This is a genomic window from Gordonia sp. GONU, assembly GCF_024733855.1.
Classification (GTDB): domain Bacteria; phylum Actinomycetota; class Actinomycetes; order Mycobacteriales; family Mycobacteriaceae; genus Gordonia; species Gordonia amicalis.
This window is the reverse complement of record NZ_JANRHB010000009.1, coordinates 1-113,394: the sequence shown is the minus strand read 5'-3', so window position 1 is coordinate 113,394 and position 113,394 is coordinate 1. Positions and strand designations below refer to the sequence as shown.

General features: G+C 65.3%; 108 protein-coding genes and 4 pseudogenes (1 of these 112 only partly in view). 53 read left to right on the top strand and 59 right to left on the bottom strand.

What is annotated here, in order from left to right:
• Positions 1-629 carry the 3' portion of a hypothetical protein gene (locus tag NWF34_RS11385; RefSeq protein ID WP_258325094.1) on the top strand. 355 nt of this gene lie to the left of the window's left edge, so only the last 629 of its 984 coding nucleotides appear in the window; the start codon falls outside the window, past its left edge; it ends in the stop codon at positions 627-629.
• A 14-nt stretch (positions 630-643) separates the two neighbouring features.
• Here NWF34_RS11385 and NWF34_RS11380 read toward each other — a convergent pair whose 3' ends face one another.
• Positions 644-1,120 (bottom strand): nitroreductase family deazaflavin-dependent oxidoreductase, encoded by a 477-nt coding sequence (locus NWF34_RS11380; protein WP_258325093.1) that lies wholly within the window; start codon positions 1,118-1,120, stop codon positions 644-646.
• Positions 1,121-1,218: 98 nt separating this feature from the next.
• Here NWF34_RS11380 and NWF34_RS11375 point away from each other — a divergent pair, with 98 nt between their 5' ends.
• On the top strand, positions 1,219-2,148 hold the full coding sequence (locus tag NWF34_RS11375) for an N-acetylglucosamine kinase (protein ID WP_258325092.1): 930 nt from the start codon (positions 1,219-1,221) through the stop codon (positions 2,146-2,148).
• A 31-nt stretch (positions 2,149-2,179) separates the two neighbouring features.
• Here NWF34_RS11375 and NWF34_RS11370 read toward each other — a convergent pair whose 3' ends face one another.
• Positions 2,180-3,022, bottom strand: coding sequence for a crotonase/enoyl-CoA hydratase family protein (locus NWF34_RS11370; RefSeq protein ID WP_258325091.1), 843 nt, complete (start codon positions 3,020-3,022; stop codon positions 2,180-2,182).
• Positions 3,023-3,093: 71 nt separating this feature from the next.
• On the opposite strand from NWF34_RS11370, the gene NWF34_RS11365 reads away from it, so the two are divergent.
• A complete protein-coding gene (locus NWF34_RS11365) occupies positions 3,094-3,753 on the top strand; it encodes a PaaI family thioesterase (RefSeq protein ID WP_258325090.1) in 660 nt (219 codons plus the stop codon).
• Between the two features lie 23 nt (positions 3,754-3,776).
• Here the strand turns inward: NWF34_RS11365 and NWF34_RS11360 are convergent, their stop codons facing one another.
• From NWF34_RS11360 to NWF34_RS11345, 4 genes are all read right to left on the bottom strand, one after another.
• Complete coding sequence (locus tag NWF34_RS11360; RefSeq protein ID WP_024497504.1) at positions 3,777-4,331, bottom strand: dihydrofolate reductase family protein; 555 nt, start codon at positions 4,329-4,331, stop codon at positions 3,777-3,779.
• A complete protein-coding gene (locus NWF34_RS11355) occupies positions 4,331-5,329 on the bottom strand; it encodes a helix-turn-helix domain-containing protein (protein ID WP_024497505.1) in 999 nt (332 codons plus the stop codon). The genes NWF34_RS11360 and NWF34_RS11355 overlap by 1 nt, the downstream gene beginning before the upstream one ends.
• 75 nt (positions 5,330-5,404) lie before the next feature.
• Complete coding sequence (locus NWF34_RS11350; RefSeq protein ID WP_024497506.1) at positions 5,405-7,159, bottom strand: alpha/beta-hydrolase family protein; 1,755 nt, start codon at positions 7,157-7,159, stop codon at positions 5,405-5,407.
• 163 nt (positions 7,160-7,322) lie between these two features.
• The gene (locus NWF34_RS11345; protein WP_024497507.1) at positions 7,323-8,423 is read right to left on the bottom strand and encodes a diacylglycerol kinase; all 1,101 of its coding nucleotides are present in this window, start codon (positions 8,421-8,423) and stop codon (positions 7,323-7,325) included.
• 134 nt (positions 8,424-8,557) lie between these two features.
• On the opposite strand from NWF34_RS11345, the gene NWF34_RS11340 reads away from it, so the two are divergent.
• Positions 8,558-9,292, top strand: coding sequence for a glucose 1-dehydrogenase (locus tag NWF34_RS11340; RefSeq protein ID WP_024497508.1), 735 nt, complete (start codon positions 8,558-8,560; stop codon positions 9,290-9,292).
• Here NWF34_RS11340 and NWF34_RS11335 read toward each other — a convergent pair.
• The gene (locus NWF34_RS11335) at positions 9,267-10,235 is read right to left on the bottom strand and encodes an arsenic resistance protein (RefSeq protein ID WP_258325089.1); all 969 of its coding nucleotides are present in this window, start codon (positions 10,233-10,235) and stop codon (positions 9,267-9,269) included. The genes NWF34_RS11340 and NWF34_RS11335 overlap by 26 nt on opposite strands.
• 67 nt (positions 10,236-10,302) lie before the next feature.
• Between NWF34_RS11335 and NWF34_RS11330 the strand changes: the two genes are divergently transcribed.
• Positions 10,303-11,013 carry a CPBP family intramembrane glutamic endopeptidase gene (locus NWF34_RS11330; protein ID WP_258325088.1) on the top strand — a complete coding sequence of 237 codons (711 nt, stop codon included), beginning with the start codon at positions 10,303-10,305 and terminating at the stop codon, positions 11,011-11,013.
• Positions 11,014-11,023: 10 nt separating this feature from the next.
• Here the strand turns inward: NWF34_RS11330 and upp are convergent, their stop codons facing one another.
• The 5 genes from upp to NWF34_RS11305 all read right to left on the bottom strand — a co-directional run bounded on the left by upp (position 11,024) and on the right by NWF34_RS11305 (position 17,143).
• Entirely contained in the window at positions 11,024-11,653 is a 630-nt protein-coding gene (upp, locus tag NWF34_RS11325) for a uracil phosphoribosyltransferase (RefSeq protein WP_024497511.1), read from the bottom strand.
• Positions 11,654-11,673: 20 nt separating this feature from the next.
• Complete coding sequence (locus NWF34_RS11320) at positions 11,674-12,930, bottom strand: URC4/urg3 family protein (protein WP_024497512.1); 1,257 nt, start codon at positions 12,928-12,930, stop codon at positions 11,674-11,676.
• Positions 12,927-14,177: a GTP cyclohydrolase II gene (locus NWF34_RS11315; RefSeq protein WP_258325087.1), complete on the bottom strand. Its 1,251-nt coding sequence runs from the start codon at positions 14,175-14,177 to the stop codon at positions 12,927-12,929. The genes NWF34_RS11320 and NWF34_RS11315 overlap by 4 nt, the downstream gene beginning before the upstream one ends.
• Before the next feature lie 189 nt (positions 14,178-14,366).
• Complete coding sequence (katG, locus tag NWF34_RS11310; RefSeq protein ID WP_024497514.1) at positions 14,367-16,580, bottom strand: catalase/peroxidase HPI; 2,214 nt, start codon at positions 16,578-16,580, stop codon at positions 14,367-14,369.
• Between the two features lie 143 nt (positions 16,581-16,723).
• Positions 16,724-17,143, bottom strand: coding sequence for a Fur family transcriptional regulator (locus NWF34_RS11305; protein ID WP_006357517.1), 420 nt, complete (start codon positions 17,141-17,143; stop codon positions 16,724-16,726).
• A 128-nt stretch (positions 17,144-17,271) separates the two neighbouring features.
• On the opposite strand from NWF34_RS11305, the gene NWF34_RS11300 reads away from it, so the two are divergent.
• Entirely contained in the window at positions 17,272-18,183 is a 912-nt protein-coding gene (locus tag NWF34_RS11300) for a hypothetical protein (protein ID WP_258325086.1), read from the top strand.
• A 45-nt stretch (positions 18,184-18,228) separates the two neighbouring features.
• On the opposite strand, the gene NWF34_RS11295 is transcribed toward NWF34_RS11300, so the two are convergent.
• Both NWF34_RS11295 and NWF34_RS11290 read right to left on the bottom strand, forming a co-directional pair.
• A complete protein-coding gene (locus NWF34_RS11295) occupies positions 18,229-18,783 on the bottom strand; it encodes a DUF4334 domain-containing protein (RefSeq protein WP_258325085.1) in 555 nt (184 codons plus the stop codon).
• A 49-nt stretch (positions 18,784-18,832) separates the two neighbouring features.
• Entirely contained in the window at positions 18,833-19,738 is a 906-nt protein-coding gene (locus NWF34_RS11290; RefSeq protein ID WP_258325084.1) for a hypothetical protein, read from the bottom strand.
• 105 nt (positions 19,739-19,843) lie between these two features.
• On the opposite strand from NWF34_RS11290, the gene NWF34_RS11285 reads away from it, so the two are divergent.
• Positions 19,844-20,275, top strand: a complete 432-nt coding sequence (locus NWF34_RS11285; RefSeq protein ID WP_006357521.1) for a PPOX class F420-dependent oxidoreductase — start codon at positions 19,844-19,846, stop codon at positions 20,273-20,275.
• Positions 20,276-20,339: 64 nt separating this feature from the next.
• On the top strand, positions 20,340-20,777 hold the full coding sequence (locus tag NWF34_RS11280; protein WP_258325083.1) for a VOC family protein: 438 nt from the start codon (positions 20,340-20,342) through the stop codon (positions 20,775-20,777).
• A gap of 25 nt (positions 20,778-20,802) precedes the next feature.
• Here NWF34_RS11280 and NWF34_RS11275 read toward each other — a convergent pair whose 3' ends face one another.
• On the bottom strand, positions 20,803-22,461 hold the full coding sequence (locus tag NWF34_RS11275; RefSeq protein WP_258325082.1) for an alkaline phosphatase D family protein: 1,659 nt from the start codon (positions 22,459-22,461) through the stop codon (positions 20,803-20,805).
• Between the two features lie 70 nt (positions 22,462-22,531).
• Between NWF34_RS11275 and NWF34_RS11270 the strand changes: the two genes are divergently transcribed.
• Genes NWF34_RS11270 through NWF34_RS11260 form a run of 3 tightly spaced genes read left to right on the top strand, consistent with a single transcriptional unit; the run spans position 22,532 to position 24,277 of the window.
• On the top strand, positions 22,532-23,215 hold the full coding sequence (locus tag NWF34_RS11270) for a DNA alkylation repair protein (RefSeq protein ID WP_258325132.1): 684 nt from the start codon (positions 22,532-22,534) through the stop codon (positions 23,213-23,215).
• Positions 23,216-23,248: 33 nt separating this feature from the next.
• Positions 23,249-23,512, top strand: a complete 264-nt coding sequence (locus NWF34_RS11265) for a helix-turn-helix domain-containing protein (RefSeq protein WP_375295647.1) — start codon at positions 23,249-23,251, stop codon at positions 23,510-23,512.
• Between the two features lie 21 nt (positions 23,513-23,533).
• The gene (locus NWF34_RS11260; RefSeq protein ID WP_258325081.1) at positions 23,534-24,277 is read left to right on the top strand and encodes a DUF2332 domain-containing protein; all 744 of its coding nucleotides are present in this window, start codon (positions 23,534-23,536) and stop codon (positions 24,275-24,277) included.
• On the opposite strand, the gene NWF34_RS11255 is transcribed toward NWF34_RS11260, so the two are convergent.
• Entirely contained in the window at positions 24,191-25,459 is a 1,269-nt protein-coding gene (locus tag NWF34_RS11255) for an MFS transporter (RefSeq protein WP_024497521.1), read from the bottom strand. The two genes, NWF34_RS11260 and NWF34_RS11255, sit on opposite strands and share 87 nt — an antisense overlap.
• A gap of 24 nt (positions 25,460-25,483) precedes the next feature.
• Between NWF34_RS11255 and NWF34_RS11250 the strand changes: the two genes are divergently transcribed.
• A complete protein-coding gene (locus NWF34_RS11250; RefSeq protein WP_024497522.1) occupies positions 25,484-26,083 on the top strand; it encodes a TetR/AcrR family transcriptional regulator in 600 nt (199 codons plus the stop codon).
• Between the two features lie 78 nt (positions 26,084-26,161).
• Here the strand turns inward: NWF34_RS11250 and NWF34_RS11245 are convergent.
• The 5 genes and pseudogenes from NWF34_RS11245 to NWF34_RS11225 form a co-directional block, all read right to left on the bottom strand.
• Positions 26,162-26,519: pseudogene (locus NWF34_RS11245) on the bottom strand (hypothetical protein); the annotation flags it as partial.
• Positions 26,520-26,647: 128 nt separating this feature from the next.
• Positions 26,648-28,006: an NADP-specific glutamate dehydrogenase gene (gdhA, locus tag NWF34_RS11240; protein ID WP_258325080.1), complete on the bottom strand. Its 1,359-nt coding sequence runs from the start codon at positions 28,004-28,006 to the stop codon at positions 26,648-26,650.
• A gap of 84 nt (positions 28,007-28,090) precedes the next feature.
• On the bottom strand, positions 28,091-28,696 hold the full coding sequence (locus NWF34_RS11235; RefSeq protein WP_258325079.1) for a hypothetical protein: 606 nt from the start codon (positions 28,694-28,696) through the stop codon (positions 28,091-28,093).
• A gap of 48 nt (positions 28,697-28,744) precedes the next feature.
• Positions 28,745-29,230 carry a GreA/GreB family elongation factor gene (locus NWF34_RS11230; RefSeq protein ID WP_258325078.1) on the bottom strand — a complete coding sequence of 162 codons (486 nt, stop codon included), beginning with the start codon at positions 29,228-29,230 and terminating at the stop codon, positions 28,745-28,747.
• Between the two features lie 45 nt (positions 29,231-29,275).
• Positions 29,276-29,623 (bottom strand): hypothetical protein, encoded by a 348-nt coding sequence (locus NWF34_RS11225; RefSeq protein ID WP_258325077.1) that lies wholly within the window; start codon positions 29,621-29,623, stop codon positions 29,276-29,278.
• 507 nt (positions 29,624-30,130) lie between these two features.
• Between NWF34_RS11225 and NWF34_RS11220 the strand changes: the two genes are divergently transcribed.
• Positions 30,131-30,577, top strand: coding sequence for a hypothetical protein (locus tag NWF34_RS11220; RefSeq protein ID WP_258325076.1), 447 nt, complete (start codon positions 30,131-30,133; stop codon positions 30,575-30,577).
• Positions 30,578-30,632: 55 nt separating this feature from the next.
• On the opposite strand, the gene NWF34_RS11215 is transcribed toward NWF34_RS11220, so the two are convergent.
• Positions 30,633-31,634 (bottom strand): alpha/beta hydrolase family protein, encoded by a 1,002-nt coding sequence (locus tag NWF34_RS11215; protein ID WP_258325075.1) that lies wholly within the window; start codon positions 31,632-31,634, stop codon positions 30,633-30,635.
• Between the two features lie 299 nt (positions 31,635-31,933).
• On the opposite strand from NWF34_RS11215, the gene NWF34_RS11210 reads away from it, so the two are divergent.
• Entirely contained in the window at positions 31,934-33,310 is a 1,377-nt protein-coding gene (locus tag NWF34_RS11210) for an NAD-dependent succinate-semialdehyde dehydrogenase (RefSeq protein WP_258325074.1), read from the top strand.
• A gap of 21 nt (positions 33,311-33,331) precedes the next feature.
• On the opposite strand, the gene NWF34_RS11205 is transcribed toward NWF34_RS11210, so the two are convergent.
• The gene (locus NWF34_RS11205) at positions 33,332-33,805 is read right to left on the bottom strand and encodes a helix-turn-helix domain-containing protein (protein ID WP_258325073.1); all 474 of its coding nucleotides are present in this window, start codon (positions 33,803-33,805) and stop codon (positions 33,332-33,334) included.
• Between the two features lie 124 nt (positions 33,806-33,929).
• On the opposite strand from NWF34_RS11205, the gene NWF34_RS11200 reads away from it, so the two are divergent.
• The gene (locus NWF34_RS11200; protein WP_258325072.1) at positions 33,930-35,102 is read left to right on the top strand and encodes an acetyl-CoA C-acyltransferase; all 1,173 of its coding nucleotides are present in this window, start codon (positions 33,930-33,932) and stop codon (positions 35,100-35,102) included.
• Between the two features lie 22 nt (positions 35,103-35,124).
• Here NWF34_RS11200 and NWF34_RS11195 read toward each other — a convergent pair whose 3' ends face one another.
• A complete protein-coding gene (locus NWF34_RS11195) occupies positions 35,125-35,871 on the bottom strand; it encodes an MBL fold metallo-hydrolase (protein ID WP_258325071.1) in 747 nt (248 codons plus the stop codon).
• 40 nt (positions 35,872-35,911) lie between these two features.
• Positions 35,912-36,604: an SDR family NAD(P)-dependent oxidoreductase gene (locus NWF34_RS11190; RefSeq protein WP_258325070.1), complete on the bottom strand. Its 693-nt coding sequence runs from the start codon at positions 36,602-36,604 to the stop codon at positions 35,912-35,914.
• Positions 36,605-36,745: 141 nt separating this feature from the next.
• On the opposite strand from NWF34_RS11190, the gene NWF34_RS11185 reads away from it, so the two are divergent.
• A complete protein-coding gene (locus tag NWF34_RS11185; RefSeq protein WP_258325069.1) occupies positions 36,746-37,729 on the top strand; it encodes a helix-turn-helix domain-containing protein in 984 nt (327 codons plus the stop codon).
• Here NWF34_RS11185 and NWF34_RS11180 read toward each other — a convergent pair.
• Positions 37,628-38,878, bottom strand: coding sequence for an amidohydrolase (locus NWF34_RS11180; protein ID WP_258325131.1), 1,251 nt, complete (start codon positions 38,876-38,878; stop codon positions 37,628-37,630). The genes NWF34_RS11185 and NWF34_RS11180 overlap by 102 nt on opposite strands.
• Positions 38,879-39,303: 425 nt before the next feature.
• On the opposite strand from NWF34_RS11180, the gene NWF34_RS11175 reads away from it, so the two are divergent.
• The 3 genes from NWF34_RS11175 (at position 39,304) to NWF34_RS11165 (ending at position 44,351) form a co-directional block, all read left to right on the top strand.
• Positions 39,304-40,167: a sulfurtransferase gene (locus NWF34_RS11175; protein WP_258325068.1), complete on the top strand. Its 864-nt coding sequence runs from the start codon at positions 39,304-39,306 to the stop codon at positions 40,165-40,167.
• A gap of 221 nt (positions 40,168-40,388) precedes the next feature.
• Positions 40,389-40,880: a GyrI-like domain-containing protein gene (locus NWF34_RS11170; RefSeq protein WP_258325067.1), complete on the top strand. Its 492-nt coding sequence runs from the start codon at positions 40,389-40,391 to the stop codon at positions 40,878-40,880.
• Between the two features lie 315 nt (positions 40,881-41,195).
• A complete protein-coding gene (locus NWF34_RS11165) occupies positions 41,196-44,351 on the top strand; it encodes an adenylate/guanylate cyclase domain-containing protein (RefSeq protein WP_258325066.1) in 3,156 nt (1,051 codons plus the stop codon).
• Positions 44,352-44,403: 52 nt separating this feature from the next.
• On the opposite strand, the gene NWF34_RS11160 is transcribed toward NWF34_RS11165, so the two are convergent.
• A complete protein-coding gene (locus NWF34_RS11160; protein WP_258325065.1) occupies positions 44,404-45,282 on the bottom strand; it encodes an alpha/beta hydrolase in 879 nt (292 codons plus the stop codon).
• A gap of 281 nt (positions 45,283-45,563) precedes the next feature.
• Here NWF34_RS11160 and arr point away from each other — a divergent pair, with 281 nt between their 5' ends.
• Positions 45,564-45,992: an NAD(+)--rifampin ADP-ribosyltransferase gene (gene arr, locus NWF34_RS11155; RefSeq protein ID WP_243828816.1), complete on the top strand. Its 429-nt coding sequence runs from the start codon at positions 45,564-45,566 to the stop codon at positions 45,990-45,992.
• 10 nt (positions 45,993-46,002) lie between these two features.
• Here the strand turns inward: arr and NWF34_RS11150 are convergent, their stop codons facing one another.
• The 3 genes from NWF34_RS11150 to NWF34_RS11140 all read right to left on the bottom strand — a co-directional run bounded on the left by NWF34_RS11150 (position 46,003) and on the right by NWF34_RS11140 (position 48,966).
• Entirely contained in the window at positions 46,003-47,505 is a 1,503-nt protein-coding gene (locus NWF34_RS11150; protein ID WP_258325064.1) for an APC family permease, read from the bottom strand.
• A 130-nt stretch (positions 47,506-47,635) separates the two neighbouring features.
• On the bottom strand, positions 47,636-48,298 hold the full coding sequence (locus tag NWF34_RS11145) for an enoyl-CoA hydratase/isomerase family protein (protein WP_258325063.1): 663 nt from the start codon (positions 48,296-48,298) through the stop codon (positions 47,636-47,638).
• A gap of 11 nt (positions 48,299-48,309) precedes the next feature.
• Positions 48,310-48,966, bottom strand: a complete 657-nt coding sequence (locus tag NWF34_RS11140) for a helix-turn-helix domain-containing protein (RefSeq protein ID WP_258325130.1) — start codon at positions 48,964-48,966, stop codon at positions 48,310-48,312.
• A gap of 122 nt (positions 48,967-49,088) precedes the next feature.
• Between NWF34_RS11140 and NWF34_RS11135 the strand changes: the two genes are divergently transcribed.
• The 4 genes from NWF34_RS11135 (at position 49,089) to NWF34_RS11120 (ending at position 51,204) form a co-directional block, all read left to right on the top strand.
• Positions 49,089-49,721, top strand: coding sequence for an LGFP repeat-containing protein (locus NWF34_RS11135; protein WP_258325062.1), 633 nt, complete (start codon positions 49,089-49,091; stop codon positions 49,719-49,721).
• A gap of 22 nt (positions 49,722-49,743) precedes the next feature.
• Entirely contained in the window at positions 49,744-50,346 is a 603-nt protein-coding gene (locus NWF34_RS11130) for a hypothetical protein (protein WP_258325061.1), read from the top strand.
• 112 nt (positions 50,347-50,458) lie between these two features.
• Positions 50,459-50,911, top strand: a complete 453-nt coding sequence (locus NWF34_RS11125; RefSeq protein ID WP_258325060.1) for a nitroreductase/quinone reductase family protein — start codon at positions 50,459-50,461, stop codon at positions 50,909-50,911.
• A 101-nt stretch (positions 50,912-51,012) separates the two neighbouring features.
• Positions 51,013-51,204, top strand: coding sequence for a hypothetical protein (locus NWF34_RS11120; RefSeq protein ID WP_182155385.1), 192 nt, complete (start codon positions 51,013-51,015; stop codon positions 51,202-51,204).
• A 54-nt stretch (positions 51,205-51,258) separates the two neighbouring features.
• Here the strand turns inward: NWF34_RS11120 and NWF34_RS11115 are convergent, their stop codons facing one another.
• The gene (locus NWF34_RS11115; RefSeq protein WP_258325059.1) at positions 51,259-52,590 is read right to left on the bottom strand and encodes an oxygenase MpaB family protein; all 1,332 of its coding nucleotides are present in this window, start codon (positions 52,588-52,590) and stop codon (positions 51,259-51,261) included.
• 148 nt (positions 52,591-52,738) lie between these two features.
• Here NWF34_RS11115 and NWF34_RS11110 point away from each other — a divergent pair, with 148 nt between their 5' ends.
• Together NWF34_RS11110 and NWF34_RS11105 are read left to right on the top strand one after the other, a co-directional pair.
• Complete coding sequence (locus NWF34_RS11110; protein WP_258325058.1) at positions 52,739-53,308, top strand: DUF488 family protein; 570 nt, start codon at positions 52,739-52,741, stop codon at positions 53,306-53,308.
• 151 nt (positions 53,309-53,459) lie between these two features.
• The gene (locus NWF34_RS11105) at positions 53,460-53,930 is read left to right on the top strand and encodes a MaoC/PaaZ C-terminal domain-containing protein (protein ID WP_258325057.1); all 471 of its coding nucleotides are present in this window, start codon (positions 53,460-53,462) and stop codon (positions 53,928-53,930) included.
• Positions 53,931-54,074: 144 nt separating this feature from the next.
• Here the strand turns inward: NWF34_RS11105 and NWF34_RS11100 are convergent, their stop codons facing one another.
• Complete coding sequence (locus NWF34_RS11100; protein WP_258325056.1) at positions 54,075-54,716, bottom strand: TetR/AcrR family transcriptional regulator; 642 nt, start codon at positions 54,714-54,716, stop codon at positions 54,075-54,077.
• Between the two features lie 202 nt (positions 54,717-54,918).
• Between NWF34_RS11100 and NWF34_RS11095 the strand changes: the two genes are divergently transcribed.
• On the top strand, positions 54,919-56,145 hold the full coding sequence (locus NWF34_RS11095) for a cytochrome P450 (protein ID WP_258325055.1): 1,227 nt from the start codon (positions 54,919-54,921) through the stop codon (positions 56,143-56,145).
• Here NWF34_RS11095 and NWF34_RS11090 read toward each other — a convergent pair.
• Entirely contained in the window at positions 56,129-56,821 is a 693-nt protein-coding gene (locus tag NWF34_RS11090; RefSeq protein ID WP_258325054.1) for a DUF4396 domain-containing protein, read from the bottom strand. The two genes, NWF34_RS11095 and NWF34_RS11090, sit on opposite strands and share 17 nt — an antisense overlap.
• Positions 56,822-57,329: 508 nt before the next feature.
• Here NWF34_RS11090 and NWF34_RS11085 point away from each other — a divergent pair.
• Positions 57,330-57,638 (top strand): hypothetical protein, encoded by a 309-nt coding sequence (locus NWF34_RS11085; RefSeq protein WP_258325129.1) that lies wholly within the window; start codon positions 57,330-57,332, stop codon positions 57,636-57,638.
• Between the two features lie 33 nt (positions 57,639-57,671).
• Positions 57,672-57,770, top strand: a pseudogene (locus NWF34_RS11080) (SRPBCC family protein); the annotation flags it as partial.
• A gap of 16 nt (positions 57,771-57,786) precedes the next feature.
• Here NWF34_RS11080 and NWF34_RS11075 read toward each other — a convergent pair.
• Positions 57,787-59,037 (bottom strand): ABC transporter permease, encoded by a 1,251-nt coding sequence (locus tag NWF34_RS11075; RefSeq protein WP_258325053.1) that lies wholly within the window; start codon positions 59,035-59,037, stop codon positions 57,787-57,789.
• A 401-nt stretch (positions 59,038-59,438) separates the two neighbouring features.
• Between NWF34_RS11075 and NWF34_RS11070 the strand changes: the two genes are divergently transcribed.
• On the top strand, positions 59,439-59,717 hold the full coding sequence (locus NWF34_RS11070) for a hypothetical protein (protein ID WP_258325052.1): 279 nt from the start codon (positions 59,439-59,441) through the stop codon (positions 59,715-59,717).
• Between the two features lie 432 nt (positions 59,718-60,149).
• On the opposite strand, the gene NWF34_RS11065 is transcribed toward NWF34_RS11070, so the two are convergent.
• Entirely contained in the window at positions 60,150-60,425 is a 276-nt protein-coding gene (locus tag NWF34_RS11065) for a hypothetical protein (protein ID WP_258325051.1), read from the bottom strand.
• A gap of 577 nt (positions 60,426-61,002) precedes the next feature.
• Here NWF34_RS11065 and NWF34_RS11060 point away from each other — a divergent pair.
• Positions 61,003-61,944 (top strand): hypothetical protein, encoded by a 942-nt coding sequence (locus tag NWF34_RS11060; RefSeq protein WP_258325050.1) that lies wholly within the window; start codon positions 61,003-61,005, stop codon positions 61,942-61,944.
• A gap of 347 nt (positions 61,945-62,291) precedes the next feature.
• Here NWF34_RS11060 and NWF34_RS11055 read toward each other — a convergent pair whose 3' ends face one another.
• Entirely contained in the window at positions 62,292-62,570 is a 279-nt protein-coding gene (locus tag NWF34_RS11055; RefSeq protein ID WP_258325049.1) for a hypothetical protein, read from the bottom strand.
• 142 nt (positions 62,571-62,712) lie between these two features.
• Here NWF34_RS11055 and NWF34_RS11050 point away from each other — a divergent pair.
• Positions 62,713-63,857 (top strand): IS3 family transposase gene (locus tag NWF34_RS11050; RefSeq protein ID WP_375295646.1). Its coding sequence is split into 2 segments (ribosomal slippage): positions 62,713-62,977 and positions 62,977-63,857, totalling 1,146 coding nucleotides; the frame shifts between segments, so codons are not numbered across the junction.
• Between the two features lie 42 nt (positions 63,858-63,899).
• On the opposite strand, the gene NWF34_RS11045 is transcribed toward NWF34_RS11050, so the two are convergent.
• Both NWF34_RS11045 and NWF34_RS11040 read right to left on the bottom strand, forming a co-directional pair.
• Positions 63,900-64,157 carry a PIN domain-containing protein gene (locus tag NWF34_RS11045; RefSeq protein ID WP_258325047.1) on the bottom strand — a complete coding sequence of 86 codons (258 nt, stop codon included), beginning with the start codon at positions 64,155-64,157 and terminating at the stop codon, positions 63,900-63,902.
• A gap of 13 nt (positions 64,158-64,170) precedes the next feature.
• Positions 64,171-64,713, bottom strand: a complete 543-nt coding sequence (locus NWF34_RS11040) for a helix-turn-helix domain-containing protein (protein ID WP_054828440.1) — start codon at positions 64,711-64,713, stop codon at positions 64,171-64,173.
• 359 nt (positions 64,714-65,072) lie between these two features.
• On the opposite strand from NWF34_RS11040, the gene NWF34_RS11035 reads away from it, so the two are divergent.
• The gene (locus tag NWF34_RS11035) at positions 65,073-65,378 is read left to right on the top strand and encodes a hypothetical protein (RefSeq protein ID WP_258325128.1); all 306 of its coding nucleotides are present in this window, start codon (positions 65,073-65,075) and stop codon (positions 65,376-65,378) included.
• 43 nt (positions 65,379-65,421) lie between these two features.
• Here the strand turns inward: NWF34_RS11035 and NWF34_RS11030 are convergent, their stop codons facing one another.
• From NWF34_RS11030 to NWF34_RS11015, 4 genes are all read right to left on the bottom strand, one after another.
• The gene (locus NWF34_RS11030; protein ID WP_258325046.1) at positions 65,422-65,547 is read right to left on the bottom strand and encodes a hypothetical protein; all 126 of its coding nucleotides are present in this window, start codon (positions 65,545-65,547) and stop codon (positions 65,422-65,424) included.
• 1,007 nt (positions 65,548-66,554) lie between these two features.
• A complete protein-coding gene (locus tag NWF34_RS11025; RefSeq protein ID WP_258325045.1) occupies positions 66,555-67,181 on the bottom strand; it encodes a hypothetical protein in 627 nt (208 codons plus the stop codon).
• 531 nt (positions 67,182-67,712) lie between these two features.
• Positions 67,713-68,969: a hypothetical protein gene (locus NWF34_RS11020; protein WP_258325044.1), complete on the bottom strand. Its 1,257-nt coding sequence runs from the start codon at positions 68,967-68,969 to the stop codon at positions 67,713-67,715.
• A 1,188-nt stretch (positions 68,970-70,157) separates the two neighbouring features.
• Positions 70,158-70,892 carry a hypothetical protein gene (locus tag NWF34_RS11015; RefSeq protein ID WP_258325043.1) on the bottom strand — a complete coding sequence of 245 codons (735 nt, stop codon included), beginning with the start codon at positions 70,890-70,892 and terminating at the stop codon, positions 70,158-70,160.
• 490 nt (positions 70,893-71,382) lie between these two features.
• Between NWF34_RS11015 and NWF34_RS11010 the strand changes: the two genes are divergently transcribed.
• Positions 71,383-72,276 carry an SGNH/GDSL hydrolase family protein gene (locus NWF34_RS11010; RefSeq protein ID WP_258325042.1) on the top strand — a complete coding sequence of 298 codons (894 nt, stop codon included), beginning with the start codon at positions 71,383-71,385 and terminating at the stop codon, positions 72,274-72,276.
• Between the two features lie 159 nt (positions 72,277-72,435).
• Here the strand turns inward: NWF34_RS11010 and NWF34_RS11005 are convergent, their stop codons facing one another.
• Complete coding sequence (locus tag NWF34_RS11005) at positions 72,436-73,254, bottom strand: mycofactocin-coupled SDR family oxidoreductase (RefSeq protein ID WP_258325041.1); 819 nt, start codon at positions 73,252-73,254, stop codon at positions 72,436-72,438.
• Positions 73,251-73,874, bottom strand: a complete 624-nt coding sequence (locus NWF34_RS11000) for a TetR/AcrR family transcriptional regulator (RefSeq protein WP_258325040.1) — start codon at positions 73,872-73,874, stop codon at positions 73,251-73,253. Before NWF34_RS11000 ends, NWF34_RS11005 begins: the two co-directional genes overlap by 4 nt.
• Positions 73,875-74,135: 261 nt before the next feature.
• On the opposite strand from NWF34_RS11000, the gene NWF34_RS10995 reads away from it, so the two are divergent.
• From NWF34_RS10995 to NWF34_RS10960, 8 genes are all read left to right on the top strand, one after another.
• Positions 74,136-75,308: a GNAT family N-acetyltransferase gene (locus NWF34_RS10995; RefSeq protein WP_258325039.1), complete on the top strand. Its 1,173-nt coding sequence runs from the start codon at positions 74,136-74,138 to the stop codon at positions 75,306-75,308.
• A gap of 413 nt (positions 75,309-75,721) precedes the next feature.
• Complete coding sequence (locus tag NWF34_RS10990; protein WP_258325038.1) at positions 75,722-76,516, top strand: SDR family NAD(P)-dependent oxidoreductase; 795 nt, start codon at positions 75,722-75,724, stop codon at positions 76,514-76,516.
• Positions 76,513-78,342 (top strand): acetate--CoA ligase, encoded by a 1,830-nt coding sequence (acsA, locus tag NWF34_RS10985; protein WP_258325037.1) that lies wholly within the window; start codon positions 76,513-76,515, stop codon positions 78,340-78,342. The genes NWF34_RS10990 and acsA overlap by 4 nt, the downstream gene beginning before the upstream one ends.
• Positions 78,339-79,340: a pyruvate dehydrogenase (acetyl-transferring) E1 component subunit alpha gene (gene pdhA, locus NWF34_RS10980; RefSeq protein ID WP_024499298.1), complete on the top strand. Its 1,002-nt coding sequence runs from the start codon at positions 78,339-78,341 to the stop codon at positions 79,338-79,340. Before acsA ends, pdhA begins: the two co-directional genes overlap by 4 nt.
• The gene (locus NWF34_RS10975) at positions 79,337-80,311 is read left to right on the top strand and encodes an alpha-ketoacid dehydrogenase subunit beta (protein WP_258325036.1); all 975 of its coding nucleotides are present in this window, start codon (positions 79,337-79,339) and stop codon (positions 80,309-80,311) included. The genes pdhA and NWF34_RS10975 overlap by 4 nt, the downstream gene beginning before the upstream one ends.
• Positions 80,312-80,321: 10 nt before the next feature.
• Positions 80,322-81,554: a dihydrolipoamide acetyltransferase family protein gene (locus NWF34_RS10970; RefSeq protein WP_258325035.1), complete on the top strand. Its 1,233-nt coding sequence runs from the start codon at positions 80,322-80,324 to the stop codon at positions 81,552-81,554.
• A 9-nt stretch (positions 81,555-81,563) separates the two neighbouring features.
• Positions 81,564-81,809, top strand: a complete 246-nt coding sequence (locus NWF34_RS10965; RefSeq protein WP_258325034.1) for an acyl carrier protein — start codon at positions 81,564-81,566, stop codon at positions 81,807-81,809.
• The gene (locus NWF34_RS10960) at positions 81,806-83,830 is read left to right on the top strand and encodes an erythromycin esterase family protein (protein ID WP_258325033.1); all 2,025 of its coding nucleotides are present in this window, start codon (positions 81,806-81,808) and stop codon (positions 83,828-83,830) included. The genes NWF34_RS10965 and NWF34_RS10960 overlap by 4 nt, the downstream gene beginning before the upstream one ends.
• 72 nt (positions 83,831-83,902) lie before the next feature.
• Here NWF34_RS10960 and NWF34_RS10955 read toward each other — a convergent pair whose 3' ends face one another.
• Positions 83,903-84,718, bottom strand: a complete 816-nt coding sequence (locus NWF34_RS10955) for a slipin family protein (RefSeq protein ID WP_024499294.1) — start codon at positions 84,716-84,718, stop codon at positions 83,903-83,905.
• A gap of 60 nt (positions 84,719-84,778) precedes the next feature.
• A complete protein-coding gene (locus NWF34_RS10950; protein WP_191834947.1) occupies positions 84,779-85,666 on the bottom strand; it encodes a universal stress protein in 888 nt (295 codons plus the stop codon).
• A gap of 243 nt (positions 85,667-85,909) precedes the next feature.
• Here NWF34_RS10950 and NWF34_RS10945 point away from each other — a divergent pair, with 243 nt between their 5' ends.
• Entirely contained in the window at positions 85,910-86,503 is a 594-nt protein-coding gene (locus NWF34_RS10945) for a hypothetical protein (RefSeq protein ID WP_024499292.1), read from the top strand.
• Positions 86,504-86,561: 58 nt separating this feature from the next.
• Here NWF34_RS10945 and NWF34_RS10940 read toward each other — a convergent pair whose 3' ends face one another.
• From NWF34_RS10940 to NWF34_RS10930, 3 genes are read right to left on the bottom strand one after another with little or no spacing between them, the layout of a single operon-like run.
• Positions 86,562-87,290, bottom strand: coding sequence for an ABC transporter ATP-binding protein (locus tag NWF34_RS10940; RefSeq protein WP_258325032.1), 729 nt, complete (start codon positions 87,288-87,290; stop codon positions 86,562-86,564).
• Positions 87,287-90,052: a branched-chain amino acid ABC transporter permease/ATP-binding protein gene (locus NWF34_RS10935; RefSeq protein WP_258325031.1), complete on the bottom strand. Its 2,766-nt coding sequence runs from the start codon at positions 90,050-90,052 to the stop codon at positions 87,287-87,289. Before NWF34_RS10935 ends, NWF34_RS10940 begins: the two co-directional genes overlap by 4 nt.
• A gap of 47 nt (positions 90,053-90,099) precedes the next feature.
• Positions 90,100-91,341, bottom strand: a complete 1,242-nt coding sequence (locus NWF34_RS10930; protein ID WP_258325030.1) for an ABC transporter substrate-binding protein — start codon at positions 91,339-91,341, stop codon at positions 90,100-90,102.
• A 199-nt stretch (positions 91,342-91,540) separates the two neighbouring features.
• Here NWF34_RS10930 and NWF34_RS10925 point away from each other — a divergent pair.
• A pseudogene (locus NWF34_RS10925) lies at positions 91,541-91,705 on the top strand (HNH endonuclease); the annotation flags it as partial.
• Positions 91,706-91,835: 130 nt separating this feature from the next.
• On the opposite strand, the gene NWF34_RS10920 reads toward NWF34_RS10925, so the two are convergent.
• The 3 genes from NWF34_RS10920 to NWF34_RS10910 all read right to left on the bottom strand — a co-directional run bounded on the left by NWF34_RS10920 (position 91,836) and on the right by NWF34_RS10910 (position 94,257).
• A complete protein-coding gene (locus NWF34_RS10920) occupies positions 91,836-92,633 on the bottom strand; it encodes a DUF1542 domain-containing protein (RefSeq protein ID WP_258325029.1) in 798 nt (265 codons plus the stop codon).
• An 81-nt stretch (positions 92,634-92,714) separates the two neighbouring features.
• Complete coding sequence (locus NWF34_RS10915) at positions 92,715-93,551, bottom strand: hypothetical protein (protein ID WP_258325028.1); 837 nt, start codon at positions 93,549-93,551, stop codon at positions 92,715-92,717.
• The gene (locus tag NWF34_RS10910; protein WP_258325027.1) at positions 93,541-94,257 is read right to left on the bottom strand and encodes a phosphatase PAP2 family protein; all 717 of its coding nucleotides are present in this window, start codon (positions 94,255-94,257) and stop codon (positions 93,541-93,543) included. Before NWF34_RS10910 ends, NWF34_RS10915 begins: the two co-directional genes overlap by 11 nt.
• Before the next feature lie 82 nt (positions 94,258-94,339).
• Here NWF34_RS10910 and NWF34_RS10905 point away from each other — a divergent pair, with 82 nt between their 5' ends.
• Positions 94,340-95,779 (top strand): cell wall metabolism sensor histidine kinase WalK, encoded by a 1,440-nt coding sequence (locus tag NWF34_RS10905; protein ID WP_258325026.1) that lies wholly within the window; start codon positions 94,340-94,342, stop codon positions 95,777-95,779.
• A 10-nt stretch (positions 95,780-95,789) separates the two neighbouring features.
• On the opposite strand, the gene NWF34_RS10900 is transcribed toward NWF34_RS10905, so the two are convergent.
• Both NWF34_RS10900 and NWF34_RS10895 read right to left on the bottom strand, forming a co-directional pair.
• Positions 95,790-96,470: a response regulator transcription factor gene (locus NWF34_RS10900; RefSeq protein ID WP_258325025.1), complete on the bottom strand. Its 681-nt coding sequence runs from the start codon at positions 96,468-96,470 to the stop codon at positions 95,790-95,792.
• Positions 96,471-96,566: 96 nt separating this feature from the next.
• Positions 96,567-97,112 (bottom strand): YceI family protein, encoded by a 546-nt coding sequence (locus NWF34_RS10895; RefSeq protein WP_258325024.1) that lies wholly within the window; start codon positions 97,110-97,112, stop codon positions 96,567-96,569.
• Positions 97,113-97,178: 66 nt separating this feature from the next.
• Here NWF34_RS10895 and NWF34_RS10890 point away from each other — a divergent pair, with 66 nt between their 5' ends.
• Positions 97,179-97,979: a crotonase/enoyl-CoA hydratase family protein gene (locus tag NWF34_RS10890; protein WP_258325127.1), complete on the top strand. Its 801-nt coding sequence runs from the start codon at positions 97,179-97,181 to the stop codon at positions 97,977-97,979.
• Between the two features lie 43 nt (positions 97,980-98,022).
• On the opposite strand, the gene NWF34_RS10885 is transcribed toward NWF34_RS10890, so the two are convergent.
• A complete protein-coding gene (locus NWF34_RS10885; RefSeq protein ID WP_258325023.1) occupies positions 98,023-99,600 on the bottom strand; it encodes an FMN-binding glutamate synthase family protein in 1,578 nt (525 codons plus the stop codon).
• 216 nt (positions 99,601-99,816) lie between these two features.
• Here NWF34_RS10885 and NWF34_RS10880 point away from each other — a divergent pair, with 216 nt between their 5' ends.
• The gene (locus NWF34_RS10880) at positions 99,817-100,221 is read left to right on the top strand and encodes a VOC family protein (RefSeq protein WP_258325022.1); all 405 of its coding nucleotides are present in this window, start codon (positions 99,817-99,819) and stop codon (positions 100,219-100,221) included.
• Between the two features lie 7 nt (positions 100,222-100,228).
• On the opposite strand, the gene NWF34_RS10875 is transcribed toward NWF34_RS10880, so the two are convergent.
• Entirely contained in the window at positions 100,229-100,984 is a 756-nt protein-coding gene (locus tag NWF34_RS10875) for a DUF6319 family protein (protein ID WP_258325021.1), read from the bottom strand.
• A gap of 114 nt (positions 100,985-101,098) precedes the next feature.
• Positions 101,099-101,941, bottom strand: a complete 843-nt coding sequence (locus NWF34_RS10870; protein WP_258325020.1) for an SDR family oxidoreductase — start codon at positions 101,939-101,941, stop codon at positions 101,099-101,101.
• A gap of 177 nt (positions 101,942-102,118) precedes the next feature.
• Here NWF34_RS10870 and NWF34_RS10865 point away from each other — a divergent pair, with 177 nt between their 5' ends.
• Both NWF34_RS10865 and NWF34_RS10860 read left to right on the top strand, forming a co-directional pair.
• Complete coding sequence (locus NWF34_RS10865) at positions 102,119-102,322, top strand: zinc-ribbon domain-containing protein (protein WP_024499280.1); 204 nt, start codon at positions 102,119-102,121, stop codon at positions 102,320-102,322.
• Positions 102,323-102,351: 29 nt separating this feature from the next.
• Positions 102,352-102,912, top strand: coding sequence for a MarR family transcriptional regulator (locus NWF34_RS10860; protein WP_309148634.1), 561 nt, complete (start codon positions 102,352-102,354; stop codon positions 102,910-102,912).
• A 26-nt stretch (positions 102,913-102,938) separates the two neighbouring features.
• Here NWF34_RS10860 and NWF34_RS10855 read toward each other — a convergent pair whose 3' ends face one another.
• The gene (locus tag NWF34_RS10855; protein ID WP_258325018.1) at positions 102,939-103,964 is read right to left on the bottom strand and encodes an SDR family oxidoreductase; all 1,026 of its coding nucleotides are present in this window, start codon (positions 103,962-103,964) and stop codon (positions 102,939-102,941) included.
• Between the two features lie 28 nt (positions 103,965-103,992).
• Positions 103,993-105,750, bottom strand: coding sequence for a glycoside hydrolase family 15 protein (locus tag NWF34_RS10850; protein ID WP_258325017.1), 1,758 nt, complete (start codon positions 105,748-105,750; stop codon positions 103,993-103,995).
• A 203-nt stretch (positions 105,751-105,953) separates the two neighbouring features.
• Between NWF34_RS10850 and NWF34_RS10845 the strand changes: the two are divergent.
• The 4 genes and pseudogenes from NWF34_RS10845 to NWF34_RS10830 all read left to right on the top strand — a co-directional run bounded on the left by NWF34_RS10845 (position 105,954) and on the right by NWF34_RS10830 (position 113,346).
• Positions 105,954-107,746 (top strand): annotated as a pseudogene (locus NWF34_RS10845) (thiamine pyrophosphate-requiring protein).
• Positions 107,743-108,861 carry an enolase C-terminal domain-like protein gene (locus NWF34_RS10840; protein ID WP_258325016.1) on the top strand — a complete coding sequence of 373 codons (1,119 nt, stop codon included), beginning with the start codon at positions 107,743-107,745 and terminating at the stop codon, positions 108,859-108,861. The pseudogene NWF34_RS10845 and the gene NWF34_RS10840 overlap by 4 nt, the downstream one beginning before the upstream one ends.
• Positions 108,862-108,873: 12 nt before the next feature.
• Positions 108,874-111,861, top strand: a complete 2,988-nt coding sequence (locus NWF34_RS10835) for an FAD-binding and (Fe-S)-binding domain-containing protein (protein ID WP_375295645.1) — start codon at positions 108,874-108,876, stop codon at positions 111,859-111,861.
• Between the two features lie 6 nt (positions 111,862-111,867).
• Positions 111,868-113,346, top strand: a complete 1,479-nt coding sequence (locus NWF34_RS10830) for an NAD(P)/FAD-dependent oxidoreductase (protein ID WP_258325014.1) — start codon at positions 111,868-111,870, stop codon at positions 113,344-113,346.
• Positions 113,347-113,394: the final 48 nt, after the last annotated feature.

The following is a 113,394-nucleotide window of genomic DNA, read 5'->3' as shown; positions in this document are numbered from 1 at the left end:
GGGCCGGGGACGGCTGGGCGGTCGTCGACGGTGCGGTGGAGGTGCGCATCGAGTCGCTGTTCATGCCGAGCCCGAGGCTGTTCGGGGCTCAGGTCAAGGCCGGCGACACCGTCTTCCTCTTCCCCGGGCCCCAGCGTTGGGGTTCACGCGACGTCGACTTCGTCGGACACACCGTCGAGGCCGCGCCGTTCGGTCCGCATGAACCGATGTCGGTCCGGGTGGTGGCCGAGCTCAGTCCCACCGGCGTCTCGGCGGTGAGCGATGCGGTCTCGGCACAGCTCAGCCGGTGCGCCGCGTCGACCCGGTCGGATGCCGGTGCCGACGTGCCCGGATGCACGCAGCGACTCTTCCGGTCTGCGGTGGACGGCAGCGTGCGGTGGACCGCTCCGCGCGACCTGTCGGGCCTGCGGTATCTGCTCCGGCGGCCGGCTCCGGAGGCCGACTCGGCACCGGACGAGAAAGATCTGGGCACAGTCGACGTTGCCGGTGCCGTGGAGTGGCGCGTGGCCTACACCCCGGCTTTCGACCGGACCGGACCCCGCGTCGAGACGACCGACACCCAATATCTGGTGGGGAGCGTCGACCTCACCGCCGGCACACCGACGTTCACCGCCGAACCGGCCACCTGACCTCGCCGGCTTGCCTATCCGGCCGGCGCCGGCCGCAACCGGAAGACCGGGATCCGACGTTCGGTGCGCTTCTCGTAGAGGTCGAAGTTCGGCCACACCGTACGCAGCTTCTGCCACGCCGCGTCGCGGTCGGCCCCGTCCAGTTCGGTCGGAACGGCGACGGAAACCTTTCCGCCGACGACGATCTCGATCGTGTCGGCGGCGCGGAGGTTGTACACCCATGCGGGCATCTTCGGCCCACCGAAGTATGAGCCGGCGATCAGCCAGTCCTCGCCGTCGGGCACGGCGAGAAGTTGTGTGGTCCGCAGCTCGCCGGTCTTGCGACCAGCCACGCGGATGGTGATGTTCGGGAGATCGGCGATGTCGAGCAGGGTCATCCGATTGCCGGTGACGGTCTGAATGCCGTTGTCGCCCACCACGATCTGCGGGAGAAAACGAGGCATCCAGGGGATCGATCCGATCTTGATCGCAAGCCTGCGCCGCACCTTCATCCGCCTAGTGTGACATGACACCGTCCCCGGTCCGGCACGTTGCCCGGGCACCGTGGTGAACCGACACGTCCGTGTCGTCCTCCGATAGCGTGCTCATCATGGGCGGTCACACGGCGGGACGCATTCTGGTCGACGGCGGACAGACGGGAATGCGTCTGCGGATCGAGACGCCCGGCGGAAGCGACGACCGCGAACTCGGGCCGATTCGTACGGACCGGTCGGTCGTCGAACAGGTCGGGGAGGCCGTCGGCGACGCCGGCATACCGCAGGGCACCTGGTCGCTGGCCGCAGGGGTCTCCGGACTCACACCGCAAGCGGCGAGGCCGTCGGCATTGCTCGCCGCGGTCGCCGATCTCGGGGTAACGGCGGTTGCGCTGGCACACGATTCGGTCACCGCTTACCTGGCCGCGAATCGGGACGAGTTCGGTGTGGTCACCGCGGTCGGTACCGGTGTCGTGACGCTCGGCGTCGGACCCGCCGGAGTGCACCGTGTGGACGGTTGGGGGTATCTGTTCGGCGACGCCGGCAGCGCTTATTGGATCGGCCGCGCCGGGATCAGTGCTGCGTTGCGTGCCTTCGACGGTCGGGGGAGCGAGACGCTACTGCAACAGCGTGCCGCAGAGGTCTTCGGGCCGCTCGACGAGCTGTACATGGTGATCCAAGGAGATCCGGACCGCGTGGCGCGGGTGGCCGGATTCGCCCGGGTCGTCGACGCGGCGGCACAGGCCGGCGACGATGTCGCGCAGCGGGTCATCGACGGCGCCGCGGACGAACTCGCCGAGTCGGCGGTCGCCGCGCTGGAACGCAGTGGCCACCGACCCGGCGACGACGCTCGGATCAGCTGGATGGGAACGGTGATGACGTCCAACGACCGCCTGAGACGACGGTTCGTCGACGTCGTGGGCGAACGCGCGCCCGGCGTCGACATCGGGGCGCCGTACGGGCAACCGCTCGACGGAGTGCGGTTGCTCACGGATCTCGGCGACGCGCACCCATTGGCCGCCGAGGTTCACCGCAGCAACCTGTGAACACCCCCGCGAGCGTCAGGCGCCCGTGGGCTCAGCGACCCTTGAACTCCGGCTTGCGCTTCTCGAAGACGGCGGTGATGGCCTCGGACAGGTCCTCGCTGGGCAGGAATGCCGAGTTCCAGGCCGCGACGTAGCGCAGGCTGTCGTGGACGGCGGCGCTTCGCGAGTGGCCGAGGACATCCTTGATGCCGTGGACCACGAGAGGCGGGTTGTCGGCGATCTCCCGGGCGGTCTCGCGGGCGAGCGTGAGAGCGGCTTCCTGGTCGTCGGCGACGTCGTTGACCAGGCCGATTTTTTCGGCGCGGGCGGCGTCGAAGTCCTTGCCGGTCAGCGCCAGTTCACGCATGTGCCCGTCGCCGATGATGAACGGCAGGCGCGCGAGCGTGCCGACGTCGGCGACCATGCCGACCTTCACCTCACGAATGCTGAACGTGGCGTCGGCGCTCGCGTAGCGGATGTCGGCCGCACAGATCAGGTCGACGCCGCCGCCGATGCACCAGCCCGAGATCGCGGCGACGACCGGCTTGCGGCAGTCCGCGACGGCGGTGATGCCGGCCTGCAGCTTGCGCAGCGACTCCAGGAACTCGGTGCGGGCCGCCGCCTTGGCGTTGTCGGCCAGGACGTTGGCCAGGGTGCCGCCCATCGCGACGAGGTCGAGTCCGTAGGAGAAGTGCTTGCCGGCGCCGGTCAGCACCACCGCACGCACGGCGGGATCGGCGTCGATGTAGCCGAACAGCTCCGGGAGCTCGCGCCAGAAGTCGGGGCCCATCGCATTGCCCTTGCCGGGGCCGGTGAGCGCGACCTCGGCGATGTGGTCGGCGACGGTGACGTCGAACGCGGTCCAGTCGCGGTCATTCCAGGCTTGGTCTGTCATGCGACGGAGCTTACTCGGCAGTCAGGACGTCCGGCGGGCGGACCGCCGGTGGCGCCCTGTTAGATGAACCCATGAGCGGATACATCCAGGAGGACATCGACCCCGAGGAGCTCGCACATCGTTCGGAGCTCGCGTCGTCGATCGCCGGGAGCGTGCGCGAACTGATCGACGCGACGGTGCGCACCGAGGTCGGCGAGGCCGACATCGCCGAGGCGCGGCGCCTCATCGAGGCCGCGACCGAGATCCTGCGCAAGGACCAGTTGCCCGGTGCCTACGGCATCCGGTTCAACACCGACGGCACCAAGCGGTCCTGGGGCAATGCCGTTCTGGGGCGGCGCAATCCGATCGCACCGCCCGTCGAGCTGCATCACGAAGCCGAATTCAGTTGGACCGAAGTCGATCTCGGAGCGGCCTACGAAGGACCGGCCGGACTCGTCCACGGTGGTGTCCTCGCACTCATCCTCGACCAGCTCCTCGGCTCGACCGCGGAGTTCCAGGGCGTTCCCGGCATGACCGGCACGCTCAACGTCCGATATCGCAGTGCGACGCCGCTCGGCCGGATCCGCGGCGAGGCGCGGGTCGACCGTGTCGAGGGTGTGAAAACCTTTGTCACCGGCACGATCACGCGTGACGGCAAGGTCAGCGCCGAGGCCGAGGGGATCTTCATCCTGCCCAAGTGGGCTCGCGGCGAGGTGTCCGACGTGCTGCGCAAATCGGTCGGCGAGGGCTGAGCGCTCGCGCCGGTCGTGCGGCGTCAGACCTCGGCGAGCGGCTTGCGTGCTCCGACGAGTGAGTAACGCGCGCAGAGGAAGGCGCCGTTGCGGCCGAACTCCTGTAGTGCGAGGTCGTAGCGGCGGGGGAAGAGCGGCCGTCCGGACCCGAGGGTGACCGGCGCGATCGAGACGATCATGTCGTCGAGCATCCCGGCCTCGGCGAACTGAGCGGCGAGATCGCCTCCACCCACCACCCAGACGTCCTTACCCGCAGCTGCTTCGGTCAGCAGGTCGCGATGGGCGGTGGGGTCGCCGTCCAGGACGGTGATCGAGTCGGCGACCGGAGTGATCGTCCGGTGGGTGAACACGAAGGACGGGATCTCATAGGGCCACGGCTTGCCGTCGGCCATCTCGTTGTCGAGAAGCCACTGGTAGGTGGTGTATCCCATCACGGCGGTGCCGATCCCGGCGAAGAAGTCGTCGTAGTTCATCGCGCCGCCGTCTTCGAGCGGCTGGGTCAGCAGCCAGTCGAGGCTGTCGTGATCGTCGGCGAGGTAGCCGTCGAGAGTGGTCGCGGTGTAGTAGCGGAATGCCATCAGAAACCTCCGGAGTGCTTGCGGTGCCACATGATCGGGTCTGGGTCGAGCGTCGTGACGTCGACGTCTGCGTCGCGCAGCATCCACCGCGCGAGTTGACGACGATGTGCGGAGAAGGTCAGGACGTGCGCGACGATCTGCGAGAGCAGGAACGATTCGGGTGGATCGCACAGTGCGTCGATGACGCGGTCCTGCCAGGCGTTACGGCGGTCGATGTCGCGGACCAGCGCGAGCCACCTCGGTGTCAGTTCGCGCTGGAGTTCGACGAGGGCGGACAGGTCCGACGGCGGACCGGGCGGCATGTCGGCACCCTCGATGGTCGCCAGCCAGGGTTGCTTGTCCGCGACGAGATGTGACATCACCTGTGCGAGTGACTCTTCCGGGCCGTTCCAGTGCAGCGGTTCATGGCCGGGAAGTCGTCGCCGCGTCCACTGCCGTTCGTCGACCCCCTTGGCGGCGTCCAGCAGAGTCTCGATGTCGTCGAGATCGTGCCTGACCATGATCATCAGGACATCGCCGGCGCTCTCGGTGGTGGGTGTACCGCTGTCGACGTAGAGCACTGTGGGCGAATGGAAGTGGATGCCGTTGGGTGCGGGCAGCCAGTGGCTGTGCTCGGTCGGTGCGGTACGCCCGGTCGAGGCCGCGCGACCCGGGCTGCGGCCGAAGGCCCGCGTGAACGCTCGTGCGAAACCGTCGACGGACTCATACCCGGAGTCGAAGGCCACCTCGGTGACGGTCTTGCCGTGTTGCAGCAGCCAGGCCGCGCGCTCGAGGAGTACTCGCCGACGGAGCGCGACCGGTGACTCGCCCGCACCCCGGCTCACCTGGCGGGAGAAGTGGAACGGTGACGAGAACGCGCCGGTGGCCATCTCGTCCAGAGTCGAATGCTCGTCGGCCAGCACGGCGTCGAGCAGTTCGCGCAACCGGTCACGGTCGCCGCCGGTACGGTCGTCGGCTGTCGGGTCGTCGGCTGTCGGGTCAGTGGGGCACGGGGTCACCCTACGAGTATGGGATGCCGGCGCCTGTTTCGACCCGACCGATCTTGCTCGCTTCCCGACGGCTCCCGCGTCGAATCAGTCGCGGGTCAGCAGCGGGATGAGTTTCTCGGTCTTCTCCGGGGTCCAACCGGGCGGCTGCAGGATCTCTGCCCAGGCCGCGGGGATGGCGGCGAGGTAGAAGTGTCCGTGACCGTCGGGCACTCCGGTCGATACTGCCATGTCCGCGCTGACCTGCAGGAATGTCACAAACGGAATCCACCGCATGGCCGGTAGGACATCTCGTCCCTTCTTCTCCTCCAGCCAGTCCGGCTCGCGCAAGATGAGTCGTGGCGACCACCACGAGATCGGATCGGAGGCGTGCTGCAGGTAGACCGCACGGCCCGGAACCCATTCTGCCGTCGGCGCATACAGGTCGGGGGCGTCGGCGATGAAGCGAACCTGTCGGCCGTCCTCGTAGGTCGGCTGCCATTCGGGGGTGCCCGCGTCGCGGTTGCCGGTCGTGTCGACCCACAGCTTGTTGTTGAAGGTCGGGCCGACGAACAGCGCTCCGTCGGTCCGGGCGTTGAGGGACGGAATCGTGCCGAAGGCCGACTCGGCGGCGAACGAGCCGAGGCTCTCGCCGAAGACCACGAGCTTGGGTCGCTGGGCTTCCGGGATCGCGCGCACCCGTTCGGAGACGGCCTCGAACAACGCCTGCCCGGCCTGGCGCGCCCGCTCCTTGTCGACCAGGAACGACAGCCAGCTGGGCAGATACGAGTACTGCATGCTGACCGTGGCCGTGTCGCCGTTGTACATGTATTCGATGGAGTCCACCGTCGCCTGGTTGATCCAGCCGGTGCCGGTGGTCGAGGCGACCGCGACGACCTTCCGTTGCAGTCCGCCGGTACGGACGAGTTCGTCGGCCGCCAGTTGTGCGTTGGCGCGCAGGTCGTCGCCCGACCCGAGTCCCACATAGGCGCGGATGGGTTCCAACGCGGGGGCGCCGTTGAATGCCGACAGTTCCTCGACGGTCGGGCCGACCGAGACGAAGATCCGTCCCTGGCGTCCCAGTGAATCCCACGTCACCAGCGACCCTGGACCGCCGGAGCGAAGCGGTGACGTCGGGGGCGTGGAATCGGCGGTGGTCTCGTCGTTGACCGCGGCGAACGACGAGTTCAGCGCTTTCATGCCGTAGTTCGCGACCACGCCGTTGAGGACGAAGACGGTGATCAGAATCGCGACGACCAGCGCCGCGATCGCGGAGATCCGCGGCGGCGCAATGCGGTTGAGCTTCCGGACCAGCCAGACGACGCCGTCGCCCCACGCCTGACCGATCAGGGTGAGCAGGAGGAACACCACCACGCAGATGATCACGATCTGCGGATAGGCGGTCCAGGACAGGAAGTCGACGCCCATCATGGTGCGGATCTGATCCTGCCACCGCTGGAACATCACCAGCATGACCACGGTTCCGGCGACCGCGGCGAGGCCGAGCGCCACCCAGACCCGGTACATCGGCGCCGGCCAGGGTTTGTCGCGCGAGATCATGAAGCGGATCAGCCACGAGAAGAAGACTCCGAGCGAGTATCCGACTGCCGCGGACGCGCCGCTGACCACGCCCTGGAACAGTGCGCCACGGGGCAGCAACGACGGTGTCATCGACAGCCAGAGGAAGACGAGCGCGACACTCAGGCCCACACAGGAGAAGCGGTCCAGGCGGCGTCGCCACCATGCCGGACGCGCGTCATCAGCACCGCTCCCGGCGGGAGTGCGGGGCTCCTCGGCGGTTCCGGGCGAGGTATCGGCAGGAGGTTCGACGACGGGGTCGCTGGCATGGGTCGACGACGACACGTGGGTTCCTCTTTTCTCCAGAACCCGAAGAACGCTAGCAGCGAACCCTTCTCGGCGACATGGGCTGTGTCCACTTCGGCCCAATACTGTGCCTGGACGGCTACCGCCGGCGACCATACGTCGCCGACGCCGGGTCGGCGGCGTCCGGTTCGGTCGAGAAGTACTACTTCACTCGGACCGCATCACTCCGCAGGGGTGGTGTGAGCGCGGGTCCGGTGACCAGCGGCAGATCGAGGGTTGTGCGGAGTCCCGCGGGCCCTTCGACCACCGCCGGTATCGCATTGACGATGCGGCCCGCCGCCGCGACGATCGCCGCGTGGTTGTGATCGCCCTTGAGGCTGGTCGGGCAGATGTCGACGGTGTATGAGGGTTCGCCGGTGATCTCGACCCGGTAGCACCCGCCGGGTTGCGCGGGCTGGGCCCAGTCCGGACGCAGGTCGCCGCGTAGCCGGGTGACGTGTTCGATCACGATCGCCGGACGTCCCTCGACCTTGCCGATGATCTGGAAACGCACCGCCGCGCGGGTGCCTTTGGCGATCGGGCCCGCGACGATGTCGAAATCCTCTGGTGCGGGATCGCTTTCGTGCAGTTCCTCGATCTCGTCGACCGTCACCCCGAGCCCCGCGGCGAGTTGCCGGATTGTCGTGCCCCAAGCCAGGCCCAGGACCCCGGGCAGGAACAGCATCGGCGTCTCCTCGAGGGGTTTGCCGAAGCCCATCACGTCGAACATGACCGTCGCGCCGTCGTAGGTGGCGTAGTCGGCGATCTCCATGCAGCGGACCTGCTCCATGCGCTGGCAGGTCCCGGCGAACACGAAGGGGATGAGATCGTTGGCGAACCCGGGATCCACGCCGGTCACGAACAGGCTCGCGCCGCTCGCCGCAGTGGTCTCCTCGATCTTGGTGATGGCCTTCTGTGGCATCACTCCCCACGGGTACTGCAGGGTGTTCGGCGAGGAGCCCACGACGTCGATCCCGGCTGCGAGGAAGCGCACCACATCGTTGAACGCCTCGACCGGCCGCGTGTCGCCCATGGCGCAGTAGACGACGCAGTCCGGTTTCGCGGCGATCACCACGCCGAGGTCGTCGACCGCCCGGACGCCGGTCGGGGTCTCGAGGCCGGCGAGGGTCGCGGCGTCGACGCCGAGTTTCTCCGGCGTGGACACGCACACCGCAACGAGTTCGAATCGCGAGTCCTGGATCAACTGCGTGAGAGACAACCGGCCGACGTTGCCGGTTCCGACGAGGGCAACCCGAATGGGCATGGCGAGAGTCTCCTTGCGCTGGCATCCGCCGGACGGGTCATGTGAACACCTGTCCGGACTCATGTCTGTTCAGTAGACCATTTCTTGGTGGAACCTGTTCTATTTTCGCTACGACCGAGGTAGCGTGGCTCGCCATGGGACGCGTAGACGACAAGGTTGCAGTGATCACCGGCGGTTCGCGGGGGATGGGCGCCGAGCACGCCCGGGCTCTGGTCGCGGAGGGCGCCAAGGTCGTGATCGGCGACATCCTCGACGACGAGGGCAAAGCCCTGGCCGCCGAACTCGGTGCCGCGGCGCGGTACGTCCACCTCGACGTCACCTCACCGGAGGACTGGCAGACCGCCGTCACGACCGCGGTCGACGAGTTCGGGAGGGTCAATGTCCTCGTGAACAACGCGGGCATCGTCAACGGCTCGACGATCCAGCAGTTCCGCCTCGACAAGTGGAAGCAGATCCTCGACGTCAACCTCACCGGCACCTTCCTCGGCATCCAGGCGGTTGCGGATCTGATGATCGAGGCCGGCGGCGGATCGATCATCAACGTGTCCTCGGTGGAAGGCCTTCGTGGAAGCCCGTGGGCGCACGGCTATGTCGCCACCAAGTGGGGTGTCCGCGGACTCGCGAAGTCCGTCGCACTCGAACTCGCCCCGCACAACGTCCGGGTCAACTCGATCCACCCCGGTCTCGTCCGCACGCCGATGACCGAGGGCATCCCGGAGGACATGGTCAAGGTTCCGATGGGCCGGGCGGCGCAATCAAGCGAGGTGTCGACCTTCGTGGTGTTCCTCGCCAGCGACGAATCGTCCTACGCCACCGGTGCGGAGTTCGTGATGGACGGCGGACTCAGCGCCGACGTGCCGCATAAGTGAACACCCACACCAGGATCACCATCCCGATCAGCTCGACGAGCGTCTGAGTGATCACCGTTGCCGCGGCGAGTTCGGCACCGACCGGGAGTGCCAGCGCCAGCGGTAGCACGACAAGCGAATTGCGCGTCGCGCCGGAGAACACCACGGCCGTTCCGGAGGTCGGTGTGAGGCGACATCCGCGCACCACCACGAGACCGATGATCGTCATGAGCGCGAGGAATGCGACGTAGACCGGGATGACCCCGGCGATGTCGTCGAATCGTGAATCGATACGCGGGATCTGAGAACCCACCGCGGTGAACAGCACCGCCATCATCAGCGGCACCATCGTGGTCGAGGCCGCGTCGCCGGCACGACGTCCGACGTCGCTTCGCGCAGCCCATGCCTGCGTGACCCAGGCCAGCGCCAGCGGAACGACGATGAGGATTGCGAAGGCCCACAGGAACGGTTCCGGATCGATCGCTGCCCGGCCATCTCCGAGCAGGAGCGTCAGATACACCGGGACGATGAGCATCTGGGCGAGCAACAGCAGCGGCGTCGCCGCGAGCAGGCGCTGGTTGTCACCGCCTGCGAGCCCGGCGAAGACGACGACGTAATCGACACACGGGCACAGCAGGACGAGCAGAGCGCCCACCCGGATGGCGTCGTCCGCCGGTAGCAGCGGAGACAGCGCCGCGACCACCGCGGGCACGATGACGAAGTTCACCGACAACACCACTGCGAGGAACTTGCGGTCGCGGAGGGAGGCAGCGAGATCGGTCGCCTTCACCTGTAGGAAGGTGACGTAGAGAAGTGCGGCGAGCAGCAGGGTGACCGCCACGTCCATCGATTGGGCCGCCGAGGTCAGTGTCAGGCCGAGGCCGAGACCGGCGCCGATCGCGAGGAGATACAACGCGACCTGGTGCTGTTCGAGACGTTCGGGGACCGTGGCGGTGGCTTGCACTGCACCATTCTGGGCCACTGCCCGTCGTTCGGCGGCACCGGGCACGGTGCCGCGCGACACTCGACGGGTGACCGGATCTTCGAGACGCCACGACGCCGCACTCCTCGTGGTGGTGGTCGCGGTCCTGATCGCGGCCAACATCGCCGCGCACCGGTCGGCCGGTGTGCTCGCGGTGGTGGTCATCCCGGTGGCGGCGATCGTGCTGTTGCTCGTCGCGCGGCTCGGCGGACTCGACTGGCGTGAACTGGGTCTGAGCCGAGCGGAACTACGGGCAGGTATCGCGTTCGCCGTGGCGTCGGTGATCGTGGTCGCAGCCATCGTGTCGACGGCCGTGGCAGTCCCTGCGACCCGGGACTTCTTCCTGTCCGATCGCTACGACGACACATCCGAGGCGCTGCTCGCCGCCTTCGTCGTCATCCCCCTGCAGACGGTGATCCCGGAGGAGCTGATGTTCCGCGGCGTCCTGCAGGGGACTCTCGGACGGCTGTGCGGGCCGAGGGCGACCCTGGTGTTCGGCGCCATCGCCTTCGGGCTGTGGCACATCCTGTCCTCGACGGGACTCACCGGAGGCAACGAGGGCCTGAGCGATGTCCTCGGATCGGGCACGGCCGCCCAGGTCGTCGAGATCGCGGGCGCGGTCGTCGCCACCGGCGTCGCAGGTCTCGTGCTCGGCTGGTTACGGCAGCGCACCACGAGTCTCCTCGCTCCGATCGCCTTGCACTGGGCTCTCAACGCCACCGGCGCCATCGGCGCGGCGGTGGCGTGGAATGTGTCGTGAGCCTGTCCTGTCAAGCCGTCCCGAACACCCGGTCGCCGACGTCGCCCAGCCCCGGGCGGATGAAACCGTTGTCGTCGAGCTCCCGGTCGATCCCGGCGGTGTAGATGGGGACCTCGGGGTGCGCCTCGTGCAACACGTCGATGCCCTCCGGGCAGGCGACGAGGCACACGAACTTGATCGATCGCGGCGAGTACTCCTTGATTCGATCGATTGCCGCGACCGCCGAAAAGCCGGTGGCCAGAAGCGGATCGACGATGACCACGTCGCGTTCATCCAGGTCCGAGGGCATCTTGAAGTAGTACTCGACCACCACCATGGTCTTGGGGTCGCGGTAGAGGCCGATGTGGCCCACGCGGGCACCCGGTACGACGGTCAGCATTCCGTCGGCGATTCCGGTGCCGGCCCGCAGGACGGCTGCGAAGACCAGTTTCTTACCGTCGATCACGCTCGCGGTGGTGGTCTCCAGCGGTGTGTCGATGGTGATCTCGTGCATCGGGGTGTCGCGCAGCACGTCGTAGGCCATGAGCGTGGAGATCTCGTTGAGTAGACGACGGAAGTCGTTGGTGGAAGTGTCCTTCCGGCGCATCAGCGTCAGCTTGTGCTGTACCAGCGGATGATCGATGACGGCGACGGTGCCCATGGTTCCCCTAATCGTGGTGCTCAGAAGACTGTTCCGGTGCTGCGGATCGACAAGGGCGGCAACCCGTTCCGCAACCGTGCCGCCAGTGCACGACCGGCCGCCCAGGTGCCGCCCTCGAGCACGCAGGCCAGCGGCATCGCCGTCGAGTCGGTCCCGAGACGATCGCGGACGAGGTCGGCGATCTCGTCGAGCAGTGCGACGGTGAGGGCGCGCCATTCGACGACGAGTTGATCGCCGACCTCCCATTCGACGTCCACCCACTCCTCGTCCCGAAGCGCGAGAACGCCGGTGTCGAGGAAGAGTCCGCCATTGCGGTACTCGGGCAGGCCGGTCAACTCATCGATGCCGGTCACCTCAACGCCGGCCCACATGAACGGTTCGAGCAGCGAGTAGGTCAGCCACTGGGACAGCTTGTGGAACGGAATCCAGCCGGCGGTGGCGCCCGGACCGGTCACCGCCTCGTGCTGCCAGCAGTCGCCCAGCGGTACCGAGCCGATCCTGTTGTCCGACGGCCAGATCGGGCCGAGGAAGGTCAGGAGGGCGTCCAGGATCGCGGTGGCGCTCACGGTGCCGCGACCGTCTGCGATCAGGTGGTCGAAGAGGCCCCCGGGTCGGCCGGCGGGACCGAAGATCGCCGGCTGATCGGCGAGGGTGGTGCCGAGGCGGCGAAGCAGCTCCACGCGGCCCTCCAGTCCGGTGATCGGGTTACCCGCTGAGACCTGGAACGCGGCGCTCAGACTCTCGACCGTCACCGCACGTAGGCCCGCGGCGTCGACCCGTGACGGTTGCGCAGCATCACCGGAGAACAGTCCGCCGACGAACGCCTCCCAGCTGGCGACTCCGAGTCCTTCCGAGCGGGTCAGGACCAGACCGGTCGACTCCTCCCGATAGGACCATTCGGGACCGGCTCCGGCGTCGAGGAGGACGCTGACCAGGACGACGTCGATGAGTGCGCGGATGTGGTCAGGGGAGTTCGCGGGCGGAAGCATGTCCCGGAGCGACCCGAGTCGGTCGATGCCGCCGGCTTCGAAATGGCGCCAGCGACTGTGGAAGGGGATCGCACCGTCGGGATGGCGTTCACGGGTGATCTCGACGACGATGTCGGCGGCGGAGGCGAGCGCGTCGTCGTGGACCGTGAACCAGGACGACCGGCCACCGCGCGTACGGTCGAGGAGCTGGCGGGAGCGTTCGCGAACCGCGGTGCTCGTTCGCAGCAGCGCGGCCGCGGTGGTTTCGGCGGTCGGGTCGTCGCTGTCCTTCTGCGCAGTGCCCCTCATTCGAGCCCCCGGCCCTTGACCTTTCGCAACGCCTCGGCGTCGGGAACCGGTCCGGGGGTGAAGTATCCGGCGGCCATCTTCGCGTCGATCTCCACACGGGCGTCGGCCGGGACGAGTTCGTCGGGGATGTTGACCCGCTCGCCGACCTCGATTCCCGAACCGGTGATCGCGTCGTATTTCATGTTGCTCATCGACACGAGGCGGTGGATCTTGGTGATCCCGAACCAGTGCAGGACGTCGGGCATGAGTTCCTGGAACCGCATGTCCTGAACTCCCGCAACACATTCGGTGCGGGCGAAGTACTGGTCTGCGGTATCGCCACCCGCTTGGCGTTTGCGTGCGTTGTAGACGAGGAACTTGGTGACCTCGCCCAACGCCCGGCCCTCCTTGCGGGAGTAGGCGACCAAACCGACGCCACCGCCCTGGGCGCCACGAATACATTCCTCGATCGCGTGGGTGAGGTACGGCCGGCACGTGCAGATGTCGGAGCCGAAGACGTCGGAGCCGTTGCATTCGTCGTGGACGCGAGCGGTCAGTTCGACCGTGGGATCGGCGAGATCGCGGGCGTTCCCGAAGACATACACGGTCTGCCCGCCGATCGGTGGCAGGAACACCTCGAGGTCGGAGCGCGTCACGAGTTCGGGATACATGCCCCCGGTCTCCTCGAACAGGACCCGCCGTAACTCGGCCTCGGAACAGCCGAATCGTTCGGCGACGCCGGGTAGATGCCAGACCGGCTCGACCGCGGCCTTGGTCACCAGGGCGGCGCCGCTGGGCAGGAGCAATCTGCCGTCGGGGACGAGTCGGCCCTTGTCGATGGCCTCGGCGATCTCGGGGAGGATGACATGTGCCTTCGTGACCGCGATGGTCGGCCGGATGTCGTAGCCGGCGGCGATCTTTTCGGGAAAGCTCTCCGCGACCGTGGCGCCCCAGGGATCGAGGGAGACGATCGCCGTCGGATCTCCCCATTGTGGGTACGGACCGATGTGGTCGGTGGGCGAGGTGTTGGTCAGATCTGCGCGATGGTCTCGGGCCAGTGCGCCGGCGGCCACCGCGAGCGCGCGGTAGACACTGTATGAACCGCTGTGGGTGCCGATCACGTTGCGGTGGGCGCGAACTCCGGTCGTGCCGATGACCGGTCCCCGCTCGGCGGCGGTAGGCGCGCCCCAGTGGATGGGCGGGGCGTCGACGCCGCCGCTGTGCGAGGTCAGTCGGATGTGCCCCAGGGATGTGTGCTCGCCGGACATCGCGATCTCCTTCTGCCACGACGGTCACCCGCCACCTCGAGGAAAGCGCCAGCATAGTTCCGAATCCGCGATCCTGCCGGGCAGAACGGCACCCGCCGCCACAGACGACGATGCGGCGGCACCCGTACCGGGCACCACCGCATCGTCGTGTGAGAGGTGATCAGCGATTCAACTGATCGATGGATCGACTCAGATGTCGAACCGGTCCAGGTTCATGACCTTGTCCCAGGCCGCGACGAAGTCCTTGACGAACTTCTCCTTGGCATCGTCCGAGGCGTACACCTCGGCCAGGGCACGCAGCTGCGAGTTCGAGCTGAACGCCAGGTCGACGCGGCTGCCGGTCCAGGCCTGCTCGCCGGTGGCGCGGTCGGTGCCGACGAAGACGTTCACGTCGTCGGTCTTCGACCAAGCGGTCGCCATGTCGAGCAGGTTGACGAAGTAGTCGTTCGTCAGCACGCCCGGCTTGTCGGTGAGCACGCCCAGCGTCGAGTTCTGGTAGTTCGCTCCCAGCACGCGCAGGCCGCCGATGAGTGCGGTCATCTCGGGTGCGCTCACGGTGAGGAGGTTGGCCTTGTCGAGCAGCTTGAACTCGGCCGGCTGCGTGAGACCCTTCCCCACGTAGTTGCGGAAGCCGTCCGCCGTGGACTCGAGGTAGGCGAACGACTCGACGTCGACGTCTTCCTGCGAGACGTCGGTGCGGCCCGGGGTGAACGGGACGGTGACCTCGATACCCGCATCACGAGCGGCCTTCTCGATCGCCGCGACGCCGCCGAGCACGACGAGGTCGGCGAAGGAGATCCTCGCGCCGGCCTCACCGGTGAACGACTCGGCGACACCCTCGAGCGTCTCGATGATGCCGGCGAGTTCCTCGGGCTCGTTGACCTCCCAGTCGGCCTGCGGCTGCAGGCGGAGACGACCGCCGTTGGCGCCACCGCGGAAGTCGCTGCCGCGGAACGAGGATGCGGCCGCCCACGCGGTCTTCACCAGCTGCGAGACCGACAGTCCCGACTCGAGCAGGATGGTCTTCAGTGCGGCGATGTCGGCATCGGAGACGAGCGGTCCCTCGTGCGCCGGGATGTTGTCCTGCCAGCCGTAGGTGACCTCGGGAACCAGCGGGCCGCGGTAGCGGATCGCGGGACCCATGTCGCGGTGGAGCAGCTTGAACCAGGCCTTGGCGAATTCCTCGGCCAACTCCTCGGGGTGATCCAGCCAGCGGCGGGTGATCTTGCCGTACTCGGGGTCGTAGCGCAGTGCGAGATCGCTGGTCAGCATCGACGGGTGGGTCGTGCCGTCGCCGAAGGCCTTCGGCACGGTGCCGTCGCCGGCGCCGTCCTTCGGACGCCACTGGTTGGCGCCCGCCGGGCTCTTGTACAGCTCCCAGTCGTAGCCGTAGAGGGTTTCCAGGAAGGCGTTGTCCCACTGGGTCGGCGTCGGGTTCCAGATGACCTCGAGGCCACTGGTGATCGCGTCGGCGCCGGTGCCGTCACCGTGTGAACTGCGCCAGCCGAGGCCGTTGTCCTCGAGTGCTGCGGCCTCGGGCTCCGGGCCGACCTGGCTCGCGTCGCCGGCGCCGTGAGTCTTGCCGAAGGTGTGGCCACCGACGATCAGTGCTGCGGTCTCGACATCGTTCATCGCCATCCGGGCGAAGGTGTCGCGAATGTCGGCGGCCGAGCCCAGGACATCCGGATTACCGTTGGGGCCTTCCGGATTCACGTAGATCAGGCCCATCTGGACGGCGGCCAGCGGCTTCTCGAGTTCGCGGTCGCCCTGGTAGCGCTGATCGGCGAGCCACTCGAGTTCGGGACCCCAGTAGACGTCGTCGGGCTCCCACTCGTCGACGCGGCCGAAGGCGAAGCCGGCGGTCTCGAAGCCCATCGACTCGAGAGCGACGTTGCCCGCGAAGACCAGCAGGTCGGCCCAGGAGACGGCCTGGCCGTACTTCTTCTTGATCGGCCACAGCAGGCGACGTGCCTTGTCGAGGTTGGCGTTGTCGGGCCAGCTGTTCAGGGGTGCGAAGCGCTGCATTCCGGCTCCCGCGCCTCCGCGGCCGTCCTGGACGCGGTAGGTGCCCGCGGCATGCCAAGACATGCGAACCATGAGGCCGCCGTAGTGACCGAAGTCCGCGGGCCACCAGTCCTGCGAATCGGTCATGAGGGCGGTCAGATCCGCCTTGAGGGCGTCGACGTCGAGGGACTTGAGGGCCTCGTGGTAGTCGAAATCCGCGTCGAGCGGATTCACGACATCCGGATTGTGCTGCAGGATCTTCAGATTCATCTGGTTCGGCCACCAGTCACGGTTGCCGCCACCCTCGGTGGGCTGCTTGGCACGATCGTGCATGACCGGGCAGCCGCCGGCCTTCGGTTCGGTGTTCGCCTCGGCGATCGGCGGGTGTTCCTGTGCCATGTCGTTCCTTTCGGGAAATGGTGATGGATGGTGACTGATGCAGACGTGACCGCGCCCGGTCCCCTTGATGTGGACCGGTCGGTCGGATGTGTTGATTTTCGGCGAACGGTGAACGGTGAATCGGTGGTGGATCAGTGCTGCGGTCAGGACCGGCAGTCGGGGCACAGGCCCCAGTAGACGACCTCGGCCTCGTCGATGACGAAGCCCTGGTCGTTGGACGCGGTGAGGCACGGGGCCGCGCCGACCGCGCAGTCGACGTCGCCGATCGCCCCACAGGAACGGCAGACCACGTGATGGTGGTTGTCGCCGATCCGCGATTCGTAGCGGGACACGTGACCCGATGGCTGGATACGACGGATGAGACCGGCAGATGTCAACGCCGCCAACACGTCATAAACGGTTTGCTGCGACACGTCGGGCACTTCGGTTCGCGTCTCGCGAAGCACCGTGTCGGTGTCGGCATGGGGATGCGCATGCACCGCACGCATGACGGCGACCCGCGGTCGGGTGACGCGGAGTCGTGCTGCGCGCAGCTTGGTGGCGCAGTCGTCGTCGGTGAGCATGACTCGAGTATGCACACTTTTCTGGAATGGTTCAAGTTTGGGTGCTGTCGATGTGTCGGATCGTGACGCGGGTACGACGTACGATCGGCTCATGTGGAAGCGACGTCCTGCCGGCCGTGGGTGACCTGATGTCTCGCTACGACGAGATCGTCGACGAACTGTACGGTCTGACGCCGGATCTGTTCGTGAAACGCCGAAACGAGCTCGCCAAGGAGGTCAAGGCCGAGGGGGAATCCGCTCTGGCCAAAAACATCTCGCAACTCCGTAGGCCCACGCAGGCTGCCTGGGCGATCAATCAGTGGGTCCGAGCGAATCCCGATGACTGCGGTCAGATCACCGCACTCGCCGCGGACCTGTCTGCAGCGCAACGGCGTTCGGCAGTGGACGCGATGCGCGAGCTGTCCCGCCGACGCCAGGAGTTGATCAATTCCGCCGCCGACGGGGTGGCCGGTACCGCAGACTCCCTCGGAGTACGGTTGTCCGACAGTGCGGTTCGCGAGGTTGCGGCAACGCTGCGCGCGGCGATCGCAGACGCCGAGACCCTGGAACGCTTTCGACGCGGCAGCCTCGTCACCTCCGCGGAGTACAGCGGCTTCGGTCCGGCCGGGGTGTTCGTCGTGCCCGATCTGCCGGCCGAGCCGGAACACGCGGCCGAGGACGGCGTGGATGCCTCGAGTGATGTCGACGCGGTGGCCGCCGGCGAGACCGACGAGACCGACGAGACCGGCGAGACCGACGAGGACGCCGCGGTCAGGCGCGAACTCGAGGCACGCCTGTCCCGAGCCGAAGAGGACGAGCGGACGGCGCGCGACGGTCTCGGCGATGCGTCGACCGCGGTCGACGAGGCGTCCTCAGAGGTCGACGAACTCGTCGCACGGGCGCGGGAACTGCGCGAGCAGCTGTCGCGGGTCGAGGACTCACTGCGCTTCGCGCGTCAGCGACTGTCGACCGCCGAGCGGGGCCGGTCGGACGCCAAGGTGGCGCTGCGCGACGCGGTTGCCGAGTCGAACAAGCTGAGGGCCGCGCTCACGGATCTCTGAGGTCGCGTGCGCCGACGGTGCTCCACTTCCGGCGAGGTGGCAGCCTCAGATCAGACGCAACGAATCGTCGCGTCGAAGGACGAAGAAGTACGGGGCGGGCGAGCCCTTGAGGTCCATGGCGCCGATGACCACATCGTCGGAGATGCGACGGAAGACGTCGTTGATGGGGAGTTGGTCGTACATCATCGTGGCGGTGTCGGTGCCGCGGTAGCGGGTGGTGCGCAGCCGCGCGCGTGCCTTGCGGGTCTGGCTCAGCAGGCGGGTCGCTGCGATCGGTGTGGCGAAAGACATCGCTTTGACCTGTGGTGCCTTCTCGGCGATCGTGAGTCCGCTGAAGGCGATCCCCGGGTTCATCGCCCAGAGAGCGGTGTGGTCGCGGGTGGGGAAGAGCAACGGGTGCACGGTCTCGGCGTCGACGAATTGCTTTCCCCACCAGCCGCTGGCGGCGAGGAACCCGTCGAGGGGGTGTCCGGTCGGCAGTTCCGCACCGCGCCAGGTGCCGATCATGAACTCCGGTTCGACCGCGTCGCAGGAGTCGAACAACTCGAGCGCCTCGGCGGTGTCGGTCGGTGTGGTGGTCAGCATCTCGCGCACGTCCATGGCACCGATCGTACGGGCAAAGACACAGATAGAGAAGAATGTCGCAACGTCATGGGGGCGAACCCGCGGTGAGTCCGCGGGCCGCGGCCCCGGACTCGGGTTCCGACGTGAGCCACGCGACCGCGAACGCGCCGGCGATCGCTCCCGCGAAACCGACGTACGCGAGCCAGCCGAGTCCGTCGACGGCGCGGTCGCCGAGGAACAGGACGCCGATCACCGATGGGATGCCCACCTCGCCCACGACCAGCACAGCGGTGACGGCGTTGACCGGCCCGAGCTGCAGCGCGACCGTCTGTACGTAGAACGCGACGGCGCCGGCGATGGCGATCGTCCAGGCCGCCGGGTCGGTGACCAGCGCCGCGGCGTCGAACGGATGAACGCCGTCCAGAACGCGAACCGCCACCGCCAAGGCGCCGTACATCGCGCCGGCCAGCGCTCCCGCCAGGATGGCACCGCGTCGTCCCAGGAGATGCACTACGACCACACCGACCACGGCGACAGTGGTCGAGACGATGAACAGCGCCCAGTGGAACGCCATGTCGTGCGCGGTCGCGGCTTCATGCGATGCCGATGCGCCGAGCATGCAGAGCGAGGCGACGACGATGCCCATCGCGGCCAGGTCCCGACCTCTCAGCGTCGTGCCGAGCAGAACGCTGCCGAGAAGCGCGGTGATGATCAGGTTCCCGGCGACGATCGTCTGTGCCAGAAAGAGGGGGAGAAGCCGAGCCGCGACGGCACCACCGGCGAAACCGAGGATCACCGTGAGCGTGCCGACGAGGAAGGCCGGATCGCGGAAGGTGTCGAGTGTGGAGCGCAGCGACGGTCCGCGCTCGGTCGTGACCGACGCGGTGTCGGTGGTACCGGCCGCGTTCCGTGCACCCAGTGCACGCAGGACCGTCGACAGTCCGTAGGCCACCGCGGCGAGCGAAGCCGCCACCACTCCGATCGTGAACACCGTACGAAAGTACCGGTCCCCGTTGTCCGTCGCCGGGGTTCCGAACCGGGTTCGGTGTCGCCGTCGCACCGGAATAGTCGCCGATCCTCGGCAGTTGCCCAGACCATGACCACCTCGAAGTACGACCCGCGCGACCTCCTCGCCGAATCATCGCTCGGTGTTCTCGCCACGATCAAGTCCTCCGGCCTCCCGCAGCTGTCCCCGGTGACCGCGTACTACGACCGTGATGCCGACACGATCTACGTGTCGATGACCGAGGGCCGGGCCAAGACGGCGAACCTGCGGCGCGACCCGCGGGCAGCACTGGAGGTCACCGGGCCCGACCGCTACACGTGGGCGACGGCCGAGGGTGACGTCGTGTTGATCGGTCCCGGCACCGATCCCCACGGACCCGAGGTGGAGGCCCTCGTCGACTACTACCGGAAGGCCGCGGGGGAGCACCCGGACTGGGACGAGTACCGCAGTGTGATGGTCTCTGATCGTCGGGTGTTGATGGTGATGTCGGTGAAGCGCGTCTACGGCGAGCGGCTTCGCTGATTCGCCGGCGAAGTTCTTCGCGATGAGGACCTCAGCTGTCCTCATTGTGCGCCACAGTGGAGTAATGTCCACAGAAATCCAGGTGACGTTCGATTGCGCTGACCCCGCGGCACTCGCCGCCTTCTGGTCCGAGGTGCTCGGGTACCGGATTCAGGCGCCGCCCACGGGATTCGACAGCTGGGACGCCGCGCTCGATGCGATGGGTGTCCCGCCGGAACGCAGGAACGACGCGTCCGCGATCATCGACCCCGACGGTCGAGGTCCACGGATCTTCTTCCAGCGCGTGCCGGAGGGCAAGACAGCCAAGAACCGGGTACACCTCGACGTCCGGGCCGCACCCGGCCTGACCGGTGACGACCGCCTCGCCGCGCTCGAGACGGAGTCGGCCCGCCTCGTGGTCCTGGGTGCAACTCGCGTTCGACGAGTCGAGCCGGAACCGCCCCTCGGTGCCGGGCACATCGTCATGCGTGACCCCGAGGGCAACGAATTCTGCCTGGACTGAGCGCGATTCGTAGCAGACGACGACGCTATGTCCCCACGCGTTCGACGGATTCGTCCGTCAGCGACATGTCGGCTGCGACGTGCAGGGTGCCGTCCAGGTCGGGCTGTTCGAACGTGACCCGCGCGTCCCGTCCGTCGACGATCAGGGAGGCGATGGTGTTGCCGAACAGGGGGCCGAGCGCGTTGTGCCACGTGACGGGGAGTTGCGGCGCTCCGCGGGAACCGGCCCAGCGTCGGACGATCTTGGCAAGACGCGGCGACCAGCCGAGCCGGAACACGCCCTTCATGTACGGCGGTATGGCGTTGTGCACCGGTGAGCACACCAACTGATAGACCGCCGCACCGGTGGTTTCGACGAAATCCGCTCGCGCGGCATAACTGTGGTGGACGTCGCCCGACAGGACACTGATGGTCGCCGGCCCGCGGGTTCGATCGCTGTTGCCGAGGCCGGCGACCCCACTGATCATCCGGCTCAGCCGGGTGAAGGAATCGAAGAAGGCGGGCCAGTGCTCCAGGTCGGCACCCTGCCGGATCTTCTCGGCCAGCTGTCCGACGCGGCCGTCGTGGCGGGCCCCGATCTCGTTGAGGGTCTCGACGTCGCTGAGGACGGGCGGGAGCAGCCACGGCAACGACGACCCGAGCACCAGGTGGTCCACCGACTCGACGTCGTCGTTGACCTGGTCTTCGATCCAGTCGAACTCGGTGTCACTCAACATCTTCCGGACGCCACCGGCGAGAATGCGGCCGTTACGTGAATCGATCATCGTCAGTCGCGTCGCGCCGAGATCCCACCGGAAGCTGAACCGGATCCCTTTGACGCCGTCGGTTTCGGAATCGGCGCGGTCGGCGAGATCGACCAGATGCGGCCAGCAGTCCCCGTCGATCTCCCTCACCTGGCGGTAGTCGTCGGAGGCGTCCAGTTCCGCGGGGGACAGGTTGCCGAGGTGCTGATACACCCAGTACGACGCGAGTCCGGCTCGTATCCGGTTACGCCACCAGGGTTGGTCGTCCATCTGCCGGCGCCAGGTGTCCGAGGTGTTCCAGTCGTCGCGGATGTCGTGGTCGTCGAAGATCATCGCGGTCGGGACGGTGGACAGGATCCAGCGGATCTCCGGGTCGCCCCAGGTGTGCCGGTAGAGACCCTCGTACTCCTGGAAGCTCACCACCTCGTCAGACGGACCGGCGGTCGAGGTCCTGGTCGACTCGAGCTTCTCCTTCACCTGCGGCGTCAGTTCGTCGGCGTAGACCTGATCGCCGAGGAGGATGAGGGTGTCGGGCCATTCGTCGACGGGCAGGTGGCGCATGCGGACGGCATAACAGTCCAGTGCGTCGAGTCCGAGTTTTTCGTCGACCTTCGGGTCCTCCGCCTTGGGGTAGCGGCACGACCCGAAGACGAGCCGGTGATGGCGGGCGCTTTCGGGTCCGCGCGTCCGGATGATGCTGGGCGGAAAGTCGGAATCCGGCAGGGGCCATTCCCGAGAACCGTCGACGAACACCTCGTATTCGGTCGTGGTGTCCGGGGCCAGACCGGTGACCTCGACGAGCGCGTAGTGATTTCCGACGACCTCGAAGGTGTGCGCGCGGCTGCCGAGGACCTCCACCTCCGCGGGTCCGTCCGTCTGGACCCAGACCAGCGCGGATGTCTCGTCGACGTGCCGAAGGATCGGACCCAGTACCAACGCCATCCGCCCAGACTAGGCCCGTGGAACGGTGTCCGTGGGCCGATAACCTATCTGGGTGGAGACCGGAGACGCCGTGACCGAGGCTGCCGACACCGAGGCTGCCGTCGCCCGGGTGCTCGCGGAACTCGCCGAACTCGAGGACCCGAAGATCCGCGCGGTCAACGAGAGGCACGGAGACGACCACGGCGTCAATCTGACCAAGCTGCGGGCCGTCGCCAAACGTCTCAAGACCCAGCACGACTTCGCTTCGGCGTTGTGGGTTACCGGTGACACGGCCGCTCGACTGGTCGCAGTGCTCATCTGCCGACCGAAGGCATTCGACGTCGCACAACTCGACACGATGGTGCGCGAGGCCGGTCGCCCGAAGGTGCACGACTGGCTCGTCGGTTACGTCGTGAAGAAGAACCCGCACAAGGAAGAACTGCGCGTCGCGTGGATGGACGACACGGACGAGGCCGCGCGCAGCGCCGGTTGGGCCCTCACCACCGAACGGGTGGCCAAGAAGCCCGACGGACTCGACCTCGGCGGGCTTCTCGACATCATCGAATCGGAGATGCGGGACGCCCCGGAACGCCTGCAGTGGGCGATGAACACCTGTTTGGCGACGATCGGCATCGAACACCCCGGATACCGGGCGCGCGCCATCTCCATCGGTGAGCGCCTGAGGGTCCTCGAGGACTACCCCACGTCACCTGGATGTATCTCACCGTTCGCGCCCACCTGGATCACCGAGATGATCGAGCGACAGCAGGCGTGAGAGTCATGCGTCGGTCTGCTCGCGCTGCTGTCGTTGCTGCAGCAGACACGGGAATGGCCCGGCTCGCTCCCGGCCGACCGGTTACAGATGAGCGAGCGGACCGTACGCCGTGACGTCGAACGTCTCCGCGAGCTCGGATACCGGATCGACGGCACCAATGGCCCGCGACGGTGGCTACCGGCTCGACGCGGGATCTACGTTGCCGGTCGAGGTGATCGGCCCGGAGGAGCTGCGGACGGCCTTCGCGACGCTGGCGGAGCGGTCGGCACGAGCGTCCGGGGCAGTCGCGTCAGATAGGGGCTCTCCCTGATGGTCTCGGTGAAGCACTCAGATCACACCGGGCGGTACGCGGTCCTCTATCCGGCGATCGCCGAGGCGGCCCGACGCTGCGCCGCCGAGCGCGTGGGGCTGATCGATGTCGGCCGTCCCGCCGGTCTCAACCTCAACGTCGACCGCGTCGGCATCTTCTACGGAGACGATCAGACCCTTGGCGATGTGTCATCGCCCGTGCAGCTGGAGTGCTCGGTGGTGGGCGATCGTCGGATTCCGAGTGTGCCGATGCCGGATGTCGCGGCGCGGATCGTGGTCGACCGCGCGCCGCTAGACATGCGTAACCCTGAGCACCGGAATCGCATCCGGCTGGCCGACGACCGGTCACGCCATCTCGACGACGAGCTCGCTCTCGCAGAATCATTTCCACCGCAACAGATTTCGGGAGATCCGATCACGACGCTGTCGGATGCGGTCTCGTGTGTCCCGGATCGGGCGCTGCCTGTGGTCATCACCACCTGGTCGCTGTCGCGGTTCTCGCCGGAGAGACGACGCCGATTCGTGCATGCGTTGGAGGAGCTCTCCTCGGCGAGGAGGACTGCCTGGGTGTCGGTCGAAGGGGTCGGGGTCGCGCCCACCATTCCGACCCTCGGGGATCGTCCGGCGTCTGGGCACAGCATCATCGGGCTGACCGTGTTCGAGCCGTCAACCGCATTGCCGCGCTTCGATGTCGCCGGCGACGCGCTCGGCCGGTGCTGGTCCCGCGGACGGTTCATGTCCTGGTTCGCCTGAGTGGTCCGCGCGGTCCGCGGGCACCCGGTGACCGGTGCGGTCGAGTGCGGACACGGCGATGGACGCACTCGACACCACCGCGGCCACGACGAAGGCGAGCCCGTAACCCGCGGCGGTGATAGTGGCACCGAGGGCGGTGGCACCCACTGCCTGCCCGAACATCAACGCGATGAACAGGAGTGCGGTACCCGCAGCCGATCGTGCCGCATCGATGGTCGAGGTCCAGGCGATGAGCGCGGATGTCGCCGAGGTGAAACCCCACCCGAAGAAGAGGCAGCCGACGAGCGTGACCGCCATCTGTCCCGGAGCAGCGGCGACCAGGAGAATCCCGACCGTCATCGTTCCGCAGCTGAGTGTCCACGCCGAGGTCGCCGACCACCTCGCCAACGGTGTGGCGGTGAGAGCCACTGCGGCGCCGCCGATTCCGATCATGATCCACGCGATGATCGTGCCACGTTGGGATGATCCGCCGGTGTCGACGAGGATCGCACGGCCGTACGTCCACATGGCGCTCGACGCCCCGCCCAGCAGAACCGCGATGGTCAGTGCGGTGCCGTGGCGGCGGATCCACCCGACGGACAGGGCGTGCGACTGCTCGTCCTGGGCGGCGGAACCCGGCTGGTCGGTGATGAGGAGGGCGACCGCGATGACCGCGGTGACCACGCCGATGATCGCCCAGGTCAGTCGCCATTCGGGTAGGAAGGCGAGTGCCAGCGCCCCGGCGCCGACGAGTCCGGGTCCGGTGCCGGAGTTGACCATCGACTGCGCCCGGTCCACGCGATTCGCGGCGATGTTGCGCCGGACGACGCTCACCATAGCGGGCGACGCCAGGCCTGCTCCCGCAGAACTGATCACGGCGAAGAGTCCGAAGGTGAGCAGGTCCCCGGCGGCGGCCATGCCCCAGACCCCACCCGCCGCGGTGGCTGTGGCGACGACGATCAAGACCCGAGGATTTCGGCGTCCGTAGCGGAACCCGCACAACGCCGCGAGGCAGTAGACCAGCGACGACCCCGAGGAGATATACCCCGCACGGGCCGAATCGAGAGCCAGGTCCGCCTGGATGTCGGGTAGGAACAGCCCGTATGCGAGTCGCACCAGTCCGTAGGTCGCCGCGATGAAAGCTGTGCCGGCCACGATGACCGATGGCTCACGACCGAGACCAAACGAAAACGTGCGTTTCATATTTTCGAGTCTAGGCTGATTGCCATGCCGATGCGCAAGAGCTCCGAGGAGAAACTGCTCGACGCAGTTGATGACCTGGTGTTCTCGCGCGGAATCGAATCGACGCCCGTCGACGCCATCCTCGCGCGGGCGGGCGTGTCGGCGGCGACCCTGTACCGCGGCTACCGCAGCAAAGAGGCGCTGGTCGCAGCCTCCCTCGCACGACGACACGAGCGCTGGCGCGAGACGTGGGGGAGTCTCATCGCGGCTGCGCCCGACGCCGAGGGCCGGTTGCTGGCCATCTTCGACGCCATCGACGAGTTCGCCGCCCGACCCGACGGCGCGCGGTGGTGCGCGTTCCTGGGAACCGCTGCCGAGATGTCCGACCCGCCGCCCGAGATCGCCGACGCGGTCACGCGCGACACCGACCACATGCGACAGACCCTCCGCGAGCTCGCCGCGCAACTGCCGTGCGCGAATCCCGACCACCTGGCCGAGCAGATCCTCGTCGTGGTCACCGGCGAACTCGCGATGAGACTGCGTGACCGGCCCTTACGGAAGTCGACGGTGGGTCGGGAGATCGCGACGACACTCATCGCGACAGCGCAACCGTCCGCTGCAGCGCGACCCTGTACTACGGATTGAGTACTGATCGCGTACCGCGGTCCGAGTACGACCCGATCCGCTCAGTCGAAGTACGACGCCTACTCGCTGTAGGGCACTTGACCGTTGGGGCTGGGTAGGCCGACCGATAGAGCGCCAGCAGGGTGTCGATCGCCCCGTTGTTGCGCAGCCATGTACCGACGTAGCCGCCGGGAGCGATCAGCGAATTGACCTGTCGCGTGGGCGCGCTCGCGTTCGCGGGGCTCTGCAGCATGCCCTGTTTGTTCACGTACAGGCCGTAGCTTCCGACAACGGAGTTGCCGAACATCGGGCGACCGGTGGTGTTGGTCAAGATGATCAGGCAGGCGTCGATGATCCTCGCGGCGTCACGGCTGCCGCCGATCCCGCCACCGCTCAAGAATGCTCGGTATTGCTGTTCGGACAGTGCATCTTTCGGGGACAGGCCGATCGCTGCGGCCGGACAAACCGTCAGTGAGCACACTGAAGCGCCGGGGCCGGAGCGGTGTCAAGGGTCCGCTGAAAGCCGTATGACGTCGTACCCGGAAACCGGGCACAACGTCATACGGATTCAGAGCGGGTGGCGGCTCAGATCAGGCCGAGAGCCAGCATGGCATCGGCGACCTGGGTGAAGCCCGCGATGTTCGCACCCATCACGTAGTTGCCGGGAGCGCCGTACTCCTCGGCGGTGTGCAGGCAGTGATCGTGGATGGAGGTCATGATCTCGGAGAGACGATCCTCGGTGTAGCCGAACGTCCACGAGTCGCGAGATGCGTTCTGCTGCATCTCGAGTGCGCTGGTGGCCACACCGCCGGCGTTCGCCGCCTTACCGGGCGCGAAGCGGACTCCGGCTTCGCCGAAGATGCGCACGGCCTCCGGGGTGCATGGCATGTTGGCGCCCTCCGCGACTATGCGGACCCCGTTCTTGACCAGCTGGGTGGCGTCGGCACCGTTGAGTTCGTTCTGCGTCGCGCACGGGATGGCGATGTCGGTGGGCACGTTCCACAGGGAGCCGGTGGTGACGAGTCGCGCTGAGGGGCGGGCGTCCGCATAGTCGCCGATGCGACCCCGCTGGACGTTCTTGATCTCCTTGAGGAGCTCCAGGTCGATGCCGGCCTCGTCGACGATGTAGCCGCTCGAATCCGAGCAGGCGACGACACGCCCGCCCAGCTGCTCGATCTTCTCGATGGCGTAGATGGCGACGTTGCCCGACCCGGACACGACGACCGTCTTGCCGTCGAGTTTGTCGTCCATTGCTGCGAGCATGTCGCGGACGAAGAACACCGCGCCATATCCGGTGGCCTCGGTGCGCACCTGTGACCCGCCCCAGGCGAGTCCCTTCCCGGTCAGGACGCCGGACTCGTACCGGTTGGTGATGCGCTTGTACTGGCCGAACAGGTAGCCGATCTCCCGACCGCCGACACCGATGTCCCCGGCAGGGACGTCGGTGTACTCACCGATGTGGCGGTAGAGCTCGGTCATGAAGGACTGGCAGAACCGCATGATCTCGTGGTCCGAGCGGCCCTTGGGATCGAAGTCGGAACCGCCCTTGCCGCCACCGATGGGCAGGCCGGTCAGTGCGTTCTTGAAGATCTGCTCGAAGCCGAGGAACTTCACCACACCGAGGTAGACGCTCGGGTGGAAGCGCAGCCCACCCTTGTACGGTCCGAGGGCCGAGTTGAACTCGACGCGGAAGCCGCGGTTGACCTGTACCTGGTTCTGGTCGTCGATCCACGGCACGCGGAAGATGATCTGCCGCTCGGGTTCGGTCAGACGCTTGATGATTCCGGCATCGGCATAGTGCGGGTGCTTGGCCAGGACGGGGCCGAGGCTGTCGAAGACCTCACGAACGGCCTGGTGGAATTCGGCTTCTCCGGGGTTGCGCGCAACCACCTGTTCGTACAGATCGCTGATCTTCTCGTCGAGCACGGCCACGGCGGCCACCACTTCCTTTTCGATACCTCTGGGAAAGGCGGTGGACCCCCAAATCGGTCACCGCCGTCCTGCAGCCTATCGATCGACAGGAAGTATCTATAAATCCGGTCGGCGTTGAGCCCAGTCGACGATTGCCGGAAATGCCCCGGATGACCGGTCCGCTGCACTCGTCACGAGATAGAAAGCGGAGGTCAGGGGGTTTCCGTTGATGGCCGACTCGTAGTCGGCGGCGCGCGCGACGTGTCGGGCCCGTTCGCGGGCGACGCCGGTCTCGTGCGACGTGGAGGCCTCCGCGATCACCAGGAGCGCGAGCTTCCGGCTGTTCGACGCGGCGTCCAGGACCGCGTCGATCAGTGCGTCCTCGTGCTGCTTCTCGAGCCGGCGCCCTCGCCGGTCCCACCACGCGCGCCGGGGCCGGGATGCGGGATCGAGCACCGCGACGCACGATCTGAGACCCACCGGGATGCGCCGGATCGATTTTGCGTCGCGGGCGTCGTCCCGGGACGCCGTGCCCGAGGACCGGACGTCCAAGACGTCCGTGCTCAGCCCTCGTTCACGGAGGACCCGGCGCAACCGGGTCGTCAGCGCGCCCGGTCGTCCGATCACCAGGACGTCGGCCGCGGGTGCGGAGTTCCGCGTCGGGAGTGCAGGCGGCCGGCGTCCGGTCTCCGGGACTTCGGCCGATCCTGCGACGGCCCTCATCGGGACGCCGCCCGTCGGTCGTGACCGCGAGCCGACAACAACGCTGCGTCAGAGAAGCTCGATCCGGTGCTCTTTCACCGCGACCGTGCACTCTTTTCCATTGGGGAGGCGGTAGGTGCGAACGTCGCCGACGTCGGCGCCCATGACCGCCTGTCCGAGTGGTGAGTCGGGCGAGCAGACGTCGACGCCCACCAGGGCGTACTGCTCGGGAGGTCCCACCAGGAAGGTGGTGACGTCGGCCGGATCGTGATCGAAGGCGACGGTGACGATCGAGCCGACCTGCACGGTCCCGTCTGCAGACGGCTCGACCTCTGCGGTGGACAGCGCTGCGTACAGCTGTGCGATCCGCCGGTCGAGCGAGTCGAGGCGGGCCAGTGCGCGGTGGTAGGCGTCGTTGTTGTCCAGATCTCCGGCGCTACGGTGCTCGAGCACCTCCGCGCTGACGGAGGCTCGTTCGCGGCAACCCGCGGCCAGCTCGTTCTCGAGAAGCTCTCGGGTCAGGGGAGAGTTCGGGACAGGTGTGGCGGTGGTCATCGCTGACTCCTCTGCTTCGGTGACGAAATGTCCACGACGTGACGGTCAGGACGTCGTGATCAAGGGTTTCGCGCGTAGATCGAGCATCGGATGTCGTGCGGCGATCTCCTCCCGCGAGGCGCGGTCCACATCGGTGCTCAGTGTGAGAATCCAGGGCACGGACTCGGCGGCCCCGCTCGTCGACGAACCGGCCGGCAACTCGGAGGCCCACGGGTCGAGCTCGAGATCGGCGAGGACGTCGCGCGACAGACTCTCGAGCTTCGACGCGGTGAGCCGGCCCGAGGAGTCCGCGAACGCGAGACAGACGTCCTTGCCCACCGGTACCCCGAAGTCGTCGACGTCATTTTCCCGATGCCACTGCCGTCGAAGGAGCAGTGAGTCGGAATCTTCCACCACGAGTGAGTACTTCACAGGTTTCGGAAAAGCATTCAATGCCCGTGACGACGCCTGGTCGATGAATTCTCTGAGTCGCCCCGTCGATCCGCAGACTCGTATACGGCATTCCATGACAACCGCTTTCACGGCCACTCTTCCTTTCGCTGAAAACCGGCCTTCCGGGCCGGTCCCACGGACTCTAGCCGAAAAAAAGATAAAAGCCAGCTCGCTCGGGTTCGTCGTCGGAGCGGTCACTGAAATCCGCTGTTCTGCAGTAGATTCAGCAAGTCGTCGACCGTGCGCCGAGGGGTGGTCGGCGGCGACTGGACTTTTTTTCTTTCTGGGCTATGGTCACGGAGGTGAGTGGGTCCGAGACCCACTTTCATCAATCATGTCAGCGAGGAATCATGGCAGAGAAGAATTCTAGTTCGAAAAAACGTCGCCAAGAACTGAAGTTGCGGCGGGAGAAAAAGCGCGCGAATGAAGACAACTCGATCATTCGGAAACGAAAGAATGTTGGATGACGTGGCACAGGACACGCGCCTCGTAGAGGTTCTCACCTATCTCCACGACCGCTTCTCGACCCTGGCGACGGTCGAGCGGCCGCAGTCCGAACTCCTTCGGGGGTTCCGGGCGGGCATGACGTTCGCCCGCATCTGCGTCCTCGACGAGATCACCACCGAGTCGCTCCGTCCCGATGCGTTCGTCGGCGCAGCTGTGCTCTCAGGGGGTCTGCGCCGGGACTTCGACGTCGTCCAGGGGCTGGTGGACCGGCTCGAGCGCGAGGGGCGGTGGGCTGCCGACGCCGACGACAGTGAGTTCCGGGTCGGTTATCACGCCGCGCTCGGCATCGCCCGCCACCACCTGGATGTGGCTCGTCGAACGCTCGACATCGGGGAGGCGCCGGCCGGCGTGCACCGCCCGGTCCGTAGCCGGTCCCGGCGAGCCGCAGCCGTCGCCGCAGGTCGGTGACCTACGCGTGGGACGGGCGCGCTGTGCCCGTCCCACGCGCGGGGACGAGGCGGCGTCAGCGCCGGACGCCGAGTCCCTTGGCGATGGTCGGCCACGCACGATGGAGATCCTGATTCCAGTAGCCCCACGAGTGCAGCCCGGACCTGAAATCGTAGGTGACCTGCACACCGGCCGCGTCGGCTCGGCGCTTGAAGCTCCGCGTGCACTGGAGAACGACGCCCTCGAGAACGCCGCCCACCGGGGACGCGAGGCCTGCGATACCCAGCGACGGGTCGGGCAGTCCGTTGCCGACGGAGACATACATCGGCTTGCCTTCCAGTACCTCGATGTGTGCGGCCGGGTTGTGGTCATCCCAGCTCGAGTGGCCCAACGGACCCCACATGTTGTCGGGATTGCCGCCGCGGGTGGACACCGACGCGGCCGTGGCCTGACGGTACTCGGGGGAACCCTGGTCGAGACATCCACTGAACGCTACGACGCCGCGGTAGAGGTCGGGGTGGCGAACCGCGATCGACATCGCGCCCAGCGCTCCCATCGACAACCCGCCGATGACGTTGCGGCCGTTGCCATTGAAGCGTTTGTCGATCAGTGGGGGTAGTTCCTTCGTCAGGAATGTCTCCCACCTGTTCCGTCCCAGAACAGGATCGGTCTTCTGCCAGTCCGTGTAGTACGCGCCCATGCCGCCGATGGGCATCACGACGTTGACCGGTTTGTCAGCCATGAACTTCACGATGTCGGTCTGGAATGTCCAGCCGCTCTGCGTGTAGTTGGTGTAGATGCCTCCGTCGATCCCGTCCAGGAGGTACAGGGTCGGGCGACGCTTCTCGCGATCCGAGGGTAGGAGGACGCTGACCCGGACGGGTCGCTGCATCGCGGGGGAGTAGACCGTCACCGTTGCCCGCGTCGGGGTTGTCGGCGAAATCGACAGGACGCGTGCGACCTCACGAGCATTCGTATCGGGCGGCGCAGCCGCGACAGGCTCCGCGACGCCGAGGCTTCCGGTCATGGCGATGACGCCGGCGCACGCGAGCGCCACGGCTCTCGGCCATTTCGACACTGCTCCCCCTTTGGGATCTTCCGACGGGTGCCCCCCGCTCCGCGCCGGCGATGACTCGCTTCATGATGGCGTAGTCGCGGCCGAACCGCCGAGGTATCGGACCGGTCTCGGCGCGTCGCTGCAGGGTGGTTCGCAGAATTTCGACCGAACGGACGAGTCGGTCCGGCGGGAGTGGGCTCCTGGCTCGTGTTTGCGCAGAGGTCGCGCGGGTACCCGACCGAGAGGCTGGCCGTGCCCCCATCGAGTGGGTTCATCAACGCAGCCGATCAGAACCACCGACATCGGAAGGACGGTTCTCTGTGAGCACCTATGTCACCGCGAATCCCACCACAGGAGTGACCGAGCAGGAGTTTCCCGGACTCGCCGACAACGAGATCGACGGGCTCGCGGCGCGGTCCCTCGAGGCGTTCGACAGCTGGCGGCGCACCGAGGTGGCGGAGCGTGCCGACATCCTGTCCCGGACTGCGGACCTCTACGAGAAGCGTGCGGAGGAACTGGCTTCGGCGATCACGACCGAGATGGGCAAGCCGGCGAAGGAGGCGGCCGGCGAGGTCCAACTCGCCGCCGACATCTACCGGTGGTACGCCGAGCATGGTCCGGATCTGCTGGTCAGCGAGGAACTCGATCCACAGGGTGCGCAGTCCTCGATCGTGCAGACGGCACCGATCGGACCGCTCGTCGGGGTCATGCCGTGGAACTACCCCTACTACCAGGTGGCACGGTTCGCCGCGCCGAACCTGCTGGCCGGTAACACGATCATCCTCAAGCACGCGTCCATCTGCGCGGCATCATCGGCGCTGATGGCGGAGATCGTGCACGACGCCGGGGTGCCGCCGGATGTCTACGCGAATGTGTACGCCAGCAGCGATCAGGTCGCTGACCTGCTGGCGAATCCGGCCATCCGCGGGGTGTCGTTGACCGGCAGTGAGAGCGCCGGCGCGGCTGTGGCCAAGGTCGCCGCCGAGAACCTCAAGAAGTCGGTCCTGGAGCTGGGCGGTTCGGACCCGTTCATCCTCCTCGACTCCGCAGACCTGGACCGCACCACCACGATCGCCGCTCGGGCGCGGCTGTCCAACGCCGGGCAGGCCTGCAACTCGCCCAAGCGCTTCATCGTCACCGACGAGCTCTACGACGATTTCGTGCGCGGGCTGGTCGAGAAGTTCGAGGCCACGGAGGTGGGGGACCCGGCTGATTCGTCGACCCGGATGGGGCCGCTGTCGTCGATCTCCGCGCGAGACACCGTCGCCGAACAGGTCAAGACCGCTGTCGACCAGGGCGCAACGCTGCGGACCGGGGGCTCTCCGATCGACCGCGACGGTGCCTTCTTCCAGCCGACCGTGCTGACCGACATCACCCCGGACATGGACGCCTACTCCGAGGAGATCTTCGGGCCGGTGGCCATGGTCTACAAGGTGTCCTCGGCGGATGAGGCCGTCGATCTGGCGAATGATGTGCAGTTCGGTCTCAGCGGTTCGGTGTGGAGCGACGACATCTCGAAGGCCGAGCAGGTCGCCGACCGGCTCGAGGTGGGGATGGCCTATGTCAACGAACACGGCACCACGCTGCCGGGTCTGCCGTTCGGCGGGGTCAAGCGTTCCGGCTACGGCCGTGAACTGGGACGTTGGGGTCTGGGCGAATTCGTCAACACCAAGCTGCGTCGGACGGCCGCCGGGTAATACGGCGACCGGGGGCCGGATTCAGCTCGACCGGCGGGTGACCCTCACCTCGAGATCTTCGGGGCCGAGGGTCTCCTGCTCGCCGGTCACCACGCCGACCCGGATCGGGTTCCGGGACGTGTCGGTGACGGTGAGCGGCGGGCCATCCGGCTGGAGATGCTCGTTGCCCCACTGCATCAGCGACATCACGACCGGGAACAGATCACGCCCCATGTCGGTGAGCAGGTATTCGTAACGGACCCGCTGGCCGGGCTCCTGATACGGGACCTTGGTGAAGATGCCGGCCTCGGTCAGCTCTTTCAGCCGGGCGGACGCGACCGCGTCGGTGATGCCCACGCGACGGGCGAACTGGTCGAACCGGGTCGCGCCGTAGAAGGCCTCGCGCAGGATGAGAATCGCCGACCGCGTGCCGACGAGTTCGACCGCTTTGGCGATCGAACAGTGCGTCGCCTCCCACCGGTCACGTTCCGCGAGCGGGCCCACCAGCTTCATCATCCGTCCATTCTAGCCTGACTTGACAAGACTATAGTCAGGGCGTAGACCTCTGACTATGGCAGGCAAAAGTCAGCCACGTTCGGACCGTCCGCGGATGGTCCAACCCACAGATGGAGGGGCAGTCATGGCAACGGCAGTCATCGTGGACGCGGTGCGCACACCGATCGGCAAGGGGAAGCCGTCGGGCGGCTTGCACGACGTTCACCCCGTCGACCTTCTCGCGCACAGCCTCCGGGCCATCGTCGACCGCACTGGGATCGATCCGGTCGAGATCGACGACGTGATCACCGGAGTCGTCAGCCAGGTGGGCGAGCAGAGCCTCAACCTCGCTCGTCGTGCATTGCTGGCCGCCGGTTACCCGGAGTCGGTGCCCGGCGTGTCGGTCGACCGTCAGTGTGGCAGCGGTCAGCAGGCGATCGCGTTCGCCGCCCAGGGGGTGATCGCGGGGACCTACGACGTGGTCGTCGCCGCGGGAGTCGAATCGATGTCCCGGGTGCCGATGGGCTCGGCCGCGGTCGGCGCCTCGGATCTGAACGGTGTCGCGTTCGACGAGCGTTATCCCGACGGGCTGGTCGGGCAGGGCATCTCGGCCGAACTCATCGCCGCGCGATGGGACATCTCGCGCCCGGAGATCGATGAATTCTCCTTGCGTTCTCACGAATTGGCGGCGCGGGCGACGAAGAACGGGCTGTTCGACAACGAGCTCGCGCCCATCTCCGGTCTGACCGCCGACGAGGGGATCCGGCTGGGCGGCACCCTCGAGAGCCTGGCCGGCCTGCGGCCCGCGTACTACGACGAGGCGATCGCCCGGCGATTCCCGGAGATCGACTGGCGGATCACCGCGGCGAGTGCCAGCCAGATCAGCGACGGTTCGGCGGCCGTTCTCGTCATGAGTGAGGAGAAGGCGGCCGAGCTCGGATTGCGCCCGCGCGCACGGATCCACACCATCGCGGTCGCCGGGGACGATCCGCTGCTGATGCTCACCGCGATCATCCCGGCAACCCGTAAGGTGCTCGCGCGCAGTGGACTCGATCTCGCCGACATCGACCTGTTCGAGGTCAACGAGGCCTTTGCCCCGGTCGTGCTGGCCTGGGCGCGGGAACTCGGCGTCGAACTCGACAAGGTGAACGTCAACGGCGGCGCGATCGCACTCGGTCATCCGCTGGGTGCCAGCGGCGCCCGACTCGCGACCACGGGACTGAACGCGCTGGAGCAGCGGGGTGGGCGTTTCCTCCTGCAGACCATGTGTGAGGCAGGCGGTCTCGCCAACGCGACGATCTACGAGCGCCTCGACTGATCCGAGAAGGCGCCGGCCGGTGTCAACCGTCGGTGTGGCGTGCGCGCGCGACGGCCGCCGCCACACCGTGGTGCCACGGGACACCGTGCCCGGGTAGGACGGACTTCGCGCCGGTGGCGGCCAGCGCGTCGAGCGAGGCGCGGTTTCGCTCGAGGTCGGCGGTCGCCGAGCCCGCGATCATGCGGGGGCCGTGTGCGGCGGTGTACGGGTCGAGGGTGACCAGCGCGTCACCGGAGATGACGGCATCACGGTCCGGGTAGTACAGCGAGACATGACCGAAGGTGTGGCCGTGCGTGGGCACCACCTCGGCCTCTCCCGGGAGAACGGCATCGTCGTCGAAGACCGACACCTTGGAGGTGTTGATACCCCGGACGGTGAGCGCTCCGGCAAAGGCCATGCGGCTCAACAATTTCCACGACGGTGGATTGCGCAGTGGAACCCCGCCGCGCGTGGTGTTCTCGTGCGCATATCGGTAGGGGTGGGCGGCGAGCCAGGCATCGTCGCGATGTATGTGCACCGGGATGCGCCACTGCTTGGCCAGGCGTCGTGCGGTGCCCACATGATCGAAATGCCCGTGGGTGATGATCAGTGCGGACACCGCATCGACGTCGTGGCCCAGATGGTGGATCGCTTCGACCAGCGGTCCGTAGGAGCGGGGCAGTCCGGCGTCGACGATCACCAGCCGGTCGTCGACCTCGACGAGGTACTGGTTGGTGTACGCGTGTTCGAGGCGATGGATTCCGGGTGCGACGTCGCGTTGGAAGACCATGCCTCAGCGTAACCCCGGGGAGCTGTGCGCAAACCCGGGTTCACCAGGGGAGTAGCCCGTTCTCGTCCTGCAGCGTGCCGGTGGGTCCGTCGGGTCCGATCGTTGCCAGCTTCACGACGGTGCGTGCACTCTCTTCGGCGGGCCGGCCGCCGGTCATACCGGCGCCGGTGGTCATGTCGGTGGACGTGAAGCCCGGTTCGAGTGCATTGAACTTGATGCCCGGTTCGATCTTGGAGTACTGCAGCGTGAGCATCGTCGCGGCCGACTTCGACGCGGCGTAGAGCGTTGCGGTGAGCCCGGATTCGGGTCGATCCGGGTTCGTCACGGCCCAGAACGATCCCATACTGCTCGACACGGTGACGACCCGCGGATGATCCGACCGGCGCAGCATTGGGAGCGCTGCCTCGGTGACCCTGACGATGCCGACGGAGTTGGTGTCGAAGACCCGCGCTGCGGTGGGCCCGTCGACGACCCAGTCGCCGGAGATCCCGGCGTTGTGCACCAGCACGTCGAGCCGTCCCTCGAGGGCGTCGATCCGTGCGAGCGCCGCGGCGACCGATGCGTCGTCGGTGACGTCCAACTGCACGAATCGCGCGCCGGCCTCGGCGGCGGCCTTCTCGCCACGGTCGGTGTCTCGTGCGCCGATGTAGACGGTATGCCCGAGTCTGGTGAGTTGTCGGGCCGTCTCGAGTCCGATTCCCCTGTTGGCGCCGGTGATGAGAGTGACTGTCATGGGTGTTCCTTCCGATCCGCGCCCTTGGTCGGGCCGTGCATTCGACGCTATGAGTGCGTCGCGCCCCACGGCAGTGCTCCGCTTGTCCCAGGGTGTGGCAGGACCCCCTCACCTCCGTGCGACGCGACCTAGGCTGACGACATGACCAACCGGCCGAACACCCTCGGGGACTATCTGAAGGCTCGCCGCGGACTCGTGACCCCGGAGCAGGCGGGTATTCCGGATGTCGGAGTGCGGCGCGTACCGGGATTGCGGCGTGAGGAAGTCGCGATGCTGGCCGGGATCAGCGCCGACTACTACCTGCGTCTGGAGCGCGGCCGCGACCGGAACCCGTCGACGCAGGTCCTCGAGTCGTTGGCGCGAGTCCTGCAACTGGATGACGACCACGTCGCGTATCTCCTGTCACTGGTGGGTGACCCGCCACGATCCCGGCGCCGTATCCGCAGAGAGATCGTGCCGGTGGGTGTGCAGAAGCTGGTCCAGACGCTGAGTCAGCCTGCTTACGTCGAGGGGCGCTACTTCGACATCCTGGCCGCCAATTCGTCGGCGACCGCACTTTCCCCGCGGTTCGCAGTGGGGCGGAACCAACTTCGCGACATGTTCCTGGAGGCGGCCGACCAGGCTCTCTATCCGGAGTGGCGGAACTCCACGCAATGCCTGATCGGCAACCTGCGTCGGGCGATCGGCACCGACGTCGACGACCCGAGGTTCGTCGAGCTGGTTGGCGAGTTGTCGCTGGCGAGCCCGTGGTTCCGCGAACTGTGGGCACGGCATGACGTGAAGGCTCAGTTCGGCGCACCCATGCGATTCGATCACCCCACGGTCGGAGAAATGACCCTCTACCGGGAACGGATGAGCATCGACGGTACACCCGGCCTCGAACTCGTTGTGTTCCACCCGGAACCGGGGAGCGCAGACGCAGAGAAGCTCGCGCTGTTGTCATCGGCGGCGCTGCCATCGCAAGTCCTGACACCAGACGCGAACGGTCGGCAAGGTGACGCCGCCGCACGTCGTGCGGTCGGATCAGCCGACGTTCGACGGCCCCAGCCAGGCGAGCGCGGCGACCACGAGGGCCTCGGTACCGGTGTCGAGCGTGGGCTGGACGACCGGCGCGAATTGCGGTGAATGATTGGCAGGTATGTCACGGTCGAGTCGCCCCGACTCCTCGGCCGTGCGGTGGACCTCGGGATCGATGCCCCCCAATCCCCAATAGGTGTAAGGGATTTTGAGCGCGCGGGGGATGTCGCTGAAGTCCTCGCTGGCGGTTTGCAGCGGCAGGTCGAAGGTTCGGTCGGCGCCGAAGTGTTCGTCGAATGCGGCGCGCACGCGCCCGGTGGCCGCCGGGTCGTTGGTCGTGGCGGGGAAGTGGTCGAAGGTCTCGAAGTCGGGTTCTCGCGGAGACCCCGACGCCTGACACTCGGCGGTGACGATCCGATGGACGGCGTCGAGGACGAGCGTGCGCGTCCGATCGCTGTAGGTGCGTATGTTCAGCTGCAGGACAGCATGATCGGGGATGATGTTGCTCTTGCTGCCCGATGTGATGCTGCCGACCGTGAGTACTGCCGGTTCGGTGGGGGCGATCTCACGGGAGACGATGGCCTGCAGCCGGATCACGATCATGGCCGCGAGGACCACGGGGTCGACGGTGGTCTGCGGCATCGAGCCGTGCCCGCCGCGACCGTAGACGGTGATCCGAAGGCTCTCCGCGGCGGAGAGCACCGCGCCGTAACGGGTTCCGACGTGGCCCGCCGGGTAGGGCAGCACGTGCTGGGCCAAGGCGACGTCGACGTCACCGACCACGCGACCGAGGTCGTCGTCGATCATCCGCCGGGCGCCGTCGCCGACTTCCTCGGCGGGTTGGAACAGCGTGATCACGCGGCCCGACCAGTGGTCACGTCCGCCGGCGAGCAAGGACGCGGCGCCCAGCAGGCATGCGACGTGTACGTCGTGCCCACATGCGTGCATGACGGGGACCTCTCCGCCGTCGACGCCGGTGACGGTACGGGTGCTGGCGTAGGGAAGCCCGGTGTCTTCCCTGATGGGCAGAGCGTCCATGTCGGCGCGCATCAACACGGTCGGCCCGTCGCCATGGGACAGGATGCCGACGACGCCGGTGCCCCCGATCCCGTCGCGGACGTCGTAACCGAAGCTCCTCAGCTGCCGCGCCACCTCCGTCGAGGTCTCGCGTTCCTGATGTGAGAGCTCCGGATGTTGATGGATCTGCTGGTACAGCTCTTCCAGCGGGCCGCGAAGGTCGTCAAGGCCTGCAAGGATCCGTCCCGCGACGCTCACGGAATCGTCTCCGGTCCGCTGTCGGCGGCGTCGAAAGAAGGGAACCCGCCCGCCCGAGTGCCCGCCACCGCTCATCGGGACGTCAGTCCTGGCATCGGCTCTCCGCTCTTCGGCGACGCGAGTTCTACGGAGTGCGCGGTTGAAACGACCGCGCACAATGTCGAGTGTACGGACCAATATGACCTGGATCACAGCAGTGTGAGGTCTTGACGTGGTGGTCCTGTCGTCGTAGAGGGAGATACGACGCTGCTCTGATCCGGATGTCGGACGGTGTCAAGGGTTTGGGCTCCAGTGGTCGAAACCCGGTGGGCGGGAGCGTCGGATGTGCCGGAATGATCCCAATTCGCATACCATGCGGGCTGCCCCGCAGTCGCCGGGCAACGTTTCTCAGAAGGATTGCCGAACCGATGACGACTCACCCTCTCCTCGTCGACGCCGCATGGCTCACCGAGCACATCAACGATGAGAACGTGCGGGTTCTCGACGCGACGGCCGAGCGCGGACATCCCGATGGCTCCGGCCGTCCCGTGCCCTCTCTCGGCCCGGCGTTGTACGCGCGAGCGCATATCCCCGGTGCGGTGCACGCCGATCTGGATCGCGACCTCGCAGACCCGGATGCGGCGGTGCCGTTCATGGCCCTCGACAGCGAGACCTTCGCGGAACGCCTCGGCGCATTGGGCGTCGGCCCGGATTCCCACGTCGTGATCTATGACCAGGGAGGCAACATCTGGTCGTCACGTCTCTGGTGGAATCTTCATCTCGAAGGATTCGACAACGTCTCCATTCTCGACGGTGGGTTGCCCGCCTGGCAGCTCGCCGGGCAACCCACCCGACCGGGGGTCGAGTCCTATCCCGTGGACACCTTCAAGGCGTCGCGACGACACGAGCTGTACGCCGACAAGGAGACAGTTCTCCGAGCCATCGACGACGACGGTGTTCTCCTGGTCAATTCGCTCGATCCCGCGACCTTCCGCGGCGAGACCGACACCTACGGTCGGCCCGGGCGCATCCCCGGAAGTGTCAACCTGCCGTATCCCGATCTCATCGACGCGACAGGACTGCTCCGGCCGCTCGACGAGGTGCGCGCCGACTACGAGAAGATCGGCGCACTGGATTCCGGCAAGAAGGTCATCACCTACTGCGGCGGGGGCCTCGCCGCGAGTTTGCTCGCCTTCGAGCTCGCCATCCTGGGCCGCGACGACGTCGCGGTCTACGACGCGTCGATGTACGAATGGGGTGCAGACGAGTCGTTGCCGCTCGAAGTCGACTAGATAGCCGGGAGCCTCCACGGCCCGACGTCCGGCGTCAGGTCGACGGCGCGCGAGTTGCCCTGGCGGAGAACGGCGGCGGGTTCTACGCCGATGAGGAAGCGGCGTGTGCCATCGCCATCCGGCGGAAGCCGACCTCGGCGCGGTCGCGACGGACCGAACGAATCGCGAACAGTTGACCAATGGCCCTGTGACCGGATGCTCCGCAGAGCGATCCTGTGAGAATGCAGGACTATGAGGTACATGAGGAGTCCCGGATAGCCCAGGTGACAGCAGTCGTCAGGTCCACGCTCGCAGTCGAGGAGATCGGGCCGTGGCTGAAAAACAGTTACGGGGACATCGATCGCGTGCTGTCGGAACGTCAGGCAGGTCCCACGGGGCCGCCCTTCGCTCGCTATCGCATGCTCGGGGGTGGCCGATTCGAGATCGAGGCAGGGTTTCCCGCGACGTCGCCGATCGATCCGGTCGGCGACGTCGGGCCCTCTGAGCTACCGGGCGGGCAGGTCGCCGTCACCGTCCACGTCGGGCCCTACGACGCGATGGAGCCGGCGTACAAGGCGCTCGAGACGTGGGTGAACGAACACGGCGGAAAGGTCGGCGATCCCTGGGAGGTCTACTTCAGCGATCCCTCCACCGATCCGGCGGGTTGGCGAACCGAGATCGTCCAGCCCTTTCGACCTGCCGAACCGGAGTTGCCGACCGGCGACAGTCGCTGACGGCCGGAGGTCAATCGCGGTAGGGAAGTCCCGGCCAACGTCGGGTCGGCCGACCGGAGTTGACGATTGTCGCGATGACCTCGAATGCGGCACGGCCGGTGATCGGCAACGATGCCGTAGACGGCGGTGGCACGTCTGTTAGTTAGCCAAATGTGTTTCGGTGCTGTGCACTTCGTCGTACGGGCACCTATCCGGTATTGCCGCCTGCGGCATCGTTCAGCAGTGGCATCTCATGGTCAACCGGGCTTCCGGGCCTGCTGATCGGTGACTATCCTTTGTCCCGAGGCAAGTGGGACCCCCGAAGGTGGTGCTCGGATGGCTACGAGCATGGTGTGTAGTACTTGCGGTACGACGCTGCGGGTACACGCGAAATTCTGCGATGAGTGCGGTGCCTCAACGGAATCGAGTGATGTCACCGAGTACAAACAGGTGACCGTTCTCTTCGCCGACGTGGTGAAGTCCATGGATCTGGCGGCGGCCATGGACGCCGAACGGTGGCAACAGATAATCACGTCGCTGGCGGAACGGTCGGCTGCGGTCGCGCGTCGGCGCGGCGGTCGCGTCGACTTCACCGGAGACGGTGTCATGGCAATCTTCGGCGCACCGAAAGCATTGGAGGACCATGCCTTTCGCGGCTGCCAGGCGGCGCTCGAGATCCAGGAGTCGGCTCGTCGGCTGGCCGAAGACGTCCGAGTGCACGACGGCGTCGACCTCGCGCTGCGCGTCGGAGTGAACTCCGGCGAGGTGATCGCCGGTGCTGTCGGCAGAGCCTCGTTGGGGTACAGCGCAATTGGGCGGCAGGTCGGAATGGCGCAACGCATGGAATCCGTGGCGCCACCTGGTGGGGTGATGCTGTCGATGGCATCAGCGCGGCTCGTCGACGGTGCAGCCACGCTGGGAGCACCCGAATGGGTACGGATCAAAGGCGCATCCGAACCCGTTCAGGCACGTCGACTCCTGGCCCTCCCGCCGCGGCGCGTGAACGTGAACTGTGCCGACAACGACTTCGTCGGGCGAAAGAGAGAGCTGGGGCTGGTCGAATCACTGCTCGACGACACGGTCCGTGGACTCGGCAGTGTAGCGCTCATGGTGGGCTCGCCGGGAGTCGGCAAGAGCCGGGTGGCGCGCGAGGTGGCGGCGTCGGCGGAGGCCCGAGGCTTCAAGGTCACCTGGGCGTTCGGTGAGATACATCGGCGCGACGTGTCCTTCGGCGTGATGGCCGGACTCTTGCGCTCAGGACTGGGCCTCGACACCTTGAGTGCCGAATCCGCTCGAGCGAAGGTGCATGCTCGATTCCCGGATGCCTCCGCGAACGATCATCTGCTACTCGATGAGCTTCTCGGCACGTCTGACCCGGTCGTCGTGATGCCGCAGATCGAGCCCGATGCCAAACGCCGCCGTTTGACCGCATTGATCAACTCGCTGTCGCTCGCACGAAGCGAACCGTCGTTGACCATCATCGAGGATGCGCAGTGGATCGACGACGCGAGTGAGGCGACCCTGGTCCACCTTCTCGACGTGGTGCCGCGCACCCCATCCCTGGTCATCATCACCGCTCGTCCGGAGTACGCCGGCGCGCTCAAGAGCGAGACGCGTGCCCGGACCGTCGTGCTCGCTCCCTTGGACGACGCCGACATCGAACGAATCGTCACGGGCATGACCGGATCGAATCCATCGATAACCCTGCTGGCGACGAAGATCGCCGAACGCGCGGCCGGTAACCCGTTCTATGCAGAGGAAATGGTTCGGGAACTGGCGCAACGCGGCGTATTGCGTGGCGAGCGCGGTGCGTATACGACCTCGGTGGACGCCGCCGACGTGGCGATTCCCGCGACTGTGCAGGCCACCATCGAAGCGCGCATCGATCTGCTGAGTGCCGAGGCGAAGCGAGCAGTGACCGCGATGGCTGTGATCGGTTCCCGCTTCCGTGCACAACTGCTGCCTGGGCTCGGGTTGGACACAGCGGTGGACGAGCTGGTGAATGCGGAAATCATCGAGAGGGTCGATCCCGAGAGCGTCGAGTTCGTGTTCCGACATCCACTGATCTTGGCGGTGGCCTATCGATCGATGCTGCGCTCCGAACGCGCACGATGGCACAGTCGCGTGGCCGCGGTGATCGAGTCGACCGAACCGTCCGCCCTCGATCAGAATGCGGCCGTGATAGCCGAACATCTGCGCGCTGCAGGCGAGCTCCGGGCTTCTTATGAGTGGCACATGCGTGCGGCGGCGTGGTCGATGAACCGGGATGTGAGGTCCGCGCGTGTCAGTTGGGAGCGAGCAGCGGAGATCGCGGAAGCCTTACCTGCCGAGGACCCGGAACGGTTGTCGATGTGCATCGCACCGACGACGATGTTGTGCGCAACCGACTGGCAGGATTTCGGACTCTTGGTGGCCGGCGCGCGGTTCGCGGAGTTGAGTCGGCTTTGTCGCCGTACCGGCGACGAGGTTTCTCTGGCCATCGGCAGGACGGGTGTGGCCGCAGACCTTTTGTATTCCGGCCGAGTGCGCGTGGGTGCGCGACTGGCATCCCAGCAGATCCGATCGCTCGAATCGATCGGTGACCCGACTCTGATGATGGCCCTCGCACCACCCCTTTTCCTTCCGTGGCTGGAGGCGGGAGAGCTCGACGAGGTGACGCGCTGGGCGGAAGTGATCATCGATCTTGCTGCAGGTGATCCGGCCAAAGGCGTAGGTTTCGGACTCGGATCGCCGTTGGCGACTGCGACTGCCTTTCGAGGTCTGGTCGGGTGGGTCAAGGGCCGTTCAGGTTGGCGACACGACCTCGATGTTGCCATCGAGTTGGCGCGTGACAACAATCCCCAGCATTTTGCGCTCGTCTTCGTCTGGACCGTTGCAACGGCGATACAGTTCGGGGTTCTTCGCGCCGATGATCGTGCCCTCCATATCGGTGAAGAGGTGCTGCGAACATCGGAGCGGGTTGCCGATGACAACGCGTTGATGTTCGCGGAGTATGCGGTGGGGATCGTCCTCTTGAACCGTAGCTCGGCAGATGACAGACGCCGGGGTCTCGAAATCATGGAGCCATCACGCGACGCGTGGGTCCGTCGCGGCAGATACCTTGTCCCCGTCGTCGAATGCATGATCGCCCGGGAACGCGCGAGACTCGGTGATCGAGATGCCGCGATCAACTCCCTGCGCGCAATCGTTGAGGAACTGTTCGGCGCTGAGCGTATTGGCTACGCGATGCTGGCTTCCGGGATTCTGGCGGAGGTGCTGGTGGACCGCGGGGACGAAGTCGACCTCGTCGAGGCTGAGAGGACGCTCGACCGATTACTGGGCGTTCCGAACACCGGCGACTGGATGACCGCGCGGGCAATAGCGGCACACGTGCGCGCCCTGTTGGCCCGAGCGCGCGCTGACCCCTCTTATCCGGACCTCGTTGAGCAATATCGTTCCCTGTCAGAGCGCTTCGGATTCGAAGGCCACATCGATTCGGCTGCAACGATGTAGCGCGGACACCGGCAGGAATCGACGACACCGTGGATCGGTCACGAGCTTCTGGTCACTCGTCTCGCAACTTGTCGAGTTCGGCTCTCGCCACGGCGGTCAGCCGTTCGATGATCTGCTGGTAGGCGGGGGACTGGCGATGCACCAGCGAGGTGTGTGTTTCGCCGTCGACCAGATGCAGTTCCGCGGTGCCGCCCACCGCTCGGACGGCGGCGGTGTAGTGCCGCGAGTTGTCCGGATTCACGTCGTCGTCGGCGAGACCGTGGAAGAGGATCACCGGCAACTGTGGGTCGAGGTTCTGGATCGGGTCCACCGAGGCATAGCGACCAGGCACCTGTTCCGGTGTGCCGCCGAGGATCTGCTTGATGACCCGGCCGTTGCCGTGGTTCACGGCATAGCGCATGTCCAGGGGACCTGAGATGGACACCACCCGGGACGGGACGAACGCCGGGCGAGAGCCCACTTCGTCATCCTCGAGCCGGTGTCGGGTGCCGACCCAGACCGCCAATTGTGCACCGGCACTGTGGCCTATCACCAGCTCGTCGTCGATGCTGAGCTGCGGATGGGTCTCGGCCATCGTGGGCACGTGGTCGAGTGCTCGGGCCACGTCGTGGAAGGTCGTCGGCCAGCCGCCACCGGTGCCGACCCGGCGATACTCGACGTTGTAGACGGCCAGTCCGCGGCCGGCGAGGTCGCGGGCCATCTCGTCGAACTGCTCTGCGCCGGCACGACTCTCCCAGCCGCCGCCGTGAACGATGGTGACCAGCGGGACGGATCCGTCCTCGTGGTCTCCGGCAGGGAGGTACAGGTTTGCCCAGTTCTCGGCGGGGTCGGCGTCGGCGGGACCGAGGTACTCGATTCGCTCGATGTCGATTCCATCTGAGCCCTGGGGGACAGGTGGTGCTGCCGTGGGCGCGTGAGTTGTCGCGCTCACCGACGACGACTGTGGAGCCGGCTCATCGGACCCGGCGGAGCATCCGGCGGTCCCGATGACGATGAGAGCCACAGTGGCTGTTGAGATCAGATGACATACGCGCACGCCGAATTCAAACATGCCGACGGTGATTTCGGGGTGGGGAATTGTGACCGGAGACGACGAACGCGTCTCTTTCCACTTTCAGAATAACGCCAGGAACGGGGCTTGCGGCAAGGCCCCGGCGAGCGTGCACAATTGCTCGGCAACTGTCACGGACGGAAGGATTCGCATTGGCGGAGATGGCAGATACACCCGAACGATTCACCGTGCACGAATCGGGCGCCTGGTTTCACGGCACCAAGGCCGACCTGAAGGTCGGGGACCACCTGGTGCCAGGTCACCGGTCGAATTACCGACCTGAACACACAGCGAACTACGTCTACATGACGAAAGTGCTCGACGGAGCGGTGCTCGCCGCCGAGATGGCGCAGGGGGACGGTCCGTGCCGGGTCTACGTCGTCGAGCCCGAAGGCCCGGTGGAAGATGACCCGAACGTCACCGACAAGAAGTTCCCGGGCAACCCGACGCACTCGTTTCGCAGCGACCGGCCCGTCCGGGTCGTCGGGGAGATGACCGACTGGACACCCCATTCACCCGACTTCCTGCAACGATTTCGCGAGGGGCTGGAGGTGCTGCGCCGGGAAGGTCGTGACGTTGTCTACGACTAGTCCCGGCGGATCAGACGCCGGCGTCCTGCGGGTCCGGGTCGGTGCGACGGTCGGTGTCGGAGAACACGTCCTGTCCGGGCTCGCTGTCGAGGACCTCTCGCCGGAACACCAGCAGGAAACCGAAATAGAGCCCACCGACGAGGATCAGCCCGCCGACGATGATCATGGGGACGGTCGCGTCGATGGGGGAGAGCAGGATGACGACGGCGCAGACCGACCACACCAGCGCGGCGACGGCCACCGGCAACTCGAACCGGCCGAGGTCGAAGGCGCCGCGCTTACGGTCCAGGCGTTTCCGGACGGCCAGATACAGAATGACGACGAGTCCGTAGGTGATCGCGGGGAAAAGAGTGCCCGCGGTGATGAGTTCGATCAGCGCGTCGCCCGGCAGCACGATCATCACGAGGATCCCGATCACCAGCGGGAGCACGGTGGCCGCGATCGGGGTCTGGGATCGCTTGTTGACCCGCCGCATGAGCTGATGCGCCGGGAACCGCCCGTCGCGCGCCATCGCGAACACCATGCGCGCGCATGACGTCATCGACACCAGTCCGCCGCCGAAGAAGGCGATCGCGATCACCACCAACAGGATTCGCTCCATCGGTGCCCCGAACTGGTCTCGCATGATGGTCGCCACCGGCGACTCCGAGGCGGTCACCTTGTCGATGTCGTCGATCGCCACTGTCAGCCCGCTGAGGAACAGCATCCCCAGGATGCTGGCCGCTGCGACCGAACCGACGATGGCCCGGGGCACGGTCCGGTGCGGATCCTTGGCCTCCTCGGCCATGTTGGCTGCCGAGTCGAAACCCACCAGAGTTGCCAGTCCGACGATCATCACCGCCATCAAGCCGCCGCCGAAGGCGAAGTAATCAGCTGAATCCGATGCGACGCCGCGCGATCCGAGATTGCCGGCCGAACCGTCCCCGGTCACCGCGACCGCCACCAACAGGGCGATCACGAGCACCACCACGATCGTGACCTCGACGCCAACTGCCAGCGAGTTGATCAGCCCTACGAGTCGAGTCGATGCGATCGCCAGCGCCGCCTGAACCAGCAGGATCACGACGGTGAGGACGCGGGCGGTGTGCTCGTCGGGAGAGATGTTGAACAGCGGCATCAGGCACTGGCTGGCCATCGCGAAGTCGATCGCCATCAGCCCGACGATGAGGTAACAGAAGGTCAGCCAACCGAAGATCCAACCCACGCGCGGGTTGGCGAGTCGGGACGCCCACTGGTACGACGATCCGCTGAGCGGGATGCGGGCGGCGAACTGGGCGATCACCAATGCCACCAGCATCTGTCCCGCCAGCGCGATCAGCCAGGTCCAGATGCCCACTGGGCCCGCATTGTTCAGCAACATGCCGTAGGTGCCGAAGATGCCGACCGCGACCGAGATGAACGCGAAGGACACGGCGAACACTTGGAATGAGCCGAGGGTCCGTTTCAGCTCCGGCGTGTAGCCGAACTCGACGGACACCTCGTTCGTATCGTCCTGGGATGTCTGGTCGCTCATCTGGCCTCCGCCGCTCAGGTCGGAACCAAAGCTAGACGGCGTTCTTCAGAATCGACGCAAAACGCCGAAACGTCCCCCGACTGACCTACGCGTCCACAGGACGCTGTGAGGCACAGGAAGTCCGCTGGGGTCAGCGGGTACGGCCTTGGCGCAGTGCTTCGGTGACGGAACGGAACATGGTGGACTTGATCGCACCGAGGGTGCTCGAGTCCTTGCCGACGAGCGGCTTGAGTCGATCGAGCGCGCCGGAGACGATGTCGTTCTGATCGGCGACGGCGTCGACGAGACCGGCTGCGACAGCTTCCGGTCCGGCATACCGGTGTCCGGTGGTCATGGCGGTGAGCGCGGTCTGTGGCGTCACCTTGGCCTGGATGAGGGCGGCCATGCCCGCCGTGAACGGAATGTTGATGTCGATCTCGGGGAAGCAGTAGTAGCCGCGGTCCTCGCGCATCAGCCGATAGTCGTGAGCGAGTGCGAACATCGCCCCTGCGCCGAATGCGTGACCGTTCACACCGGCGACCGTCGGCAGCGGGAAGGTCAGGATCCGGACGAAGAGTTCTTGCACCTGTTCGACATACGCGTCGGCCTTGTCGCCGTTGGCGAGAAGCCACTCGAGATCGAGTCCGTTGGAATAGAACTTGCCCGAGCCGACGGTGACCAGGCCGCGGGCTACGGACTCGGCTCTGTCGAGGTGTTCGTCGATGGACTCGAGAACCGCAGGGGAGAAGCGGTTCTCGTCGTCACCGAGAGTGAGCACGGCGATGTCGTCATGAAAGTCGAGGGTTGCATCCATCGGAGGTTTTCCTATCTGTCGAGAGACGTTGAGGCAGTTGACGATGAGTCGGATCCGGGAGGATCGAGTGCCAGCACGGCACGGACGGCGGTTGCGAGGCGCTTGCGCACGGCCGCATCCGCCGTGCGTCGGCCGCGAAGAAAAAGCGCGGTCGGGAGTTCGACGACGCAATCCCTGATGATCTCCACCGTCTGGCGGTCGGTGCGTCCCCAAACCGCTTGCGACAGCTTCAGGAACAGGTCGACGAGGTCCTGGTCGAGGTTGCGGAGTTCATCGGCCAGGTCGTCGGGTAGTTCACCCGACCCGAGGAGTTCGTGGCGGTTCACCGTGAGCAGGAACCGCCCGGACGTCGGGTGGTCGAGCGCGAAGCGGGCCGGCGCGTCAGCCGCCGCGACCACGGCTTCCACCGCGGTGGTATGACCCTCGCCGCCGGCCAGGATGGCATCCACCGCAGCGCCTTGCGTACCCAGGAAGCGCCGCGCAGCGCGAAGCCACACCCGCCCGACGAGCCCCGCGCGGGACCCGAACGCGTGATAGATCGCGCCGTTGGAGACCGACGTCAGATCTGAGAGGGCCCGCACCGTCACTGCTGCAGCGCCGGATTCGACCGCCAGCGTCTCGGCAGCATCGAGCAACTGCTCGAGATCGTGCGTTCTGGGGCGGGGCATGACACGACAGTAACAGAGCACCTGCTCTGTTACTGTCGTGTCCTCTCGCAACGGAACAGGTTCGGGACGGGTATTGTGAGCTGATCTAACGACATGCCCGGTGTGTCCGTATGATCACGCGCATGCCTGGTCTCTCCTCTTCCCTTCAGTGCACCTCCCGTGTCAGCCGATCAGCCGCCGGTCGCACCCGGTCTCGGCTCGCGTCGCTGGGCCTGGCGATCCTGGCGACTGCGATGTCCCTCGTCGTTCTGGCGCCGAACGCGCAGGCCGATCGGGTGATCAACGGAATCCTGGTCGGAGGGAAGATCGAAGAGGCCTACGCACAGAGTGGCGGGTTCTGGAAGTGGGGTGTACCGACCGGGCCCGAACGTGCTTCTGCCAAGCGCGGCCGCTACCAGACGTTCGCTCGCGACGCGTCGTTCTATTGGCATCCTGCGGTCGACGGCGGCACGGCACACCAGGTCGGCGGCGCCATCCGGACCCGCTGGCAGAAGGTCGGAGCCGAGCGCGGTGCGCTCGGATTCCCGGTCACCAACGAGTACAAGTCGGGAAGCGGGCGGAGCAACGACTTCCAGGGCGGTGTCGTGACGTGGTCCAAGGCCGGCGGCGCCCAGATCGTGTGGGGTGGAATCCTGCAGAAGTGGCGTGCACACGGCGGCGCAAAGGGCTACTACGGCGTCCCCCTCGGCGGCGAATATCGCAGCGGTGGTCGTTTCGCCCAGGACTTCCTGAACGGCACCATCTTCTGGCCCTGATCCGCCGGTAGGCTGGTCGCTCATGATCCGTATATGGTCCTCGGTCGTCGCGACCATCGCTGCTTTGGTGGTGGCGGGTTGCTCGACGACGGACGGTGAAGGCGGCGTCGCGGCGACTGTCACCGAGACGGTGACGTCAACGCCTCCGATGGAGACGAGTCCGGCGAACTCCGAGACCACCACTGAGGGTGGGGATGCCGGTCCGAAGAGCGCGCCCGCGAGTGAGGGCGCCCGACTCACCGTCACCGATATCCGTATCGGGACGCACGACGGATTCGATCGAGTCGTCTACGAGCTCGGCGGTACGGGTCTGCCTGGCTGGCGGGTGTCCTACGTCGACGAGGCTGTCCAGGACGGCAGTGGATTCCCGGTCGACGTCGCGGGCAACGCGATCCTGGAAGTTCGGATCACGGGGTCGGCGTACCCGTTCGACAGCGGCGTCGAACCCTATGACGGTCCTGATCCGGTTCGCGCGCAACCCGGCGGCTCGGTGGTGGAGGTTCGGAGCGCGCTCGTATTCGAAGGTGTCACACAGTCTTTCGTCGGCATATCCGAACCCGGGAGGCCGTTCAGCGTCGACGTGCTGACCAATCCGACGCGACTGGTCATCGACGTACAACGCTGATCGTGCCGCTGGTGGTGTCGGCAGACCCGGCGCCGGGAGCGGAGCGAGTACGACGAATTACGCGGGATGAACCCGATACGGTGTACGAAATAGGGTGTCGGAAGGATCGATCATGCCCACGTCACGGCGAACCCCCGCGCCCCGCTGGCTCAAGCCGATGAACAAAGTGTTCCTGTTCCTGCAGCGCTTCGGTGCGATGAAGGAGTTGCCGGTCCTGATCGTGGCCGGCCGAAAGAGTCGAAAGACGCGGCGCACTCCGCTGACCGTGATCACTCTGGATGGAGAGCGTTACCTCCTCGAGGGATTTCCCGGCGCCGACTGGGCGCGCAACGTCCGCGCAGCCGATGGGCTCGCGCAGTTGTCGATTCGCGGAGACGTGACCGACGTCCGACTTACCGAGCTGTCCGCGGACCAGGCGGTTCCGGTGCTACGTGCCTGGCCCGAGCTTGCGGGCAGCGACGGCCCGAAAATGATGAAGGACGCGGGTGTGGTCACCGATGTCACCCCGGACGCCTTCGCTGCTGTCGCCGGACGATGTGGAGTGTTCCGGATCGATCCTCGGTGACTCATTCCCGACGGCTCCGACCGCGGCGATGTTTACCCGCCGAGCCGGATGGTTATGTAACCCTCGCGCTTCACGTGTCGGAAGAACGAAAGGTATGAGACATGGCCGGACTCATCGTGGGACTGTTCGCCCCCATTGGCCTGACCGTGTTCACCCTCGGCATGGACGTCGTCCAACGCCGGATGGAAACGCCTGGTCGCGGGAAAAGCCGCGCACTCCGAGTGATCCGAGGTGCGGTCGTCCCGGCGGCCTCCCTTACAGATGCGGCCCCGCGGGCCACGAAGCTCGGCTGACTCGCCCGCGGCAGCGGGAGCACGAGATGCCGTTCGACGCGCGTGTGGGCGTCGTCAGTGCGCGTATTCGCGGGAATCGGTTGTGTACGCCGGGATTCCGTAATCGTCGAGGCGTCGTTTCACCAAGGCGGTGATGTACTGATCGGCGACATCTTGTAGCACGGGCACCTTGCCCGCGATGCGGACGGCCGCGAACCGACCGGTCAGCAAGGGCGCTGTGACGGCGGCGCGGACAAAGTCGTTGACCGAGAGGTCGACGCCCATGTCGGCTGCCTTCTTCAGATTGCCCTCGCAGAAGGCGGCCGCGAATGCCAGCTTGCTGTAACTCTTTTCGACGGCATCGGCGGCGCGGTCGAAGGTGCTCCCGGACGGGCGCAGATAGGCGTTCATCGTGGACGTGACGAGCTTGCGGCATTCGTCGTCGTAGCCGTGTCGCAGCGTCGCGGCCCGCGCATTGAACAGATCGACGATCTCCCGCGGAGATCCGGGCAGCAGTTCTTCGGGAAGTCCGAGCAGGAAGCCGCGGTAGCGGTGGAACTCGACCATCGCACGCTCGTCGTAGGGCAGTTCGCGGTTGGCCCGCACTGCCTTGTCCGCCTTCTGGTATGGACCGATCATTCCAGCCGGGAACTGATCGATCTGCGGGACCGGCAACCCGTAGATCCTGGTGTCCCAGGTCCGCTTCTTGCTGTTGTGGCCGCGGCCGGTTCGTTGCAGGGCGTTGAACCGGACCATCGAATGCATGAGTCGCACCATGACGGTGGCTTCGAAGCCCGCGCTGAAGCGTTCGAGACCACCGGGTAGTGCCGTCACCGCAAAGTAGGCCGTGGTCTCGTTGACACGATGTGCGGCACGTGTGCCCGACAGTGCTCCGGTGATCGTCATCGGCAGTGCCGCATAGCTGTTGGTGAACGTCGCGAGGAACGCGCCCCGAGTCATGAAGGGGGAGACGAGCGCGGCATACAGGCGCGAGTACGTGGCGCCGTCCTCGACGAGATCGAAGTTGATCCAGTCGGGTTTCTCCTGCATCACCGCGATGAGCTCGGCGATCTCGGGTGGAGCCTCGGGGACGTTCTCCGCGCCCTCGCGGCACACGCGGCGAACCAGGCTCACCAGCTCGGCGACCGGATACCGCGTGGCCAGTGCTGCCACTCGGTCCGCGGGGACGTCGGCCAGGAATGTCGAGGTGTGCACCAATTCCATGAGGCGCGGATCGTTCAGGTACCTGGAGCGATCGCCCAACCGAGTCGGCAGGGCTGACTTCACACCCGGATCGGTGGTGAAACGCTCCGGGGTGATGGCGAAATCGAAATCGCCGTACAGCTCGGGTAACTCATCGGCCTGCCGGGCGACGCGCTCCGCCAGTTCCGGGTAGTGATGCGCCATTCCGACCTCTCAGACACTGCCGACGATGTAGCTGCCAGTCATTGGATCAGGTGGAGCGTCGCCATATGGGCGGATCGGGACAATTCGGAGAATGTGTCTCACGGACAGGCGAATGTCCCGCGGCGGGTCGTCTACCTACGATGGGGAAATGCCGCGAAGTGGGCGATCAGCGCAGACGAGCTGGAGCCAGCCGTTCTTCACCATCGGTCACTCCACTAGGACCCTTGCCGAGTTCATCGATCTGCTCGCCGCGAGCAGCATTCAGGTGGTTGCCGACGTCCGGAGGCTCCCCGGCTCGACTCGATACCCGCAATTCGACCAGGACGCGCTCACGGTGAGCCTGGACGAGTCGGGGATCGGGTATTGGCACGCTGAAGGACTCACCGGGCGGCGTCCGGTGAGTCACGATGTGCCGGCCGATGTCAACGGGTGGTGGGAGAACCGCAGCTTCCACAACTACGCCGACCATGCATTGTCCGACGAGTTCGCAGATGCACTCACCGGACTGCGCGGGAGGGGGCAGGACTCGCGCGTCGCTCTGATGTGCTCGGAGGCGGTGTGGTGGCGGTGTCACCGGCGGATCATCGCCGACCATCTGCTCGCCCGGGGCGAGGACGTATGGCACATTCTCGGCGCCGGCCATGTCGATGCTGCGCATCTGAGTGCCGGCGCGGTCGTCGGACCGCAGGACCAGGTCACCTATCCCGCCGCGACCTGACTCGGAACTGTCGGTCGTGGACAGTGCGTCAGATCAGCCCGGCCGGTTGCACTCCGCCCGGTTTGCTGACCCCTCGTAATCTAGCTACTTTAGATTTATGACTTCAGCGTCGCCCGGGTCGGGACTGTCGGACTCTCACGCTTCAGGCGAGATGACCAGGCTATATGCCGAGGACCTGTCAGTGGGGGAGGTCTTCGAGTTGGGTACGACGAGCGTGACCGAAGTGGAGATCGTCGACTTCGCGAGCCAGTACGATCCGCTGCCGATTCATGTCAGCCGGGAAGCGGCGGCGAACGGACCGTTCGGCGGCATCATCGGAAGCGCGGCGCATTCTCTGGCGCTCTACTCCGGTCTGGCCTCGCGCATGTTCGTTCCTCGGCTGGCCCTGGTGGCCGGCAAGGGCATCGAACGCATGCGTCTGCCCAATCCGCTTCGCCCGGACGTCATTCACACCGCCAGCATCACGATCCTCGGAGTTTCTCCGCGTTTCCGCGGTGACGCACCGACCACAGACCGCGCAGATCTGCGCTGTGCTGGACAACTCGTCGACGCCGATGGCCGGGTCGTGCTGACGATGGAGCCCCTACAGGTCATCCGGTATCGGACGGTTCAGCACCGCTGACGGCGGACGCGTGGCGAGTGACAACTCCGGTGCGACCTGACCATGAGCGTATGTCGTGGCGGTCTCGAGAGCTCGCTGTGCGCTGACGACGCCGGGTTTGACGTGCCGTGCGGTCGCGCGTGAACTGGCGCTGGCGTACCGAAATCAGTTGGCGCTGTTGATAGAGGTTCCGTACAGAACGCTCCAGATGATGTCGGCGAGCGCGGCGCACACCGCGTCGCGTTGTTCGGGTTCGGCGGGTTCCACCAGTTGTGAGATGCCGCGCTCGGCCATCCAGGTGAGCCAAGCGGCGTGGTTGACCGGATCGATCTCGGGGCGAATGGTGCCGTCGGCCTGGCCGGCGCGGATGTAGTCGATGGCGTCTTGGTATGCGCCCGACCATCCGGTCTTGAACTGCTCTCGGGCGCGGGGGTTCACGGCGCCCGCTTCGTACAGTGCGTCGATCAACGACACGTGCGGCGTCCAGACGTCGACGGTGCGTCGTACTTGCTCGTCGAACTCGGCTCGCGACGCAGTCGGGCCGAGCTTGTAGAGGCCGGCCGCCGAGTCGATGATCTCCTGCATGGCGGGCTTGGTGATGGCGATCAGCAGCTCGTCCTTCACCCGAAAGTTGTAGTAGAAGGTCGATCTCGGGACGTCGGCGCGCTCGATGATCTCGTCGACCGTGAGGTCCGCCCAACGCCGGCCCTCGCGCAGCAGAGATTCGACCGGCTCCAAGAGTCGTAGGACGAGTGCCTCTTTGCGCTCTGTCCGGCGTTGCTCCTGTCGTTCGGCGCGTGAAGTCATGGTGCGCTGACTATACCTTGACGTGTTTTTGGAAGTTGGATAGCGTGTCCAACCACGCCGATCAGATAGTCCGACCAACTAGCGTTGCGGGCGAGGCTCGGCGACAACGGGGCACCCGCTTCCCGTTCTTCTGGGCGTGCGTCGAGTGATCGTCGGCGTCGTCCATTTGCCGTTGAACACATGCGACAGAAGGACAGTCATCATGGACGCCGAGACACAGCGCAGCATTCCGCTCGAAGAAGTCGACTTCAATGATCTGAGATTCTTCGAAAACGGCCCGCCGCACGAGATCTTCGCTCGAATGCGCGCCGAGGCGCCGGTCCTGTGGAACAAGCCGACCGATGACAATGACGGGTTCTGGTCCCTGTCGCGCTACGCCGACGACGTCGCCGTCATCAATGACTGGGAGACCTTCTCGTCGGCGCGGCGAGGTATCTTCCTGCGCGAAGAAGGAATCCTGCCAAAGGAATACACCAGCAACGTCTTCAGCATGATGGACCCGCCGGACCACGGGAAACAGCGTGCCATTCTGGCGAAAGTGTTCACGCCCAAGGCCGTGATGGCGCGTGAACCTCATATTCGTGCAGTGTTCAACACCGCGGTCGACGAGATCATCGATCAGGGAAGCTGCGACCTCGTAGACGACATCGGCGTGAAGTTCCCACTGGCCGTCATCTCCGACATGCTCGGAGTTCCCGAATCGGACCAGCACCTGCTGTTCAAATGGACCAACACGATGGCCGACACCCACGGTACGCCCGAAGAGGGCATGGCCATGATGGCGGAATTGGCTGGCTACTTGGTGGGTCTCGTTGCCGAGAAGCGAGCGAACCCCACCGACGACCTCTTGTCGCGTTTGCTCGAAGCCGATGTCGACGGTCGCAAGCTCGACGACATGGAGGTGATCCTCCACTTCGCGCAACTCATGGCCGGCGGGAACGAAACCTCACGCAACGCCTTCTCGGGCGGGTTGCTCGCTCTGCTCGAGAACCCTGATCAATTGCAGGCGTTGAGGAATGACCCGGGACTCATCAACGGTGCAGTCGAGGAGATCCTCCGGTGGCACACGCCCATCATGCACAACGCTCGCACAGCCACGCGGGACGTCGAGATCGCCGGAACCAAGATCTCCGAGGGGGAGCGGGTCGTGATGTGGCGGTCGTCATCCAACCGCGACGCATCTGTGTTCGACGAACCTGATCGCTTCCGGATCGATCGGCGCGACAACAAGCACTTCACCTTCGGTGGTGGCCCGCACTTCTGCCTGGGCAACCAGCTTGCGCGCCTGGAGCTACGAGTCTGCATCCTGGAACTCCTTGCGCGGATGCCCGACCTGGAGCTCGCGGGTGCGCCCGAGCGCATGCCGAACAACTCTTTTCACTGGATGAAGAGCGTGCCGGTCTCCTTCACGCCTACATCACTTCCTTGATTCCCCGTCGCATGAGCCAGACGTTGGCCGGCCACGCGGTGATGAAGCCGAGGACCATGCCGATCTGCATCATCAGCCAATAGGCCGCCTCGTCGGGATGGAGATGGGGGGCGGTGAACAGCACGGTGCTGACCAGGATCATCCATGCGAACAGGCCGATCTCGAAGGCCGTCAAGGACAGGAAGTCGGCCTTTGCTGCGGCCGTAAGGCCATCGCGGACACCAAGTTTGCGCATGGGCGCGATCGCAAAGTACTGAAAGAGTATGCCGAGCAGCAGGGCGAGTGCGTAGTCGCCGATGAGCTCGGGGACCAAAGCGCTACCCGCGACCTGCAATCCCAGAGCGAACACGATGAAGGCGGCGATGATGTCGCCGAGGGTGCAACCGGCGCCGCAGTGGCTCACACCAACCGCGGTAGACGCCCACTTCGGCTTCTCGGGAGGCTCCGAGAGTTGGCGGCGGCGTTGCCACTTCGCGGTCATGGGCCTCCCATACCTGGCATATGCCCACACCGCGACCGGGCCGGCGTACAAGGCTGTCACCGGCCACACGGCCTCCATGATCCACATCGGTTGCCGATGGCCGGCGACAAACGTGTCGACGAGGATCCCCGCTGCGCACAACGCTGCGATCGACAGGGAGATCCAGGCGACAATCGTCAACCAGTCAGGGGCCATGTGCTCCTCCTACGTTCTTGAGTCCCAACGGGCCGCGACCTCGTGTCCTGTGTCCGCGAAGGCGCGAGGGGCGCTGGCCAGGTGCGAGTCCAGGGAGCATTCGGTCATCACCGCGTGTGCCAAACGCCTGGGACGCATTGCCGCGCTGCCAGTGCTGGGCTACATCGAACTCTTCGCAGACGGGCCGTCCGGGACCGAATGCGGCCCGGATCCGTTAGACCTAGGCACATGCCGGGGTCACCTCGTGTTGTTGATGTAGTGCCACAGATACCCAGAACCCGCAGAGGGCAAACGATCACGCTTGTGTGAAGCGAAAGGCCGCGAGCGAATACTGCTATCGGCCAAGGTCGGAGGTGGGTTGATTCATGCTGCAATATGCGGTACTTGCTGGTCACTCTGTATGGTCGGTCGCTGCATATTGCAGTTGCGGCGCCTCATGAAGCGTTGAGAGTCTTGTCACGTGGAAGCTGTTGCATCGAAGGAGAAGAACCAGCCGGCGCCGCCGCATGTGGTTTTCGATGACCTCGTCAGCCCGAACCGGCAGCCGTCACGACCCTGGCTCCACCTGCTCGACGACGAGATGGCGCCTATCATCCTCGAGTCCGATCGACCCACGCGTGTGGTCTGGTCATCGTTGTGGACCAAGCGACCGGACGCTCAGGTCATCTTCGACCTGAGCGGCGGGCGCAGCGGTACAAACCTGCGGTGGACGCTGCTCACCGAGCAGCCCTCACCGGATGATCGCCAGCTGCGTCATCTGTGCCAACGTATCGGCAACCTGATCAACGCCAACCTGCGATACACCTACGGTCAGTAGCCCTGGCCGCCGACTGGGAGCACCCGGGCCGCCGTTCTCAGCTTCGGCGCGCCGGTCTGGGCGGTGGCGTATGTGCCGGTATTGGCCATCGCGTTGCCGCGCATCGAACGGATCGCGTCGCGTCTGGACTAGGGGACCGACGGTGGTGTCAGGCTCGCGCGCGCTGGGCCTGATATTCGACCATTTCTTGGGAGAGGAGTTGGCGTATTCGTGGATTGTGACTGCAGGCGACCGCGAGGAGTGTCAGCAGTATCCAGCTGCTCAGTGCGCTGGCGACGACCACGACGAAGGCTGCGGTGTCACCGCCGGTGATGTGGTCGCCGGCGCTGTGGCGGGCCCAGAGCCGCCAGTAGATCATGAGGTTGACCGTGAGTCCGACCCCGTAGGACAGTGCGAAGGACAGCAGATACGGGACCCAGGTGCCGTCTCGCAGGCGAGCCGAGAAGGGTTCTTGGCGTAGGGGGAAGATCACCGAGAGTACGTTGCCCACTCCCAACCAGATGAAGATCATCGTGACGAACTGGTCGACCATGGCGATCGGATCGGTCCCAGCGGTGAGGGCAAGCACAGCGATCACCGGCGTGCCGGCTGCCATCACCAGGACCGCCATCGCAAGATTCTTGACGATCAGCAATTGCCATAGGCGTTGACCACCTGCCAGCCGGCGGCGTACTCGGCCGGCTTCGAAGCACAGAGCGTTTGTGCACACCACGCTTCCGACGATCACCGAGAACACATAAAGGGTCAGTGATGCGGCGTCGTCGTACCGTCTCCATCCCAGGGTGTGGTAGCTCACCACCAGCGCGGCGCTCAGAGCCAGGGTGATGGCAATACGCAGCAGTATCGAGCGCGGTTGCCCGCCGAGTATGTGACGTACTTCGGCAATGACATTGCGGCCCAGCCCCGCGAGGGACTCGGTGAACCTGAGTGCGGCGATCCGGCTCATGGCTGGTCGGTCGGTCGTGTGGGTCGGGATCCCGGCGGCGCGCGCCGCGGCAAGAGTCGCCTCGACGACAGCAATGTTGGCCAGAGACGCTGCGATCACGGCGTCGGCGGTCGCTTGATGTGGTGTCGGTGCAGTGCCGGAGGTGACCGCGACTGCGAGCACAGCGTCCTCGGCGCGCTGGGTCCACAGTGGTGAGGCTCCTTCTGCGGCAATGTCTTTGGTCGAGCCATCGGCGAAGTGGGCGATCTCGAGTGCAGCGTCAGCTGTCAAATCGGCCAGCGCCCCGGTGTCGCCCCACTGAGCTTGGGTGGCGGCAGTATTCAGGCGATGCAGAGTTGCGGCAGCCTTGCGCAGTTCATCAAGAGCTGGCGCGGCGGTGGACCACGTGCCCTGCGGGGTGGTTGAGTCGTTCTCTACGCGCCGATCTGCCGCAGCGCCTGGTGTATTGCTCACGCGCAGAGTATGCCAGTCACAGGCAAACCCACTACGGGCGGAAACTGCAGCGGCACAGGGACCGCCGCCGTGGATATCGACTGGACAAGATCCACCTCGGCGACGTGCACAGCCGGCCGAGAATCATGGAGGAGCGAGCGGTTGGTAGAGGTCGGAGGACTGGGATAAATGATGCGCAGATGAGGTTCGCAGTATTCGGCTGCTGAAGATGCGTGTTCTCGGGTTCCGAGTTCTCGTGCGGCCATCACGCCCTTGCTCGCTGAGGACCTGTGGTGCAGCTAATACGGCTGCGGGGTCGCACGTGGGGTTCGGGCAATTCTCCGGTGCCGCTATCCTCGTCGAAGGTGACCTCATGCCCGACGGCGTCGTCCGTCGGTGCCCCTAGTGCATGAGGACTGCACATGAGTCTCGATCTCGAGGATCGCATCCTCGACCATCTGCTATATGGCGCCATATCGGTGTCCCAGGTTGACAACATGCGCCGGACCGCCCCATTCGCAAGGGACGTTTTCGACCGTTTCATCTTCTGCGCGACCCAGTACTCGATCTACGAAGGCACTTGGGACACGTTCGCAGGTGGGGGAATTCGCTACCTCGCCGCACTGCAGAACGAGCCCCGTGACCTCGATCCTCAGCGCGTTCCACCTGGCGTCGCGGCGACGGCTTCGTTCACCCCGTGATCGGTGGCTGGTTATGGAGCGACATCCTTGCCGCTGAGCATCCTGCTCCCGCTGCCGGCCGAGAGGTGACAGTTCTGCCCACGATCGCCGACGCCGTTGAGACCTGGCGGAACTCGCCGAGTGACCGGCCCCGGTGCGAACGGATCATCCTGGACCGCGCCCGCGAGCTGGGCTGGCGTAATCCGTTGCGCTGATCGCCATCCCGTGGTCTGTGGGGTCTGGCTCATTGGGTGGGCGGTGGTACCGCCTCTTCGATTCCTTTGGCGGCGCGATCTTTCTGGGGAGTGGACGTGCGCGTGTGGCCCTTCGAAGTAGAGGCGAACCCGCGTAGAGCGCTGCTTTCTTCCGTTGTCCAGCAGGATGCTGGCGGCCACATCGTCTAGGTCCCCGATCTCGGACCTGCGTATGAGCCGCTGTGCGCGGTGTGAGCGGTTAGTCGTAGAACGGCTGGTGAGCGTACCGGTCGGCAGGTACGACGTCGATGTCTTCTCGGATTGTGAGCGCGCGGATGGTGGCTGTGTCGGCGCCGATCCCGGCCCAATGAGGATCGGTGTCGCTGGCCAGGCACCAGGCGTGGTCGGCGGCCCATACGAAGGCTGGCGGGTTTCGGAGGAGCTCAGGTGTTTCGGGTGTCCAGGGCTCTTCCCACTTCCCAATTTCGGATAGTGCACCGGTGTACAGGTGGTAGTCGCGGTTGGGGATATGCATCCGGGGTCCTCCCGGCAGGGGAGACACGGCCCCTGAATAGCCGGCCCAGATCGCGAAGTAGCAGTCGTGAGAGCTGCGCGTCGACGCAGCCAGGGCCCGGCACGTTCTAGCGACGATGGTGTGCTCGTAGCCCGCGTACGCGGGCCGTGAGAAGTCCTCGCTTGGAGAACACGACTGGCTGATCCAGCGAATCGGCAGCGCGAACCGCGGCATTACGGCGAGGCGGCCTGCGCCCCAAGACACTCAACGGCTTGTATTCGCAAGTAGGGTGGCCGTTCGGGCGGTGGGTGTGACCCCCGATTGTCGGATGACAGCGCAAGTGAGAGCGGTGACAACTACTCGGGAGGTTGATCTGCGACTATCCGCACGCGGGAGATCCGATCGGTGCCAGCGAGTGCGCGACTTCCAAGCCGATCTGTCCTGCGACAGGTGGATGGTCAGTCGGAGGCGCGCTACTCGCCTCCCGATCAGTCGGGCGGGAACCAACGCCGCAGGTCTTGTCGGCGCTCAAATCTATGCTGAATACCGAGCCCTGGAGCGTCGGCTTCGGGCCCGGTGAAACGAAAGTGAGTGCCGAATGCAAGCTGAGGTCACTGGAGTAGGTTTCCGCGAGGATCAGCTGAACGCGATCGAAGCGGGGCTCACTGCAATGTCAGAGCCGGACGCCCGGGTCGCGATCGTCGATGACTTCGTAGACACCGTTCAGCGACTCACCCGGAACCCCGCCTATTCAGCCGGCAGGGGAGCGGGAATCGTCGCTGCAAAGACGATCCACCACACACCTACCGGCGGCGACGTCATCGTCTTCAACGCACCCGAACTGCGCAACCGTGACAACCTCCTGCTGGAAAGGCTCGCCGCGCATGAGGCCGGCCACGTCAAGCTCGGCAAACGCGGCGAGGGAGTGACAGGCCGCCGGCACCTCGTTGACTCCGAGTGGCGTTGGCTGCTGATGTGCCTCGGCGCCCTGGCCATTGATGAACTTCGGATCGAGCGTGGGCTCGCTGACCTCGGGTATCCGGTCGCAGTGACCGGCGGCGTTGATTACATTGACGACGCAATGTTCTGGCTGAACTGCGAACTCATGAATGCCTTGGTCGACCCGGCTAGCTCAGACGTGGAGAAGTTTCACGATGCCGTCATGTCAACGCAAGATTGGCTGACCAAGCACCTTGCATACGTCGCCGCATACAACTCTAGTCCGACGCCCGATTTATCAGCTCTGTCAAGCCATTCGAGACAGAACTGGGATGACTACATCGCGGCACATTGGGGCAAACGTGTCGCCTTCTACGAGAGCATCCCGGACGTCCGTACGTCACTCGACGCCTCAGAACTAGACTCAATCCTGCTGAATGCTATCGATATTGAAGCGGATCTGCTCAGCTCACTGGGATTCCGGCTCTCTGACGGCGGCTACGGCCATAGATTCGCCTTCCGCCGAATAGCCAGCGATGCTCAATGTGATCGCCGGTTGCAGCGCGCGCGAGAAGAGATCGCGTTGCGAGACAGCGCCTAGATGTGCAGTGGTCAAACGCACATGGGAGCGATGACGACTGCTCCGGAGGTTGATCTGCGACTATCCGCACGTGCGAGATCCGATCGGTGCCAGACTCCCGAACCGATCTGCACGGCGACTGTGCCTAGATGACAGTCGATTTGGGAGTACCCGGTAGATTTGTGCAGGTCACGACGGGTCAAGTCCCATGTCCGTGTCACCGTGTCTCAACTAGGGTGTCAAAATCCCAAGCACCTTGTCATCCGACACCGATACGGGGGGTGTCGAGTTCGCGGATGATGCAACTCGCCACAGACGAAATGTCATAATTACTATTATTGGTTGCACGCCAACGACTTTCGTTGGATCTAGCTCGCGGCGGCTCGGATCATCTCAACGGCGTCGACCATGCCGTATCGCCGCTCCAGTACTTCGAGTACATGCTCGAGGGTTTCAGGAGGATTGGTGCGTCGACCAATCATCGTCCGCAGCGCACGGACCGCAGCGTCGGGCGAGACCGCTACCGTGTCAGCAACAAACACAGGTGGTTTGATCACCTGAATCTGAGCGGGCACTTTCCCCTGGGGGAGGTCTGAGATGTTGTTGGGCACAATTGCCTCTGCACCACCGATGACAGCTGCTGCCACGAGGTGCTCATCGTCTGGATCCGGGAGGCTAAATGAACCGTCGAGCACCTCCCAGCCAACTGGCATGTCCCCCGTGAACCGGTCCGGGCGGTTTTAGAGTCCTGATTGCCCTGATGAGGGCGGAGAAGGGACGATAGGGATCATGGCAGGACGTAAGCGCCACTCGGCCGAGGACATCGTGCGCAAACTGCGCAGAGCCGACGAGCTGGCCGCCGAAGGCAAGACCGGCGAGGAGATCGCCGCCGACCTCGAGGTATCGGCAGCCACCCTGTACAACTGGCGCCGCCAGTACGGCGGTATGGACGCCGACGCGGCCAAAGAACTCAGGGAACTGCGCGAGCAGAACAGCCGGCTCAAGCGGTTACTCGCCGACGCAGAGTTGGAGAAAGACGCGCTGCGGGAAATTGCGAAGGGAAAATTCTGAGCCCGACCGCCAAGCGGGCCGCGATCGACATGCTCAAGGATGCGATGAGCATGTCAGAACGTATGGCGTGCAGGGTAGTTGGGCTCTCTCGATCTGCCTATCGGCGCCTGCCGTTGGCGCAGACTCCGGCCGACCCCGACGCCGGGCTGCGTGAGCAGTTGCGTACCTACGCTCGCCAGAACCCCCGTCACGGGTTCCGGCGGGCGTGGGCGCACCTGCGGTTCGGCGACGGCATCGAGGTGAACAAGAAGAAGGTGCATCGGCTGTGGAAGGAGGAAGGCCTACAGGTGCGCCGGGCGCCGCGCCGGAAACGGGCTGGCCAATCGTCGGTGCCGGTCGTGGTCGCGGATGCGCCGAATGTGGTGTGGGCATTGGACTTTCAGTTCGATTCCACCGTGGATGGCAAGAAGATCAAGATCGCGTCGATGGTCGACGAGCACACCCGGATGTCGCTGCTGAACATCGTGGACCGCTCCATCCCCGCGCAGCGACTGATCGAGGAGCTGGAGAAGACGTTCGCGATCTGGGGTGGCCCGCCGATGGTGTTGCGCATGGACAACGGCCCCGAGTTCATCTCAGAGGCCCTGCGAGACTTCTGCGCAGGGTCGGTAGGGATTTCCTACATTCCGCCCGGCACGCCCTGGAACAACGGGTTCATCGAGTCGTTCAACAACCGACTCCGTGATGAATGTTTGAACCGCAACTGCTGGCCCACCCTGCTCGAGGCTCGCGTGGTCATCACCGACTTCAAGGATGACCACAACCACCGACACCGTCATTCGGCGCTGGGCTACAAGACCCCTGCCGAGTACGCTGCCGGATGCACCCACCGGCATCACCCCGTGGACTGCAAGATCGACTGACAGACTGCAAGTAGGAACTGGCTCTAGAACTGCCTGGACCGGTTATCGGGGACATGCCACAACGACACAGGCATCGTCGAACGCAGCTGCCATCTGCTCTACGAGGTGCGCTGCTCGTGCCGCGGCGTCTTCCGGATCGGCGCCGCGGTCAACGAGTTTGCGTGCCTCGTGGAACTCGAGTTCTTCGAGGATCGCGTCCGACCACAGGGGGCGATATAGGTTCTCAGCTGCGAGTGAGAGCAGAACGTCTCGCTGCAGGCTCGGCCACAGCACGCAGGTGTCGAGAACGGCTACGAACATGGGGTCGATTGTGTCAGCCAGCTCTTTTCGCTGTCTTGCGACGTGCTGCAACTGCTTTACGGGCCTCGCGCAGCTGCCGTCGGATCACCTCTGGGTCATCCTCGACGTTGATAGGCACCGACGTCGCCGCGATGGCGTCGTATTGCCGTGTCCGACGGGCATCCCGGTAGGCAAGCACGTCGTCAAGAAGCAGCCGATGCCGATTGCCAACCCGCTCGGCAGCGATCTGTCCGTCGTTGATCAACCGGACGATTGTAGGCCGACTCACGCCCAGCAGGTCGGCGGCTTGCTGCGTCGTGAGGGTCATGCTCTGCGGCGCCACGGTGACAGCTCGGCCCTGAGACATTGCCTCAACTACCCGCTTGAGGACCTGATGAAGGTTCTCCGGCAGCTCGATTCGATCGTGCTCGTCGACCCCGACCAGGGCGTATGAAGGCTGGGCAGTAGCCCCGGCTGACCGTTCATGGGCTTGCAGGAAACTCAGCACCGGCGCAAGCTGCTCAGCATGCTCGGGCAGGAACGTCTCAGAAGCGAGCGCCTGGGTTTGCGTTGCCATGCCGAACCACCTCACTATACGAACAGAACGAAACACCTTTCGATACGTTCGAATCTGCCAGATCGTGTTGGAAAAGTCCACCCCGGCCACTGGGAGATGGCCGCCGCGCACGATGGTCACCGCTCGTCGAGGAGCCTGTCGAGTGCTGCTTCCCAAAGGTCGATCTCGGGAGGCACTAAATAGATGCAGGGTGTCCTCGGTCAGGATGTGCGCTCACGGCGGCCCTTAGCTACGGACTAGTGGTAACCCTGCATATTCGGTCGCTGCATAATGTGGTTGCACGTCCGGTGAGGCGTTGAGAATCTTGTCGTGTGGAAGCTGTCGCGTCGAAAGAAAAGAATCAGCCGGCGCCGCCGCACGTGGTCTTCGATGACCTCGTGAGCCCAAATCGGCAGCCTTCCCGCCCTTGGCTTCACCTTTTGGACGATGAGATTGCGCCCACTGTGGTCGAGTCCGACCGACCCACGCGAGTGGTGTGGTCGTCGTTGTGGACGAAGCGGCCAGATGCTCGGGTCGTATTCGATCTGAGCGGCGGGCGCAGTGGTACCGATCTGCGGTGGACGTTGCTCACCGAGCAGCCCTATCCGGAAGACCGTCAGCTCCGTCATCTGTGCCAACGCATCGGCAACCTGATCAACGCCAACCTGCGATACACCTACGGTTAGTAATTGGAATCCGCGACGTGCATCCGTTCTCGGCTCCGTGGGGTTAGTCGTAGAACGGCTGGCGGCCGTAGCGGGCTGCGGTCACGACATCGATGTCGTCGCGGGTCGTGAGGGCACGGATGGTGGTTGTGTCCGCTCCGATCCCGGCCCAGTGCGGGATCCACGTCACTGGCCAGGCACCAGGCGGTCGGCGGCCATACGAAGGCCGGCGGGTCGTGAAGCAGCGCAGGCGTCTCGTGTGTCAGTGGCTGCTCCCACGCCTTGAGGTCGGACAGTGTGCCGACGTAGAGGTGATAGTCGCGGTTGGGGATGTGCATCCGGGGCCCACCCGGTAGGGAGACAGCACACCTGGATAGCCGGCCCAGATCGCGAAGTAGCAGTCATCGGAGCTGCGCGTCTCCGCAGCCAGAGTTCTGCACGTCCTGGCGACGATGGCGTGCTCGTAGCCTGCGTAGACGGCCTGTGTGAAGTCTTCGCTCGGAACGCCCTGATGGGGACGGTCTGGATCCGGTATGAAGCGGACTCGCGCGTAGGCCTCGAACTCAGGAGGGCCGAACAGTGCTAGTGCCTTCCATGCCTGGCCCGACGCGACGTCGTCGGTCGCGTCACGACTTCGCGTGATCCAGTCCGCGGGCGAGACATCAGCAGAGAAACGCAGCATGCCACGACTATGCGCCGGACCGGGTTGCCGCGGCCATCCATTTACAGAACGCCAGGGCGTCTCATCTGATGCATCATTGATTCATCCAATGCATCATCGACGCCAATCCGCAGGTCATCGGGTTGAATTCCGTGGCAACGCGGCCCGGCCTCAAGCGCTCGGCCTCGCGTCAAAGCTGTGTCGCTTGCTCGAATGCCGCTGCGAAACAATGGTGTTCGTGACCGCGGTCAGGACCAGGAGGAGTGGCGAGGTGATGCATCTGATCCAATATGCAGTGCATGACTGCTGAAGGCGCGGGTTCTCGGGCCCCGAGTTCTACTGTCGACCGCCGTAATGGATGCGGCTAAACCGCTACGGGGTGGCACTCGGCGTCCTCACAATTCTTCGATGCCCGATGACAGCACAATCTGGCAGAGTGGGCGAGTCGGGAGTGCTGCAACAACTCGCGAAAGACTGCAGGCACCCTGCGCATGACGTGATCGATCGCGACTGCAGTGTGTGTGCGGTGTATGAGATCAGCCGGGTGTGACGTGAAAGCCCGTACCCTCTGGGTCTGTTGTTTTCGAGCGCTGCGTAGCGGCGGTGAACTGTCGGCCGAACCATCCGGTGGTGGGGGCTTCAAGCACACCGTCGACGGTTGTTGGTGCGGTGTCGGAAGCGGTAAAGCTGGGGACCTCCTGCGGCCACAGTGTTTGCACGTGTTCCACGGCGTCGATAATGCGTTGCGCCTCGAAACTGACTTGATCCTCGGCGAGGTCGAAGTATGGCCAGGCGGAGTGGATGACGAACTCGCCGGCCGGTGGCAGATGGTCGAGTCGCAAGGTGATGTGTGCCTGTTGTGGGCCGCCGTGACTGCCGGCATGGACGAGTCCGCCGTGGAGCTCTGAGATGGGGAGGTTCGATGAGATGGTGTCGTCTGCCCATTCGAACGCCAGCAAGAATGTGCTACCGCGCTCGGGCCTCCCAAAGCCGTAGGTTGCAAGTGGGACCGTCGGCTCGCGTTTGTAGACGTCGATCTCGAACCGGACTGCTGAGGTGTAGACCCAGGTCGACGAGAGTACGAGAACGAGATCCGCCGAGCGATTCAAGACAGCTGCTATGTCCGCCCTGGCTGGGATCTCATTTGCAGGGAGTCGTGCCATCTGAACCTCCTTACGCGTACCACGACAGCGCTCTTGACCAGATTGTCAAAGTCATTGTTGCTCCGTCAATCGCGCTCGACTCAACATCAGGTGGCTGGCCACGTTCTCGATCTCTTGTCGTTCGAGCAGCCATGCCACGAAGCAGACAAACGACGTGCCATTGAATGCTGGTTCGGTTGGCGATGTGAAGTGTTCAGGGGCGTGGACGTGCGTGTGGCCCTCCGAAATAGAGTCGAACGCGGACAGAGTGCTGCTTTCTCCCATCGTCTAGGAGGATGCAGCCGGTCACTTCGATGTCGCCAATTGAGACTGCCCCTGCGTCACCGGCGCGTTGGAGGACGGCGTGACGGATCGCGTCGCTGAGTTCCGGCCCTCGTAGGTCAGGTCGTAATTGGATTCGGAAGGTTGCCTCGTTACCGCCCTGCATCACCATTCGATTGTCCATCCGGCAGTCCTGTGTGTCATCTAAACTGCTGATTAGCAAGGCTTTCCACGCTCATGGTTGTCTGGCCAGGACCGGGTGATCGCGGTCTATGGTGTGTCCTCCTGGTTCCCGTGCAGTGTGGGATAGGCGCTCCAGCCTGTGCCGGTACCGAGCGCGTGTCGTTCTGTGGTGCCGGGGTGAAAACCGAATTGGTCGGCGACGATTGCTGGTGGGATGTCGCGGAGCAGTTCCCGCATAGCGCTGTTGCGGGCACCACGGAGTTCGATTCCGTTGGCGCGTAGATGCTTCATCAGCGCCTGGGGATTGACGTGTTGGCCTGGGGTCCGGCCGGGGAACAGCCACGCTGACGTCTGATTGGCAGCGGTTTTCATGTGGGGCCGTCGCCGCAGTAACTCGGTGATCGGAGCGGCGAGCGTGGTGGGGATCTTGACTGGAGTCTCGCCGAACTCAATGTTGATCACACCATTGTCGCTGTGGGTGATTGCCTCGAGGCGGATCGCCGCGATTCGGGTGACAGGTTGGGCGCAGATCAGGAGGAGGACGGTCGCGGCTTTCACCCAGGTTGGGGTGTCAGGTCGGCGAAGAGTCTCTGCGAGGCGGGCGTAGCGCTGCCGGTCATCAGTGATCGGAGACTGGCGAACCTGACGACGCGGAAACACCAGGTCCGCGGGCAGGTGTTGATGTCGGATACACCACTTGACGAACATCATCGCGGTACTGCGAGTGCTGGGGCCGGTGGTTATCCAGTGGTCGATATCGGCCTGCGTCGTCGACGCAAGTTCAATGCCGTTGCGCTGGAGCCAATTCACGAAGTCGATTGCGACGGTGATCTCCTGTTTGGCGTTGAGTATGGGCCCCTCGGAGAGAGGGCCCTGCTCGGCTCGGGTGCGGAGTTTGCGAAGATGATTCCACGTCGCGAAACGGGCAATCACGTCGTGTGCCTGCAGGATGGGCGTCGTCGCGAGTTTGGTGTCGATCCAGCTAGTGAAGCGGTCTAGGTTCCGATCGTACGGCGTCAAGATCCCGCATTTGACGAGGAGGTCGCGTAGGTGGCGTGCGGCACGGGGTGAGGCATGGTCAGCGAACGTCACGTGGGTGATGGGGTAGCGGCCGGCGGTGATACCTGTGAGCAGATCGAGGACGTCGGGGTTGCGTAGCCAGATAATGGCGCTGCGCGGATTGTCCTGTCCGGTCAGGGCGTCGAGTAGTGGCCTCAGTTCGTTGGCGACCGCGTCTGAATCGGGAGGGGTGAGTAGGGCGTTGAGGTCGCTGGTGAGGCAGCAGCGGGCGCAGAGGCCCTTTCGGTACGGTTCGTCTTGGTCGCCGCACCGTGTGCAGGTCAACCGCGGATCGTCGATGCCGGCGCAGTCGGTGCAGATTGGTTGCGCATGGCTGTCGAGTCCAGCGAGCAGGCGACTGGGACGCTTGCAGGCGGGACAAGGCCCTCGGCGGCGGGTCGAGTTCGCGGCTGATGCAACTCGCGATAGACGACTTGACATAATGTATCTTATCGGCACTTAACGAGGACGAGTCAGAACAGATGAGAGAACTCGACCCTCTGCATCTCGAGTGACCGTGCGTGTCGGTTGCCGTCGCCGCCTGGCGTGTCAGGGTCCGGTCCGCGGCGGCGCACCGTCCTAACGCTCTTTGTGACCGTGGACCGCTCGGCGTCTGCGGTCCGTGAACTCGAGGGTCTACCGCCAGAGCTGAAGATTCACTGCCAGCGCGACTCCTAAGTCACGCATCTCCTCGCAGCGAGATACGCCCGCCATCTCCTCTACGTCTCTCGGCTGCAGCAAGTTTCGCATAGGGAGGCCAACCACATTAGGAGGCCACCAGTGAATCGTCACATGTGACGAAATGGAGGGTGTGGAGGCGTGTGCTGTCCGTCGCCGGTGATATGCAAGGTGCCGATCAGGCGGCCGCCTTGGTGCCGAACCGAAAGTGTGGCAGTCGATGGCGTGCGTCGCTCGCTGTGCCGGTCGACGTGCGGCGCGCGAGTCTCTTCCCTCCAGGGACCGCTGCTGTTTCGCGTCTGCCACAACCTGTGACTCCGGTTGTCATTAGGGACGTAGGCCCGCCCACCATTGCCACACATCCGGTTCCAGGCCAAATGCCATGAGCGGCGCTCACCGAGGCGCGGGAGTGTCCAGCTGCTGTCGAAGTGCCGATGAAGATCGCAGGGAGTATCACCCTACGTGCTGCGCCGCTCAACGATTGGCTTCGGTGGACTGACCCCGGCAGCAGATCGCAGCCCAGCCTCTAGTCCCCTGCCTAGCGCCGCTAAGGCAACTCGTCCTACTTCAACACCTTCCGTTACCAGTAAAGGAGGAAGGTTGAAACCCAATTGACGGCAAGAGCTTTAGGGCCTCCACCGGTCTTCGGTGAAGCACCCCGCGCAACTACTCGCCCCTGGGCTACGTCCCCGACGGGTGGTCCCTGCTGAGCCCGGTTCGTTGTTGCGGTCTCATCGTCATCAGTATGGCGGCGCCGGAAGTTCGTAGGTTCGGATCGGGAGGCGGCGAGCGAAGTCAGCGCATCGAAGATGGCAGCGGGTTGAGTGTGTCGCTGTCAGCCATGACCTGTTGGTCCGGGTGGACCTGCCATGCTTCCAGGTCAGGGGCAAGAATTGGATCGTCGATGCACGCGGCGGTCCGACCGACGAAGATGCTGTCGAAGTCGAAATGGGCTGCTACAAACCATTCGCGGTCTGCGGGCCACCAAAGATGGGCAATAAGGCCATGGAATGAGTTACCGGCACGACCGACAGCGTCGTCCAGCACGTAGTAGCGGAAGTTGCCGCCTCCTAAAGCAATTCGCGGGATGGTGGGATCGATGCCGCTGAAGGCAGTGTTGCCCTCCCAGAATCCGAAGAAGCACTCGTCCGGGGTGTGGGTGTGCTCTGCGAGCACCTCAGCGAGACGGGAGATGCACCCTGTCGCGAACTCGCTGGCGGCCGCGTTCTGTCGGGGGCTGTAGTCACAAAACATGCGTCTTGGGGGTGTATTGGCGCTGATCGCGGCAAATTGCATGCCTGCATGGATGATGGCGCCGGAAGCGCGAGCGACGTCTGCCCATCGAACGGGAGTCACCGACCAGTCTGCGTTCTCGATTTCCGCTGGGTTCAATATTCGCGCGTACTGCTCAAACCCAGACGGCACAAGCGAGCGGACCTCGGTGCGATTCGCGGCGCCGAGGCGTACGTCGATCCACCGTGCCGGATCGAGATCATGTAGGAGATTGACGTCTTCCCACTCACCACTCATTCGTCGAGGATCACACACCAGGCCTAGAACTAGGTCATTACGCAGTCTCGTCGGGTCACGTCCGAAGCGACACGAACCGAAACCACGGAGTGGTTCGACCTGACCGCCCGCGGTCCCCTCGGCTTCGACCTCGACGCGACACAGCCCGCGCCGGCGCCGGTGGCTCTCCCGGTGCAGACAGCCGAGTCCCCTAGTCCCTACCGCATACCGCCGCGCAGACACTCGTCCTACTTCAACACGTCCCGGTACCGGTTAAAGAGGACGAGTCGAAACAGATGAGAAGACTCGGCCTTCTCCCTATGTCAACCTGACGCGCGAATGCATCATTGTGGTGCGACGAGTTTCGTCACGAGCGACGAAACGTTACGGGTGTCTCGATTGGGCTAATCCCCGTAAATGCGGACGCCGAGCGTGGGTTTGTCGGCCCGTATGTTAGATTCAATTCAACTAACAACATCAGTCACTTGAGTACCACGATCTGGAGTTCCGGATGCCCTTGCCGTACGGCCGCAGGCCCCGCCGACGCCTCGGCATCCGATCCGTGCTGACCGCGGCGGCCACCGCCGTCGCTCTTGTTGGCGGACTCGCCCAGGCGGGCGGGGCCCAGGCAGCGGACGGATACCCGTACGTGAATCTCGGTGACAGCTACAGCGCAGGCGCATCAGTGTTCCCCCAGGCGACGAGTGCGGCAACCTTCTGCTCGAACTCGCTGGTCAACTACTCCCACCTTGTCGCCAAGCGACGCGGGACCCCGGTCGCCGACGTCAGTTGCGCAGGCGCGACGACCAAGAACCTGGTCCGGTCGCAATACCGGTGGCAGGGGCCGCAGATCAGCGCGGTGGGACCGGCCACCCGCTTGATCACCCTGACGATCGGCGCAAACAACAACGGGCTGTTCAACTACTCGACCTCGGCCTGCCAGCAGGCCTGGATGTCCGCGCCGTTGTCGGCGGCCCCATGCCGCGATGAGTTCGGCACCTCGTTGGTCGACAAGATCAACTCCTCGACATACCCCGACCTCGTGAACGCGTTGCGCAGCATCAACCGCGCCGCGCCGCGCGCCCGCGTCCTCCTCGTCGGGTATCCGCAGATCTTCCCGGCCGTGGGCACTGCGCTCTGCTCGGTGTCTTTGCTTACGGCGCCCGGAGACATCGAATACCTGCACCGGGCCTTCGCCGCCCTCAACGACGCCATGCGCCGCGCCGCCGCAGCCACACGCGCAACCTATGTTGACATGACCAAGGTCTCCACCGGCCACGACGCCTGCGCGGGCGATCGGCGATGGGTCGAGCCGACGTTGGGTGCGGTCAGCTTCCCGGCGATGCACGCCAACACACGTGGCCAGCAGGCGATGGCCGATCAGGTCGTGGCCGCACTGCGCTGAGGGACCGCTTCGAGGACCTGCTCCCCGAAAGCGGGGGTAGGAAGTGTCCGTGGGCGAGCAAGGCCGAATCATCTACCACTGGAATCGGAGCCAGCCAATGGCCGACTGTTGCCTTTGGAAGACAACCGAACCCGGATCGATCCCGTGGACCGCGTAGGGTCAGATCTTGGTTGCGCCGTGGTCTATCGGTAGCTGAATCCCGGTGATGGTGCGGGATTCGTCGCCGGCCAGAAAGACAACGGTGTTGGCGATGTCCTCAGGTTCTGAGATCGGCGGATCGAACCAGTACTGGCCCATGGCGGCGCTGTAAGAGGGGTTGTCGGCGAATACCTTCTCTCCGTCGGCACCCATTGCTCCCATCGGGGTGTTTACGCCCCAGGGGTGGATAGAGTTGACGCGGATCTTGTACGGAGCCAGTTCTATCGCGGCTGATTTCACCAATCCGACGACACCGTGCTTGGCGGCGCTGTAGTGGGCTTGTCCGGGTAGCGACTTGATCCCGGCCACCGAGCTGGTCGCGATGATCGAGCCACCGTTCCCGAGTTCGATCATGACCGGAGCCGCAGCGCGCAGCGTGTTGAAGACGCCAGTCAAATTGATGTCGATCATGTCCTGCCAGCGCTCCGGGGTCATCTCCCAGAATCGTCCCCAACTGACGATGCCGGCGTTCGCGACCACGATGTCCAGTCGCCCCAACTCCGCAACCCCTCGTGCCACCAACGCCTCCATTGCGCCCAGGTCGCGCACATCGGCCACTGCGTGCACCGCGCGCTGCCCGGCCTTCTCGACGAGGGCTACCGTCTCTTCCAAGTCTTCGGGAGTCGTTGCGGGATAATCGGTCTTGGCTGGCGCCGCGCATATATCCGTGAGGATGACGTCGACGCCGTGCTTGGCGAGAGCGACGGCCTCGGCGCGTCCCTGACCGCGCGCGGCACCGGTGATGAAGGCGACTCGGCCAGCCAGTTTTCCAGCGGTCATGGTGTCCTGCTTTCTGTGAGGGTGCGACACCCGGGATCGGGGGTCAACAGTGGGCCCATGGTGTCAAGACAGGTCCGCACCGTGGCGGCGATTGCCTGGCGCGGATCTCGCGACCAGCGTTCGACGGCCACCCGATTGGCGGCGATCACACAAGCGGCCACGAACTCGGCACGGTCTCCATTGGGGTCGAGCTGGAGTCGGCGGGCCAACACTGGCTGCAGCGCGGCGCGGCATCGATCATGCACACTCAGCCAAGCGGGCGCGAGCATCGGTGAGTTCGGCAGAGACTTGAGAAACGTCGCGTGCCGCCGGCCATGGGGGCCGTCCAAAACCGACTCAAGCGAGTCGACAAGCCCGTCTACCACTGACTCCGAGTGGGGTCGGCTGGCGAACCTGTCCACATAGTCCTGCCAGCCGGCATCGAGAGCGGGTGCGATGGCGTGCCCTTTGGTGGGGAAATATCGGTGAAACGTGCGCTCGGACACGCCGGCAGCCTGCGCGACATCGACGATTGTCGTTTCGATGAAGCCGTGCTCGGCGAACATGTCCAGCGCGGTGTCGGATATGTCGAGCATGGCACTCTGCTGACGCCGTTCACGCCAGCCCGACGGTGCGCCCATGCAGCAAGAGTACGTCCGTCCGGCAGATGACGCCATTACTGTCAGATGCTGCTATTGCAGTTTCCTACGCAACCACTGAGCTGCCAGACGCGGGCCGGCCTCTTTCCAGCGATCGGCGTAGCAGCGACCGACTTCACTCGTAGGATCGGTGAGTCCGGCCCATCTGCCGCAAAGACGAGGGTCCACTCCGTGAGTCTTAGGGCACTCGTTGCATGGCAATCGGCCCTAGCTCGGCTCCAGACGCCAGATTTCCATGGATGTATGACGGACGACGCGCGGTCTGCGGCCGATCAGGCCGGTGCGGGCTTCTCCCCCACGAGTACCCCCACCGACCTGCTCATCCGCCCATTGCAGCCGGCCGACCAGGCGTCGGTTGTCGCGCTGCACCAACAGATGGGTGATCGCGAGACCTACTTTCGGTTCTTCGCGCTGCGCCCGGGTGATCTCGCTGTCTTGGCAGCGGACATCTGCGCACAAGATGGCCGGCATCTCGCGCTCGGTGCGTTCACCGGGACGCGGCTGATCGGGGTCGCGTACTTGGTGACGGTGGGCCCGGCACCACAGCGTGATGGCCAGTCGAACGGGACCGAGAGTGGTGAGGTTGCGATGGTTGTCGCACACGATCACCAGGACCACGGAGTGGGTACCGAACTGCTTTACCATCTGGCGATCTGGGCCCGTGAAAGCGGATATCACGAACTCACCGCAGATATCCTCGCCGAGAACACACGCATGCTGCAGCTGGTCCGCGACCAGGGATGGTCCCGCTGGACTCGACGTGAGGGTGCAGTCCTTCATCTCGACGTCGACCTCGACCAGGCCGCCGGTGATCCGGTCGGTAGCCGTCGAGAGGTGACTTCAGGCCCTGATGTCGAGGCGACGTCGCGAGCACGCTGTAGTGAGGGAAGCTCTACGCCACCGAGGTGCGACCAGATGACCGACAACAACGAGGCTCGCACCCAGCGATCCGGTGTCTTCCGGGGAGCAGCCGTTTTGCTGACCTCGCTGACCGCGCTGTTTGCCTTCGCCGGTGCCGTGGGCCTGATCGGTGGCGGTACCGATTTCGGTGAGACCATCAATTCCCGCCTGCCGCTGGATAGTCCGGTCTTGGCCGGCGTCGCGTTGGCCGTGTTCGTTGGAGTGCCGATGTCCGTCGCGGCCTGGTTGCTGTATCGAAAGTCCGACACCCGCGCGGTGTGGGTGTCGGTGGTGGCAGGAGGCTGGCTCATCGGGTGGATCATCATCCAACTCCTCGTCATCCGCACCTACAGCTTCATGCAGGCCGCCTGCGTCGGTATAGGTGTCGCCTTGATCGCACTGGGAGGCGCGATCCGATCTCGGGTCACCGTGGACGCACCTGCCCGGCGGGCCGAGGTTGGACCCGTACGAGGTCCACTCCCTCACATGAATGATTCGGCGCAACAGGATGATTGATTAGAATCCGCGGCCATGGCAGCAGTACTTCGTCCGAACCGCTGTCTGCCCCGCCTCGACGGCCGATCGTGCAGACGCGACACGACCGCTGAGGCGCGTTGCCAACCATTGCCGCACCCTGCGGAGCCGACTTCGATTCGGCCTGTCCCGGGGTCACGACATTCGACCCTGATCCTCCAGGGCAACACCACCTATCCTCCGTACTGATCCGATCACTTCCGGATTTCGGCACGGGTCAGCCCCGGTAGCCGAGTCGGCCCAAGGTGAATAGTATGAACCGCCCGAAAGCGGCATAAGGTTCGATCTCCGACGTTGGCCACACGAGTGTGGGCCATTGGACACTAGAGGCGGGTGGATTCGGGGAGTCGAATGGTGATGAGGGCCTTCTCCACACCCGACGAAAGCCGCGAATCATGGCAGAGAACCACCAGCCCGACACCGGAGTCGCTCTGATCACCGGCGGCGCCCGTGGAATCGGTGAAGCGACTGCGCGTGCGTTGGCCTCAGCAGGGATGACCGTGGTCATCGCGGACATTCTCGATGGTCATTCCGTTGCTGAATCGATCGGTCCCACTGCGATGTTCGAGTATCTGGACGTCACAGACGCGAACAATTGGCAAGCCGTCCTTTCCAGAACCGAGGAACGTGCCGGGGCCCTGACCGCTCTGATCAACAATGCCGGAATTCTCGACTTCGGCAGCATCGAGACCTTCACACCCGATCAGTTTCATCGCATTCTCGAGGTCAACCTGGTCGGCCCCTACCTCGGTATGCACCTGGCCGCGGATCAACTGCGGCGCAGCGGAGCGGGGGTGATCGTCAACGTGTCGTCGACAGCGGGACTGATGGGTTATCCGAACCTCGCCGGCTACGTCGCGAGCAAGTGGGGATTGCGGGGACTCACCAAGGCCGCCTCACTCGACCTCAGCGCCGACGGCATCCGCGTCTGTTCGGTACACCCCGGACCGATCCGCACCCCGATGACCGAAGGGCTCGGCGACGAGCTCACGATGAATCAGCCGATACCTCGCTACGGTGAGGCAGATGAAGTCGCGCGGATGATCCGGTTCATCGTCACCGAGGCGACATATTCCACCGGCGCAGAGTTCGTCGTCGACGGAGGCGCGGTCACCGGTCTCGCGGCCGACCTCGACCTTCCCGAAGCCGCTCCGAGCGCCGACGGTTCGCTGACCAGAGCATCACGATGACCCGACAGCCGGCCGCTGCGCACGCCGCCACCGAGATCATCCGCAAAACGCCGGCGGAGCTGCTGGTGCGCCCCAATTTCGACGACTATCAGGCCACGCGGGAAACGTTCAGCTGGGCGCGGTCAGACCCCCTGCTGCGAACCCCCGACGGCGGGTGCAACATCGCCTACACCGCGGTCGACCGCCACGCCGACTGCGAGGCCGGCGCTCGAACCGCGCTACGGTTCATGGGATCCGCGGCCACGACCGGCACGATCGGCAGTGTCGATCTGTCCTATGACCAGCTGGCGCACTCGGCCCGGCGGTTCACCAATGTGCTCCGCGAGCTCGGCATCGGCAAGGGCGACGTCATGTTCGTCGTCGCCGCCCGCGGCCCGGAACTCTATGCCGGGGTGATGGGCGCTCTCCGCAACGGCACGATCGTCTCTCCCCTGTTCTCCGCGTTCGGACCAGAGCCGATCGCCACCCGGATTCGGCTCGGCCGTGGCGCAGTCCTGCTCATCACCGAGTCGCTGTATCGCAAGAAGCTGGCAGCGATCCGCGACACGATGCCGACTCTGCGCCGGGTCATCGTCATCGGCGAATCTGGTTCGGTCGCTACGGTTTCCGGAACGGAAAGCTTCAGTGAACTCATGGCCGCGGCCTCTGACGACGCCGACTTGACCCCGACCACCGAGGACGATCCAGCGCTGCTGCACTTCACCAGCGGGACCACCGGCACTCCCAAGGGTGCAGTCCACGTCCACGGCGCCCTCGCGACCCACTACGCAACCGGCTTCTACGCACTCGACCTGCACCCAGACGACATCTACTGGTGCACCGCCGACCCCGGTTGGGTGACCGGCACGTCGTACGGAATCATCGCGCCACTACTGCACGGCATCACCTCGATCGTCGATCCCGAAGACTTCGATGCCGAGCGTTGGTACCGGATCCTCGAGCAGGAGAAGGTGTCGGTGTGGTACACCGCGCCGACGGCGATCCGCATGCTGATGAGGGCCGGGGAGGACCTGGCGCGCAAGTTCTCACACCCCGATCTGCGGTTTGTCGCCAGCGTGGGCGAACCGCTGAATCCCGAGGCGGTGTGGTGGGGACGCGATGTCCTCGGGCTGCCGATCCATGACAACTGGTGGCAGACCGAGACCGGCGGCATCATGATCGCCAACACGGCGGCTTTCGACATCAAACCGGGATCGATGGGACGGCCGCTACCGGGTGTCGACGCGTGCCTCGTGCAACGAAGCGCAGACCACCGCGTCACCGTCATCGATACCCCGGACCAAGTCGGGGAACTGGCCCTTCGCGCAGGGTGGCCGTCGATGTTCCGCAGTTACCTGAACAACGCCCAACGCTACCGGGACTGCTTCGTCGACGATCTGTACCTTACCGGGGACCTCGCCACCAGAGACGCCGACGGCTACTACTGGTTCGTCGGACGTGCCGACGACGTCATCAAATCCGCCGGACACCTGATCGGCCCATTCGAGGTGGAGAACGTGCTGATGGAGCATCCCGCAGTGGCCGAGGCCGCGGTGATCGGCGTGCCCTCTCCGGTGACCGGCGAAATGGTCAAGGCGTTCGTCACCCTGAAGCACGGATATGAATTCGACGACGCACTGCGTCGTGAGCTTCTCGGGCACGCACGCAAGAAACTGGGGGCGGCGGTCGCCCCCAAAGACGTCGAGTACGCCGCGGCGCTACCGCACACCCGCAGCGGCAAGATCATGCGGCGACTGGTACGCGCCCGCGAACTCGGACTGCCCGAGGGCGACTTGTCGACGTTGGAGTCCGACGGCCACATTCCGACATCCGAGGCGAAATCATGAGCAGCCCGTCAGCGATCCGCGCTTATCGTCAGGATTTCCTCCACGGGCTTCTCTGCGACATGGTTCGCATTCGCAGCATGGAGGAACGCGCAGCAGAACTGTACGGAGCCACCAAGATTCGTGGCTTCCTGCACTTGTACGTGGGACAGGAAGCCGTCGCGGTCGGAGCACTACGAGCCTTGACCGACGACGAAGCGGTGGTTGCAACGTACCGCGAGCACGGTCATGCATTGATCCACGGCGTACCCATGACCGCGATCATGGCGGAGATGTTCGGCAAGCAGGAGGGATGCTCACGCGGACGCGGTGGGTCGATGCACCTGTTCGACTCTCGCACCCGATTCTTCGGCGGCAACGCCATCGTGGCCGGAGGGCTACCGCTCGCGGTCGGAATCGCCTTGGCCGAGGCGATTCACGGACGCACGCGGGTGACGGCGTGCTTCTTCGGTGACGGCGCCGTCGCCGAAGGCGCCTTCCATGAATCCGTCAACATGGCAGCACTCTGGAATCTGCCGATACTCTTCTGCTGCGAGAACAACCGGTACGCGATGGGAACGGCTCTCGAACGGGCGCAGTCACAAACCGATCTACGGGCCAAGGCCGCGGCCTACAACCTGCCCACTGTCCAGGTGGACGGTATGGACGTGATGGCCTGTCACGAGGCCGCAGACCACGGCGCGGAATATGTCCGCGATACCGGCGGGCCGTACTTCATCGAGTTCCTGACCTACCGGTTCCGCGCGCATTCGATGTTCGATCCGGATCTCTACCGGGACAAGGCCGAGGTGGACGAATGGAAGAAGAAGGACCCGATATCGACCTTCACCGCACGACTGAAAGAGTTGGATCTTCTCACCGACGACCAGGTCTCGGCGATCAAGACCCGGGCCGAAGCAGAGGTCGACGCGGCGGTGGCTTTCGCGGAGAAGGGCACCCTTGAACCCGTCGATGACCTCCTGCGTGATGTTTCCACGCCACACGCCGAGGAGGCGCTGTGAAGACCACGTATCGAGGTGCCCTTCGCGACGCCCATCGAGAGGCGCTTCTCTCCGATGACCGTGTCTTCGTGATGGGTGAGGACGTGGGTCGCTACGGCGGTACTTACGCGGTCACCAAAGGGCTCCTCGAAGAGTTCGGACCAGAACGGATTCGGGATGCACCGCTGTCCGAACTCGGTTTCGTCGGCGTCGGCGTCGGCGCCGCTTTGAACGGTTTGCGCCCCATCGTCGAGGTCATGACGGTCAACTTCAGTCTGCTGTCACTCGATCAGCTGGTGAACACCGCAGCGGCGTTGCGGCACATGTCCGGGGGGCAGTTCTCCGTCCCGCTCGTTATCCGGATGTCCACGGGTGCCGGCCGTCAGCTCGCTGCCCAACACTCCCACAGTTTCGAGAACTGGTACGCACACATCCCGGGCATCACCGTCCTCGCGCCGTCGACCGTTGCCGATGCACGCGGGATGCTCGCACCTGCCCTGGCAGATCCCGATCCGGTCGTCATATTCGAACATGCACAGCTCTACAACCTCGCCGACGATCTCGAGGACCCGCTCGATGTCGACATCACCTCGGCAGCCGTCCGGCGACCGGGCACCGACCTCACCCTGATCACCTACGGAGGGTCCTTGCCCAAGACAATGGATGCCGCCGACCAGCTTGCCGAGGACGGGATCAGCTGCGAAGTTGTCGATCTGAGAGTACTCAGACCGCTCGACATGGCGACGGTCGTGGCATCGGTGACGCGAACCCACCGGGCGGTGATCGTCGACGAAGGGTGGCGCAGCGGCAGTCTCGCCGGTGAATTGATGGCCCAACTCGTCGAGCAGGCCTTCTACGACCTCGATGCACCTCCCGCACGTGTCTGCACCGCCGAGGTACCCATCCCCTACGCGCGCCAACTCGAACAGGCCGCACTCCCGCGACGAGAGACAATCGAAGCCGCGGTGCGCTCCGTCATGGGATCGGAGTAGGTGAGGCACCGTGATCGAGTTCCGGCTTCCCTCGCTCGGTGCCGACATGGACGAGGCGAAGCTCACCGAGTGGCAGATCGCCCCCGGAGACACTGTTCAGAAGGGGCAAGTCGTCGCCGAAGTGGAGACCACCAAATCCGCAATCGAGGTGGAAACCTGGCACGACGGCACCGTAGCCGACCTGAAAGTCGAAGTCGGCGAGACCATCCCGGTCGGAACGGTGATGGCCACTTTCTACGAACCGGGCGAGACGCCGTCCACGGCGAAACAACCAGCACGAGACCATGCAGGGGCGCCATCGTCGACGCCCCCACCCGCAGCACCTGCCGAACCGGACCTGGTGACCGCTCGAACCTCCCCGTCGACCGGGTCGGCCGCACCGTCCGTCCCACATACGACAACTGTCGCGGCCCCGACCGTCCCCGTGGCGCCGAACCGAGTACGCATCTCCCCCGCCGCCCGGCGTCGTGCGCGAGAGCTCGGACTCGATCCTGACCGCTTGCGCGGCACCGGACCCGGAGGCGCGATAACACTGGACGACGTCGAGCGGCCTGCCAAAACCAAGGCACCCGACAGTCGAGCACGAGAAATGCGTCGCACCATCGCTGCGGCGATGAGCCGGTCCAAAAGGGAGATACCGCACTACTACCTCGCCGAGACGATTCCGATGGAGACGGCGTCGAGGTGGTTGTCCGAACGCAACGCCCAACACCCGGTCGAAGAGCGTCTTCTCCCGGCCGTCCTGATCTTGAAGGCCGTGGCCGTAGCCGCGCGCAAATGTCCGTCGATGAACGGATTCTGGACCGACGACGAGTTCACGATGCAAACACACGTCCACGTGGGAGTCGCGATCGCGTTACGGGGCGGCGGACTGATCGCACCCGCGATCCATGACGTGCCCGACAAGTCTCTCGACACCCTGCAGTCCGATCTCGTCGACCTGGTGGCGCGTACCCGCAGCGGTAAGCTGCGCAGCTCCGAGTTCACGGACTCGACCATCACGGTGACCAACCTCGGCGACAACGGCGTCGAGGCCGTCTTCGGCGCGATCTATCCACCGCAGGTCGCGCTGGTCGGCGTGGGCACGATGACCCAGCGTCCCTGGATCGTCGACGGCGAGATCAAACCCATCCCGGTGGTCACCGTCTCGCTCTCCGCCGATCACCGAGCCAGCGACGGACGCCAAGGCGCAAAGTTTCTCTCCACCATCCGAGAACTGCTGCTGCGGCCGCACGAACTGTGAGGAGCAACCATGGACGATGAGACGACCACCGCCGCGGTCGTGGACGCACTGCTCGAGGTGGCACCCGAATTGTCTGACGGGGATCTCGCTTTCGACGAGCCCATTCGCGAACAAGCCGACCTGGACTCGATGGACTGGTTGAGCTTCTTGACCGGCATCAAGAAGAGACTCGGGGTCGACGTGCCCGAAGAGGACTACGCCAAACTCCGAACCGTCGCCGATGTCGTGCGCTACGCACAGGAGATCAGACGATGAACACCCCGGTGACAGCGAAAACGACGGCACCGCAGCTGTTTCGTGACCGTCGGGAGGCCGGGCGCGCCCTCGCCGAGCTGCTGTCCGGATTCCGCGATCACGACGACGTCGTCGTCCTCGGCCTGGCCCGCGGTGGAGTTCCGGTCGCCTTCGAGGTCGCCGCATCGCTTCGACTGCCGTTGGACGTGTTCGTCGTGCGCAAACTGGGACTGCCCGGGAACGAGGAGTTCGCCTTCGGGGCAATCGCAGCCGGCGGACGCATCGTGCTCGACGACGACGTGGTGCGAGCCGGTCGAGTCACCCAAGAACAGTTGCGGACCGTGGTCGAACGAGAGACCCGCACGCTCGAGAAGCGGGAGAGGCTGTACCGAGGGGCTCGCCCGCCGCTGGAGATCGCAGGCACGACAGTCATCCTCGTCGATGACGGACTGGCGACCGGAGCCAGCATGCGGGCAGCGGTGAGTGCGCTACGCGAACGTGAGCCGGCCGCGATCATCATCGCGGTCCCGGTGGCCCCCGAATCCACCTGTCTCGCACTCGCCGGAGCGGTCGACGAAGTCGTCTGTGCCTCCATGCCAACACTGTTCGCAGCCGTCGGCCAGTCATACCGGACCTTCCCGCAGGTGCCCGACGACGAGGTCCGAACCCTGCTGTCCACACCCACCACCACGCCCTCAGAACATCCGCACGAACAAACCCTGGCGGCCGTCGTCGCACGATCGGCGATCGAGTGCAGATACGGTGTCCCGCCGGATGCAGTGCTGGACGACTTCATCGGCGACGCGGAATTCGTACTCATCGGCGAGAGTTCTCACGGCACCGAAGAGTTCTATGACTCCCGCGCTCGAATCACCCGGTGGCTCATCGAGAACAAAGGCTTCACGGCGGTGGCTGCGGAGGCCGACTGGCCCGACGCCTACCGAGTCAATCGCTGGGTCCAGGGGAAGGGAAGTGACGGATCCGCCGACGAGGCGCTGTCGGGGTTCGAACGGTTTCCGGCGTGGATGTGGCGAAATACCGTGGTCAAGGACTTCGTCGACTGGCTGCATCGATACAACGCCGGCCGAGCACAGGATCTGGATCGAGTCGGTTTCTACGGGCTCGACCTCTACAGTCTGCACCGCTCGATGCAGGATGTGATCGCCTACCTGGACACCGTTGATCGCGAGGCGGCCCGGCGTGCTCGCGCGCGATACGCATGCTTCGATCACTCCACGGCTGCGGATGGACAGGCATACGGGTACGCGGCTGCGTTCGGTGCAGGACAGTCCTGCGAACAGCAGGTCGTCACCCAATTGGTCGAGATGTACGCCGCGACCCTGGAACGTCTCCGCGGCGACGGCGCGGAGGCCGATGAACTGTTCTGTGCCCGGCGGAATGCCGTGGCGGTGAAGGACGCCGAACTCTATTACCGCACCATGTTCCGGGGTCGGGTCACGTCCTGGAACGTGCGCGACCGCCACATGGCCGAAACCCTCGACGCGCTCGCCGAACATCTGTCTTCACGTTCGTCCAGCCCGGCGAAGATCGTGGTGTGGGCACACAACTCGCACGTGGGCGATGCACGGGCGACCGAAGTCGGAGCCGACGGTCAGCTGACCCTGGGGCAGCTGGTGCGTGAACGGTATCGGCGACGCTGTCGGCTCATCGGATTCTCGACGTTCGAAGGAACCGTCACCGCCGCAGACGAATGGGGCGGACCGGCTCGACGCATGACGGTTCGCCGCGCACTCCCCGGTAGCGTCGAAGAGGCCTTCCACCAGGCGGGAGTGCAGTCGTTCTTCTTGTCGTCGCAGGCGGCCGGTGCGGCCGATTCGGTCGACTCGATTCGCCTTGCTCGCGCAATCGGTGTGATCTATCTGCCGGAAACCGAACGCCAGAGCCACTACTTCCACGTCCGCGTTCCCGAACAGTTCGACGCGTACATTCATCTCGATCGGACAGATGCGGTGCGCCCCCTCGAACCCTTCGGTATGTGGGAGGAGAGTCAACACCCCGAGACGTACCCGACCGGTCTGTGACGAAATGAGAAGATCGCCACGCAGGGTGGACCTCAGACGGATGGCCCGGACGAGATGGTGCTGTTGACCGTGTCAGATGTCCGAGCTGTCTCCGCGGAATCCGGGAGCGTCTCGTGCGCCGTTTTCGCGGGACAAGAACGCGGTCAGGTCGGCGAGTGAGGCCATCAGCGGCGCTGGGAACACCACTGTCGTGTTCTTCTCCACGCCGATCTCCATAAGGGTTTGCAGGCTGCGGAGCTGCAAGGCGATCGGGTTCTCGGCCATGGTCTTCGCTGCGGTGGAAAGCTGATGGGCGGCAACGGCTTCCCCTTCGGCCGCGATGATCTTGGCGCGCTTCTCCCGCTCGGCCTCGGCCTCGCGGGCCATTGCGCGTTGCATCCCACCGGGCAACTGGATGTCCTTGAGTTCCACCAGTCGAACCTCGACGCCCCATTCCTGCGCGGTCATCTCGAGGATGCGAAGGATGTCGTCGTTGATCGAGTCGGTATGTGCGAGCACGTCGTCGAGAGAGTGTTGTCCGACGACTTTGCGCAGCGTGGTCTGGGCGATCTGGTTGATCGCTGCATGGACGTCTTCGATTTCGACCACCGCCTTCACCGGGTCGACGACGCGGTAGTAGGCGACCGCGGAGATGTCCACGCTCACGTTGTCTCGGGTGATGATTCCCTGCGATTGGATCGGCATCGTCACCACTCGCATGGAGACCTTGATCATGCGGTCGGCGACGGGGATGATCAGGCGCAGTCCTGGTTTGCGTGTGCCGGCGAGTTTGCCGAAGCGCAACACGACGCCTCGTTCGTACTCGGGAACGATCCGGATGGCCGTGGCGGCCACGAGCAGGATCGCGACGATTGCGCAGCCGATCACGACCCACGTGGTTGTGGTCATCTTCCCACCTACCTCTCTGAGAGGCCTCCACCAGTCAAGACCTCGGCGACTTCCGACCGGTCAGGGATTCTTGTGCACCACCATCACCGGACACGGGGCCACCTCCATGACAGCCCGGCTGGTCGATCCCAAGAGCAGACCGCGGAAACCACCGCGGCCCCGCGTTCCCACCACGACCAGTTGTGCTGACTGTGCGGCGTCCACGATCTCCTCCGCCGGTGAAGCGATCCCGACCCGCCGCTCGATCTTGACGTCCGGAAAGTCCTCCGGATAACCGGCGAGCTGTTCACCCAGCAATTCTTCGGCTTCGTCTTCGAACTGTCGAAGGGTCCTCTGATCCGCACCGTAGAACGCGGCTCCCGACGAGCCTCCGTACGCATGCACCCCGAGCAGAGCCGTCTTCAACAGGTCCGCCTGACGGAACGCGTGGCCGATCGCAGCCGTCGACGTAGGCGACCCGTCGACACCGACGACCACGGGTCCGGTCGTCGGAGCAGGGCCGCCGACCACCACCACCGGACACTCTGCGTGCGCTGTCGCGTCATTGCTGACCGATCCGAAGAGCAGTCCGCGGACTCCACCCAGCCCACGTCTACCGAGGACAAGCATGTGGGCCCAGGTAGACGCGTGCCGGAGCGCGAGCGTGGCCGATCCGCTCACGGTCTTGCCCTCGACGTCGACGTTCGGGGCGACGTCGGCCGCCACCTGCGTCGCGGCGTCGAGGGCACGCGCCGCGCCGGCATGCATGGCCTCCACCACTGCCGGGGAAGTCATCGTCGGTGCCGGCGCATATGCGCCGGGCACGATGCCCACCGCGGAGATCAGACGCAGATGTCGTTTCTCCCGGACGGCGGCGCCGGCCGCCCAGCGAACCGCCATCAGAGCGCAGTCCGAACCGTCCACACCGACGACGATCGGTGCCGTCGCATCGGTCACTGAATCAGTCATGGTTGTCTCCCAGATGTGGCGCCGCCCGTTCCCCTCCGGAAACTTCATCGTCGTACCGACCCGACGAGAACGGCGGGGTCGAAAGTCACCAGTAGATCGGAAAAGGTCCTGCCGCGTCGGGCATCGCCCGCGGCGTGAGGCCCGGTCGACCTGCGACCTTTCGTGCGACCAACCCGATTTCAATGTGAAAAGCTTTGTGCCGTAGTCTTTTCACCCGTGAATCCCGCTGCTGCCAATACTCTCGTGACCGATCTCACTGCCCACGCATGCGTATGGTGCTCGTCCAGCGAGGACATCGCGGAACTCCGCGGGGAACCGCGATGCGGACGCTGCCGCACCGCAGAACAGACCGTCGCCGCGGCCCGCGAGTTCGTCGGGTTCTATGGTCTACGACCCCTGGGTGGGTCGCTGGCGTCCGACGATGAAGAAGAACGCGAACACCGGGTCGCAGCTCGCGAAGCCTGGGCGGTGCTGAATCAGACCCGTACGCACACTCCACCGCGAGGTGCATCCCGGTCCGGGCAGCGTGGCGTCGCCCGCTCCGCGTCCACCGCGACAAAGACAGGTGGAAACGCTGCGCCCGTCAAGGCGCAGAACGTCAAGTCCGGGGGCACCCGACCCGCCGACGTCTCCCGACCCGACCGTGCTGCGCTCATGAACCGCGCCGAAGCCCTGCTGGCACAGCTCGCCGAAATCGAGGAACGCCTGGCAGTCGCTCAGAAGGATTCCGGTTTGAGCGGCAAGGCGAAGGTGTCCGACCTGACCGCCAAGCGCGATTCTGTGTTGCGTACGCTCGCCGCGTTGGAGAAGGCCAAGCGGGCGCTGGAGCCGGCCTGACAGTTGGCCGGTTCAGGACTGGATATCGGAAGGGTCTGAGCTGCAGTTCGATTTCCGTTCAGGACGAAGCGAACGCCTCCCCCATGTACGCGTTCTCGATCACCTCGGGCGTCGCGGCGAGTTCGGCGGCATCGCCTCGGAGCACCTGGTTGCCGTGGCGCATGACCATGGCCGTGTCCGCGACCTCGAGGGCGAGCTGGACATGTTGCTCGACGAGGATGACCGCAGCACCGGTGCTGTCGGCGACGGCACGCACCACGGGTAGAAGACGTTCGACGATGACCGGCGCCAGACCCATGCTGAGCTCATCGATCAGCAGGACCTTGGGGTGCTGAACGAGAGCCCGCCCGATCGCGAGCATCTGTTGCTCACCTCCCGACAGCGCACCGGCCGGCACCTTGAGCCGGTCGGCCAGCTGCGGGAAGGTCTCCAGGATCGAATCGCGTTCGGCCGGCCAGGAACGTCGCGATCGGACCGAGAGCCGTAGATTCTCCTCGACGGTGAGCGAGGTGAACAACGAGCGGTCGTCGGGAACCAGGACCAGTCCGGCCTTGGCCGCCCTCCGAGCGTGTCCGGACTTCACCTGGTGTCCGTCGACGGACACCGTGCCGGCCAAGGTCGGCAGCAGGCCGGCCAGCGACATCAACACCGTGGTCTTGCCTGCCCCGTTCGGGCCGAGGAGCGCCAGCACCTCCCCCGCGCCGAGCTCGAGATCGAATCCGCGAACGCACGGCCGACCGTTGTATCCGGCGTCCAATCCGGTGCAGCTGAGTAGTACGGGGCTCATGCCTTCAGCTCCTCACCGCTGTGGGTGGCGCCGAGATAGGCGCTGGTAACGGCCGGATCGTTGCGGATCTCGTCGGGGGTTCCGATCGCGATCACCTTGCCGAGGTCGAGAACGACGATCCGGTCACAGACTGCGAGAACCAGTTCCATGTCGTGGTCGATCATCACGACGGTCACCCCCGCATCGCGGATCGCTCGGAGTCGGTGTCCGAGCCACAAGCTCTCGGTGCTGTCGAGGCCGGCGGCCGGTTCGTCGAGGAGGACCACCCGCGGTCGCCCGGCAAGTGCGCGAGCAACGGAGACGAGCTGCCGCTGTCCCTGCGAGAGTTCCTTCACCTGGCGGTCGACCACCGGGACGAGGTGCAACAACTCGAAGAGCCGGTCCAACTCGTCCTCCCCCAGCGTCGCCGTGTCCGGGCGGTGCCGAGCGGCGGTGGTGCCGACGGCGACATTCTCACGGACCGAGAGGTCGTCGTACAGTTCGATGCCCTGGAACGTGCGACCCAGCCCGTGGCGGCTGCGCTGGAAGGGGCGCTGTCCGTCGAGGCTGTGGCCCTCCAGGTTCACACTGCCGGTCGAGTCCGCGAATCCGCTGATGGCGTCGATGAGGGTGGTCTTGCCGGCTCCGTTGGGTCCGATGAGGCCGATGATCTCGCCTTCGCGGACGTCGAACGACACGTTCTCGACGGCGGTCACGCCGCCGTAGCGGACGCCGATCTCCTTCGACGACAGGATGACCTCGCCGGGTGCGCGGGGTTCCTCGACAGTCGGCGAATCGGTGCCGGGCGAGATGGCCAGTTCGAGATCGGCGACGGTGTCCTTGCGGCCGAAGACCCTGGTGCGCAACCAGTTCGTCGCCTTGTGTACCTCGGAGATGATGCCCTCGGGGTTGGCGATGACGGTGATGACCAGGAGGATGCCGGTGATGACGTGGTAGTACGTGCCCAGGTTGACCGCACGGTCGAGCAGGACGAACAGGATGCCGCCGGCCCCCATGATCCCCGCGAGAACGCCGCCGGAGACACAGGTGACACCGGCCAGGTACACCAGTGCGAACATCCCGATTCCGGCGATGGCGGCATATGATTCGGGAACCACGACGGTCTGCTGATAAGCCATGAGTGAGCCGCCGATCCCGGCGATGAACGCGCCGATGGCGAACGCCACCAGCTTCGTTCGCGACACGTTCACTCCGGCCGCCGCGGCCGATCGTTCATTCGCGCGTACCGCCAGCATCGAGGCGCCCAGCCTGCTGGTCCGCAGCCGGGCGACACCCAGGCCGACCAACGTCAGGACGATGAGGCACAGGACGCCGAACGCGATGTTGGGGTAGGTGTTTCCGGAACCGATGCCGAGATCCAGGCCGAACAGCGACGGATCCTTGACGGCAGCCCCGTCGATTCCTCCGTTGAACTCGTTGTTGCGGAACCAGAACGCCTCCAGGAACACGGCGAGACTGAGCGTGACGACCGCGACCGGCAGACCCCGGATACGCAGTGCCGGGAGTCCGACGACAACACCCACCACCGTCGCCACCACGGCCGCCAGCACCGGTGCGATCGGGAACGGAACACCCCAATCGGTGGTCAGACGCGACATCATGAACGCTGCCACTCCCGCAAGGGTCAACTGCGCCAATGAGATCTGACCGGCGAACCCGGTGACCACGACCTGGGACAGGGCGATGATCGCCACCGTGAACGTGACGATGACCGCGCCCCGGACACTGCCCTCGGTGAAGATCAGGAACCCGAGTGCGACCACGACACCGGCGATGCTGGGAAACAACAGATTTCGTGGACGAGGTGCGGCGCCCAGAGTGTTCTGGACGATGGCGCCGCGGGTGGGTAGGGGTTTGCCGCGCAGCACCAGGAAGATCAAGATCATCGCCAGGGGTATCAGCTCGGCCATCCCTGATTGCGGCATCCAGCTGACCGTTGCCTGCAGGTGTGTCATCTCCGACTGCAGGACTCCGATACCCAGCCCGGCCGCCACCGCCGGCCCGATCGCACTGAAGTTGCCGACCAGCGCAGCGGCCAGTGCCGGCACGATGAACAGCGTGTAGGACACCGGGATCAGCGGGACGATCGGGGCGATGAGGATGCCTGACAGACCCGCGATCATCGTCGACAGTGCCCAGTTGGCGTAGGCGATGCGTTCAGGTGACAGACCTGCGACGATCGCACCTTTCTCCGATTCGGCGGCCGCTCGGGTGGCCAGACCGAAGCGGGTCAGACGGAACGCCAGGATCAACAGCACCGTCAGCACGACGACCAGCGCCGCAATCCAGACGCGATCAGCCGGGACCCGGATGTCGCCGATCTCGATGATCTCGGTGGGCAGGATCGCATCCACCGACACCGGGCTGGTGCCCACCCGGGCGGCGAGCACGGCCTGGATCACCAACATCACGGCGATCGACGCCACCGCCTTGGCCGTCGCTGGTGCGGTCCGCAACATCCGGAACACGCAGAGGTACAGAAGAGCGCCCAACCCGGCGGCGATCAGTAGAGCGATCACCATGGCGGGCGCCAGTCCCAGGGGTCCCCCGAGATCAATTGTCTTGGGAAATCCCGGGATCGGGATGAGGAGTTCACCATCGCGCAAGTACGCGTACGTGTACGCGATGTAGAGCGCGATGGCCCCGGTGGCGAAGTTCACCACACCCGAACTCCGGTAGGTCATGACCAGAGCCAGCGCCAATGCTGCGTAGACAGCGCCGTTGCCGAGCCCTAGGAGCAAGAACTGGATATCTTGGGTCATCTACCGACTTCCGGTCATCGTGCGGGTGTGGTGAATCTTCGCCGTGTTCAGACGAGCTTCGGGTCGATGAGCTCGCCGTCCTTGAAGGTGACGATGATGCCTCCGCTGCCGCACACCGACGGCATGCCCGGCATCGCCTTGCCGTCGCAGGTGAACTTCAGTCCGTAGCCGGCTGGGAGCGGAACATCCTTGGCGCTCTTGATCGCCGCGGTCAGGGCGGCGGGTGAGGTGTCGGTGCCCTGCACCGACTCGGTTGCGCGGACCAGGCCGAGCATGCCCTGATAGCCGATGATCGCGAAGCCCTCGATGTCGGTGTCGGGCGCGTACTTGGCCATGATCGCCTTGTAGAGCTGGGTCTCCGGGTCATCGGAGTTGATGACCGAAGCGGTCGAGACCTTCGTGTCGTTGAGATTCTCGGCACCGACCGCCTCGACGACCGCCGGATCGGAACACGGCTGGATGGTCATCTTCTCGGCCGTCGTCGACACCGTGCCCAGCGCTTTGAACACCGATGTGCAGAGAGTGGATTCACCGATGACCACCACACCGTCAGGCTTGTCTCCCAGGCCGGCACTCACCTGCGGCGTCGCGTCCGGGGTGCCCGGCGGGATCGGCACGACCTTGAGGTTGACTCCCGCGGCCTGGAAGGCGGGTGCGCCCATCGCCTGGACACCGGCAGTCGCCGCCGGGACGTCGATCACATAGGCGGTGACGTTCTTCATGCCCTGTTGCGCGGAGTACTTCGCCATCGAGGTGAGGGCTCCCGGCAGGCCGGCGGTCCACATGAAGGCGCCGGGGGTCGTCAGCTCCGACGACGCCTGACCGGCCGCCGAAACGTAGGGGATCCCGGCGCCGGTGATGATCGGAACCATCGAATTGCCCTGGCCGCTGCTGGTCATGAGGACTGCAGAGACCTTCGCCTCCACCATCTTGTTGGCACAGTCGCGGGCCTGGTTGGCGTCTTCGCCTTGCTTACAGGTGACCAGTTCGATGGGCCGGCCACCGATGCCACCGAGGTTCTCGTTCGCGTACTGGACGACGGCCTCGGCCGATTCCCGGTTCTCGGGCATCGAGATGGCCTGTCCGCCTTCGTTGTTGATGAGACCGATCTTCACGGGCTCGCCACTGGCCGCATTCCCGGGGAACGAACCCTCCGGCGCGGCGACGCTCTCGGACGCGGAGCCGTCACTGCTGTCGTCGCTGCTACATGCGGCTGTCGCGCTCAGCGCCACCACCGCTATCGATGCGGCCACCATCTGGGCGACGCGCGAGCCTCTGAACGGTTTCATCGGTGTCCTTTTCAGTAGGGGATAGAGACGGCGCAGCCGTCCTCTGTCACTTAGATGACTAAGTGGCATTGGGTAACTATATGGCGCCGAGTGATCTGTGTCACCGAATTCGGCTCATGGTCGATTGACCTGGTTCGGTTGTCCCCGTACCTGACGCCGAGATCGCGTATGTCCTGCGAACCCGCACCGGGGTGTGGGACCCGATCTGCGTCGGATCCGGTTCGAACAGGCCGCCCAAGCTCCACCCGGTGCACGCATCATCGGCCCGGAGGACAACCCGCGCCGCTACCGCAGCCGACTGGCCGCCAGACAGGCACGGCGGCGGGCCGAACATGCCCGCAACAGGCGGGAGCGGGAAGCACTCCGCGACGCCGAACGCCGCGACCACCTAGGAAAGCCGGCCACCGTTCCGAGGCGCTGTCCGATGGTGACGACGCACGGCTACGACCCTGCCGCGAGGGGAACCCGCCGCGGGTTTCGACGAATCGGCGGGATCAGAAATCGAACCCGCCGCCACCGAAATCGCCGCCACCGAAGTCGCCGCCGCCGAAATCGCCGCCGGCATCGCCCCCACCGAAGTCGTCTCCGCCGAAGTCATCCCCGCCGCCGGCGTCGCCTCCGTCGATGGCGCCCAGGTCCGAACCGTCGCCGACGCCGCTCTCGAAGCCCTGTGCGTCATACGGGACGCCCGCCATGCCGGAGAACATTGCCGAGAACAGGAACATGGACCCGACGCCCCAGGCGCCCGCCACGAGCGCCGGCCGCCACCAGGGCTCCGAATACCAACCGGCCGGGACCGGACGACCGGCGACGCGGCCACCCGGGTAGTAGTTCGGCGTCCGATCAGACGGGTTGGGTGACGCCTCGACCTTGCGTCCTTCGAAGTCGACCTGCCGATCTTCGGTGACCCTGCCCGCACTCTGCTGACCATCGAGTTCCGGGATGGCCGGACCGGGGTCGAGGTTCATCGCGACTCGAGCCGCACGGATGTAGTAAAGGCCTTCGAGGGCGGTCTGCTTGGCCAATCGCGCCTGTGCGGGCGAGTTCGCCTGCTCGATCTGGGAGCCGGCTGCGGTGTACCGCTCCCCCGCATCGGCGAGCGCCTGCTTCGACGCCGGACCATCACCGACCAACATGAACACTTGCCCGCCGAGGCGTTCGATGGCTTGCCGTGCGTCAGCCTTGGCGTCGTCGAGCGTGCGAGCGGCGTTCGCCCCGGAGCGCTGCTGTGCGATCACCACCACCCCGACGACGACCAGGACGATGACGGCGATCAGGATCAGTCCACTCATGCTCTGCCTCCGGCCAGTTGTGCGTGCCCGACCGTTCTCGGCGGCGGTCGGGCCGAGTCGACAAGTCGGGCGTAATCGAGCCTACCGAGGATCGGCGGGCGCTGGACCGGTCGAGTTATGGCTCGCGTGTGAGACGTCGCGTTGTTCGAGCCGATCGATCTTTGTCAGGCTGAGGTAGCCGACAAGGAGAACCATCACGGCGAGGAAGACCAGGTTCGTAGCGGTTGTACTCAAACCCAACCCGCCGTCGTCGCGGGGCTGGGTCAACAGATCGCCCAGTGACGCACCCAATGGACGGGTCACCACGTATGCTGCCCAGAACGCAACCACCATATTGAGTTTGAACAGATAGTGGGCGGCGGTGACCACCGCGATGACCACTGTGAAGATGATCAGTGAAGTGAGGTAACCGAGCGCGAGTTTCTCGGCGACCAGGTCGCCCGACGCGGTGCCGAGGGCGAACGTCGTCAGGATCGCGAGCCAGTAGAACGCCTCTCGGCGCCCTGTCCGTATCGAATGAATCGACAAGGTGCGTTCGAATGCGTACCAGGTGGCGAACACAGCGACCAGTGCGAGCGCGAACACGATGGTGGTCGCCATCAGCGGAACACCGAGGTTGTCGGTCAGGTTGTCGGTGATGAGCGTGCCGGTCACGCTGACCAGCAGCACTGTCCACCAATACAGTGCCGGCAAGTAACGGGTGGAGGTGAACTGGGCGACTAGCGTGACGACCAGCAAGATCACCGCCACGACTGTGGTCGACTGCAAACCGAGGCCGAGTGTCATGTTGACGTAGTCGGCCGCGGTCTCGCCGACCGTGGTCGCCAGGATCTTGATGATCCAGAAATAGACGGTCACCTCGGGGACCTTGCTCATGGCGAGACGCGTCGAGCTGGAGCCGAGAATGTCAGAGTCCATGTTTACAAACACCTTTCGCGGGAGCGTGTGGGTATGGGGCGAACCAACCGGGTACTCGGCCGGATCCGCGACGGCGAATCCCGCTCATGACGGCGTCCGTGGTAGTGGGAATGATCAGGGCTGCAGCTGCTCCCACCGCGAACGCGGCCAGCACGTCGGAAAACCAGTGCACCCCGAGATAGAGGCGGGTGGCGGCGGCAACCAGGCTTATCGCAAGGCCCGCCCCGACCACAGACATCCGACTTCGACGGCTCGCCCCCGCCGTCGCGACCACGGCGGTCGTCAGGGCGAGCGCCGTGGTCCCGGTGACATGCCCGGACGGATACGAGAGGGTCATCTCGGTGATTCCGGCGTGGTAATGCATCGGCGGTCGCGGTCGATGGACCGAGAGTTTCACGATCTCCGTGAATGCGCCGGCAGCCACGACGCCGCCGACCACCGCGGCTGCGCGGCCCAGCGTACGGTCGCGGAGGAACAGCCAGGTGGCGATCACCAGTGTCCAGAGGATCACCATTCCCGGGCTGAACAGATCCGACACCGTCGATACCGCCGAGACCATTCCCTGATGGCGATGGTCGAACACCCAGGTCATGACCGTCTGATCGATGGCGAGCGGACCACCGTGCGTGGCCAGGGCTGCGCCCAGCGCGCAGACACCGAGGATCAGAACCCCCGCGAACAGGCCGCGGATCGTAGAAGAAGACATGAGCGCATAGTCGCGCTCGGATGCTTAGGGGACGCTGAGTCGGAGGCCACGTCGACGGCCGAGAGCTGACTACTGTCGGGATGTGCGACGTCGACAGGTGCGGTTACCCGGAAGGCTGGCAGATCGGTTGCGGCCTGTCCGCGTCCGATTGACACTACTGGCCACCGCCTTGGTCTCGCTGGCCCTGGCCGTCGCTGCAATCATCTTGGTGCTCCTCATCCATCAGGTGCTGATGCGCTCCGCCGAACGCGAGACTGCTGCGCGGGCGCACGAGATCGCCGGAGTCGTCGCCGAGGAAGGTGTGACGGGGCTCGACGGCACGGCGCTGAGCTTGAACGGAAACGTCGACATCGTGCAGATCGTCGACGCATCCGGACACATCCGTGCCACGAGCAGCGACAGCTCTACGGCCGCTCTGGCACCCGGGGTGCCGGTGGGTACCGAGTCCGTCGTGGACGGTGCCACCACTGTCCCGTCGGGACCGGAGTACCGGGCGACAGTACTCGGGGTGAGCACCCCCGATGGTCCGATGAGCATCGAGGTCGGGGTCTTGGAACGGCCCATCGACTGGCTGGTCCTCATCGTCGGCCTGATGTGCTGCATCGTGTTCCCGGTCATCGTGATCGGGATGGCGGTGCTCACCCACTATTTCGTCGGCCGCGCACTGGCACCGGTGGAGAATGTCCGCCGGCAGGTCGACCAGATCACCGGCGAAGGGCTGCACCACCGAATCCCGGTGCCGCCCACCGGTGACGAGATCGCCACGTTGGCAACAACGATGAACAAGATGCTCGATCGCATCGACACCGCCCGCACACAGCAGATGCGATTCGTCAACGACGCTTCCCACGAACTGAACAGTCCGCTGACCACGCTCATCGGTCTGCTCGACCTCGCGCGCGTGACTGGTCGACCGGTCACCCCCGACACCGTTGACGCGGTGATGTTGCCCGAAGCTCACCGGCTCCAGTCGATGGTGGCCGATCTACTGCTGCTCGCCCGCGCCGACGAAAGTGGGGTGCCGCTGCGCATCTCCGATGTGGACCTGGACGAGGTCGTCAGTGATGAGGTCGCGCGTCTCGAGGCGCTGGGCCATGATCGGATCGAGGTCCGCATCGTCGCCGTCCGCGTCCGAGGCGACGCGGAAAAGCTGTCCCGGGCATTGCGCAACATCGCCGACAACGCGGCGCGTCACACCCGCGATCGGCTCACGTTCACCATGGAACTCTCCGAAACCGGCGATGAGGTCTCGGTCACGGTCGCCGACGATGGACCGGGAATCGCCGATGCGGACAAATCACGGGTGGTGGAACGGTTCGTCCGCCTCGACACCGCTCGCGAACGCATGCGAGGAGGATCGGGTCTCGGACTCGCGATCGTCGCCGAGATCGTCCGCGCTCACCAGGGTCGGGTCCTCATCGCCGACGCTCCCGGTGGAGGCGCCACGATCGGCTTCATCTTGCCGGTCGCGCAGTGGTCCGACGCGCGTCCCGACGACTCGGCGGGCGTCGAATCGTCGTGAGTGCCGTGCCTCACCCACCGCCGTCATCGGCCAGCCGATATCCGACGCCGCGGACGGTTTCGATGGCTTTGCACCCGAACGGGGTGTCGATACGGCGGCGCAGATAACTGACGTAGACCTCTACCACGTTCTCGTCACCGCGATAGTTGATGTCCCAGACCGAATCCAAGATCTGCGCCTTGGTGACGACGTCACCCTTGTGGCGCATCAGGAACTCGAGAACCGCGAATTCGCGCCGGGTCAGCGTCAGATCCTCACCTCGACGCGACGCGGTGTGTGCTGCCGGGTCCAAGGTCAGTGAGCCAGCGGTCAGCACTGTCGGCCGCTCGGGTGCACCACGGCGTGCCAGCGCCCGCAACCGGGCGATGAGCACCACGAACGAGAAGGGTTTGGTCAGGTAGTCGTCGGCGCCGAAATCGAAGGCGTCGGCCTGATCGTATTCGCCGTCCTTGGCAGTCAGCATCAGCACCGGCGTCCAGACATCGGCCGCTCGGAGGTCTCGTACCACCTCGTAGCCATTGCGGCCGGGCATCATGATGTCGAGGATGATGACGTCGAACCGCTTGGTGCTGGCTTTCTCGAATCCGGCGGCGCCGTCGTGGACGACATCGACGACCCACCCCTCGGCAACCATCATCTGCCGTACCGTCTCGGCGACATTCTGGTCGTCGTCGACCACCAGAATCCGCACCTGCCGTCACCATCCTTGTCTCGGGCCGGTCGACCCTGTTGACGACCAGCGTACGAGACAGGATTCATTCGACTCCGAGAATCCCGCTGCGACCGGTCACCGCGCGCGGGCGACGTCGACGACGACTCGAACGTCGTCGGCGACCTTCAACGTGCCCATCATCAGTGAGTACGGCTTGATCCCGAAGTCGCTCTGAGTGATCGTCGCGTCGGTGGAGATCTGCCGGCCCGCCGCGGTCTCGACGACTTCGAAGTCCAACGAAAGCGGGCGTGTTCGGCCGTGGATGGTCAACGTGCCGTCGGCTCGGTACCCGTGTGCCGTCGCGGTGAGTGCCTCGGATTCATAGGAGATCTCGGGGTACTTGTCGGCGCGCATGGACTTCAAGGCGTTCATACGGGCGAGCGACTTCTCGGCTCCGGTCATCGGGATGAGTCCGCCCTCGCCGGCTTCCACCTGCATGGAGTCCACTGAGATCGTCGCCGCGATGCGGTTGGGTACCAAGTCTTTCAAGGTCACGACCGCGGTCCATGCACGCATCGCGATCGTCAGCCGATGGCCGGTGCGTGCCGCCGGTCCGGTGACCCCGGTGTGCACCACGACCGAGCCGTCGGATTCGCTGAACTCCCAGACCGATTCCTCCACGGCCGTAGTGTAAGCGCTCGGGTACATGCCCGTGGCCCCACGACAGGTGGAGAGGTGACGAAGATGGTGACTGCACAAAGGATCCTGCTCGATGTCGACGAGGCGGGGGTCGCGACGGTCACGCTCAACCGCGCGGAGAAGCACAATGCGCTGGACCCCGCGATGTTCGACGCGTTGCTCGAGGTGACCGGCGATCTGGCGGCTGATCGTCGCGTGCGGGCCGTCGTCGTTCACGGGGACGGAAAGAGTTTCTGTTCCGGCCTCGACATCTCGTCTCTCGGCGGCGAGGGGCTGGGCGGCTCGTTGCTGGAGCGGGACGACGCCGATCGTGGGAACCATGCGCAGCGAGTGTCGCTCGACTGGCGGCGCGTGCCGGCGCCGGTGATCGCGGTGCTCCACGGCAACTGCTTCGGAGGTGGACTGCAGATCGCTCTCGGCGCCGACATCCGCTACGCGGCCCCCGACGCCCGCCTGTCCATCATGGAGGTGAAATGGGGCCTGGTGCCCGACATGGGCATCACCCAGACGCTTCCCGGGCTTCTTGCGGCCGACGTGGCCAAGGAACTGACCTTCACGGGCCGCATCCTGTCGGGCACCGAAGCCCACGAGGTCGGGTTGGTCACCGGAATTGCCGACGACCCTCTCGCCCGCGCCTTGACGCTCGCCCATGAGATCGCCGCGAAGTCGCCACATGCCGTGCGCGCCGCGAAACGCCTCTACGACGAGACCTGGAGTGGCGCCGATCCGGCGGCGGCACTGTTGCTCGAGAGCACACTGCAGGTCGAGTTGATGGGGTCGCCGAATCAGCTCGAGGCCGTGCGCGCCGGCATGTCCGGACGGGAACCCCGCTTCGCCGACCCGGAGTGAGACCGCCATCCGACCACCGCTCCGTCGACTCGGCAGGTTCTCCTCAGCTCGCGCTCGTCGCCGAAGGCGGAGCCGAACCGCCCTGGCGCTGATCGCTCATCAGACGTGCGATCTCCGCACAGTCGGCGTCCGACGGAAGACCCATACCCGGCGAGTACCCGTACACCTCGGTCATCGGTCTGGAGCTTCGCCGGCCGTCCAGGATCTCCACCGAGTCGGTGGTGATGAGTCCGGGGTGGTCGACGCCGCAGGCCTGCGCGACCCTGGCGAGGTCACGGCGTAGCGTCGTGATGTAGTTCGCCGCTCGGGGTGCCTTATTGTCGGGCGCCAATCCCCTTGTGAGCCAGCTGTTCTGCGTGGCGACACCCGTCGGGCAGGTGTCGGTGTGGCATTTCTGGGACTGGATACACCCGACGGACAGCATCGCCTCGCGGGCGACGCTGACCATGTCGCATCCAAGTGCGAAGGCCTGGACGGCGTTGTCGGGTAGGCCGAGCTTGCCGCTCCCGATGAACGTGATCTGCTGATGTAGGTTCCGCTCGGCAAGGATCCGATAAACCCTGCTGAACGCGAGGAAGAACGGGAGCGAGACGGTGTCGGCGAAGAGCAACGGTGCTGCGCCCGTGCCACCTTCTCCTCCGTCGATGGTGACGAAGTCGACTCCGCGGCCGGTCGTCGCCATCAGGTCGGCGATCTGATGCCACGAGTCGAGGTCTCCGACCGCGGATTTGATGCCCACCGGCAGCCCTGTTTCGGCGGCGAGAAGTTCGACCCAGTCGAGCATGCTGTCGGCGTCGGAGAATTCGGCGTGCCGTGATGGACTCACGCAATCACGTCCCGCCGTGACGCCGCGCGCCTCTGCGATCTCCGCAGTCACTTTGGGGCCGGGAAGCAACCCACCCAGATTGGGCTTGGCGCCCTGGCTGAGTTTGATCTCGAGCGCGCGTACCGGAGCTTCGGCGACGACGGCTTTCAGGCGGGCGAGGTCGAAACGACCGTCGGCGTCTCGGCAGCCGAAATAGGCGGTGCCGATCTGGAAGACCAGGTCCCCACCGTGACGGTGATAGGGCGAGATCCCGCCTTCGCCGGTGTTGTGGAGCGCGCCGGTCATGGCGGCCCCGCGATTGAGTGCCTCGATGGCGTTCCCGGACAGGGCTCCGAAGCTCATCCCGGAGATGTTGACAACCGACGTCGGGCGGAACGCACCCGGTCGTCCACGTGCTGCGCCGACCACCTTCGCGCAGGGCAGGACCACCTCGTGGCCGGCCTCGGGTGCCGAAGCCGGTGCAGACGACTGGCTGAACGTCCGATGTTTGATCACCGGGAATCCGGTCGTGAACTCGACGTCGTTGTCGGTGCCGAACCCGAAGTAGTTGTTCTCTTTCTTGGAGGAGGAGTAGATCCACCGGCGTTGATCGCGGGTGAACGGACGCTCTTCGTCGTTGGCGGCGACGATGTACTGACGTAATTCGGGTCCGAACGTCTCGATCCAGTAGCGCGCATGTCCGACGAGCGGGAAGTTGCGCAGCAACGAGTGCTCGCGCTGAAACAGATCTCGAACGACAACGGCCGCCGCTGTGGTGGCGGCACCGACTGCGACAGCAGACCTCTTGCGGCTCATGTGTCGAGTGTTCACCAGTCGGGCCGGGTAGCGCCACGTATCAAAGAGCCGGGATTCCCGATTCGGGGCCGGCGATATACTGATCGACGCGTTGCGCTTCTTGATCCGCTCATCGGCGCGCTGTCCTCGACGACCTCCGGTCTCGCGTAGGTCGGCCGTGGAACCGGCTGTCCCTCAACGGAAAACCAAATCTTGCAAGGTCAGGAGAAGGCGACGATGCCGAACTTTCCTGCACTCACCCACGTCGCGATCACTGTCAGCGATCTCGACGTCAGCACTGCGTGGTACCAGAAGTTGTTCGACGCCCAGCCCGTTCTGGACGAAGACGAAGAGTCCGGCAATTTCCACCACACGGTCTTCGCGCTCGGCGGTGGAACACTGTTCGGTCTCCACACCCACACCACGAATTCTGGCGGTACGCATCCGTTCAGCGAACTGAACGTGGGACTGGACCATATCGCGTTCGCCTGCACGCAATCCGAACTCGAGGACTGGGTCGCACGCCTCGACGAGGCTGGAATCGAGCACAGCGGAATCAAACACGCGCACTACGGGTCGGGAATCTCTTTTCGCGACCCGGACAACATCGCGCTGGAGTTCTTCGCCCCACCAGCCGGCTGATCGCGCGTCAGTCGTCCGTGGAGTCTCCGTCGAGATGGGCCAGAGCAGCCCGCGCGCTCTCCAACTCGCGGGTGAGCTCATCGATCCGCTCCTGAGCCGCGGCACGTGCGGACTCGATCACGCCGTCGACTGCCGCGACCGCGGTCTCGTCACCCAGTTCGCGCATCGCACGAGCCACCCGGTCTGCGGTCACCTCGGTTGCCTTGCCCTTCCTGCTGCCGTGCGAGACGGACACTGTCCACGTGCTCTCGCCCGCCGACGCCACGGTGACGCTCACCACCGACGCGGTCTTGGGGCGTCTGGGTGCCTTGGGCGGGACGGGTCTCGGCTTCACCGTGTCCGTTTCCGGTTCAGTGCGCGATGAGTGTTCGGTGCGCACCGCAGGTGCCTGGGGTGATTCCGCCTTCGGTTTCTGCGCAACGGGTTTCGGCGCCTGTGCGGGTTTCGGTGGCTGCCCGGGATTCGGCGCCGGTGTCGCCCTGGCAGCTCGCTGACGTGCAGAGGAAGCAGAGGTCGCTGCTCGGGTCTTCTGCAGTTCGTCGGCCTCGAACGGTAGCTGGTCGTCGACGCCCTTGGGGCTCACCATCACCGTGGATCCGTCGATCGACACGACACGTGCCGATGCTCCCGCGTCGAGCCCCAGCGACGGCATCGGATCGCGTAGGTACACGGTGGCCCGCTTGCCTGCGGCGAGCGCCGCGGAGAGAGATTCCAGATCGTCGGGAGTCAGTCCCGGCCTTCGATGCGAACTCACACCGACCATCTTCGCACACGCGTGCGAAGAGAACACCCCCAGTCGAAGCGGACGGGTGCCAGGCCCATCGAAGGGTCGATCAACTCGGCGGCAGGTGCGCCACACGCGGGTGGAGGTCTGGATTCAGGCGCCGCGAGCCATTGCCAGCATGCCTTTGATGCCCAGTCCGGCCTTGGTGCCGCCGTCGCACAGGATGTCGGTGCCGGTGAGATAGCCCGGTTTGTCGCCGGCGCAGAAGGCCAGCAGTTCTGCGATCTCGTCCGGGCGGCCGAATCGTTTGAGTGCGGCGAACTCCAACAGTCTGGCCGACCCGCTCTTCTCCTCGAGCTGGCCCATCTCGGTGTCGAACGATCCCGGCGAGACGGACAGGATGCGGGCACCCCGAGCACCGAACGCACCGGCTCGGTCCGCCGAGTAACGGATGACGAAGTTCTTGCTCAGCGAATACGCCGAACCGGGATGCATCCTGGCCGGACCGCGGGATGCGTTCGCGATCATCTTGCGGGTGAACTCCTCGACGTCGCGCGTCGCCAGCCGGTAGGTGCGCCGCGGCACCATGACCGACGGCAGCATGTGCCCGGCGATGGACGCGACGTTGACGAGAGCGAATCCCTCGCCGGCGGCGGCCAGGGACGCCTCGGTGACGTTGATGGTCCCGACGGCGTTGATCTTGATGATCTTCTCCGCCGACCCCATCTGTGGGCTCACCCCGGCGGCGTGCACCACCGCGCGTACCGGCGCGGAGGCGGCGGAGGTCGCGAAGAGGGCCTCCACGGATCCGCGGTCGGTGATGTCGGCGACGACGTACCGAGCCCGGATCCCGCTCGACTCGAGATCGGCCACGGCGGAGGCCAGCGGATCCTCTCTGACGTCGGTGAGCACCACGTCGTGGTCGCGACCCATGATCCTGGCGGTGGCCAGTCCCATCCCGCCGGCGCCGCCGGTCACGATCACAGTCCTGTCCATCGGTGTCTGGTCCCCTCTGTTGATATTCGGCGAGCCCAAGCCTAAGGCGTCTCGGACCATGCTGCTGGTCTCCGGGAAGCAGTTGTGGCATGGAACTTCTGAACGGGCGGAGCCGCCGGCTCGGGGCCCGTGACGGTGGAAACGGTCGCCACGTCCTCCTTCTGGCACGATGGCAACGTGTTCTTCCTTTTCGGATTCGGTCGCAGGCAACAACATCTCGGTGCGGGACAGACGCGGACATGCCCGCGATGCCACAACACCACCCAGTGGGCCAGGATGCGGGAGTACAGCCAATTCACGCTCTTCTTCATCCCGGTGGCGCGCTGGGGCCGTCGGCAGTTCGAGGCGTGTGGTATCTGCGGTGCCACCGTCGCGGCCTGAGCGATCACTTCGTCAACCGCCATCGATTCATGCAGTGCGCAATGCTTGATCAACTGCATGGAATGACAGAAGATGGCTCAATGGACTCCACGTCTGCCCCACCTCGGCGCCGATCGCGCAAGAAGTTCGACAAGCAGGTCGATGCGGTGATGTGGGCCTCTCGTGCACTGATCGGGATCGCCGCGGCCTCGGTCGCGGAGGTGGAGGATCGGGTGAGCATTCCTCAGCTGCGGATCCTCACATTGGTCGCCACCCGGGGGCCGCTCAGTCTCGCAGTCATCGCCGACGAACTCGACGTCGATCCCTCCAGCGCCAGTCGAAGCGTGGACAGGTTGATGAAGGCAGGCCTGCTGGACCGACGTGATGCCCCTGAGGATCGACGCAGACTGGCGGTGACGGTGACCACCGACGGCGCCGACCTCGTGCAGACCGTCACTGATCATCGACGTGAGGCCATCGCCGCGGTGCTCAAGAAGCTGAGTGCAACGCAGCGTGACGAACTGACCGTCGCGTTCGATGCCTTCGCCGTCGCGGCGGGAGAGCCGACCACTGACGATTCCCTGACCCTGGTGTGGCCCCTGCACCCGTGAAACGCAGCCTTCGGCGTAACCGGGTGTCACCTGAGGGCGCGAGATCGCTTGGCCAGTACCGCAACAGTCAGCGAGGCGACCGCGGCCGCCACACCCGCGACCCCATGGTGACGAGACAGGACGGTCTGAGCACTCGAGTTCTTGGCGCGTCGGTCGAACACCCCGTGCGCGCCGAAGTCGCTTCCGTCCGGTCCGTCCGCCGGCTCCCAGAGGTTTGCCGGCTGGTCGGGATCGCGGGGGCGCGAGGTCTGCTGAGAGTCGAAGCCGGTGCGCGCCAGGTACCGATCGAGCAGTCCGGGTGCTAGCGCATTGCCGACGAGAGTTGCCGCGGTGCTCGCACCGACCCAGTATTCGCGGCGTTTCGGGTGGTCCGCGGCATGGAGCACCGCACGGGCTGCCACCTCGGGTTGATAGATGGGCGGCACGGGTTGTGCATGCCGGGGCAGGCGGGAGAGAACCCACGAGAACTGCGGCGTGTTGACCGCGGGCATCTGCACCATGGTCACGTGAACGTTGCTGTGGCGGTGCAACAGTTCGCACCGGACCGATTCATGGAATCCCTGGATGGCGTGTTTTGATCCGCAATAGGCGCTCTGGAGCGGGATACCTCGATAGGCCAGGGCGGAGCCGACGTGCACGATGGTGCCGTGGTCGGCGGGCAGCATCCGTTTGAGCGCCGACATGGTGCCGTACACGAAGCCGAGGTAGTTGACCTCGGTGACGCGCCGGTATTCGGCCGGACTGATCTCGGTGAACGGTGCGAATACCGAGGTGAATGCCACGTTGACCCACACGTCGATGCGACCGAACCGCTCGACGGTGGCCGCAGCGGCGGCTTCGACCGCCTCGGGGTCGGCGACGTCGGTGGGCAGGACGAGCGCCTCGCCGCCTGCATCCTCGACCTCACATGCCGCCGCTGCGAGCCCGGCCTCTCCGCGTGCGATCAACGCGACCTTTGCTCGTCGATGTCCGTATGCGCGCGCCACTGCGCGTCCTATGCCCGCGCTCGCGCCGGTGACGACCACGATCTGGCGGTGGGTTGGTGATGACATTGCATGTCCTTTCCGTGCGGCGCTCAGGTCAGGTTGTCGAATCCCAGGGTTGGGCAAGTCGTCTCGCGGTTTCGAGTAACAACGCGTGGACGAATGCCTGGGGTAGATTCCCGCGCAACTGTCGTTCGATGACGTCGAATTCCTCGGTGAACAGTGCCGGAGGACCGCACGCGGCACGGTTCCGTTCGAACCATCGAACCGCCTCAAATCTGTTGCCCTGCTGATGATCAGCGAGTGCCATGAGAAATCCGCACAGCAGGAAGGCGCCTTCGGCTTCGGCGAGCGGGCGATCGTCGTGCCGGAATCGGTAGACATAGCCGTCGCTGCCGAGTGTGGTGCGGACCGCGTCCAGTGTTCGTCGGCTCAACGGGTCCGTCGCCGGGATCGCTCCCCTGATCGCCGAAAGCAGTAGAGCGGCATCGACCCGTTCGTCGTCGGGGGCGCGCTGCCACCGCCCCGACGGATGGGTGCAGCGGTGACGGGCGTGGTCGACGAGGGTTTCGGCGAGGTCGAGCCAGCGGTCGCGCTGTGCGTGTGGTGCGAAAACGGCCACGGCGCGTAAACCGGCAGCGCACGTCAGGGTCGAGTGTGTCCAGCGTCGAGTGTCGAGCTCCCAGATTCCGGCGTCGGGCTCCCGCCAGCGGGCTTCGATGGCAGCGGCGGCGGTTTCCACCGCGCGCCAGGATGATGATTCGAGGCCGTCGTGACGAGCTGCCGCTGCGAACAGCAACAACGCCTCCCCGAAGGTGTCCAGTTGGAACTGGTGGTTCACCCAGTTGCCGACGACCACGCTGCCGCCGGGGTAGCCCGGAAGCTCGGCTGTGCTCTGCGAGGGAACGTCGCCGCCATCCGTCGTGTACGCGGGCTTCAGCTTCGAGCCATCGGCGAGCAACCGCTCGCCGACGAAGCGAACCGATGCGTCGAGAAGCGGATGCGGGTCGTACAGGGCCGCCGCCTGACCCGCATAGCACTGATCACGAATCCAGCAGTAGCGGTAGTCGTAGTTTCGCCCTTGCTCGGCCCTCTCGGGTAACGAGGTGGTCGCGGCAGCCACCATTCCTCCACTGCTGCTTGTCAACCCGGTGAGAACAGCGGTCGCGTGTCGTGCGTCCCGATCGGCAAGGGTGCCTTGGATCGGCGCGACGGCAGTGGCCCACGCGTGTTCGGTCCGGTCCCAGAGTTCGTCCGGTGTCGGCGGGATGTCGACCAGCGGGCGGTCAGAGATCTCCAGGACCAGATCGTGGGTATGTCCCTGAGGTACGTCGAGATGCATCTCCATTCCGGCCCGGGACCGGACCGCGGTCGAGGCCCCGCTCCAGCGCAGATGAAGAGGTCCCGCCCGTATGTGCCAGGAGTCGTCGGGGGCCCGCGATGGACTCGACACGCGGCCTTCGTCAGGTTGCGCTCGGAGCAGTACGCGCAGCCGTGCAGGTCCGTCGAGCGCGACGATGCGGCGCAGGATCACTGCCGTGTGCCGGTCGGCAGGCATCGCGAGAGCCTCGCGGCACTCGATGATTCCCGTGTCGACCCAGCGGCTCCGCCAGATCAACGACCCGTCCTCGTAATAACCGCCCCACACGAACCGGGGCGTGTCGGGTGCGACCAGGTAGATCCCGGGCCCGCCGAGCAGTGTGGAGAAAACGGGTTCGGAGCCCCATAGCGGTGCGCACATCCACGCGAGATCACCGCGTGGACCGATCAGCGCTCCTCGTTCACCGTCTGCGACCAAGGCATACTCGCGGAGCACATGAGGGGCAACGTCCGCATCTGACCTGTTTGTTCGCATTGCGTGGACCACGTTTTCCCTCTCGGAACTCCCAGGAACGACTGTGTCGGATGGCGTCTCGCCCTCTCTACCTTGCTACTCGCAATGATTGATCGAATGCAATGGTTGCTCGTGGTTGATTGTTCCGCCTCCGTGGACGACCATGGGCACTGCACATGGACTCGAGGAGAAACCACACTGCACGTGATTTCGAGGAGAAACCGATGGCAGACAAGAACGTCGCAGACTTCCTGCTCGAACGACTCCGGGACTGGAACGTCGAACACGTCTTCGCCTACGCGGGCGACGGCATCAACGGCATGCTCGCGGCCTGGGGACGAGCTGGAAACCGCCCGCAGTTCGTTCAGTCTCGGCATGAGGAGATGAGTGCGTTCGAAGCGGTCGGCTACGCCAAGTTCACCGACCGTCTCGGTGTGTGTATGGCGACGTCAGGCCCGGGGGCAGTCCATCTGCTCAACGGCCTCTACGACGCCAAACTCGATCACGTCCCCGTGGTCGCGATCGTGAGACAGACCAACCGCTCCGCGATGGGTGGCTCCTATCAGCAGGAAATCGATCTGCTGAGTCTCTACAAGGACGTGGCGAGCGACTACGTACAGATGGTCACCGTTCCCGAGCAGCTGCCCAACGTGCTCGACCGCGCGATACGGGTCGCACTCACCCAGCGGGTACCCACGGCGTTGATCATCCCGGCTGACGTGCAAGAGCTCGAGTACTCGCCACCGACACATGAGTTCAAGATGGTCCCGTCCAGTCTGGGCTTCGATCGACCGAAAGTGGCGCCGGACGACGAGGCGATCGCACGAGCCGCCGCGGTCCTCAACGCGGGCGAAAAGGTCGCACTCCTGGTCGGGAACGGTGCACGCGGCGCCGCTGCGGAGGTGGAGCAGGTCGCCGATCTCCTCGGCGCCGGTGCCGCGAAAGCGCTTCTGGGCAAAGATGTTCTGTCCGACGAACTACCCTGGGTCACCGGATCGATTGGATTGCTGGGTACGCGACCGAGTTACGAGATGATGCGTGACTGCGACACGCTTCTCACGATCGGCTCGAGTTTCCCCTACACGCAGTTCCTGCCCGACCTCGATCAGGCCCGCGGCGTACAGATCGACGTCGACGGTCGCTTCGTCGGTATGCGCTATCCCAACGAGGTCAACATCGTCGCCGATGCTCGCACAGCTCTCGAAGCGCTCATCCCCCACCTGCAGCGCAAGGAGGACAGGGGCTGGCAGGCGAAGATCGAATCCGATGTCGCCCGGTGGTGGGAGACCATGGAGATGGAGGCCGCTGTACCGGCCGACCCCGTCAACCCGCTGCGGCTGTTCGCCGCATTGTCGCCCCGGATGCCGGAAGACGCCATCGTCACCGCGGACTCCGGATCGTCGGCCAATGGTATGCGCGTCAGCTTCGGTTCCGAGGACGCATGCGGGGTTCGCTGTCGGGCACCCTGGCGACCATGGGGCCCGGTGTCCCGTACGCGATCGGCGCCAAGTTCGCCCACCCGGACCAGCCGGTCATCGCATTCGTCGGTGACGGCGCGATGCAGATGAACGGCCTGGCGGAGCTGATCACCATCAAGCGGTACTGGGAGGACTGGCGCGATCCCCGGTTGATCGTCGCGATTCTGCACAACAACGATCTCAACCAGGTGACGTGGGAGATGCGCGCGATGTCCGGGTCCCCGAAGTTCACCGAGTCCCAGGACCTGCCGGACGTCGACTACGCCGGCTTCGCATCGTCGCTCGGTCTTCACGCAATAACGGTGAGCGACCCGGACGACGTCGACGGCGCCTGGGATGCGGCGCTGTCCGCACCGCGTCCCACCGTGCTCGATGTCCACACCGATCCCAACATGCCCCCCATCCCGCCGCACGCCACGTGGGAGCAGTTCACATCGGCTACCGCTGCGGTGCTCGGCGGCGACGAGGACCGGTGGGGATTCATCAAGGAAGGGATCAGAACCAAGGCTCAGGAATTCTTGCCCCACAGGAACGGATGACACCCGAGCCGGAGCCGCCGATGACCGTCGTCGAACTCGATGCAGCCGCATACACGATTCCCACCGACGCGCCCGAAGCGGACGGGACACTTTCCTGGGACAGTACGACCCTCGTTCTCGTGCAGGCACATACGGACGACGGGGTCGGGGTGGGATGGACTTATGCGCCCGCGGCATGTGTGCCCGTCATCGCGGATCTGCTGGCCCCGCTGATCGTCGGGCGAGAGGACGCCGATGTACTCGACCTCCACGAGAAGATGATTCGTGCACTGCGCAACGCGGGCCGACCGGGAATCGCGGGATGTGCACTGTCAGCGGTCGACGTGGCCCTGTGGGACCTGAAAGCACGCCTGCTCTCGCTTCCGTTGCATCGGCTGCTCGGAGCGGTACACGAGCACGTCCCGATCTATGGCAGCGGAGGCTTCACCACCTACGACCACACCCGACTCGACGAACAACTCGAACACTGGGTACACGACCAGCGCATCCCCCGGGTGAAGATCAAGATCGCCGAGAGTTGGGGCACCGAGCCCGAGCGGGACCTCCGACGCATCCGTCAGGCACGAGAGGTCATCGGCGATGCGGCGGAACTGTTCGTCGACGCCAACGGCGGATACACCCGCAAACAGGCGATCCGGATGATGCAGGCCGCCGCCGACGCGGACGTACGCTGGCTGGAGGAGCCGGTGTCCTCCGACGATCTCGACGGACTGCATCAGATACGCGAGGCGGTCGACGTTGATGTCGCCGCCGGTGAATATGGTTATGCGCCTGCGTATTTCCGGCAGATGTGTGCCGCCGGTGCCGTGGACTGTCTGCAGGCAGACGTCACCCGTTGCGGAGGCATCACCGACTGGCTGCGGGTGGCGGCGATGGCGGCGACCTTCGGTCTCGATCTGTCCGCCCATTGCGCTCCGCACCTGCACGTCCACGCCGCCACCACAGTTCCCAACCTGCGTCACCTCGAGTGGTTTCACGATCATGTCCGGATCGAGACGGCGTTCTTCGACGGCACGCTCGACCCGACCGGTGGCTGCCTGACGCCGAGTGACGACGCCCCTGGACATGGCCTGACACCCAAGTTCGCAGACCTCGAACCTTTTCGGGTCCGGTGAGAACGCCGGACGATGTCACACAGTGAGGACAAACCCGTGACCGAGAACCACGCTTCCGGAGCGACTCCGCGAACTCCGCTGTTGTTCGACGAACTGGCCGAAGCCCTCCGGGAACGGGTCGATGGCGAGGTCAGGTTCGACGCCGGGTCCCGCGCCGCGTACTCCACGGATGCGTCCAACTACCGGCAGGTGCCGATCGGGGTGGTCGTGCCCAGAACGCCCGAGGCCGCCGTCGACGCGGTGACCGTCTGCCGGGACTTCGACGTGCCCGTGCTCTCCCGTGGTGGCGGGACGAGTCTCGCCGGTCAGTGCTGCAACACCGCCGTCGTGCTCGACTGGAGCAAGTACTGCACGCGCATACATGCCGTCAACGAGGAGAAAGGCACTGTCACAGTCGAACCCGGTATCGCTCTGGATGTGCTCAACAATGCACTCGAGGAGACCGGGTGGATGTTCGGACCGAAACCGTCCACTCATGTCAGCTGCGCGATCGGCGGAATGATCGGTAACAACTCGTGCGGCTCGACTGCCCAGGCATACGGCAAGACCGTCGATTCCGTCCTCGGCCTCGACGTGCTCACCTATGACGGCACGCGGATGTGGGTGCAGGCCACCCCCGACACGGACTACGAGAGGATCGTCCGGGTCGGAGACCGGACGTCTCAGATCTATCGGGGCCTCCGGCGACTACGCGATGACCACGCCGACCAGATCCGCGAACGCTACCCCGACATCCCCCGCCGTGTCTCCGGCTACAACCTCGATTCGTTGCTGCCCGAGAAGAACTTCGACGTCGCCCAGCTGCTCGTCGGCAGCGAGAGCACCCTGGTCACCGTGCTCGGTGCAGAACTGAAGCTGGTTCGACGTCCGGCGGCTTCTGCGCTCGTGCTCCTCGGCTTCGACGACATCACCACGGCCGCCGATGCGGTCCCGCTCGTCGTCACCCATGGACCGGCCGCGCTGGAAGGCATCGACCACCGTCTCGCCCAACTCGAACACAGCCGGCGACTCGCCGAGGACGCCCTCCGGCAACTGCCAGAAGGCAACGCCTGGTTGATGGTCCAGATGAACGGTGACGACCGCGCCGATGCCGACGCCAAGGCGAAAGGACTGATCGAAGACGTGTGCCCACGCACCGGGGCGCACGGCGCGATCTTCGATGATGCGACACACAAGAAGCAGATCTGGGCTGCACGCGAGGCCGGCTTGGGTGCCACCGCCTACCCGCCCGGTGAACCGGAGACCCACGAAGGCTGGGAGGACGCTGCCGTACCGCCCGACCGGCTCGGAGACTACCTGCGCGACTTCCGCGGACTGCTCGACCGGTATGGCTTCGGAAGCGCCTCGTTGTACGGACATTTCGGCCAGGGGTGTGTGCACACCCGGATTCCCTTCGATCTGCGCTCGACGGACGGTATCGCAAAGTACCGCGCGTTCGCGGAAGAGAGCGCGCACCTCGTCGTCGACTACGGCGGATCATTGTCCGGTGAACACGGCGACGGCCAGTCCCGGGGTGAACTCCTCCCCCTGATGTTCGGCGCAGACCTGATCCGTGCGTTCGAGGTACTCAAGGCACTGTTCGACCCCGGCAACAGGATGAACCCGGGCAAGATCGTTCACCCCAACCGTTTGGACGAGAATCTGCGACAGGGTGCCGACTACCGGCCTGCTGAAACGATCACGCACTTCTCCTACCCCGACGACAGTCACCGCTTCGCGCACGCCGCCGCTCGCTGCGTCGGAGTCGGCAAATGCCGCGGGCACGAGTCCGGGGTCATGTGTCCGAGCTATCGTGCCACCGGAGAAGAGGAACATTCCACGCGCGGGCGCGCGCGCCTACTGTTCGAGATGCTCGAGGGAGACGTGATCACCGACGGGTGGCGATCGTCGGAAGTCAAAGACGCACTTGACTTGTGCCTGGCCTGCAAGGGGTGCCGGAGCGACTGTCCGGTCGATGTCGACATGGCCACGTACAAGGCCGAGTTCCTCTCCCATTTCTATGCACGTCGCCCACGACCTCGGACGCATTATTCGATGGGATGGATCCCGGTGTGGGCGCGTATGGCAAGCGCCGCGCCCCGGTTCGTCAACTCCGTTGCGCACGCCCCGGTCCTGTCGCGACTACTGAAATCCGCCGGGGGGATCGACCCGCAACGCGCATTGCCGCGGTTCGCCGACGAGCGCTTCAGCGCCTGGTTCGCACACCGTGATGGCCCGACAGGGGGCGCAACGCGAGGACGCGTCGTGCTCTGGCCCGACACCTTCACCGAGAACTTCGATCCGCAGATCGGCCGGGACGCCGTCGCCGTCCTCGAAGACGCCGGCTTCGAAGTGCACCTCCCCGACCGGTTCGCATGTTGTGGACTCACGTGGATCTCCACGGGACAGTTGCCGACCGCCAAGCGGGTCTTGCGCCGGACACTGGACATCCTCGGACCGGCACTGCGTTCCGGTACGCCGATCGTGGTACTCGAGCCGAGTTGTGCCGCGGTGTTCCGCGCTGATCTGCCACAACTGTTGTACGGCGACGAGGACGCACACCGTTGCGCCGAGCAAACGGTGACACTCGGTGAACTCCTACGCGGCAGAGCCCCTGATTGGGCCCCTCCCGATCTTCATGCCTCGGCGCTGCTGCAGCCGCACTGTCACCAACACGCGGTGTTGAAGTACACCGCCGACTCCGCTGCACTCGAGACCGCGGGCGTGGACGCCGAGGTGTTGGACGCCGGATGTTGCGGCCTGGCAGGCAATTTCGGGTTCGAGCGGGGGCACTACGACGTCTCCGTCGCCTGTGCCGAGGACAAACTTCTCCCGGCGATCCGCGACGCCGGCGCGGAAACCCTGGTGGTGGCGGACGGATTCAGCTGCCGAACCCAGATCCGGGACCTCGAGCCGGATGTCTCGCCGTTGCACACCGCCCAAGTCCTGGCCGCCGCTCTCGCCCGTGGCGCTCGATCGGGAACATCGGCGAGTTCGTCTTCGGCGACGCACGGGAGTTGAGAAGGAATGCGAACAGTCGACGCGGTGGTGATCGGGGCCGGACACAACGGGCTCGTCGCCGCCAATCTTCTGGCAGATGCGGGTTGGAGTGTGCTCGTCCTCGAGGCCACCGCGGAACCGGGCGGTGCGGTGCGAACCGCCGAACTCACCGCGCCCGGGTTCCCGACCGACCTCTGTAGTGCCTTCTACCCCATGGCAATTGCATCACCGGTCGTCGAGGGCCTGGGTCTGTCGGGCTACGGACTACGTTGGCGACATGCACCGGATGTGCTGGCGCACATACTGCCCGACGACGAAGCGGTGCTGCTCTCTCGAGAACTCGAACGTACAGCTGCCTCCGTAGGACGATTCGCCGCCGTCGATGCACAGAACTGGCGCGATGAAGTGGTTCTGTGGAAACGAATCGGGCGGCAGTTGCTCGACTCATTGCTCCATCCCTTTCCACCGGTCCGCGGTGCCACGTCGTTGATGTGCGCGGTCGACACGGCCGAGGCGGTGCGGCTGATCAGGCGATTCCTGTTGCCCGTCCGAAGATTCGGGGAGGAGACGTTCAGTGGGGACGGAGCTCGCCTGCTGCTCGCCGGAAATGCGGTTCACAGCGTCCTCGGACCCGACGTCACGGGGAGTGCCCTGTACGGATGGTTGCTCACGATGCTGGGACAAACCGTGGGCTATCCCGTGGCGGAAGGCGGTGCCGGCCGGATCACCGACGCACTGGTCGCGCGGTTGACCGACCGCGGAGGCGTCGTGGAGTGCAACCGACCGGTCACCGGCGTGATCCTGCGGGATCGTCGCGCGGTCGGGGTGCGCGATGCCGAGGGCGAACAGGTGCGGGCAACGCATGCCGTGCTCGCCGATGTGCCGGCGCCCACGCTGTATCGCCGTCTGATCGGCGAGGAACATCTCCCGTCACGCATGGCCGACGATCTGAAGCGGTTCGAGTGGGACGACGGAACCGTGAAGGTCGACTGGGCGCTGTCGGGTCCCGTCCCGTGGTCGAACTCGGCCGCCACCGGCGCGGGAACCGTCCACCTGGGTTGCGACATCAACGGAATGGCCACGTACTACACGCAGTTGCGCAACGGAGTCCTTCCCGACGATCCGTTCATCCTGTTGGGACAGATGAGTACCGCCGATCCGACACGTTCTCCCCGGGGAACCGAGAACGTGTGGGCTTACACCCACGTCCCCCGCGACCTCCGATGGACGACTGAACGTGCTCAGCGCTTCGCCGACCGGATCGAAACCGTGATCGCGCGCCATGCTCCGGGGTTCACCTCCCGCGTCGTCGCGCGCGCCGTTCAGACTCCCGTCGACCTGGAACAGCACGATCCGAGTCTGGTGGGCGGCGCGATCAATCAGGGCACCAACGCAATTCATCAACAGCTGATCTTTCGGCCCACCCCGGGACTCTTGGGTTCTAGTGATCCCCGCAACACCCTGGCTATCAGGGAGTTGCGGGGATCATGGTTTCTGCGGAGTTGAAGGAGCTGTTTTTCGAGGCGTTGGACCGTGAATACGGCAACGTGACAG

Coding starts and splice junctions, on each gene's coding strand:
- NWF34_RS10885 (WP_258325023.1), bottom strand. CDS start 99,600: ATGAGCCGCAAGAGGTCTGCTGTCGCAGTCGGTGCCGCCACCACAGCG.
- NWF34_RS11370 (WP_258325091.1), bottom strand. CDS start 3,022: ATGACAGACCAAGCCTGGAATGACCGCGACTGGACCGCGTTCGACGTC.
- NWF34_RS11195 (WP_258325071.1), bottom strand. CDS start 35,871: ATGGTCTTCCAACGCGACGTCGCACCCGGAATCCATCGCCTCGAACAC.
- NWF34_RS11095 (WP_258325055.1), top strand. CDS start 54,919: ATGGACGCCGAGACACAGCGCAGCATTCCGCTCGAAGAAGTCGACTTC.
- NWF34_RS11120 (WP_182155385.1), top strand. CDS start 51,013: ATGGCCGGACTCATCGTGGGACTGTTCGCCCCCATTGGCCTGACCGTG.
- NWF34_RS11200 (WP_258325072.1), top strand. CDS start 33,930: ATGGCAACGGCAGTCATCGTGGACGCGGTGCGCACACCGATCGGCAAG.
- NWF34_RS11170 (WP_258325067.1), top strand. CDS start 40,389: ATGCAGGACTATGAGGTACATGAGGAGTCCCGGATAGCCCAGGTGACA.
- NWF34_RS11230 (WP_258325078.1), bottom strand. CDS start 29,230: ATGACCACCGCCACACCTGTCCCGAACTCTCCCCTGACCCGAGAGCTT.
- NWF34_RS11320 (WP_024497512.1), bottom strand. CDS start 12,930: ATGAGGGGCACTGCGCAGAAGGACAGCGACGACCCGACCGCCGAAACC.
- NWF34_RS11015 (WP_258325043.1), bottom strand. CDS start 70,892: ATGAGTGGTGAGTGGGAAGACGTCAATCTCCTACATGATCTCGATCCG.
- NWF34_RS11340 (WP_024497508.1), top strand. CDS start 8,558: ATGGGACGCGTAGACGACAAGGTTGCAGTGATCACCGGCGGTTCGCGG.
- NWF34_RS11025 (WP_258325045.1), bottom strand. CDS start 67,181: ATGGCACGACTCCCTGCAAATGAGATCCCAGCCAGGGCGGACATAGCA.
- NWF34_RS10880 (WP_258325022.1), top strand. CDS start 99,817: ATGCCGAACTTTCCTGCACTCACCCACGTCGCGATCACTGTCAGCGAT.
- NWF34_RS11190 (WP_258325070.1), bottom strand. CDS start 36,604: ATGACAGTCACTCTCATCACCGGCGCCAACAGGGGAATCGGACTCGAG.
- acsA (WP_258325037.1), top strand. CDS start 76,513: ATGACCCGACAGCCGGCCGCTGCGCACGCCGCCACCGAGATCATCCGC.
- NWF34_RS11100 (WP_258325056.1), bottom strand. CDS start 54,716: ATGACTTCACGCGCCGAACGACAGGAGCAACGCCGGACAGAGCGCAAA.
- NWF34_RS11185 (WP_258325069.1), top strand. CDS start 36,746: ATGACCAACCGGCCGAACACCCTCGGGGACTATCTGAAGGCTCGCCGC.
- NWF34_RS11140 (WP_258325130.1), bottom strand. CDS start 48,966: ATGCCCCGCCCCAGAACGCACGATCTCGAGCAGTTGCTCGATGCTGCC.
- NWF34_RS10915 (WP_258325028.1), bottom strand. CDS start 93,551: ATGGACTCTGACATTCTCGGCTCCAGCTCGACGCGTCTCGCCATGAGC.
- NWF34_RS10930 (WP_258325030.1), bottom strand. CDS start 91,341: ATGAAACCGTTCAGAGGCTCGCGCGTCGCCCAGATGGTGGCCGCATCG.
- NWF34_RS10965 (WP_258325034.1), top strand. CDS start 81,564: ATGGACGATGAGACGACCACCGCCGCGGTCGTGGACGCACTGCTCGAG.
- NWF34_RS11275 (WP_258325082.1), bottom strand. CDS start 22,461: ATGGCGTTGGTACTGGGTCCGATCCTTCGGCACGTCGACGAGACATCC.
- upp (WP_024497511.1), bottom strand. CDS start 11,653: ATGGGCACCGTCGCCGTCATCGATCATCCGCTGGTACAGCACAAGCTG.
- NWF34_RS11300 (WP_258325086.1), top strand. CDS start 17,272: ATGTCTCGCTACGACGAGATCGTCGACGAACTGTACGGTCTGACGCCG.
- NWF34_RS11125 (WP_258325060.1), top strand. CDS start 50,459: ATGCCCACGTCACGGCGAACCCCCGCGCCCCGCTGGCTCAAGCCGATG.
- NWF34_RS10920 (WP_258325029.1), bottom strand. CDS start 92,633: ATGAGTGGACTGATCCTGATCGCCGTCATCGTCCTGGTCGTCGTCGGG.
- NWF34_RS11115 (WP_258325059.1), bottom strand. CDS start 52,590: ATGGCGCATCACTACCCGGAACTGGCGGAGCGCGTCGCCCGGCAGGCC.
- NWF34_RS11165 (WP_258325066.1), top strand. CDS start 41,196: ATGGCTACGAGCATGGTGTGTAGTACTTGCGGTACGACGCTGCGGGTA.
- NWF34_RS11285 (WP_006357521.1), top strand. CDS start 19,844: ATGACCACCTCGAAGTACGACCCGCGCGACCTCCTCGCCGAATCATCG.
- arr (WP_243828816.1), top strand. CDS start 45,564: ATGGCAGATACACCCGAACGATTCACCGTGCACGAATCGGGCGCCTGG.
- NWF34_RS11070 (WP_258325052.1), top strand. CDS start 59,439: ATGAGTCTCGATCTCGAGGATCGCATCCTCGACCATCTGCTATATGGC.
- NWF34_RS11250 (WP_024497522.1), top strand. CDS start 25,484: ATGCCGATGCGCAAGAGCTCCGAGGAGAAACTGCTCGACGCAGTTGAT.
- NWF34_RS10830 (WP_258325014.1), top strand. CDS start 111,868: ATGCGAACAGTCGACGCGGTGGTGATCGGGGCCGGACACAACGGGCTC.
- NWF34_RS10860 (WP_309148634.1), top strand. CDS start 102,352: ATGCAGTGCGCAATGCTTGATCAACTGCATGGAATGACAGAAGATGGC.
- pdhA (WP_024499298.1), top strand. CDS start 78,339: ATGAGCAGCCCGTCAGCGATCCGCGCTTATCGTCAGGATTTCCTCCAC.
- NWF34_RS10940 (WP_258325032.1), bottom strand. CDS start 87,290: ATGAGCCCCGTACTACTCAGCTGCACCGGATTGGACGCCGGATACAAC.
- NWF34_RS11150 (WP_258325064.1), bottom strand. CDS start 47,505: ATGAGCGACCAGACATCCCAGGACGATACGAACGAGGTGTCCGTCGAG.
- NWF34_RS11090 (WP_258325054.1), bottom strand. CDS start 56,821: ATGGCCCCTGACTGGTTGACGATTGTCGCCTGGATCTCCCTGTCGATC.
- NWF34_RS11145 (WP_258325063.1), bottom strand. CDS start 48,298: ATGGATGCAACCCTCGACTTTCATGACGACATCGCCGTGCTCACTCTC.
- NWF34_RS10990 (WP_258325038.1), top strand. CDS start 75,722: ATGGCAGAGAACCACCAGCCCGACACCGGAGTCGCTCTGATCACCGGC.
- NWF34_RS11360 (WP_024497504.1), bottom strand. CDS start 4,331: ATGGCATTCCGCTACTACACCGCGACCACTCTCGACGGCTACCTCGCC.
- NWF34_RS11005 (WP_258325041.1), bottom strand. CDS start 73,254: ATGACCGCTGGAAAACTGGCTGGCCGAGTCGCCTTCATCACCGGTGCC.
- NWF34_RS11380 (WP_258325093.1), bottom strand. CDS start 1,120: ATGAAGGTGCGGCGCAGGCTTGCGATCAAGATCGGATCGATCCCCTGG.
- NWF34_RS11065 (WP_258325051.1), bottom strand. CDS start 60,425: ATGCATATCCCCAACCGCGACTACCACCTGTACACCGGTGCACTATCC.
- NWF34_RS11040 (WP_054828440.1), bottom strand. CDS start 64,713: ATGGCAACGCAAACCCAGGCGCTCGCTTCTGAGACGTTCCTGCCCGAG.
- NWF34_RS11110 (WP_258325058.1), top strand. CDS start 52,739: ATGCCGCGAAGTGGGCGATCAGCGCAGACGAGCTGGAGCCAGCCGTTC.
- NWF34_RS11345 (WP_024497507.1), bottom strand. CDS start 8,423: ATGCCCATTCGGGTTGCCCTCGTCGGAACCGGCAACGTCGGCCGGTTG.
- NWF34_RS11375 (WP_258325092.1), top strand. CDS start 1,219: ATGGGCGGTCACACGGCGGGACGCATTCTGGTCGACGGCGGACAGACG.
- NWF34_RS10960 (WP_258325033.1), top strand. CDS start 81,806: ATGAACACCCCGGTGACAGCGAAAACGACGGCACCGCAGCTGTTTCGT.
- NWF34_RS10875 (WP_258325021.1), bottom strand. CDS start 100,984: ATGGTCGGTGTGAGTTCGCATCGAAGGCCGGGACTGACTCCCGACGAT.
- NWF34_RS10955 (WP_024499294.1), bottom strand. CDS start 84,718: ATGACCACAACCACGTGGGTCGTGATCGGCTGCGCAATCGTCGCGATC.
- katG (WP_024497514.1), bottom strand. CDS start 16,580: ATGGCACAGGAACACCCGCCGATCGCCGAGGCGAACACCGAACCGAAG.
- NWF34_RS10855 (WP_258325018.1), bottom strand. CDS start 103,964: ATGTCATCACCAACCCACCGCCAGATCGTGGTCGTCACCGGCGCGAGC.
- NWF34_RS11235 (WP_258325079.1), bottom strand. CDS start 28,696: ATGAGGGCCGTCGCAGGATCGGCCGAAGTCCCGGAGACCGGACGCCGG.
- NWF34_RS11045 (WP_258325047.1), bottom strand. CDS start 64,157: ATGTTCGTAGCCGTTCTCGACACCTGCGTGCTGTGGCCGAGCCTGCAG.
- NWF34_RS11105 (WP_258325057.1), top strand. CDS start 53,460: ATGACCAGGCTATATGCCGAGGACCTGTCAGTGGGGGAGGTCTTCGAG.
- NWF34_RS11305 (WP_006357517.1), bottom strand. CDS start 17,143: ATGCTCACCGACGACGACTGCGCCACCAAGCTGCGCGCAGCACGACTC.
- NWF34_RS11060 (WP_258325050.1), top strand. CDS start 61,003: ATGCAAGCTGAGGTCACTGGAGTAGGTTTCCGCGAGGATCAGCTGAAC.
- NWF34_RS11130 (WP_258325061.1), top strand. CDS start 49,744: ATGATCCGTATATGGTCCTCGGTCGTCGCGACCATCGCTGCTTTGGTG.
- NWF34_RS11315 (WP_258325087.1), bottom strand. CDS start 14,177: ATGTCCGGCGAGCACACATCCCTGGGGCACATCCGACTGACCTCGCAC.
- NWF34_RS10995 (WP_258325039.1), top strand. CDS start 74,136: ATGACGGACGACGCGCGGTCTGCGGCCGATCAGGCCGGTGCGGGCTTC.
- NWF34_RS10935 (WP_258325031.1), bottom strand. CDS start 90,052: ATGACCCAAGATATCCAGTTCTTGCTCCTAGGGCTCGGCAACGGCGCT.
- NWF34_RS10850 (WP_258325017.1), bottom strand. CDS start 105,750: ATGCGAACAAACAGGTCAGATGCGGACGTTGCCCCTCATGTGCTCCGC.
- NWF34_RS11255 (WP_024497521.1), bottom strand. CDS start 25,459: ATGAAACGCACGTTTTCGTTTGGTCTCGGTCGTGAGCCATCGGTCATC.
- NWF34_RS10910 (WP_258325027.1), bottom strand. CDS start 94,257: ATGTCTTCTTCTACGATCCGCGGCCTGTTCGCGGGGGTTCTGATCCTC.
- NWF34_RS11365 (WP_258325090.1), top strand. CDS start 3,094: ATGAGCGGATACATCCAGGAGGACATCGACCCCGAGGAGCTCGCACAT.
- NWF34_RS11295 (WP_258325085.1), bottom strand. CDS start 18,783: ATGGACGTGCGCGAGATGCTGACCACCACACCGACCGACACCGCCGAG.
- NWF34_RS11175 (WP_258325068.1), top strand. CDS start 39,304: ATGACGACTCACCCTCTCCTCGTCGACGCCGCATGGCTCACCGAGCAC.
- NWF34_RS11280 (WP_258325083.1), top strand. CDS start 20,340: ATGTCCACAGAAATCCAGGTGACGTTCGATTGCGCTGACCCCGCGGCA.
- NWF34_RS10840 (WP_258325016.1), top strand. CDS start 107,743: ATGACACCCGAGCCGGAGCCGCCGATGACCGTCGTCGAACTCGATGCA.
- NWF34_RS10950 (WP_191834947.1), bottom strand. CDS start 85,666: ATGACTGATTCAGTGACCGATGCGACGGCACCGATCGTCGTCGGTGTG.
- NWF34_RS11205 (WP_258325073.1), bottom strand. CDS start 33,805: ATGATGAAGCTGGTGGGCCCGCTCGCGGAACGTGACCGGTGGGAGGCG.
- NWF34_RS11135 (WP_258325062.1), top strand. CDS start 49,089: ATGCCTGGTCTCTCCTCTTCCCTTCAGTGCACCTCCCGTGTCAGCCGA.
- NWF34_RS10870 (WP_258325020.1), bottom strand. CDS start 101,941: ATGGACAGGACTGTGATCGTGACCGGCGGCGCCGGCGGGATGGGACTG.
- NWF34_RS11000 (WP_258325040.1), bottom strand. CDS start 73,874: ATGGGCGCACCGTCGGGCTGGCGTGAACGGCGTCAGCAGAGTGCCATG.
- NWF34_RS11010 (WP_258325042.1), top strand. CDS start 71,383: ATGCCCTTGCCGTACGGCCGCAGGCCCCGCCGACGCCTCGGCATCCGA.
- NWF34_RS10835 (WP_375295645.1), top strand. CDS start 108,874: ATGTCACACAGTGAGGACAAACCCGTGACCGAGAACCACGCTTCCGGA.